We start from the raw sequence: 103,299 nt of genomic DNA, 5'->3' as shown, positions 1-103,299 counted from the left end.
GACCGCCTGATGCGCGCGGTGGAAGGCGCCGATACCGATATGGACGATGCCCGCGGCTTGGCGCTCGCGGTCGTAACCCGGCGCCTGCACCGACGCCGGGAACGGCGTTTGCGCCGACAGTCTCACAGCTTGTACGCGGCCTTGGCGAGATTGTAGCTGAGGTCGACGGCAAGCTCGGCCGCCTCCCATTCCTCCATGCGATGCTCGGCGACGAGCTGCGCGAGGAAGCCGCAGTCGATGCGCCGCGCGACATCGTGGCGCGCGGGGATCGACAGGAAGGCGCGTGTGTCGTCGTTGAAGCCGACGCTGTTATAGAAGCCCGCGGTCTCGGTGGTCTGACTGCGAAAGCGCCGCATGCCTTCGGGACTGTCGTGGAACCACCAGGCAGGGCCGAGCTTCAGCGCCGGATAATGGCCCGCGAGCGGCGCGAGTTCGCGCGCGTAGCTCGTCTCGTCGAGCGTGAAGAGGATGATCGTCAGTGCGGCTTCGTTGCCATAACGCCCAAGCAATGGGCGCAGCGCGTGGACATAGTCGGTCGCGGTCGGGATATCGGCGCCCTTGTCGCGGCCATAATGCTCGAACAGCCACGGGTTGTGGTTGCGGAAACTGCCGGGATGGATCTGCATGACGAGCCCGTCGTCGAGGCTCATCCCTGCCATCACCGTCAGCATATGCGCACGGAACAGCTCGGCGTCGGCGGCGCTGACATTGACGCCGGTGACACGCGCGAACAGCGCTTCGGCTTGCGTCTCCGACAGGTCTGCGGTCGCCGCGGTCGGATGGCCATGGTCGGTCGAGGTCGCGCCCATCTCGGCGAAGAAGGCGCGGCGATTGCGGTGCGCGGCAAGATAACCCGCATAGCTGAAGGCATCTTCGCCCGAGAGGTCGGAGAAGCGCGTGAGATTGTCGCGAAAGCCTTCGAACTCGGGATCGACCACCGGATCGGGCCGATAGGCGGTGATGACGCGCCCGCCCCATTCACCGCTTTCATTCGCGGCGCGAATAGCCGCGTGATGCTCGAGCGTATCGAGCGGGCTTTCGGTCGTTGCGATCACCTCGATCCCGAACCGGTCGTACAGCGCGCGCGGGCGGAAGGCATCGGTCGCGAGCGCCTCGGTGATCCGGTCGTAATAGAGGTCCGACGTCTCGCCCGAGAATTGCACATCGAACCCGAAAGCCTCGGCGAAGACCCAGTCCATCCACATCCGCGTCGGCGTGCCGCGGAACAAATGATAGTTTTGGGCGAACAGCCGCCAGCTCTCGCGCGGGCCGGCCGCCTTGTTGCGGATCCCCAACGCGTCGAGCGAAATGCCCTGCGAATAGAGCATCCGGAACGCATAATGGTCGGGATGCAGCAGGAACTCGGCGGCATTGCCGAACGATGCGTTGCCCGCGAACCACGCCGGATCGGTATGCCCGTGCGGGCTGACGATCGGCAGGCCCGCCACTTCCTTGTAGAGCCGGCGCGCGATGTCGCGCTGCGCCGGATCCGAGGGAAAGAGGCGGTCGGGGGAGAGGGCCAGCGGACGCGGCATCGGATCAGGCTTTGCTTTCCACGGTAACCGGCGCGAGGCGCGGGCTGAGGAGGTGGATCGCCAGCACGGCGAGGAAATAGACCGTCGTGCAGGCGGCGAAAATGAAGGTGTAATTGCCGCCCGTCGCGTCGAGCACCAGCCCGGTCGACTTGGCCATGATCATCCCGCCGACGCCGCCCGCGAAGCCGCCCAGACCGATCACCGACCCGACCGCGCGTTTGGGGAACATGTCGGGCGGGATCGACAGGAGCGTCGACGAAAAGGCTTGGTGCCCGGCGAGCGCCAGACCGATCAACACGACCGCGAGCCACATATTGTCGAGCCCGGTGACGAACAACAGCGGCAGGACGAAACAACCGGCGATCGCCATCGTCACCTTGCGCGCGAAATTGACGCTGTGGCCCTGCTGGATCAGTTTCGACGAGGTCCAGCCGCCAAAGATGCTGCCGACATCGGACAGCAGATACATGATGATCATCGGCAGCAGCACGACCTTGAGATCGACGTCATAGGTCGAGCTGAAATATTTGGGCAGCCAGAAGAGCATCAGGAACCAGACGGGATCGATGAGGAATTTGGCGACCGCGAACGCCCACGCCTCGCGCTTGGTGACGATCCGGCCCCAGCCGATGCGTTCGACCTGTTCGGGCGGATCATGCTCGATCCACGCGAGTTCGGCATCGCTGACCTTCCCGCTCTCGCGCGGGTTGCTGTAGAGCCAGAGCCAGAGGATCAGGAGAAGGACGCCGAAGGCGCCGGTGTAGATGAAGGTCTCGCGCCAGTCGAAGCCGAGCACGCGCATGAACAGCGCAACGGTCGGCGCGGTCAGAATCACGCCGATCGTCGTCGCGCTGTTGACCCAGCCGATCGCGTAGGAGCGCTCCTTTTGCGGAAACCATTCGCTCGACGCGCGGACGACCGCGGGGAAATGCCCCGCCTCGCCGACGCCGAGTATGACGCGCGCGGCCATGAAGGAGGCGATCGACCCCGCGAAACCATGCGCGATATGACCGATCGTCCAGATCGAAATAGCGATGCTGTATCCGATCTTGGGACCGAAGCGGTCGATCAGCCAGCCCATGAGCAGGAAGCCGAGCGCATAGGCGGCCTGGAAGGCGGTGACGATGTTGCCATAGTCATTCTCGCTCCACTTAAGCTCGGTGCCGAGCGTCGGCGCGAGCAGACCGAGCATGGTGCGGTCGATATAATTGACCGTGGTCGCCGCGAACAGCACCGCGACAATCAGCCAGCGGTAGCGGCCGGACCTTGGCACCGGCGCCGCCGTACCTCCGTCCGCGAATGCCTGTGCCATAAACCTCTCCCGTTGTTTTGCTTTAATAGCTTTTGATCGAGCAACCGACGCGGATTTTTCCGTCGAAGAGCGCTTCGGCGCGCTGGCCGGGCTTGATTTCATGGATACCGGTGATCGCGCCCGCGGACACCCAGGTCCCGGGTGGAATAGCTATGCCGCGTGCGCGCAGGATGTCGATCAGGAAGAGCGCCGATCCGAACGGGCCATCGAGCATCGCCTCCATCGTCGCCGCGCCGACCGCTTCGCCGTCGATCGCCATTTCGACCGGCATGCGGACAAGATCGGCGCCGCGCCAGTCGGCGATCGACGGGCCGAGGATCAGCCCCTTGTTGTTGCCATAGTCCGACGCGGTGACCGCGGGACCGTGGCGGTTGATTTCGGGAAAGGGCGAGCTCGCAATCTCGATGCCGGTGCGGACGTCGGCGATGCACTCGCGCACACTGTCGATGTCATAGACGCGCGTGCCGACGTCGCCGAAGCAGAGCAGAATCTCGGCCTCGGCCGCAGCGAAGCCGTCAGCATAAACCGGCATCACGGGATCGGCGGCGCCATCGAAGATTTCGTCGGCGAAGATCGGTCCGGTCAGGCGGTTGCCGCCGTAGCGGGTGACGAGCTCGGCGGCGATTCGCCCGACCTTCCATCCGCCGATGCGGCGGCCGTCGAGCGCGATCGCGCTGTCCTGGATCGCATAGGCCTCAGCCATCGTCTGCGGCATCGCGCCGGGATAGACGGTAAGCGGTGTCTTTCCCGCGCGTGCGTCGATTAGTGCACGCGCCACATTCTGTTGATCGCTTGTCGCCAGCATCTTTCTCATTTCCCTCTTCCGCGAAGCGGTGTAAGAGACACCGGTGTCAAAGGCAAGCGAATATCGGATGTATGACAAATTGCTCCGCCATACCGGGCACTGCTGAACGGCGATGACCGGCAACAGCCGAATCCATGCGATCCGCGTCCGTGACGTGGATAATGTCGCAACGGTGATTGCCGATATCGCGGCAGGCGCCCCCCTGTTCGCCGACTGTGATCTTCGCGCATCGGTTGCCGTGGGGCGCGGGCACAAGATCGCTCTCGCGCCGATCGCGCACGGCGAAGCGGTGATCAAATATGGCTTCCCGATCGGAATCGCGACCGCCGACATCGCGCCGGGCGACCATGTCCACAGCCACAATCTGGCGACCGCGCTGCGCAGCGATGGCGATTATCATTATGGGCCGGGCGCGAGCGAAGCGACACCAGACGCCAAGCCGGCGCCGACATTCGGCGGCTATGTCCGCCCCGACGGCCGCGTCGGCACACGCAACGAAATCTGGATCCTGCCGACCGTCGGCTGCGTCGGCAATCTGGCCGCGCGCGTCGCGCGGATCGCGGGCGCGCGCCATGCCGGGGCCGTCGACGGGGTTCATGCGTTCAAGCATCCGTTTGGCTGCTCGCAGCTTGGCGACGATCTGGGTCATACGCGCGCGTTGCTCGCGGCGCTCGCGCAGCATCCCAATGCCGGCGGGGTGCTGATCGTCGGGCTGGGGTGCGAAAGCAACCAGCTCGGCGCGCTGATCGAGCTGATCCCGGCCGAACGCCGCGCGCATATCCGCACACTGTCGGCGCAGGCGGTCGAGGATGACGAGGCGGCGTGCCTGACGCTGGTTGACGAGCTGGTATCGGGCTGCGCCGATACACCGCGCCGCAAGGTGCCGCTGTCGCAGCTGGTGCTCGGGGTCAAATGCGGCGGCTCCGACGGGCTGTCGGGGCTGACCGCGAACCCGCTCGTCGGGCGCATGGCCGATGCCGTCGCGGCGGCCGGCGGCAAGGTTGTGCTGACCGAAATCCCCGAGATTTTCGGCGCCGAACAGCTGCTCATGGACCGTGCGATATCGCGCGCGGTGTTCGACGACACCGTCGCGCTGGTGCAGGACTTCAAAGATTATTTCATTCGCAACGGCGAGCCGGTGAGCGAGAATCCCTCGCCCGGCAATATCGCGGGCGGGATCACCACGCTCGAGGAAAAGTCGCTCGGCGCGGTACAGAAGGGCGGCAATGTGCCGGTGGTCGATGTCCGGCGCTACGGCGGCGAAGCCACGCTGCCCGGGCTGACCCTGCTCGAAGCGCCGGGCAATGACGCGGTGTCATCGACCGCGCTGACCGCGGCGGGCGCGACGATCATCCTGTTCACCACCGGCCGCGGCACCCCGCTCGGCTTTCCGGCGCCGACGCTGAAGATCGCATCGAACAGCGCGCTGGCCCAGCGCAAGGCGAGCTGGATCGACTTCGATGCCGGGTCGGTGCTCGAAGCGGGCTTCGACAATACAGCGGACGCGCTGCTCGACCTGATCGCTGCGACAGCCTCGGGCAAGCCGACGCAGGCCGAGAAAAACGACGAACGCGATATCGCGATCTGGAAATCGGGCGTGACGCTTTAGTCGAGCGCGCGGAAGGTGAAATCACGGAAGCGCGCCTCGCCCTGCCCCGCCGAATAGAGGCCGGGCCGCAGCATCAGGAAACCGCCGCGCACATTATGGTGATAGCCCGAGACCTCCATGCCGCGGTCGAAACGCGTCCACGTCTTCCCGCCGTCGCCGCTGGTGTCGTAGGTGACGATATGGCGATCGTTGGTGACGCGCATCCGCATGCGTGCCCCGTGCGGGTTGGCGGGGCGCGCGCGCTCGATGCCATATTGGTGCGTGACGAAGCGCTCGCCGTCGAAGCCGAGCCCGCAATAGAGTTTTTCGTCATAGAAGAGGATCAGGCCAGCGGTGCCGCCGGGCGCGATCTCGATATCGCATTCGAAGCGGTACGCCTGATCGCCCGCGATCAGCAGCAAGGGCGATGAATCGACCGGCGCCTTGCCGCGCGCCGCCAGCACCAGCACGCCATCCTCGACGCGCGCGCGGCTGCGCTCGTCGGCGGCGGGCTTGAAGAAATTCCATTTCGCGCCGAGCGCGAGCGCGGTAAAATCGTCGGACAGCGCCATGCCGTGCGGGCCCGCGATCGTGCCGCCCTTCGGCTTGGCGATCGGCCGCGACAGGTCGCCCCCCTTCATGCGGAACCAGCCGTCGTCGGTCCATTCGATCGGGTCGAGCAACGCCTGCCGTCCGAGCGTCCAATAGCCGTTTTCGAAACCGTGATAGACGCTCCACCAGTCGCCCGCGGGTCCCTCGACGAGCGTCGCATGGCCGCGCGACCACCATTTTTCGGCGGCCGACGTCGTGCGGACGAGCGGGTTCGCGGGGCAGTTCTCCCACGGCCCGTGGATCGATTTCGACCGCGCCGCGATCACCATATGGCCGGTCGGCGGACCCGCGGTGCCGCCGACCGCGGTGATCATGTAAAAATAGTCGCCGCGCCGCGTGATCTTTGGCCCCTCGGGTGCGAAGCCTTCGACCACCCAGTCGGCGGGATAGCGCCACGGATCATAGACATGTTCGGGCTCGCCGATGCGCTTGAGGCCGTCGTCGGACAGGCGCACGCGGTCGCCCCCCGACAGGAACAGCCAGCGCGACCCGTCTTCGCCGACCACATGGCCCGGGTCGATATGATTGGGTAGGTTCAGGTCAACCGGTTTGCTCCACGGTCCCTCGATCCGGTCGGCCCAGATCACCCAGCTTGTGTTCGGGCCTTTCGTGGGAATGTAGAGATAATAGCGGCCCTTGTGCTTGCACAGTTCGGGCGCCCAGACCGAGCCGATATTCTTGTGGAGCGCGGGGCCGATCGGGCGCCAGTTCACCAGATCGCGCGAATGCCAGATGACCAGCCCCGGATAGGAGTCAAAGGTCGAGAAGGTCATATAATAATCGGCGCCGTCCTTCAGGATCGACGGATCGGGATGGTCGCCGGCCATGATCGGGTTGAGGAAGCGCCCGTCGCCGAGATCGGCCTTGCGCTGGCCGTCGAAACCCTTGGCCCACGCCGGAACGGGACCCGAAGACGCGGGCGCCGCCGTCGCCCATGCGGCGGGCGCGGCGAAGCCCGACAGGCCGGTCGCGAGCAGGCCGCTCCCGGCGAGTTTGAGCATGTCGCGACGATCGGTCACGCGTCTCTCCTCAAAAAAAGAAAGGCCCGGTCCCCTGAAAACGGAAACCGGGCCTCACCGGGACGAATCCGTCAGATCTTGACGCGCGCGCCGAACAGGAAGGTACGGCCGAAGTGGTTATTCTCGTAATTGCGGTCGGCATCGATATCGGTGAAGCGATAGCGATATTCGTCGGTCAGGTTGATGCCCTCGACCGAGATTTCGATATTGTCGGTGATCGCGTAACGGACCGACGCATCGACGTTGATCGTCGAACCATAGCCTTCGAAGACGTTGCCGGTGCCGCTGTTCGCATCGGCATAGCGGCTGCGATAGCTGACCGAGGCGCGGGCGCTGAACTTGCCGTCGTCATAATAGAGCGTGCCGTTGTAGGCGCGCTTCGACAGGTTGAAGAGCGTGCCGTTGCGGATCGCGCCGACGTTGGCGCCGCCCGGGACGATCGACGGGCCGGCGACCGAATAATCGGCGTCCGAGTCGACATAGGTCGCATTCACGATGCCGCCGAAGTTCGACAGGAAACCCGGCAGGAATTTGAACGGTGCCTGCAACGAGACTTCGATGCCTTTCAGCTTTGCGCCTTCGCCGTTGCCGATCGAGTTGATCGTCCAGATCTGACCCTCGGGATTGATCGACGCCGGGCTGCTCGGCGGGATGATCGACGTCGGCAGGCCGGTCGAGGCAAAGGTACCGCTGGTCGTCGTCGCGACGGGGAAGCTTGCGATATCCTTTTTGAACAGCGCGACCGAGAAGATCGACTGCGGTGCGAAATACCATTCGAACGCAATGTCATAGGCGGTCGCGCGGAACGGATCGAGGAACGGATTGCCGTAGTTGATGCGATAGTTGAACCCGTCGACTGTCCCGCCCGGCGTCAGATTGCCGAGCGTCGGGCGAGTCATCACATCGGCAACCGCGGCGCGGATGATGATGTCGTCGTGCGGGAACAGCGCGAGGTTCATCGACGGCAGCCAGTCTTCGTAGCTGCGCTCGACCGTCACCGCCGCGCCGCTGCTGAGCCCGCTCGACGTCTGGTCGGTGTGGACGTAGCGCACCCCGGCATTCAGCGCATAGCGCAGGCCGCCAAGCTCGCCCTTGGCATCGAACTGCAGATAGCCGCCGGTGACCTCTTCGCGCACCGCGCGGTTGTTGCCGGCGTCGACCGCGGCGACGCGGTCGTAAAGCTTGGTGAAGGCGGTCGTCGCGTCGAGATTGGCGACCAGCCATTCGGTCGTCGTACCCGCCGGTTGCCCCGCCTTGCCGAGCGTGAACAGGTCGGCGAGCCCCGGATTGACCGGGAAGCCGTACACCGCGGCGGGTCCGAACGCCGACGACGGCGAGCAGGCGAGCGTGCCGAGAACACGGTCGACGCCGCCGTTGCCGCACACGACGGTGTCGCGCGTGAAGGCGATGCTGGCGAAGTCGAAGCGGCGATAGACCCCGCCCGCCTTGACCGTGAAATCGTCGCTGATGTCCCATTCGGTGCGCAGCTGCGCGGTGCGAAACTTGTTCGCGACCTCCGACGGGCGGTCGCGGATTTCGGCAAGCTGGAAATTCGCCGGATTGGTCACGCTGGTGCCGAAGGTCAGCAGCGGATTTTTCATGTCGCTATAATCGTAGCGATAATCCTGCGCATCGCGGTCGTCGAAGACGATCGTCGTTTCGAGCGGGATCGATGCGGTCGATTTCGACAGGCCGCCGAGCAGGGTGAAGCGGAACGTATCGCTGACATCCTGGTCCCACGTCGCGCCGACCTGGTAAAATTCGGTCTTCGCCTTGCGCAGATAATGTTCGGTGCGCACCCACGCGTCGTCGAGCGTCGCCGAGATCAGATTATTGTCGGCGTCGATTTCATAGTCGCTGACGTTGATCGAGCGTTCGTTGCTGCGCAGCAGCACCTCGGCCCAACGCTCGCGGCGCTGATGCTTGAAGCTCGAATAAAGGCCGTCGAGCGAGATTTTGGTCGCATCGCTCGGCGCGAACTGGATCGACCCGGTGATGCCGAGGCGCTTCTTGTCATGCGCGATTTCGCCGTAGCGCGGGATGCGCGGATGGAAGGCGAGCGAGACCGAATCGCAAGCCGTGCTTGGCCTGTAGGTGCCGCCCGAATTGGCGGTGGTCCAGCACGGCGTACCATCGACCGAGTCGAAGCGCGCCTGCGCCCAGCGAACCGAATTATTGCCGAGTTCGAGCGTCTTCTGGTCCGAATAGGCGGCCGACACGGCAAAACCGAGCGTGCCGGCATCGTTGACCCAGCTGAGCAGTCCGGCGACGCGCGGGCCGACTTTTTCGGAGAGGTCGTTATAGCTGCCCTGCGCCGACAGCGCGGCGGTGAAGCCGCCCTTGCCCGCGAGCGGGTTGCCCGTGTTGAGGTCGACGACGGCGCCGAGGGAGCCTTCGTCGAGTTCGGCCGACGCGGTCTTGTGGACGACGATCGAGCTGAACAGCTCCGAGGCGAAGACGTTGAAGTCGAACGCGCGGTCGCGGTTCGCCGAGGCGCCGTCGGTCGAGGTCGCGACGGTTTCGAGCCCGTTGACCCGGACGCGGGTGAATTGCGAGCCGAGCCCGCGCACGGTGATGCCGCGGCCTTCGCCGCCATCGCGCTGGATCGTGATGCCGGGAATGCGCTGCAGCGATTCGGCGAGGTTCTGGTCGGGGAATTTGGCGATATCTTCGGCGACGATCGCGTCGACCGCGGCGACCGACTCGCGCTTCACGTTGAGCGCGGCACCGAGCGAGGCGCGGAAGCCGGTGACGACGATCTCGTCTCCGCTCGCCACCGCTTCATCGGCGGCCGCAGCAGCGTCCTGCGCCCAGGCCGGCGAGGCCGCCAGAACGGCAAGCGATGCACCGCACGCCAGCCGGGTCAAAGTGCGAATGCTCCGCATTGCATGAATAGCCATTATCATCCTCCCATATCGCCCCGTTGCCCCCGCTTGCGCAAGGAATGACACCGGTTACTTTACTGGACAAAGCGATTTGGCACACCGCTTCATCCGTTGATCTTTCAGAGAGTGATGATGGCTCGCCGTCACATGCGGCGAACCGGATCAGACCCTCTCCCTTGGAAATATTTTCTCGTTGACCGATTGGGGTAACCGGTGTCAGAAAGATTGCGGATTGCGACGAACATGTCAATACCCCAATGATGAGGAGAGACAGGATGCCCAAAAATCCTCGGATAACTGCGCTTTTTCTGGCCCTTAGCCTGTCATCGGGTTCGGCGACGGCCGCCGATGCGGCACCGCTCGCCTTTCCGGGCGCGGTCGGTCCGGCAGCAGAGACCCCGGGCGGACGCGGCGGGCAGATATTGCGCGTGACCACGCTCGCGCCTGACGGCCCCGGATCGCTGAAGGCGGCGATCGACACGCCGGGGCCGCGCATCATCGTGTTCGAGGTCGGCGGGGTGATCGACATGGGCCGCAGCACGATCGAGATCAAACATCCCTATCTGACGATCGCCGGCCAGACCGCGCCGGGGCCCGGCATCACCCTGATCCGCACCGGCATCGACGTGAAGACGCACGACGTCGTGATGCGCCATTTGCGTGTCTACACCGGCGTTGACGGCCAGCCGAAGCGCAGCGGGTGGGAAGCCGACACTTTCTCGACCGTCGCGGCGCATAATGTCATCGTCGACCATTGCACTTTGATGTGGGGGATCGACGAAAATATGTCGGCCTCTGGACCGCGCTTCACCGGCAAGAGCGTCGCGGAATGGCGGAAGGGCACGAGCCACAACATCACCTTTTCGAACAATCTCGCCGCCGAGGGGCTCGCCGATGCGAGCCATCCGAAGGGCGAGCATAGCAAGGGATCGCTGATCCACGACAATGCGACGGGCATCGTCTTTTACCGCAACGTCTGGGCGCATAATGTCGAGCGCAACCCGCTGATCAAGGGCGGCGCGCAGGCGCTGATGATCAACAATCTGATCTATAATCCGCAGCACCGCGCGGTTCATTACAACCTGATGAATCTCGAATGGGTCGGGCATGAATATGTGACCGGACAGATCACCGCGGTCGGCAATGTCATGCGCGGCGGCAACGACACCGATGCGGGGCTACCGTTCCTGATGCTCGGCGGCGACGGCGACCTCGAATATTATGGCAAGGATAATCTGGCGGTCGACCGCCACGGCGAGCCGCTTCCCGAGGTCGGCCGCTATGGCGAGACAAAGGCGAAGCTGATCCGCGCCAAGGCGCCGCTCGCGCCGGTTGGCGGTTATACTATTCTGCCGGTGCGCGATGTCGAAACATCGGTGCTGTCGACCGCGGGGGCGCGGCCGTGGGCGCGCGATGCCGAGGAGATTCGCGTGCTCTTCTTCGTCGCCGAGGGGCGCGGCGATGTGATCGACGATGAGAAGGAAGTCAGCGGTTATCCTGAGGTCAAGGAAGTGCGCGCGCCCTTTGTGGCGGGCGACTGGGACCTTGCGACGATGGAGCCCAAGTCGGGCCGCTATCCTGGCCAGACCGCCCCCCTGCCGCAGGAACATCTGTCGGCGCGCGATCGCGCATCGCGGACGGCGAATTGACGATGGGCGCGCTCTTCGCCCTGTTCCTTGCCGGGGGAGCCGCTCCCGCAATGGTCGTGATCGACGAAACGGCAACGGTGCGCGAGGAAGCGCCGCCGCACGGCGCGATCGGTATGTCGACCGCGTACCGGATCAGCGATTCGGTCCCCGCGCCGCGCAGCTTCGAATTCCGCAAGCGCGCGCTGCACGCCGGGGCGGCGATCGGCGTGCATCCGATCGATCATGACGAGATTTATTATGTCCTCTCGGGCACGGGCGTCGTCCATTCGGACGGCGAGGAGAAAGAGCTGAAAGCGGGCACGGCCGCATGGCTCTATCAAGGCGCAAAGGTCGGCATTCGCCAGACGGGCCGCGAACCGCTGGTGCTGATCATCGCCTATCCGAACAAGGCGGCGGCACAATGACGCTCGACCGCCGCGCCCTGCTGACGGCCAGCCTCGCGCTGCCCTTCGCGAGCGCGGCAGCACGCGAAGCATGGACACGCCCGGCAGGCCTGACCCCCGACGCGAGCATTGCGCTCTGGCCCGAGGGGCATATCCGGCCGCCCTCGGGACTTGTCGAAGCGGTCGTACAGCGCAGCGACGATCCGGATGCGAGCGACCGGATGCTGCAAGGCATCACACGTCCGCGGCTCGACATCTTCCGGCCCGCGAAGCCCAATGGCGCGGCAGTGATCCTCGCTCCGGGCGGCGGCTATCGCTACGTCGTGGTCGACAAGGAGGGTTATGAACTCGCGCGCTGGCTGCGTGCCCGCGGGGTTACCGTTTATGTCCTCTTTTACCGCCTGCCGGGTGACGGCTGGACGAACGGTGCGGACGTCCCGCTCGCCGATGCGCAGCGCGCGGTTCGGCTGGTGCGCAGTCGTGCAGCCCTCGACCACGTCGACCCGGCGCGCGTCGCCTTCGGCGGCTTCTCGGCGGGCGGGCAGGTCGCGACGAGCCTGCTTACGCGCTTCGACGCCAAGGTTTACGCTCCGGTCGATGCCGCCGACGCTCTGCCGGCGCGGCCCGATGCGCTCGCGGCCATCTATCCCGTCGTGTCGATGGACCCGGCGATCGCGCATGCAGTGAGCCGCGAGAAACTGATCGGTGCCAACCCCGATGCGGCGCGCGAGAAACTTTATTCGCCCGAGCGCAATGTCCGCGCCGACCAGCCGCCGCTGTGGCTGCTCCACGCCGAGGACGACGGCGTCGTGAAGGTCGAGAACAGCGTGCGGCTGCGCGAGGCGGCGCGCGCCGTTGGCGCTCTGGTCGAGGCGCATTTCTTCGAGCGCGGCGAACATGGCTTCGGGCTGATGAAAGCGGCGGGGCTGCCCATCGCGATCTGGCCCGAGCTGCTGTGGAACTGGCTCGGCTCGCACAAGATCGTCTAGCTGCCCGGCTGGATGTACGGCACCCGCGCGAACAGCTCGCGCTCCCACTTGCGCGGATCATTTTCGACGCGGCTCTCCGTATCGAAGATCATCGTCTGACGCTTCGCCAGATCATAGGCCGGCCAGCCCGGGTTACCGGTGCCGGCAAAGCGGACGAAGGCGTCCATCACGCGATCGCTCATCGCCTGCTGCGCGGGGGTGGGATCGGGTATCGTGCCGAAGCTGAGCGCGATATCGTCGGCGTGTTTCGCGCTTTCGAAATCGAGCTGGTAGACGAAGCCCGGAGCCCTGGCGCGGGCGCGCGCCTCGGCCTCCTCGACCTGCCCGCGCCAGCTGCGCGCGGCGGTGACGATGCGGTGGAACAGCTCGAGCGGCGCGGCCTTCGGATAGCGCACGCGGAACTGGCCGACGACCCACGACGGTTCGATGTCGATCCGCATCTCGGGCGCGATCCGCTGAGCGAGATTGTCGAAGCTCAGCCCCGCGAGCTGCTTGCCATCGGGGACGTAGAAAGCGCGCGTTTCCATCACCGTATTGCCGAGCATCATCGGGATGCCAAGCGACTGCGGCGCGGCGTCGGGCCAGAAGGGGTGGCGCACCAGATGCTTCATATCGAGCACCGGCCCCATATAGACCCCGCCGCCGAGGATCGGATCGGTCGCCGATAGCGCTGCGACGAGTTGCTCGACCGGTGCGGTCGCGGGGTCGACGCCCTGCCCCAGCTTGTCGAGGAATGCCTGCGCACGTTTGGTCGCGTTGAGCGGGCCAGAGGCGGTGACCTGCTGCCCGCTCATCGTGATCGCCTTGTGGAACAGCCCTTTCGCCGCGGGCATCGCCATCAAGGTCGCGATCTTCGCGCCGCCGCCCGACTGACCGAAGACGGTGACATTGGCCGGATCGCCACCGAACGCCGCGATGTTGCGCTGGACCCATTGCAGCGCGACGATCAGGTCGAGTTGCCCGGCATTGCCGCTATCGGGGAAACGCGGGTCGAGCCGCGCAAGGTAGAGATAGCCGAGCGCGTTGAGGCGGTGGTTGACGGTGACCACCACGACATCGCCGCGCGCCGCGAGATTCGCGCCGTCGTTGACCGGATCGGTGACGCTGCCAGTCGAATAGGCGCCGCCGTGGAAATAGACCATCACGGGGCGCTTTGCCGGCTTTTCAATGTCGGGCGTCCAGACGTTGAGGAACAGGCAGTCCTCGCCCTGCGGCTGATAGCGGCCACCCGTTTGGGGACAGGCGGGACCAAAAATGTCGCCCCGCAATTGCTCTGCCTTCGTTATGGCGACCGGCGCCCGAAAACGCTCGGCGCGGCCATAGCGGATGCCCGTGAAAGCCCAGGACTGGCTGTCGCCAAAGCTGCGGAATGCGCCCGAACGATAGTCGCCGTCGGACGCGCTCACCGCTCCGATATGATGAACCGGCGTGAAGACCTCGGCCCGCGCGGCAGCTGAAAGGAGGAGCGAGCTGCCGGCCGTTGCCAGAAGCGCACGGCGGCCGATCGGCTCAGCGCCGGACATCGAGCCCGCCGCCGTGGAAGGCGTCGATATCGGCCTGCCCGAAACGGCTGGCGTCGCCCGGCAGCGAATGTTTGAGGCAGGTGAGCGCAAGGCCCGATTCGGCCATCGCACGCGCATCGCCGCCCGACAGATGCGCGTGGAGTACGCCCGCGGCAAAGGCATCGCCCGCGCCGATGCGGTCGACGATGCCGGTTACGTCGATCTCAGGCGTCTGGTAGCCACCGCTGCGCAGGTCGACGCGTGCGGCGATGCGGTGGTGGTCGGCGGTGGCCGTATGGCGCGCGGTCGAGGCGATCAGCTTGAGGCCGGGGAACGCCGCGAAACCCGCTTCGGCGGCTTCGCGTCGCCGGTCCTCGCCCTCACCGCTGAATTCCTTGCCGAGCACGAGCGACAGATCGCGGTGGTTGCCGAACAATATGTCGGCGGTGCCGATCAGTTCGGAGAGGATCGTGCGCGGATCGCTGTCCCACGCCTCCCACAGCATCGCGCGGTAATTGCCGTCGAAGCTGACGGGAACGCCGAGCCGTTTCGCCGCGCGTGCCGCCGACAGCGCGGCTTCGGCTGAGCGCGGCCCGAGCGCGGGGGTGATGCCCGACAGGTGGAGCAGGCCCGCGCCCGCGAGCAAGTGGTCGAAATCATAATCCTCGGGCCCGGTCGCCGCGAAGCTCGACCCCGCACGGTCGTAGACGATCTCCGACGCGCGGAGCCCCGCGCCGACGCTGAGGAAATAGAGCCCCATGCGCCCTGCACCGCTGGAAACGGCGCCGCAATCGACGCCCGCGCCGCGTACCGCCGCCACCGCTCCGCCACCCAGCGCATTCGCAGGAACGCGGCTGACCATCGCGCAGTCGTGGCCAAGGTGCGCGAGGCCGATCGCGACATTCGCTTCCGCGCCGCCGACATGGAGCGCGAGCGACGGCGACTGCATCAGCAGCTCATTGCCCGGCGCGGTCAGGCGGATCAGCAGTTCGCCGAAAAAGACAAGGCGGCCTTCGGTCATCGCGCGAGGCTAGCGCGCGAGCCAGCCGCCGTCGACGGCGAGGATATGGCCCTGGACATAATCCGCCGCCGACGAGGCGAGGAAGACCGCGGCGCCGCCGATATCGGCAGGGTCGCCCCAACGTCCAGCGGGGATGCGCTCCATAATCTGGCGGTTGCGCGTCTCGTCGCCTTGCAGCGCGGCGGTGTTGTTCGTCGCGATATAGCCGGGCGCGATCGCGTTGACCTGCACACCCTTTGCCGCCCACTCGTTCGCGAGCAGCTTGGTGAGTCCGCCGGCCCCCGATTTCGACGCGGTATAGCTCGGCACGCGGATGCCACCCTGAAAGGTCAGCATCGAGGCGATGTTGATGATCTTGCCCGACCCGCGCGCGATCATGTGGCGGCCGACGCTCTGGCAGAGGAAGAAGAGCGTCTTCAAATTGGTGTCCATCACCGCGTCCCAGTCGGCCTCGGTGAAATCGACCGCATCGGCGCGGCGGATGATGCCGGCATTGTTGACGAGGATGTCGATGCGCCCGAACTCGGCGAGCACCGCATCGACGAGCGGCTGCACCGCGCCGACGCTCGACAGGTCGGCGGCGAAATTCTCGCCGCGGCGACCGAGCCCGCGTATCTTGCCGACGGTCTCGTCGGCGGGCGAGCGGCCCGCGGCGGCGATGTCGGCGCCCGCTTCGGCGAGCGCGAGCGCGATCCCCTGCCCGATGCCGGTGTTGGCGCCGGTGACGAGCGCGACTTTTCCTGTGAGGTCGAACATCTTCATCTTCCTACCCTTCGTCATGCCGGGCTTGATCCGGCACCCATTTCAGCGGCGTAGTCTGGACCCCGGATCAAGTCCGGGGTGACGATGAATGGATTACGACAGCTGACAGATGTCGAGGACGTTCATGTCCGTATAATCCTGATTCTCGCCCGCCATCGCCCAGATGAAGGCATAGGATTTGGTGCCCGCGCCCATGTGGATCGACCAGGGCGGCGAAATCACCGCTTCCTCATTCTGCATGACGATATGGCGGGTGGCTTCACCCTCGCCCATGAAATGCATCACGCGGTCGCTGTCGACATTGTCGAGTTCGAAATAGAAATAAATCTCGCTGCGGCGCTCGTGGATGTGCGGGGGCATCGTGTTCCAGACGCTGCCTTCCTTGAGCACGGTCAGCCCCATGACGAGCTGCGCGCTGTCGCACACGCCCGGAATGACGAGCTGAAAGATCGTGCGTTCGTTCGATTCGGCGAGGCTGCCGCGATCGAGTGCATTGGCGTCGGCGATGCCGAGCTTGCGCGTCGTGAACGCCTTGTGCGCGGGGCACGATGCCAGATAGTAGCGCGCGCCTTCGCCTGCAAACTCCACGTCCTTCGCGCCCATCGTCACATAGAGGCAATCCTTGTTGCCGAGCGTGAAGCTTTCGCCGTCGACGGTGACGGTGCCCTCGACGGACGAAACGTTGACGATCGCGAGCTCGCGGCGTTCGAGGAACGGGTGGCCCGCGGCCGACGGCGGCTCGCTCTGCGCGGGCAGCTTGACCGGGGCCGAACCCACGGCGACGCCGCCGATCACGAAGCGGTCGGCATGGGTGTAGTTGAGGACGCACTCGCCGTCACGAAACAGGTTCTGGATGAGGTAGCGATCGCGCAGTTCGGCGTTCGACACCTCCTCCATCATCACGGGATGGGTGGCGTAATAGGTCTTGGAAAACATGGGATCGCATCCTCGCTCGATATTTCTGGCTTGCCGCCTTGCTAGTTTTGATGGTAACCGGTGTCAAGAGGTGTTGGCACCCCCGCCGGGCGGTTGATTTTACGCTTTCGAGCGCCCATCAGCATTGCAAAGCGCGGGCCTGGCCAGAGGCTTGCAGGGGAAAGAGCGAATATGGCGGCACAGAATAAGGGGCCGGGGGGCAAGCAACCGACGATCAACGACGTCGCGGCGCTTGCGGGGGTGTCGAAAAAGACCGTGAGCCGGGTGATCAACCGCTCCGAATTCCTGACCGACAAGACGCGCGCCGCGGTCGAAAAGGCGATCGAACAATTGGGCTTCGTCCCCAATCCGCAAGCGCGCGCGCTCGCCTTTCGCCGCAACTTCCTGATCGCGCTGCTCCACGACAATCCGAACGCGCAGACCGTGCTCAACTTCCAGCGCGGCGTGCTCGACGCGATCAAGGACAGCGACCTTGCTTTGCTTGTCCGCCCCGTCGATCGCGGGTCGGACAAGCTGCTCGACGATGTACGCACGTTCCTGGAAAAACAGCGGCCGATCGGCGCGATGCTGCTGCCGCCGATTTCGGAGAATGACGATCTGGCCGCGCTCTGCGAGGATCTGGGCGTGCGTTATGTCCGCGTCGGGTCGGCGCCGCTCGACGATGCGAAGCATTGCATTTCGTCGAACGATCGCGAGGTCGTCGCCGAAGCGGTGCGCCGATTGATCGCGCTCGGCCATCGCCGCATCGGTTTCGTGCGCGGCCCCGTCGGCTTCCGTTCGGCCGCCGAGCGCGAAGAAGGTTTCCGCGAGGCGCTGAGCGAGGCCGGACTCGACCTTCCTCCAGCATTCAACGCGCCCGGCAATTACCGCTATACCGCTGGCATCGAGGCCGGCGAAGCCCTGCTGTCGCTCGCCGCCCCGCCGACGGCGATCTTCTGCTCGAACGACGAGATGGCGGCCGGCGTGATGAGCGTCGCGCACAGCAAGGGCGTGAAGGTGCCCGAGCAGCTTTCGATCATCGGCTTCGACGACAGCCCGACCGCGACACATATCTGGCCCGCGCTCAGCACGGTCCGCTGGCCGATCCACGAGATGGGTATCCGCGCCGCGCAAACGCTCGTGCCCGATTTTCTCGCCCCGGGGACCAAGGTCGCCGAGGGCGCGGTTCTGGCCTCGACCTTCGTCGAGCGCCAGTCGGTCGCGCCGCCTTCGACGAAATAAGGCTCAGCGGCGCCGGCGGGCGAGCTGATATTCGTAGAGCGACGGCACCGCGGCGACCGCCTGCCCCGTGCCCTCGATATAGGGCGCGGGGGTGTAGCTGACCGCGATCTTGCGGTTCGCGTGCAACCCGACGATCCGTTCGCCGGGGCCTTCGAGTCCGCTTGTGATCGCGACCGTGGCATCGGCGGGCACGCTTTCGGGCATCACCAGCTTCGCGTTCCACAGCGTGTTGTAAAGCCCGTGCCCCGGCTTCCAGTAGGGCGCGCCGCCGCCGACCCACAGCTGGTAATGCCAGCCGTCCTTGCCCTGTTTGGGGTCGATGTGCATCTCGATCGCGTCGAACAGATTCTGGTGGTTCGACCCGCTGTGCTGGTCGATGATCGCCTCTTTCTCGACGACCGAGCGCAGGAACACCGAGCGCGTCGAGCGCGTGTTGATGCTGACCGGGTGAACGACCGGATTTGCGACCTTCAGATCCTTGACGAGCACATTGTGCACCGCGCCGACATGCACCGAATAATGCGCGCGGCGGTCGCCGGTGGTGGTGACGTCGGCGATCGTCAGGCTCGCGGCATTGTCGGTGAGGATGCCGCTGTCCGCGCGATCGATCGTCAGCTTGCGGACCCAGCCGTCGAAGACGCCGGTCATATAGATGCCGTTATAGCCCTGCTCGAGATGATGGCCGAACGACGGCGCCTCGGGAAATTGCAGCCGCAGATTCTGGATGCCCACGTTCGACAGATGCTTCCATTGGGCGACCACCGCCGGCTGGGCGGCGCGGACATCGTGGAGCAGCGGGTCGCCGAGCGTCACCGTCTTGCCGCGCACCGCGACAACGCGCGTCGCCTGCGCGACCACCGGCCGGTTCGGGAAGCTCCAGTGATGCGAGCCGATCGGCAGGTCGGTATCGCCATAGAGCGATTTCAATATCTGGCTGTTCGGCCCGTCGACCGAGAACCATTGCAGCTGCACGACATCGCCGACTTTGAACTTCGACGCATCATCGACCGTCAGCGTGCGGGCGAACTGCTTGCCCGAAACCCCGGTCGCGAGCACCGGATCGCGGACATCCTTCGTCCCGTCATAGGAGACCGGCCGGCTGCCCGCGGGCGCGACATAGATCATCCCGCCCGCCCACGTATATTCGGTGAACAGATAGTCGATATTATGCTCGGGCTCGACCTGTTGCTTCTTCTCGCGCACCATATAGGCGCGCAGCTCGTCATAATCGCGGCTCTGGTCGATGAGCTTCAGCGGGCGCGGGAACCAGAGTTCGCTGCCGCCCGGCCCGTTGCCCGCGCCGTCGAGGATGATATCGCTGCGCGTGATCCGCAGCACCTCGGTGATCTGCGTGCGGCCTTTGGGGAAACGCAGCGTCACCTTGCCCTTCACCGCGTTCGCCGCGGCGAGCGCGCGCAGCACCGCCTTGCTATCGTCGAGCCCGTCGTCGGGGATCGCGCCATAGTCGGTGACGTCGACGATCGTCCCCGCATCGGCGGGGATCGGCGCCAACCCGAAGCCATAGCCGGCATAGCTGAAATCGGGCAGCGGGTTCGCCGCTATCGTCGCGGGGTCGGAGAGGATTTTGGGCAGTTTCGCCGGTTGCGCCTGCAAGGGGAAAGTCAGCGCCGCGCCGAGCGCCAGAACCGAAACGAGGCGCGCACGCCGATCACGCGAAATCATAACCCGATACACTCCCTGCGGCCCCGTTTGGCATCACCCCCTTTGGCATGGCGGCGCGCGACCCACACCGCCATGCCGGGGACCTCTTTTTAGAACTTCGCGTGCACGCCGACCGAGAAACGCCGCTCGGACAGGGCATAGCTGTTGAGCGCGGTCGTGTTGAAATTGCTATACTCGGTCGTCGCCGATTTCTTCGGCATCAGATTCTGCGCCTGCAGCGACACCGCGATATTCTTGGTGATGTCGACCCCGATCTGCGCGTCGAGCTGCGAGCGCGAGCCGACGAAGCTCGGCCGCCCTTCGGAGAATTCGAACACCGCCTCGTCGCGGTAATTGTACGCGATGCGCGCCGAGAAAGGCCCCTTCTCGTACAGGCCGACCAGGTTGTAGCTGTTCTTCGACACCGCGACGAGCGGGAAGCCCGCGCTGTCCTCCGAATCCGAATAGGTGTAGTTCGCGATTACCCCGAAGCCGTCGAGCGGTGACGGCAGGAAGTCCATGAACTGCTGGATACCGATTTCGAAGCCCTTGATCTTCGCGCTTGAGAGGTTCTCCGGGCGCGAGAAGGTGAGTTCGCGGCCCTGCGGGTCGAGGTTGGTGTCGACCCCGGTGGTGACGAAGCTCGCGATGAAATTCCTCACATCCTTATAGAAGACCGCACCCGAGATCAGCGAGCTCTTGCCCGTATAATATTCGAAGCTGACATCGGCCTGCGTCGAGATCGGCGGTTCGAGATTCACATTGCCGCCGGTGACCGACAGGTTGGTCGCGTTGAAGAAGGTCGAGGGCGCAAGGTCGGCGATCGAGGCGCGCTGCATCGTCTGCGACCCCGACACGCGGATCAGGAAATCGTCGGTGACATTGAACGCGATGTTCGCGCTCGGCAGCACATTGGTGTAGCGATTCTTGTCGTTGACCAGCCGGCTGACGGTGCCGACGTTGACATAGCTATCGACCGACAACCGCGTCGACGCGATGCGCACCCCGGCATTCGCCTTGTACGGGATGCCGGCAATCTCGCCCTCGCCCGATACCATCAGATAACCGGCGAGCGTCTTTTCGCTGAAGTCATAGTCGCGCTGCAGATTGGGCAGCAGCGTCGAGCGGCCATTCGCGTTCGGATTGGGCTCGGCCGCCTGCGCGCGGTTGAAGACATAGTCGAACGTCGGCGCGGTGCTCAAAAAGCTGCGCGGGAAGGTTCCCGGAATGTCGGACAGGAAATCGCCCGTGTCGACCAGCTTCAGATAGGGCTCGATCTCGGCGCGGGTCGGCGTGACCTGGCTGCGGAACGCGTTCGAGCGCGCATGGAGGTCGGTATAGCGAACCCCCGCGGCGATCGTGACGCCGCCGGTTTCGTAGCTGACGTCGAGCTTGCCCGTATATTCGTCGAGCAGGCCGATCAGGCGGTTGCTGCGCACGCCGTTCGTCGCCGGGTTGTACGATGCATAGTTGGTCGGATTGAACGGCCCGGTCAGTGTCAGCGACGGGATCGTCGTGTCGCGGAAATCGAACGCACCCGGCACCGCGGCGGTGCCCTGCAAGGTGATGATCTGGATCGTCTGGTCGATCGTGCCTTTGCTGTAATAGCCGTCGGCCTCGATCGTCAGCCCGTTGTCGCCCTCATATTTGCCGTTGAGCCCATAGAGGAAGCTTTCGGTCGGCTCGTTGCGGATCTGCCCCGCGGTGGTGACGGTGCCGTTGGCGTTGCCCGCGACGACCATGCCATCCTCGACGACGCGATTGGTGACGGGATTGGTGCCCGTCGGCAGGCGGAAGGCGAAAAAGTCCTGGCGGCGCCCGGTCTTGAGCTTCGAATAGAGCGCGTCGGCGGTGATCGTGAACTCGGGCGTCACCTCGAACTGGATCGCGCCGTTGAGGCCGAGGCGCGAGCGGTCGACGGTGAACTGCTCATATTGCAGCAACACCGGGGTCGGGAAGACGCCGCCGCCCGTCCCCGTATAGGTGCGGCCCAGGAAATTGTTGCGCTCGAACGTCTGCGTCATCGAGGTACGCTTTTGATATTCGCCCGCGATCATCACACCGATGCGGCCATCGGCGAACTTGGTCGTCGCAAAACCGGTGATCGCGGGTTCGAACTTTTTCGAATTTTCCGAATAGACGCCCTGCGCGCGGACCGAGATTGTCGGTTCCTTGAAGCTCAGCGGCTTCGGCGTGACGAGGTTCACCGTGCCGCCGAGGCCGCCTTCGGCATTGCTGGCGAGCGGCGATTTGCGCACTTCGAGGCGGCCGAACAGGCTGGAGGGCACCGAATCGAGCCCCGACGAGCGACCGAGCTGGTCATTTTCGGGCGGCGACAGGCGCGCCGACCAGCCGAGCAGCGTACGGCCATCGACCTCGACGCGCACCTGCTGCAGCCCGCGCACCGACACCGACTGGCCTTCGCCGAAAACACGGGTGATCTGAACGCCGGTGACGCGCTGCAACGCTTCGGCGACGTTGGCGTCGGGCAGCTTGCCGACGTCTTCGGCGGTGATGACGTCCATGACCTGATCGGCTTCGCGCTTGATGTCGGCCGCCCGTTCGAGCGACGCCCGGATGCCGGTCACCACGATCGCGTCATCGGCGGCCGGAGCCGCCGCATCCTGCGCATGGGCCGGCGATAGCGCCAGCGCCGCGAGCGACGCGCCGCCTGCCAGTTTCGCCAATGTCCGGACGCCCCGCCTTGCCTGAATAGCCATCTTCATCCTCCCACGCCGGCGGCGGCCTGTCGCCTGCTCGCCAATGATTTCCCATGGAGATTGCGCCTGATGGCCAGCCCTTGTGGCCGCACCAGCCGCCTTCCCGTTTCTATTTCGTTGCCCGGCACTGGTAACCGGTGTCACGAATGATGCGGGTATTGGTGGGCCCATGTCAAGCAAAAATTGTATGACAACTACCGCCTTGTATGACAACTCGGGTGGCGATGGGCCGCGGTAGAAAAATTGTCGTAATTTGTCGCATCGCTTGCATTGCGCTTGCATGGCGCAATCCAATGGGTTGAAAGGACGCAACCTCCCCCGCCTCCCGGCGAACCGATACGAGAACAACCAACTATGCTGGACAAAAGGTCGCTGTCGCTGACCGGAGTGCTGTGTGCCGCGGCTCTATCGCTCGGCGCCTGCTCGGGTCAGGATGAAAGCAAGAATGGCCGCGGCGCGCCCGAGGTCGGCTATGTCGCCGTTAAGGTCGAGCCGGTGCCCGTCACCTCGTCGCTCGGCGGACGCACCGTCGCGTTCGAGACGAGCGAAGTGCGCCCGCAGGTCAATGGCCTGATCCGTCGCCGCCTGTTCACCGAAGGCGGCTTTGTGCGCGCCGGCCAGCCGCTCTACCAGATCGACGCGAGCCTGTATCAGGCGGGGGTCGACCAGGCCGCCGCGAACCTCGCGAGCGCCCGCGCGAGCGCGCAGGCCGCCGACGAACGCGCGCGGCGGCTCGAACCGCTCGCCAAGATGCAGGCGGTCGCCGAGCAGGATTACACCGACGCGCTCGCGCAGGCGCGGATGGCGCGCGCCGCGGTCGCGCAGAATGGCGCCGCGCTGGAAACCGCGCGCATTAACCTGCGTTTTGCGACGATCACCGCGCCGATCAGCGGCCGCATCGGCCGCAGCCTCGCGACCCCCGGCGCGCTCGTCAGCGCGAGCCAGGCGAGCCCGCTCGCGGTGATCCAGCAGACCGATCCGATGTATGTCGACATGCAGCAGTCGAGCGCCGAGCTCACCACGCTGCGCCAGGCGATCGAAAGCGGCGGGGTCACCGCGGGCAGCACCTCGGTGCGCCTGCGCATGGAGGATGGCAGCGCCTACCCCTTTGCCGGCGTAGTCCAGTTTTCAGACGTCACTGTCAACGAGGCGACGGGCACCGTCACACTGCGCGCGCGCTTCCCCAATCCCAGGGGCATCCTGCTGCCCGGCATGTTTGTGACCGCGCTGTTCGACCAGGCGGTGAACCCGACGGCGATCCTGCTGCCGCAGGCCGCGGTGCAGCGCGATTTCGACGGGTCGGCCTTCGTCTATCTTGTCGGCAAGGACAACAAGGCGGCGCGGCGCAAGATCGTCGCCGACCGCACCTCGGGCGCCAATTGGGTCGTCACCGACGGGCTGAAACCCGGCGACCGCGTGATCACGCAGGGCATCGGCAATCTGCGGCAAGGGGCGCCGATCCGCCCCGTGCCCGCGAGCAGCGCGCAGCGCGTCGGTGCTCCGAAGGGCGGCGACGCCCAAGCCAAGGGCAAGTAGCCTCTTATGTCGCGCCTTTTCATCGACCGGCCGATCTTCGCCTGGGTGCTGGCGATCATCGTCATGCTCGGCGGCGCGGGCGCACTCTTTTCGCTGCCGATCGAGCAATATCCCGACATCGCCCCGGCGCAGGTCAATATCCGCGCCTCCTATCCGGGCGCGTCGGCCGAAACGATCGAGAACAGCGTCACGCAGGTGCTCGAACAGCAGCTGACCGGGATCGACGGCCTGCTCTATTTCAGCTCGCAGTCGAGCTCGCGCGGTCAGGCGAACATCACCGCGATCTTCGAAAAGGGCACCGATCCCGACATCGCGCAGGTGCAGGTCCAGAACAAGATCGCATCGGCGGTCTCGCGCCTGCCGCAACAGGTGCAGCAGCAGGGCGTGCGCGTCACCAAGTCGAACTCGGACACGCTGCTGCTCGTCGGCGTTTACGATTCGACGAACACGCGCGTGAACCAGGACGTGTCCGACTATATGGCGTCGAACATCCAGGACCCGCTGTCGCGCGTCGAAGGGGTGGGCGAGGTCAATATCTTCGGCGCGCCGCACGCGATGCGCATCTGGCTCAATCCGCAGCGGCTCGCCGCGGTATCGCTGATGCCGAGCGACGTGATTTCGGCGATCACCGCGCAGAACAGCGAAGTCGCGGCGGGCGACGTCGGCGGCCTCCCCGCGCCGCAGGGCCAGATGCTCAACGCGACCGTCACCGCGCAGTCGCGGATGCAGACCGTGCCCGAGTTCGAGAATATCGTGCTGAAGACGCTGCCCGACGGGTCGAGCGTGCGCATCAAGGATGTCGCGCGCGTCGAGATCGGCGCCGAAAGCTATGCCGTCGTCAGCCGGATCAACGGCCATCCGGGCGCGGGCATGTCGATTTCGCTGTCGCCGGGGTCGGACGCGCTCGAGACCGCCGACCGGGTCAAGGCGCGGATGGAGGAGCTCGCCGCCGATTTCCCCGACGGGCTGACCTACAGCTACGCCAATGATTCGACCGCCTTCATCAAACTGTCGGTGAGCGAAGTGCAAAAATCGCTGTTCGAGGCGATTTTGCTCGTCATCCTTGTGATGTTCGTCTTTCTGCAAAGCTGGCGCGCGGTGCTGATCCCCGCGATCGCGGTGCCCGTCGTGCTGCTCGGTACCTTCGCCATCTTCTATATGCTGGGGTTCAGCATCAACACGCTCACCCTGTTCGGGCTGACGCTCGCGATCGGGCTGCTCGTCGACGACGCGATCGTCGTGGTCGAGAATGTCGAGCGATTGATGGAAGAAAACCCGGGCATGTCGGCGCGCGACGCGACAATCCAGTCGATGAAGGAGCTGCAGGTCGCGCTGATCGCGATCGCGCTCGTGCTGTCGGCGGTGTTCCTGCCGATGGCCTTCTTCGGCGGGTCGACCGGCGTCATCTATCGCCAATTCTCGGTCACCATCGTGTCGGCGATGGCGCTGTCGGTGCTCGTCGCCTTGATCCTGAGCCCCGCACTCACCTCGACGCTACTCAAGCCGAAGAGCCATGGCGACGCTCCGGCCGAGGGCGGGCGCTTCCCGCGCGCGCGTGCCTTGCTCGAACGCGCCAAGACCGGCTTCAACACGCGCTTCGACCGGTCGGTCGACCGCTATGTCGGCAGCGTTACCAAGGTCGTCGACCGCAAATGGCTCTTCCTCGGCATCTACGCCGTGCTGCTCGTCCTGCTCGTCGTCCTGTTCCTGCGCCTGCCGAGCGGCTTCCTGCCCAACGAGGATCAGGGACGCGTTTCGGTGCAATTTCGCTTGCCCGCGGGCGCGACGCAGGCGCGTACGCTCGAAGTGCGCGACGAAATCGAAAAATATATGCTCACAGCGGAAAAGGCGAACACGCAGGCGCTGTTTCTGATCGCGGGGGGCGGCGGCGGTGGCGCTTCGGGGCAGAACACCGGCCAGGGCTTCGTCAACCTCACCCATTGGGACGACCGCCCGGGCAAGGAGAATACCGCCGATGCGATCGCCGAACGCGCGCGCAAGGCGCTGAGCGGCCTCCGCGACGCGCAGATCTTTGCGCTCGTCCCCGGCGCGGTGCGCGGGCTCGGCGATTCGTCGGGCTTCACGATGCAGTTTCAGAACCGCAGCGGGATGAGCCGCGAAGAGTTCGCCGAAGCACGCGAAAAACTGCTTTCCGCGGCGAATGCGAATCCGAAGCTGACCTCGGTGCGCCTGTCCGACCTTCCCGACGTCGCGACGCTGAAGATCGATATCGATACGCAGCGGCTGACGGCGTACGGCATCGACAATGCCGATGTGAATTCGACGCTCGCAACCGCGTGGGGCGGGCGCTACGTCAACGACTTTATCGACAAGGGCCGCGTCAAGCGCGTCTATGTCCAGGGCGACGCCCCCTATCGTGCGCGGCCCGAAGACCTCGGCCAATGGTATGTCCGTTCGGCCGACGGCGAAATGTCGCCCTTCTCCGCCTTCGCCAAGACCGGCTGGTCTACGACGCCGAGCAGCAGCTCGCGCTTCCAGGGCGTGCCCGCGTTCGAAATCTCGGGCCAGCCCGCGCCGGGCACCAGCTCGGGCGAGGTGATGGACGAGATGGAGCGGATGGCGAACGAGATCCCCGGCACCAGCGTCGCCTGGTCGGGCTCCTCCTATCAGGAGCGCCTCTCGTCGGGACAGGCGCCCTTGCTCTATGGCCTGTCGCTGCTCGTCGTCTTCCTCTGCCTCGCGGCGCTTTATGAAAGCTGGACGATCCCGCTCGCGGTGATCCTGGTCATTCCGCTCGGGCTGATCGGCGCGATCTTTGCCGTCAATCTGCGCGGGCTCGAGAATGACGTCTACCTCCAGATCGGTCTGCTCACGACGATGGGGCTCGCTGCGAAGAATGCGATCCTGATGATCGAATTCGCCGAGCAGGAAGAGCGCAAAGGCAAACGCGTGATCGAGGCTGCGATCGCCGCCGCGCGCATCCGCCTGCGCCCGATTTTGATGACGAGCTTTGCCTTCATCTTCGGCGTGCTGCCGCTCGCGATCGCGACCGGCGCGGGTGCGAACAGCCGCGTCGCGATCGGCACCTCGGTGATCGGCGGCATGCTCACCGCCGCCTTCCTCGCGATCTTCTTTATCCCGCTCTTCTTCGTCCTCGTCCGCCGCGGCGTGCGCGACGGCCTCGCGGCGGCGCGCGCGCGCTTCGGCAAGAACAAGGGTGAAGGCGCGGCGGAGGTGCCGGCATGATCCACGCCCGCGCCCTGCTGATGGCAAGTACGCTGATGCTGGCCGGCTGCTCGCTCGCGCCGAAGACGGTGCTGCCGGCGCCGCCCGTCCCGCAAAGCTGGCCCGCCGGCGACGCCTATCTGCTCCAGAGCGAGGCGGCGCTGCCGATCCTCTCGTACAAAAGCGTGTTCACCGATCCGCGACTCCAGTCGCTGGCCGATCAGGCGCTCGCGAACAACCGCGACCTCCGCGTCGCTTACGCCAATGTCGCCGCGGCGCGCGCGCAGGTCCGCGTCACGCGATCGGGGCAATTCCCCGAGCTCGGGATCAGCGCCGGCGCAGGCTATTCGGATGGCGGCGGCAACACGAACGGCAGCGGCGATTTCTCGCTGCGCGGCGGCATCACCGCTTTCGAACTCGACCTGTTCGGCAAGCTCGCCAACGCGACCGAAGCTGACCGCAATCGCGCGCTCGGCACCGAGGCGGCGTCGCGCACCATGCGGCTAGCGCTGATCGCCAATCTCGCGGACGCATGGGCGACCTATGGCGCCGACCGCGATCTGCTCAAAATCGCCGAGGACACCGCCACCAATGCGCGCGAGAGCGTGCGGCTGACCAAGGCGCGGCTCGACGGCGGCGTCGCGCCGCGCACCGATCTGCGCCAGGCCGAACAGATCCTCGCGACCGCCGAGGATTCGATCGCGCAGCAAAGGACCGCGCTCGCGCAGGATGAGAATCTCATCCGCCTGCTCGTCGGCGGCGATGTCGACCGGACGCTGCTGCCCGCGAGCCTCACCGAAGTGACGCCCGCGATCGTGTCGCTGCCCGCCGGGGTCAGCTCCGAAATCCTGCTCCGCCGTCCCGACGTGATCGAGGCCGAATATGGCCTGCGCGCCGCCAACGCCGACATCGGCGTCGCGCGCGCGCAATTGTTCCCGTCGATTTCGCTCACCGGACTGCTCGGTTTTGCGAGCAACGCGCTCTCCGGCCTGTTCGACAGCGGGTCGTTCAACTGGTCGGCGGGCGGCGACGCGACCGCGACGATCTTCGACGCCGGCGGCCGCCGCGCGGGTGTCGCAGTCAGCGAAGCGCAGCGCGACGCCGCGCTCGCGGGCTATGAAGGCGCGATCCAGACCGCATTCCGCGAGGTCGCCGACGCGCTCGCGGTGCAGGGCACGATTTCCGAGCGCGCCCGCGCCGCGGCGGCGAACACCGAAGCCGCCGCCGACACCGCGACGCTCGCCGACGCGCGCTACAAGGGCGGCGTCGACAGCTTCCTTTCCAGCCTCGACGCGCAGCGCAGCCTCTATTCGGCGCGGCGGAGCGAGGTCGGGACGCAATTGCTGCTCGTCAGCACGCGAATCGCGCTGTTCCGTACGCTGGGCGGCGACAGCAGCGCGGGTTCGGCCGCGCCTGCACCCCAATAGCTTCGTCACCCCGGACTTGATCCGGGGTCCACGACCACGCCGCCGGAATGGATGCCGGATCAAGTCCGGGGTGACGGAACGGGAGCGACTGACTCATCTTGACAATCGACCCCGCTCGCGCGCTAATAGAACATATCAGGAACAAATGATGCGCGAGTCGTCTTCCCAACTCGCCGGGCTGCGCAAACGCATCGCCCGGCTGGCCGCCAATGGCGGTTTCGAAAGCCGCCGGGCCGACGGCTGGCTGGCGAGCGGGCACGCGTCCTTCGACGCCGCGATCGGCGGCGGCCTGATGATTGGGCGCACCCATGAATTTTTCGCCGCCGATGCGCTCGACGCGACGAGCGCCGCCGCCTTCGCCGCGCTGATCGCGCTGCGCACACCCGGCAAGGCGCCGCTGATCTGGCTGCGCACGAGCGATGCCGGCAAGCGCACGGGCCATATCTATGCCCCCGGTATTGCCGAGCTCGGCGGCGACCCCGACCGGCTTTTGCTCGTCGAGACCACCGATCCGAAGATGCTGCTCGCCTGCGCGAACGATGCGATCCGCTGTGCGGGATCGGCGGCGGTGATCGTCGAAAGCTGGGGCAAATTCCCTTTGCTCGACCTCACCGCGGGGCGCCGCCTCGCGCTCGGCGCGCGCGATGCGGGGACGATCTTGCTGATGCTCCGGCTCAATGCCGCGCCGGCGCCGAGCGTCGCCGAGACGCGCTGGAGTGTCGCCGCCGCCGCCTCGCACGCGCTCGAAGCGAACGCCCCCGGCGCGCCCGCCTTCGACCTCGAATTGCTGCGCTGGCGCGGCGGCGCTGCGCCCGCCCGCTGGCGACTGGACTGGAACCATGACGAAAAAGCTTTTGGGCCAAATGCCGACGAAGCGGCGCTATCTGGCGCTCTTCTTCCCCTTCCTGCCCGCCGAGCGATGGCTTCGCACGGCGCCGCGGCCGCCTGACGCGCCGCTCGTTTTCGCCGAGAAGCAGCGCGGCGCGATGCGCCTCGCCAGCGTCGATGCCGCGGCGCTCGCCGTCGGGCTGCGCGTCGGCATGCCGCTCGCCGATGCGCGCGCGCAGATCGGCGAGCTTACCGTCGTCCCGCACGACCCGGTGCTCGACCAGGACTGGCTCGACCGGCTCGCGCAGGGCTGCGCGCGCTACTCGCCGCTCGTCTCGCTCGACGCACCCGACGGGCTGATCCTCGACATCGCGGGCGCCGAACATCTGTACGGCGGTGAGGCGGAGCTCGTGCGCGATGCCGAGAGACGCCTCGCGCGGCTCGGCATGACCTTGCGCCACGCGCTCGGTCCGACCGCCGATGCCGCGCGCGCACTCGCGCGCTACCAGACGCGCCCTGCCCCCGACGAAGGGCAAGCGATCCGCCGCCTGCCCGTCGCCGCGCTCGAACTCGAAGCCGAAGCGACCACCGCGCTGGTCCGCGCAGGGCTCAAGACGATCGGCGACCTCGCGAGCCGCCCGATGGCGAATATCGCCGCGCGCTTCGGCGCCGACGCCGCGATGGCGCTGCGCCGTCTGCTCGGCGATGCGCCCAGCCCGCTCGCCCCGCGCATCGCCCTGCCGCCCGTGGTCGCCGAACGCCGCTTCGCCGAGCCGCTCGGCAGCACGGCGCACGCCACCAAAGTGCTAGCCGAACTCACCGGCGAAGCGATCGAGGAGCTTGGCGAACGCGGCAAGGGCGGGCGCCATTTCCGCGCGACCTTCTTTCGCAGCGATGGCCTCGCGCGCAGCATCGCGATCGAAACCGGCCACCCGACGCGCGACACGGGGCTGGTGATGCGCCTGTTCGCCGAGCGTATGGACAGCCTCGCCGACCCGCTCGACCCCGGTTTCGGTTTCGACATGATCCGCCTCGCGGTGCCGCGGCTCGAGCGGTTGACCGCGACGCAGTTGAAGCTGGAGGGCGGCGCGGTCCGCACGGCGAACGAAGGCGCGGCGATGGACGAACTCGCCGACCGGCTGACGACGCGGCTCGGACGCGGGCGGGTGCGGCGACTGCGCCCTGCCGATACGCATATCCCCGAACAGGCGCAGCTCGAACTGCCCGCAGCCGACGCCCCGCTCCCGCTGGCCTGGCCCGCGCCCGAGGAAGGCGAGCCGCCGACGCGTCCCTTCCACCTCTTCGATCCGCCGCAGCCGATCGAGGTGATCGCCGAGGTGCCCGACGGCCCGCCGCACCATTTCCGCTGGCGCCGCGCGACGCACGCGATCCGCCGTTACGAAGGCCCCGAACGTATCGCCGCCGAATGGTGGCGCCGCCGCGACAATGGCGGGCTGACGCGCGACTATTACCGCGTCGAGGATGCGCAGGGCCGCCGCTTCTGGCTCTTTCGCCACGGCCTCTACGACGAAAAGCCCGACCCGCGCTGGTATATCCACGGGGTTTTCGCATGAGCGAGGCTCCCGAAACCGGTTTTGCCGAAATGGTCGCCGCGACCAATTACAGCTTTTTGCGCGGGGCATCGCATCCCGCCGAAATGGTTGCGGAGGCGATCAACCTCGGCATGAAAGGCATCGGTATCGCCGACCGCAACAGCGTCGCGGGGGTGGTGCGGGCGTGGGCGTTCCTGAAAGAACAACAGGTGAAGAAGCCAGAGATGGTGGAGGGCTTCCGGCTAGTGGTCGGAGCGAGGCTCGTCTTTGCCGACGGCACGCCTGATATCGTCGCTTATCCCGCCAGCCGCCACGGCTGGGGACGGTTGACGCGCCTTCTTTCGGTGGGAAATCTGCAAGCGCAGAAGGGCGACTGCATTCTCAGCCTCCAGGACTTGCTCGGCCATTGCGAAGATTTGCTGCTGATCGCGATGGAGGGCGACGAGGAACTGCTCCGCACCCTCAAACGCGCAAGGCCGAAATCGGTGTGGCTGGCCGCAACGATGCCGCAATCTGGCACGGATGCGCGCCGGCTGGCGAAACTGCAGCACCTATCGGCAGCGACGGGTGTCCCGCTGCTCGCGACCAACGACGCGCTCTACGCGACCATAGGGCAGCGCCCACTCCACGACATCATCTCCTGCATCCGCGAAGGAACGACGGTCCTGAAAGCGGGCAAGCTCCTCCGCGCCAATGGCGAACGCCATCTGAAGACGCCTGCTGAAATGAAGCGGTTGTTCGATGGTTATCCCAAAGCGATCGAGCAAAGCACGAAGCTGCTCGCGCGCATCCACTTCGATCTGGAAGACCTGCGCTACGAATATCCGCACGAACCGGTACCGCCGGGCTGGAAGCCATTTTCCTATCTTCACCATCTGGTGAAGACTGCGGCGGAGAGCCGCTATGGCACACCCCTGCCCCCCAAGGTCAGGAAGCTTGTCGGCAACGAACTCCGGCTGATTCGCAGGCGGGATTATGTTTATTATTTCCTGACGGTCTATGATCTCGTCCGCTTCGCGCGTGCGCAAAACCCGCCAATCCTGTGTCAGGGGCGCGGTTCGGCCGCCAATTCGATCGTCTGCTTCCTGCTCGGCGTCACCTCGGTCGATCCGATGAAGCACGACCTTCTCTTCTCGCGCTTCGTATCCGCCGAGCGCGACGAACCTCCCGACATCGATGTCGATTTCGAGCACGAACGGCGCGAGGAGGTGATCCAGCATATCTATGACCGCTATGGCCGCGACCGCGCGGCCATAGCTGCAACGGTGATCCACTATCGCCCGCGCAGCACGATCCGCGAGGTCGGTAAGGCGCTGGGGTTCAGCGAGGATGTCACCGCACGCCTCGCCGACACGAGTTGGGGAAGCTGGGGCGACGAGGTGCCGGTCGAACGATTGGTCGAGGCGGGGCTCAACCCACACAATGGCGAGATCGAGCGATTGCACCGCTTCGTCGGTGAACTGCTGAAAGCGCCGCGCCACCTGTCGCAGCATGTCGGCGGATTCGTATTGACCGAAGGGCGGCTCGACGAGCTGGTGCCGATCCACAATGCCGCGATGGAGGATCGCACCTTCATCGAATGGGACAAGGATGACATCGACGCGCTGGGATTGATGAAGGTCGATGTGCTCGCCCTCGGCATGCTCACCTGCATCCGCAAATGCTTCGACCTGATGCGCGAACATGACCTCGGGAACCACACGCTGGAAGTCGACATCGATTGCGACGATCCCGAGGTGTACGGCATGCTGCAAAAGGGCGACAGCATCGGCGTGTTTCAGGTTGAAAGCCGGGCACAGATCAACATGCTGCCGCGGCTGCGCCCAGAGGTTTTCTATGATCTGGTCGTGCAGGTCGCGATCGTTCGCCCCGGCCCGATCGAGGGCGATATGGTCCACCCTTATTTACGCCGCCGCAACAAGGAAGAACCGGTCGAGTTTCCCGAGCCGTCGCCGCCACACCCGCCGGACGAATTGCATGACGTTCTGGGCAAAACCTTCGGCGTTCCCCTGTTTCAGGAACAGGCGATGAAGCTGGCCATGGTGGCAGCCGACTTCACCCCCGAAGAAGCGAACGGCCTGCGCCGCGCGATGGCGACCTTCCGCAACGTCGGGACGATCGAGAATTTCCGCGAGAAGATGATCGGCGGCATGGTCGCGCGGGGCTACAAGCAGGACTTCGCCGAGCGTTGTTTCAAGCAGATCGAGGGTTTCGGCAGCTACGGCTTTCCCGAAAGCCACGCCCAATCCTTTGCCCGGCTCGTCTATGTCTCGTCGTGGATCAAGCATTACCATCCCGCGGTCTTCGCATGCGGCATTCTCAATTCGCAGCCGATGGGCTTCTATGCTCCCGCGCAGCTCGTGCGCGATGCGCAGGAGCATGGTGTCGAGGTGCGCGAGGTCGATGTGAACGACAGCCATTGGGATAACAGCCTTGAGCGGCGCGCCGACGGCAGCCTCGCGCTCCGGCTCGGTTTCCGGCAGGTTGACGGGTTTCGCGAGGAATGGGCGAACCAGATCGTCGAGGCACGAACCACATCCTTCGCCTCGGTCGAGGAACTCGCGCGCCGCGCGGGCCTGCCGCCGCGCGCGCTGCGCCTGCTCGCCGAAGCCGATGCGTGCCGGTCGATGGGACTCGAACGGCGGCCGGCGCTGTGGGACGCGCGGCGCGTCCGCCAGGGCGTGTTGCCGCTGTTCGGCGCGGCCGAAACCGACGAGCTCGGTGCCGAGGAGGATGCGGAACTGCCGCCGACGCCGATGGTCGAGCATGTGCTCACCGATTATCAGACGACGCGGCTGTCGCTGAAGGGCCATCCGATGGCGTTCCTGCGCCGCGATTTCGCGCGTGAGGGCGTGCTGAGCGCGGCCGAGGTTATGGCGGCGAAGAACGGGTCGATCGTCCGCACCGCGGGGGTCGTGCTGATCCGCCAGCGGCCGGGCAAGGGCAATGCGATCTTCATCACGCTCGAGGACGAGGGCGGGATCGTCAACATCCTGCTCTGGGCGCGCCATTTCGAACGCTATCGCCGCGCCGTCATGGCGTCGCGGCTCATGCTCGCCGAGGGCGAGGTGCAGCGGAGCAAGGAGGGCGTGATCCACCTGATGGCGACGCGCATCGTCGATTGCACCGCGATGCTCGATACGCTGGGCAGCGACCGGCGTTTCGAACCCGACGTCTGCCGCGCCGACGAGGTCAAGCATCCGCAGCTGCCGCGGGGCTATGCGGCGAAGCATGGCCATCCGCGCGATGTCCGCATCCTGCCCAAGTCGCGGGATTTTCATTAGTTGGTTGTTTTCCGGCTGACGCCGGAAGCGGCACCGGCCCGCTCCCCCACCCGGCCTCCCATAGGATACTACCGTGGGGAGGCCGGGTGGGGGAGCGGGCCGGTGCCGCACCTTCGCAGAAAAGATGATGCCCCGGCTGTGGGGGCCGGGGCATCGGATCAGGCTATCTAAGGGACCAACCGAATATAGCCTGAAATTTATTTGCGAAGTTTAGCCGCGGAGCAGGTTCATCACGCCCTGCGAGCTCTGGTTCGCCTGGGCGAGCATCGCGGTCGATGCCTGCGCCAGAATGCCGGCAGCCGCGAGGTTCGTCGATTCGACCGAGAAATCGGCGTCTTCGATGCGCGACTTGGCTTCGTCCAGATTGGTGACGCGCGACGTCAAATTATCGACAGCCGAGGTCAGGCGGTTCTGCTGCGCACCGAGATTGGCGCGTTCGCTGGCGACATTGTCGATCGCCGTGTCAAGCACTGCCAGCGCAGAGGTAGCCCCGGCCTGCGTAGCGACGGAGATCGCACCGACGCCGGTAAGCGCCGTGCCGGCCGTGCCGAGGTTCGCGATGGTGATGTTCACGACCTCGGTGTTATTGATGCCGGTCTGGATATTGAACCCGGTGGCGGCGCTGCCGTCGAGCAGCTTGTTGCCGTTGAAGGTGGTTTGACCGACGACGTCGCCGATCTGCGCGATCAGCGCGGTGACTTCCTTCTGCACCAGCACGCGGTCGGGATCGCTGAGCGTGCCGGTCGATGCCTGCATCGACAGGTCGCGCATACGGACGAGGATGTCCGAGATGCTGCCCGCGGCGCTGTCAGCGGTCTGGGCGAGCGAAATGCCGTCGTTGGCATTGCGGATGGCCTGCGTGAAACCGCGCGATGCGGCCTCCATGCGGGTTGCGATGGCGAGGCCGGCGGCGTCGTCCTTCGCAGCGTTGATGCGCTTGCCGCTCGACAGGCGTTCCATCGCCTGCGACTGCGCCTGGCTGGCGACGCGCGAATTGTTCTGGGCGCGAAGCGCGCTCACATTGGTGTTGATGACAGTCATCTTTGTTCCTTTCCGGCCTCGATGGCCATTCCCGTGATGTGAGGGCTCGAGGAGCGGTCACGAAAGCAGTAACGGCGGGCGTCGGCGGCGCTTAAGCCCGCGTGTCAAAAAAATGCCGAAACGGCCCGACGGGCACCGACAATCCAGATCAATACACTGAAAATAAGCCATTAATTTTTTTGGCACGCGCTTTGCATTGTTCTTTGCGTGCGGCACATCGCCGCCGTCAGGACGGATGAAAAAGCAATGAGCACGATTGACCCGAGCCGACTGCTGCAGATGCGCAGTTCGATCCTCAATCAGAACCAGGCGCTGCAGCGCGCCGCGGGCCGCGGCGGGGTCGGCGCGGCCGAAGGCGGCGTCGGCGGCGCAGCGGGAGCCCCCGATTTCGGCGCCGCGATCAACAATGCGCTGCAACAGGTCAACGCGCAGCAGTCGAAGGCGAGCCAGATCACCGAAGCCTATGAGCGCGGCGACACGCACGACATCGTCAGCGTGATGATCGAGCGCCAGAAAGCCTCGCTCGGCTTCGAAACCACCCTGCAAGTCCGCAACAAGCTGCTGTCCGCATACCGCGACATCATGAACATGCCGGTGTAATCCATGGCCGAGACCCAGATCCTTACCCCCGTCCCCAACTCTGTGAACGACGGTAACGCGAACCGCCTCCCCGCCCCCGTCCTGGGCGGCCGGTTCGCGCCGTTCACCCAGTTCATGCGCCAGCCGGCGGTGCAGCGCGCGCTGCCCGCGATCGCGATGACGTCGGCGATCGGCATCGCCGCGCTCGCCTATTTCACGATGCAGGCGGCGCCGCAGGCGCAGCTGTTCGCCGGGCTCGACGATACCGACAAGGCGGCGGTCGCCGACGCGCTGCAGACGCAGGGCATCGGCCACAGCATCGATCCGACCACGGGCGCGCTGACCGTCGACGCCGACAAGCTGCATCAGGCGCGCATCGCACTCGCGGGGCAAGGCCTGCCAAAGGCGGCGCCGAGCGGCGACAGCCTGATCGCCGCGCTGCCCATGGGGTCGAGCCGCGCGATCGAGGGTGAAGCGCTGCGCTCGGCGCGCGAGGCCGATCTGTCGCGCACGATCGAGACGATCGACGCGGTCAAGAGCGCGCGCGTCCATGTCGCCGCCGCCGAACCCAGCCTGTTCGTCCGCGAAGACAAGCCCGCCACCGCATCGGTGATGCTGACGCTGCAGAACGGCCGTTCGCTGAGCGACGGTCAGGTGCAGGCCATCCGTTTCCTTGTCGCCTCGTCGATCCCCGGCATGAACGCCGATCAGGTGTCGGTGATCGATCAGCGCGGCGCTTTGCTCTCCGACACCGCATCGGGCAGCGACATGAAGGCGTTCCAGCTGCAGCTGCAGGTCGAAGACCGCTTCCGCCGTGCGCTCGACACCTTGCTCGGCCCGATGCTCGGCGCCGGCAATTATAGCGTCGAAGTCCACGCCGACGTCGACATGTCCGAAAGCCAGGCGACGCGCGAAAGCTTCCCCGAGAACGACCGTGCGCTGACCAGCGAGCAGATCACGCGCTCGACCAGCGGCACGAGCGCCCCCGCGGTCGGCATCCCCGGCGCGCTGTCGAACCAGCCGCCGCAGGCGACGACGGTCACCGCGACCGGCCCGCAGCCGGTCCCGCCCGGCGCCCCGGCGCCCGGCACCGAAAGCAACGAAAACGCCGCGCGCGCTTATGAAGTCGGCCGCGAGATTTCGGTGACGCACTCGCCGCAGGGCAAGCTGCGCCGCGTCTCGGTCGCGGTCGCGCTCAATCAGGGCAAGAAGGCGCTCACGCAGGCCGATCTCACCAAGATCGACAATCTGGTAAAGGGCGCGATCGGTTATGACGCGACGCGCGGCGATCTGGTCGCGATCAACCAGCGCCCGTTCGTGCAGGTCGAAGACACCGCGCCCGCCTTTTACGACCAGGGCTGGTTCATGCCGCTGGTCAAGCAGGTCGGCGCGATCCTCGCCGCGCTGCTCGCCTTCCTGTTCATCGGCCGCCCGATGATCCGCGCCGCCAAGGAACGCGCCGCGAAGCGCATCGCGCAGAATCAGGAACTCGAAGCATCGCTGCTCGCCGCCACCGACCGCCCGGCACTCGCCAGCGGTCAGGGCGGCCGCGAAATCACCCTCGAGATGATCGAACAGGCGCCGAGCTATGAAGCCCGCGCCAACCTCGTCCGCGCCTTCGTCCGCCAGGATTCGGCGCGCGCCGCGCTCGTCGTCCGCCACCTGATGCAGGAGGGCGCCCGTGCCTGAAGTCGCCGAACTCGATAACGCACCCGCCATGCCCGCGATCGAAGGATCGGCCGCCGCCGCGATCCTGCTGATGCTGCTCGACGAAAGCGAAGCCGCGACGATCCTGAAACAGCTCGGCCCCGAAGAGGTCCGCCAGCTGGCGAAAGCGATGTTCGACACGGCGAACGCCAGCGAACAACAGATCGGCCAGGCACTCGACCGCTTCGTGACGCGCAGCCGCGATGTCAGCGCGCTGGCGATCGGCGCCGACACGCGCATCCGCACCGTGATCAACGAAGCCGTCGGCAATGTCCGCGCCGACAATATCCTCGCCGCCGTCGCGCCGCAGCGGAGCGCCGCGTCGCTCGAAATGCTGCGCTGGATGGACGTCGACGCGATCAGCGGGCTGCTCGCCAGCGAGCATCCGCAGGTCGGCGCGCTGATCCTCTCGGTGCTCGTCCCCGATGTCGCCGCGCGCGCGATCGAAACGCTCGACGAAGTGCTGCAGGCCGACCTGGTGCTGCGCGCCGCGATGCTGACCTCGGTTCCCGCCGCGGCGATCGAGGATCTCGAAGCGGTGCTCGCGAGCGCCAATGTCGATGGCCAGCGCGTCGCCAAGCAGGCGATCGGCGGTCCGAGCGACGTCGCCAAGATCATGAAGAAGATGCCGAAGCAGCTGTCGGAGCGCACGCTTCGCTCGCTGAAGAAGCACGACCGCGTGCTCGCCCAGACGATCGAGGAAGAGATGTTCATCTTCGAAAACCTGCGCGACCTCGACAAGAAGAGCCTCAGCAGCGTGCTGCGCTCGGTCGACGCCGCCCAGCTCGCGATCGCGCTCAAGGGCGCCGACGAAGAGATGGTCGACATGTGCCTCGCGACCATGTCGCAGCGCGCCGCCGAAACGATCCGCGACGAGATGGCCGAAATGACGATGGTCAAGCGCGCCGACGTCGACGATGCGCAGAAGAGCGTGATGCAGATCGTCCGCCAGATGGCCGCATCGGGCGAAATCATGATCGCGGGCGGAGGCGACGATTATGTCTGATCGAGCCACCGAATCTGGCTTCGCGCCCGTCTCGCTCACCGAGGCGATGGCACGCGGCAGCGGCTTCCGCCCGATGTCCTTCGCGCCGGCCGTCTACACGGCGCAGGCGACCGAACAGGAAAGCATCGACGAACTCGACCTCGAAGATCCCTTCGCGCTCGGACTCGCCGAAGGCCAGCGTCTTGCCGAAGCCGCCTTTGTTGCCGAGCGTCACCAGCTTCTCGCGCTGCTTGCCGGCGCCGAAGCGCTGCAGGACGAACCGAGCGAAGAACTCGCGCAGCTGATCGCCGAAACGGTCGAACGGCTGGTGCGCCAGATCGTCGCCGCCGCGCCGATCGATGCCGAATGGCTGCAGGCGCAGGCCGAAACCGCCGCCGCGATGGTCGCCGACGCCGACAAGGCGCGCACGCTTTGGGTTCATCCCGAAGACGCCGTGCTACTCGCCGACGCTCCGTTGACGCTGGCGATCGAAAGCGATCCCGCGATGGTGCGCGGCACCGTCCGCCTCGAAACCTCGACCGGCTGGATCGAACATGGCCGCGCCGTCTATCTCGACGAACTGCGCACCGCGCTCGGTACGGAACACGCCGCGTGACCCGCCGCCTCGCCATGAGCGCGCAGCAGCTGCTCGACCCCGTCGACCTCGCGGGCGCCAGCCCGCGCCGCATCGGCACGCTCGTCGCGCACGAGGGGATCATGCTCGAAGTCTCCGGCTTCCCCCAGCCACTGGGCAGCAACGTCCGCATCAAGTCGGCCGACAATGACTATGTCTATGGCGAGGTCGTGGGCTTTCGTGGCCACCGCAGCCTTGTCCTGCCCTTCGACATGAACAAGCCGCTGGTCACTGGCGCGCCGGTCGAACCGCATGGCGCGAGCAGCATGGTCGCCGTCGGCAAGACCTTGCTCGGCCGCATCATGGATGCGCAGGGCAATCCGCTCGATGGCCGCCCCGCGATCCAGTCGCAGTTCCAGTGGCCGCTCGCCGGCCGCAAGGTCAATCCGCTGCGCCGCGGCCGCGTGACCAGGCCGCTCAACATGGGTGTGCGCGCGATCAACGGCCTGCTCACCGTCGGCGAAGGCCAGCGCGTCGCGATCATCGCGGGCTCGGGCGTCGGTAAGTCGGTGCTGATGGGCCAGATGATCGCCGGCACCGAATGCGACGTGATCGTCGTCGGGCTGATCGGCGAACGCAGCCGCGAAGTCAGCGACTTCGTCGAAACCAAGCTGCCCCCCGAAGTCCGCAAGAAATCGGTCGTCGTCGCGGTTCCCGCCGACCATCCGCCCCTCCTCCGCCTGCGCGCCGCGATGCGCGCGACCGCGATCGCCGAAGCGTTCCGCGCCGAGGGCAAGAAGGTGCTGCTGCTGATCGACAGCCTGACCCGCGTCGCGCATGCGCAGCGCGAGATCGGGCTGACCTTGGGCGAGCCCCCGACGATGAAGGGTTATCCGCCGTCGGTCTTCGCGCTCATTCCCTCGCTGTGCGAGCGCGCCGGCATCGACCGCGAAACCGGCGGATCGATCACCGCGCTTTACACCGTGCTCGCCGATGGCGGCGACATCGACGATCCCGTCGTCGACAGCGCGCGCGCGATCGTCGACGGCCATATCATCCTGTCGCGCCAGCTCGCCGAACAGGGCGTCTATCCGGCGATCGACGTCGCACGCTCGCTGTCGCGCACGATGGTCGATTCGGTTGATCCCGAACATGCCGCCGCCGCCGCGCGCTTCCGCCAGCTCTGGTCGCTCTATGAAGAGAATCGCGATCTGATGCTGATGGGCGCCTACGTCGCCGGCGCCGATCCGGTGCTCGACACCGCCATCGCGCGCCACGCCGACCAGCTCGCCTATGTTTCGCAACCTGCCAAGGCGCAGGTCGATTTCGACATTTCCCGCCAAGCCCTGATTGAAGGATATTCCGCATGAACGCCCGTACCGCACGCCGCAAACGTATCATTCGCGTGCGCTCCGTCGAACATCAGCAGGCGGAGGCCAATCTGGCGCGCGCCAATGGCGAACTGGCGAACCTCGTCGAACTCGCGAAGCGGCTCGAAACGCTGCGCGTCGACCTCGCGATGGCCAAGGGTGCGGTCGCCGGCCGCGCGCTCAACACGATCGGCGAACTCGCGATGCGGCTCGACATCGCGCAGGAAAGCCTGACCGCGCCGCTGAGCAATGCCAGCGAGCGCCGCGACCAGGCCGGCGCGCTGGCGCAGAACGCGATGGTCAGGGAAGAATCGGCGGTCCGCCTGTACGAACGCAGCCGGAAAGCGGCGCAGGTCGAACAGGAACGCCGCGACGACGCCAACCGCCCGCACCGCCCGCGCACGGGCATGCGCCTGCGGCTGATCGAAGGCGGCGCGGCATGATGAGCGCCCCCTCTCTCCCCACCATCCAGGGCGCGATGCCCGCGGGCTTCGCAACCTTCCTCGCCAACATCGGGCAGCTGCCCGAGGGTGGCGGCGAAGGCGGTTTCGACCAGCTGCTCGCCGCCGCGCCGGTCGCCGTCGCGCCGATCGCGAATCCTGCCGCCACGACGATCAAGATCGATCCCGCACCGGCCGTCGATGCCGCGGCCCCGCAGGTCGACGCCCCCCTCGAAACGGACGCCACCGCCGAAGCCCCCGCGGCGAAGGCCGAGCCAGCCAAGGCCGATCCCGCGGCGCTGGCCGCGAACCTGCTGATCGCGCTGAACGGCAGCATCCCCGGCGCCGCGCCCGCACAGACGTCTGGCAAGCCGGTTGCGGCCAAGCCCGAAGCGGATGCCGCATCGCCCGACACGGCGGCGACCGGCGAGTCCGTGGCGGCTGCGCCGGTCACGAATTGGGCCGCGATCGTAGCGGCCGCAATCCCCGCCGCCGCACCCCCGACCGCCGCAAAACCCGCGAAGCCGGCGGAAGCCGCGGCGGCTCCGGCCGACACCAGCGCCCCCGCGCTTCCCGTTGCCGCGCGCCCGCGCGATGCCGCGATGCCGATCCTCCCCGGAGCCGAGCCACCCGTCGCCAAGCCCGTCGAGGCGGCGCCGTCGATGACGATCCTCTTCGCGCAGCCCGCCGCACAGAGTGCCGCGACGCTCGCCGAAGCAGCCGCGCCCGCGGTGATCGCCGAACGCGTGCTCGATATGGAAAGCGACGGCGCGTGGATCGACCAGCTCGCGCGCGACATCGCCGCGACCAAGTCGGACAGCGGCGACATCAGCTTTCGCCTGATGCCCAAGCATCTCGGCCGCCTCGACGTCGCGATGCAGATGGGCGACGAGGGCGTGTCGCTGAAAATGGACACGCGTCACGAAGCGACCGCGACGATCGTTACCGCCGCACAGGGCCGCCTCGTCGAAGAATTGCGCCAGCAGGGCGTGCGCGTCGCCGGCGCCGAAGTGACCTGCACGCCGGGCGAGACCGGACGCCAGTCGCAAAGCCAGGGCCAGGGTCAGGGCCGCACCGCCGCGCCCGACACCTCGCACCTCATCGAAACCGCCACCGAACGCGCCGAGCCGCGTGACGAAGACCGCGCCGCCGACCGCCGCGGCCGCTTCGCCTGATCAGAAAGGGTCCCATCATGGCCAAGGATAATATCGAAGGCGCCCCCAAGAAGAAGGGCTCGTTCAAGAAGCTGCTGTTCATCGGCGTCGCCGCGATCGCACTGATCGGCGCCGGCGCGGGTGCGGGAATTTATTTCGGCGCGCTGCAGGCGCATGAGGCGAAGCCCGAGGATCATTTCCCCAAGCTGGTCGAGCGCAGCGAAGGCGAGCCCGAGCCGGCCGCCGAGGGCGACGACAAGGAAGCGCCGCCGAAGGTCGGCACGGTGTCGGTCCCGAACGACAAGTTCAAGGTCGATCCCAAGAAATATGAGATCACCTATTACCCGATCGCCGACAGCTTCACGACGAACCTCGCCGACGGATCGGGCTTCCTGCAGGTCGGTATCAGCCTTTCGACCTTCTACGACGGCAAGGTTATCAATAATATCAAACGGCAGGCTGTTCCGATCCGTTCGGTCGTGCTTATGGTGCTCGCCGAACAGGATCCGGCGTTGCTTTCCACATCACAGGGGAAACAGCGGCTGCAGCGTCAGCTGACGGCCGCGATCAACGATGTGTTGCGCGACAAGGAAGGTTTCGGGGGCATCGACAATGTTTATTTCACGAGCCTGGTGATTCAGTGACCACCAGCACGAAAACCGTCAAAGCCGTGAAGGCACCGGCCGCACCTGCACCAGCAGTTGCGGCCACGCCTGCGGATACCCGGGAATCCCTGCTGCTGCGCCGGGCAGCGGACGGCTATGCCTTCCCCGCGCTCGAAGGCGTCGCGAACCAGTTTGCGCGCAGTCTGCGCGACCTGATCCGCGCGCTCGGCGCGCCGACGGTCCAGATCGAACGGTCGGGCGCCGAACAGGTCAGCTTTGCCGAATGGAGCGCGTCCGCTGCGCCCGCGATCTTCTGGCGCTATCATGCGCCGCCGCTCAAGGGGCCGGTGATGCTCGCGGGCTCGCGCTCGCTGCTGCTCCAGCTCGTCGACATCTTCTATGGCGGCCGCGGCCAGCTCGCCGCCGAGCGCGAGGAACTGACCGACGCCGAGGACCGCTTCGCCGCGCGCCTCGGCCGCGACATCGGGATGCAACTCGCCGCCGCATGGCGCGGCAAGCTTGCGATCGAGCCCGAACTCGATTGCGTCACCGCCGATCCCGCCAAGCTCGCCGCGGTACGCGCCGACGATGAATTGTTCGTCCAGCGCTTCACGCTGCGCGGCGCCCCGTTCGAGGGGCGGACGATCATGTGCGCCTATCCGGTCGCCGCGCTGCGCGGAATCGCGGGCGACGAACTGCTTCCCGACATGCAGGGCAATAGCGGCGGCGATCCGGTCTGGGCGGGCGCGCTCGACAGGGCGCTGCGCGACGTGCGCATGCCCGTCCGCTCGGTGCTCGCGCGCCCCGAGATCAGCCTCGTCAAGCTGCTCGCGCTCGAAGTCGGCGACATCATCCCGCTCAATATGCCGCGCCATGTGCCGGTGACCGTCGCCGGACGCAGCTTCGCGCTCGGCAGCATCGGCGAGGCCAATGGCAACGCCGCGATCATGATAGACCATATCGAAAAAGGACCGGACCATGACTGATATCAGCGACGCCCCGAAGGCGCGCGCCGACCGGCGCGACAAGAGCATCGCCGCCGCACCCAATTTCGACCTGCTCGCCGGCGTTTCGCTGCGCGTGTCGGTCGAGGTCGGGTCGACCTCGATGACGCTCTCCGAACTGCTCGCGATCGATGAGGGCAGCGTGATCGAACTCGACCGCGCTGCGACCGATCTGCTCGACATTTATGCGAACGGCACGCTGATCGCGAAGGGCGAGATCGTCAGCATCGACGGCCGCTATGGCATCCAGGTCGCCGAAGTCGTCGCGCCGGCGCGCGGGCTCGAAGGTTTCGAGCGGAGAGCCTGATGTTCGAATATATCCTCCGCCTGCTCATTCTGCTGCCGCTCGTCGGCGGCATGGCGTGGGGCAGCCTGTGGCTGTGGAAGCGCGTCCAGATGGGCGTACCGCTCGGCGGCGGCGGCGCAAAGACGCGCGCCGTCGAAATGATCGACGTGCTGCCGCTCGGCCCCGGATCGAAACTCGCGGTGGTCGAATTCGCGGGACAGCGCGTGCTGATCGCGGTGTCGCGGAGCGGCATCACGCGGATCGCCGACGACAGCCAGGGCGACTTCCATGCGGACTGATCGCCGCTTCTGGCTGCGCGCCGCGGCGCTCGCCGGCGGCGCCGCGCTGCTCTGCGCCGCGCCCGCCGCTTATGCGCAGGCCGCCGACGGGCTGAGCCGCGCGGTCGGCGAAATCGGCGGCGATGGCCGTCCGTTGAGCCTGTCGCTCCAGATCCTCGTCCTAATGAGCCTGCTGACGGTATTGCCGTCGCTGCTGCTGATGATGACCAGCTTCACGCGCATCATCATCGTGCTGTCGATTCTGCGCCACGCACTCGGGCTGCAACAGACGCCGCCGAACCAGGTGCTGGTCGGCTTGAGTTTGTTCCTCTCGCTATTCGTGATGGCGCCGGTGATCAGCGAAGTGAACCGCGTCGCGATCGAACCTTATGGCCAGGAACAGATCGATATCGGCGAAGCGGTGTCGCGTTCGGGCACCGCGCTCCACGGCTTCATGATGAAGCAGACGCGCAAGACCGACCTGATGATGTTCGCCAAGATCGCGAAAGCGCCGACCTATGCGAGCCCGAAGGACGTGCCCTTCTCGATCCTGCTGCCCGCCTTCGTCACCAGCGAACTCAAGACCGCGTTCCAGATCGGCTTCCTGATCTTCCTGCCCTTCCTCGTCATCGACCTGATCGTCGCCTCGGCGCTGATGTCGCTGGGTATGATGATGCTGTCACCGACGATCATATCGATGCCCTTCAAGCTGCTGCTCTTCGTCCTCGTTGACGGCTGGGCGCTGACGATGGGATCGCTCGCCTCCTCCTTCGTGAGTTAGCGGGATGGAGGCCGACTATTTCATCGGGGTCGCGCAGCAGTCGCTGTGGATCCTCGCGCTCGCCTCGGCGCCGCTGCTGCTGCCGGTGCTCGTCATCGGCGTACTGCTCGGCATGGTGCAGGCGGCGACGTCGATCAACGAACAGACGCTGACCTTTGTGCCCAAGCTGATCGTCGCGGCGATCTGCCTTGCGATTTTCGGTGGCAGCATCCTCGTCCTGCTCACCGATTTCACCCGCGAAATCTTCGCGCAGATCCCGGCGTTGGTGCGCTAGGCGCACAATGAACCCCGCCGACATCCCGAATATCGAGGCGATGCTCCAGCTGTGGATGCTGGGGATGATCCGTCCCGGCGCCGCCTTCATCGCCGCGCCGGTGTTCGGCGCGACGAGCGTACCGGTGCAACTGCGGCTGGTGATCGCGCTCGCGGTCGGGGTGCCTGCGGTCGCGGCGTCGGGCATGACGTTGCCGCCTGAAGGGATCGTATCGGTCCCGGGCTTTTTCCTCATCATCGGCGAGGTCGTGATCGGCCTCGCGATGGGCTTCGTACTCCAGATGGGGCTCGCCGCGGCGCTGCTCGCGGGCGAGGCGATCAGCAACGCGATGGGACTCGGCTTCGCGTCGATGGTCGATCCGCTCAGCGGCGCGTCGAGTTCGGCGATCGGCCAGTTCCTGTCGATGATGGCGACCGCGCTGTTCCTCGCCGCCGACGGCCATCTCGTGCTGATCGGCATCATCGTCGACAGCTACAGCGCACTGCCTCCCGGCAACGCGTTTCCGTCGTGGGATGCGATCGGCGGGCTGATCCGTTTCGGCAGCCTGATGTTCGCGGCAGGGCTTACCATCGCGATGCCGGTCGGCTTCGTGCTGATCCTCGTCCAGATCATCATGGGTGTGATCGGCCGTTCGGCGCCGGCGCTCAACCTGTTCGCGGTGGGTATCCCCGCAACCTTGCTCGCCGGGATCGTCCTGCTCGGCGTCGCGACGCCGGCGATGGCCGAGGCGATCGCGCGCATCCTGTCCGACGCGCTCGACACCGCGCGTATGGTCGCGGGCATCTGAGCGATGGCGGGCACGACCGAGAAGGACCAGAAAACCGAACAGCCGACGGCAAAGAAGCTGTCGGACTCGGCGCGCGAAGGCGATGTGCTGATGTCGCGCGAACTCGCGACGGCGCTGGCGATGCTTGCTGCCGCGGGCTGGATGGTCGCCGCAGGCGGCTGGTTTGTCCAGTCGGCGGGCGATCTCGTCCGCCGCGGGCTGACCTTGACCGCCGCCGACGTCGCCGATTTTGCGCCCTCCGAGGCGCTGATGCGCAACGGCGCCGAAATCCTGCTGCCGCTCGCGAGCCTGTTCGCGCTGACGCTCGGCGCCGCGGTCGCGGGACCGGCGATGCTCGGGTCGATAGGCTGGCGCGGCAAGGCGCTTCACTTCAAGGGCAACCGCATGAGCCCGATGGCCGGGCTCAAGCGCATGTTCGGGATGCAGGGCGTCACCGAACTCGGCAAGGCATTGGCGAAAGTGCTGTTGCTTGGCAGCATCGGTTACTGGCTCGTCCTGAACAGCCTGCCCGCGATCATGACAATGGCGTCGACCGACCTGATGGCCGCGATCGGCCTGGCCGGAAAGGAAATCGGCCATGCGATGCTGGTGCTCGCCGGCGGGCTGGTCGTCATCGCGCTGATCGATGTGCCGGTGCAGTGGTTCACGCGCAACCAGCGGCTGATGATGAGCAAGCAGGAAGTGAAAGAAGAAATGCGCCAGTCCGACGGCGCCCCCGAACTCAAGCAGGCGCAGCGCCAGCGTGCGCACGACATATTGAGCGGATCGGCGCGCAAGGCGGTGTCCGACGCGACCGTCGTCCTCACCAACCCGACGCATTTCTCGGTCGCGCTGCGCTATCGTCCCGGGGTCGATGCGGCGCCCGTCGTCGTCGCGCGCGGGCGCGGCGATGTCGCGCTCTCGATCCGCGAGCTGGCGCGCGGTGCCAATGTCCCGCTGCTCGAATATCCGGCGCTCACGCGCGCCATCTATTTCACCGCGCGCGCCGGCCGCGTGATCCCCGAAGAATTGTTCGTTGCGGTCGCCACGGTGCTCGCTTTCGTGTTCCAGCTCGAACGCGCGGCCGCCGAAGGCACGGCGCCGCCCGCGATCGACGTGCCGCCTTCGCATCGTTTCGATCCCGAAGGGCGCCGTCAGGCTTAAACTTGTCCGCGCGCCGCCGTTAAGGGGTTCGAAGGATATTTTGCCATGGTCAGTTCAATCGCCAACAGCCTCGGCTTCGGGTCGGGCCTCGACGTCAAACAGCTCGTCACCGACCTGTCGAACGCGTCGCGCGATCCGAAGATAAAGCGCATGAACTCGCTCAACCAGGCGAACCAGACGCGGATCAGCGCGCTGGCGCAGGCGCGATCGGACCTCGACGGCTTTGCCAATTCGCTGGGCCAGATGGTCAGCGACGGCACCTTGCGCAGCACGCCGACCGTTTCCGACGAAAGCGTGCTCAGCGCCACCAGCCGCGCCGGCCTGTCGGCTGACAGCTTCGCCGCGACCGTCGTCGTGACGCAGCTCGCGCGCGCGCAGACCAATTATTCCGCCGTCGTCGCCGACCGTACCGCCGCGATCGGCGCGGGCACGATGACGCTGACCGTCGGCGGCGTCGCCAAGACGATCGCCATCGGCGCCACGAACAACAGCCTCGAGGGGCTGACCAATGCGATCAACGCGAGCGGCGCCGGCGTGACCGCGTCGATCATCGCCGATGAGGGCGGCCACCGCCTGATCGTCAAAGGCCCGACGGGCGAAGTCGGTGCATTCACCCTCACCGCCGACGCCGGTGCCGACCCGGGCCTGACGGCCTTTTCGACCAGCGGCGGCATGACCGTGGGCCAGACCGCCACCAACGCCGAATTCACGATCGACGGCGTGGCCTTCAGTCGCGCGAACAACATCGTCGACGATGTGATTCCCGGCATGTCGCTCACGCTGAAAAAGGCGGCGCCCGGACAAGGCGTCGACATCGGTGCGAGCCGCCCGCTCGAGATGATCAAGCAGACCGTCGGCGATTTTGTTTCGGTCTATAACCAGCTCAAGAAAAGCCTCGTCGCGGCCTCCAGCATGTCGGGCGCGACGACCTCGCTCCGTGAGATCGAACGCGAACTTTCCGGCCTCGTCAACAAGGTGCTATCAAGCCACGGCAGCATCAACAAGCTGTCCGACATCGGCATTTCGTCGACGAAGGACGGCCTGCTTTCGGTCGACAACGCCAAGCTCGACAAGATGCTCGCCAGCGACGCGGGCGCGGTCGAGGCGCTGTTCAATCCGCGGCGCGACGCGACGCACACCGAGATAAGCGATCCCGGGATCGCCTTTGCGCTCGACGCGATCCGCGACAAGGCGGTCGGCGTCAATGGCGCGATCGATCGCGTCTCGAAAACGCTGGACGCCAAAAAGGAAAATCTCATCGATCAGCTCGAGAAGATCGAGGAGCGCGAGAGCGCTTATAAGGCGCGGCTCGAGAAGCAATATGGCACGCTCGAAGCCAAGCTCGCGGCGTTCAAGGCGACGCAGACCTATCTCGAACAGCAAATCAAACTCTGGACGAACCAGGGTAACGACTAAGAACTAGGACTTGGGGACCGCCGCCGTGAACGCTACCGCCTCGACCGTCCGGGCGACCGGGCTTTATCGCCGATTGCAGCATGAAAGCCGCGCCGCTGCCGCCGACCCCGTCGAGCTGGTCACCATGCTCTACGACGAGCTGGAGACCGCCGTGGGCGTGCTGGGGGCGATGATCCGGCAGGGGCAGCGCGTGTCGGCGACCGAACCCGCGCACCGCGCGCGCGCGATCCTGATCGGTCTCGACGCGGGACTCGATCGCGACAAGGGCGGCGATGTCGCGACCGCGCTGTCGCGCGTCTATCGCAGCATGCGCCGCAAGCTCGACGATGCCGTGGCCGCGAATAGCGCCGAGGGTCTTGCCGAGCTGCTCGAAGGAATTTTGACGATCAGCGCGGCCTGGCGCCAGCTTCGATAGAGTTTTTCCACTGACGTGGAACGGCACCGGCCCGCTCCCCCACCGCCCGAAGACGACGCGTGGCGTCGAAGGGCGGTGGGGGAGCGGGCCGGTGCCGCATTCATTCAATCAAATGCCCGCTGGTTACCCGGCCGCCCATGGTGGGGACGGGCGGCCGGGTGGTGCGGGAGCGGACCAGAGCTCCCTTTTTCAGCGGGTGCTGAAACTTGTATCGCGGCCGAGTCAGGCGGCCTGCTGGTGAACCCCGTACTTGCGCATCTTTTCGATCAGCGTCGTGCGCTTCAGCGTCAGCAGGCGCGCCGCTTCGGAAATGATGCCGTCGGCAAGGTCGAGCGCGACGTAAATCTGTTCGAGTTCGATCGTTTCGATCTCGCGCTTGAGATCGATCGGGCGGCCCGGTGCCGGCGTCTTGGCGTGCGGCGCGGCCGGAGCCGAGGCGACCTGATCTTCCGCGCTGGCTTGCGCCGCGACGGGGCTGCTGGGGACAGCCCGTCGCGGTGCAAGCGCTGCGGTGGGGTTCAAAAGCATGGCGACGTCGTCGAGACCGAGCGTCTCGCCGCCATGGAGAACGCTGGCGCGCTCCACGAAATTCCTGAGTTCACGGACATTGCCCGGCCATGCATGCTGCATCAGCAGCGTCATCGCCGCGTCGTCGAAACGGCATTTGGCGTCGGCGGGCATCTGGCGCTGGAAGTGGCGGATGAGCGCCGGAATATCCTCGACGCGGTTGGCAAGGCTGGGGACCTGGAGCACAACCACGCCGAGCCGGAAGAACAGGTCTTCGCGGAATTTGCCATCGGCGATCGCGGCGCCGAGATCCTGGTGGGTAGCCGAAATGACGCGGACGTCGACGGCCTTCACGTCGCTGCTGCCGACGCGGACAATCGTCCGGTCTTCGAGCACGCGGAGCAGTTTGACCTGCATGTCGAAACGCATGTCGCCGATTTCGTCGAGGAAGAGCGTGCCGCCCTCGGTCGCTTCGAAATGGCCGATGCGGCGGGCATGGGCGCCGGTGAAGCTGCCCTTTTCATGCCCGAAGAGTTCGGATTCGATGAGTTCGCCGGGGATTGCGCCGCAATTGATGGCCGAAAAAGCCTTGCCGGCACGGGCGCCTTCGTCGTGAATGGCGCGGGCAACAAGTTCCTTGCCCGAGCCCGACGGGCCGCAGAGCATCACCGAGGCGTTCGAGCGCGCCACGCGGCGGATCATCTCGCGCAGCCGGCAGGTCGCCGGGCTCGTGCCGATGATCAGCGCTTCGAGCGCTGCATTGTTGTTCTGCCCCAGTGTCATTTCAGTCTCCACCGCACCGCCCGCTCGGTGCCCCCTTCGATGGACTCAGGAATTGACGAAATTGGTAAACGAAAGCTTATCAGCTGTTAGCTAACCCATTCAAAACAAAGAGATATTGCCAGATTGGAAGTAATTAACGCGCAATCGCGTTAACTATCTCCAATATGCTGCCAAATTGGCACTAATTGCCACGCGTCTAGCGCCAGCCCAGCGTGATCGAGATGCGGCGATTGCGCGGATCGAATCGGTCGGAGGGAACATAGGGCTCGCGATCGGCCACCCCTTCGATTCGCGAAAAGCGATTCGAGGCGATACCGCGGAACTCGAGATAGTGGCGCGTGACCTCCGCCCGGTCGACCGACAGACGCCAGTTGTTCGTCCCAGACTTCGCCGACCAGGGGGCGGCGTCGGTGTGGCCGCGGATCATCACCTTGTTCGTTACCGCCGCGACGGGCTTCGCGATTTCGCTGAACAGCCGCGCGCCGTCGGGGGTCAGCTGGCTGGTGCCGATCACGAACATCGAAAAATCCGCATCGTCGACGACGTCGATGCGCAGCCCTTCAAGCGTTTCGGTAAAGCGCAGGTTCGGCGCGAGACGCTTGAGGTCGCCCTTTGCCTGCAATTGATCCATCAGCGTCTGGGCGAGCTTCCTGAACTGCTCCTTGTCGCTCGCGCGCTCGCGCCCCGACGCTTCGCGCGGTCCGCCCGTGGCGTCGCGCGGAATCGTCATGGCGCGCGTGCCCGTCTGCGCCGCGCCATGTGGGTATTTGTCCGCCGCGACCAGCGAGTCACCACCGAACAGGCCCGTCGACCCGGCGGTCTCGGTCTTGGTCTGGACGATCGTCGGCGCGAAATAGTCGGCGAGCGCCTTGCGCTGCGCCTCGTTCGTCGCACCGAGCAGCCACATCAAAAGGAAGAAGGCCATCATCGCGGTGACGAAGTCCGCATAGGCGACCTTCCACGCGCCGCCGTGATGGCCGCCGTGCGCTTGCTGGATCACCTTCTTGACGATGATCGGCCGCGGCATGTTCGGACGCGCGGCCATCAGCGGCCCCGCATCCCGTCGAACACCTCGGCAAAGCTCGGCTGGTTATGATGGTCGACGCCCGACCGCGCAGCCTCGATCACCAGCGGCTGCGGATGGCCGTGGAGCGACGCGATGATCAGCTGCTTCACCGTATGATAGATGGCGGCGTCGCTTTCGATCACCGCCTTGGCGCGCGTCGCGAACGGGCCGACGAGACCGTAGGCGAGGAGCACGCCGAGGAAGGTGCCGACGAGCGCCGAGCCGATCATCGCGCCGAGGATCGCCGGCGGCTTGTCGATCGAGCCCATCGTCTTCACGACGCCGAGCACCGCGGCGACGATGCCGAGCGCGGGAAGCGCGTCGGCAAGGCTCTGCAGACCTTCGGCGGGCTTCATCGAATGATGATGGTGGCTCTTCAGCGCATTATCCATCACCTCTTCGACCGCGTGCGGATCGAGCGTGCCCGACGACACGACGACGAGGCGTAGCGTGTCGCAGATCAGATGGACGAGCGTGTCGTCCTTCAAAAGCTTGGGATATTGCTGAAAGATCGTCGAGTTTTTCGGATCCTCGATGTGCGGCTCGACCGCAACCGGTCCTTCGGTGCGCATCATCTTCATCAGCGTCGAGACGAGCAGGATGCAGTCGAGATAATCCTGCTTCTTATACTTCGGTCCCTTGAACACCTTGGCGAGCCCGCCGCCGAGCGCCTTCAGGTCGGCACCCGAATTGCCGATGATCAGCGAGCCGAGTGCCGCACCGCCGATGATCAGCATTTCGTGCGGCAGCGCGTGCATGACGGGACCCAGATTGCCGCCGGTCAGCGCGAAGCCCCCGAAGACCAGCAGGATCAGTACGACAATGCCGACAACGGGAAACATGTGCGAGCAAACTCCATTCGGACCCGGCTGTCGAAGCCGGCCCCCGCAAATTCAGGGACGTCTTGATGATTAACGGCAGCAGCGCCGCAAGATTGAGGGGCGTCAGTTCAAAATATCGAACAAGCTCTGCCGGTTGATCTTGGCAAAGGCCGCCTGCGCCGCCTGCAGCGTCAGATCCTGGGCTTTGAGCTCCGCGATCGCGACGTCGAGGTCGGTGTCCTCGACCGACGACCGCTCATCCTTGAGCGTGATCCCGCGCGCCGCGAGCCCGTCGGCGATGCGGTCGAGCCGTCCGCCCGACAGGCCGATTTCGGCATGTTTATCGGCGGCATGGCTGATCGCGGTGTCGAGCGCCGTGATCGACGTTCCCATCATCGCCTTGTCGCCCGCCGCAACCGCGGCGGCGGCATCGCGAATGCCCGTCGACAGGCTGTTTCCGCCGACGACGAAAACATCGGCCGCCGACGGAACCGGGGCGAAGCTGAGATCCGAATCAAAGCGCATCACGCGCGCGGTGCCAGCCGCAAAAACGGGCTCACCGTTCGAATCGCGCGTCGCGGCCAACGCGTCGAGTTCATCGGCGATCGTGCCGAGTTCGGCGGCGATGGTCGCGCGGTCGGCGGGATTTGTCGTATCGCTCGCTGCCGAAAGCGTCAGCTCGCGCGCGCGGGTCATCAGGTTGCTTACCGATTTCATCACGCCATCGGCCTGCGACACCAGCGCGTCGGCCGCGTTCACATTGGCCGACCAGGCGGTCATGCTCGCCTGCGTCGTGCCGATCGTCGCGATCCGCCGCGCTGCGACGGGATCGTCGGACATGCGCAGCAGCTTTTTCCCGCCCGATATCTGTATCTGCGTCCGCTCGAGCGCGTCGGCGAGTTTCTGTTGGCGCGCGATTTCGCGCGTCATGCGGTTGCCCACGGCGTTGATCATGATCCTGACCCTTCCTTAGAGCGAGCTGAGCAATGTTTGCATGGTTTCGCGCGCGACCTGGATCGTGCGCGCGGCCGCCGAATAGGCCTGCTGGAAGCGCAGCAGCTCGGCGGCTTCGGTGTCGAGATCGACCTGGCTGACGCCGTCGCGTGCCGCGGCCGAAGCATCGGCGCGCGTCGCCGCGGCGGCGTCCTGCGCCCGCGCCGACGACACGGCCTGCGCCTGTGTCGCAAGATGGCCCGACCAGCGCGCTTCGGGATCGTTCGCCCCGCGCATCGCACCAAGCGCGAGCATATTGCCGTTGCTGCCCGACGCGTTCGCCGCCGCCACTTGATCGGGGGTCAGCGGCGCGGCGGTCAGCGTTGCCGCGCTGGTGCCGGTGAACAAGGCCTGCCCCGGATTGCCATTGGCGTCGGTGCCCGCCTGATGCGCGGCGTTGAGCTGGCTCGCGAACTGCGTCGCCATCGTGTCGAGCGATGCGCGCTGATCGGCGACATGGATCGCGCCTTCGGCAAGGCCGGCAAGCGAGCCGGTCGAGATGGCAAGCGGCGAACCCCCGACGCTGTACGACAGGCGCCCGTCGGGTGCCGCGGTGACCGAAATCGGGTTCACCACGCCGCCGCCGACGAGCAGGTCGCCCGATCCGGCCGCGCGCAGCGTCACCGCGCCATTATTGTCGAAGGTCGGGCTGACGCCGGCCTGCGACGACAATTTGTCGAGCAGCCGGTCGCGCTCGTCGAGCAGGCTCGCCTCGTTGGTCGAGCCCGGCCGCGCCTTGCGCAGCCCGATGTTGATCTGTTCGAGCGCATTCAGATTGCTGTTGAACTGATCGACCGTGCTCGCTGCAGCGCCCTCGATCCCCTCGCCCATCTTGTCGAGCTGGCCCGCCGCGGTACGAAAGCCCGACGCGATATCGTCGGCCGATTGCAGGAACTGCGCACGCAGCGTGCGATTCGTCGGATCGGCGGTCAACTGGTCGGCGGTGGTATAAAGCTTGGTCAGCCCGGTCTTGATGCCGTTGGTCTCGTCGCTCAGCGCATCCTCGGTCTTGCCGAGCCAGCCGAGCTTCGTCGCCGAGCGTTCGGCGTCGCCCGAGGTGATGCGCGAATCCTCGATCAGCCAGCCGTCGACCGAACGGTCGATGCCACGAATGTCGACGCCGCCGGGGTTGGTGTTGCCGCGATAGAAGATCGAATTGCCGCCGCCGACGGCTTCCATCATTTCGAGCCGGCGCCGCGCATATCCGGGGGTCTGGGCGTTGGCGATATTGTCGCCGATCGTCGAGAGCGCACGCGAATAGGCTTTGAGCCCGCTATAGCCGATGCCGAGCAGGTCGCTCATTGGACGCCTCCCCCAGAGCGAACGGCGCCGCCCGCGAGCTGGCCGCGGAACTGCCGCTCGACCATGTCGGCGATCCCGAACTGGCGCATCGCGGCGAGGCTGTCGGCGGTGCGCGCGTCGGCCATTTCGCGGAAATTGTCGGTCGCGCTCGACCCCAATATATCGTCGCCGAGCTTGGCCTGCCGCATCGACGCCATCAGCTGGCGCAGGATCACGGCTTCGAATGCCTCGGCCGCCTTGCGCAGCCCGCCATCGCCGCCGCCAGCGGCAGCGGGCGTCGGCGTGGCGTGGACAGAAGAAATAGGGCTCGTCATATGATCACCAGTTCCGCAGTGAGCGCGCCGGCCTGGCTCAGCGCCTCGAGGATGGCGACAAGGTCGCCCGGGGGGACGCCCATGCGATTGATCGCATCGACAAGTTCGGAAAGCGAGGCGGTCGGCTTGACCAGCATCACCGGACGATAGTCCTGCTCGACGCTGATCTCGCTCGACTCCTCGACCGCGGTCTGGCCGCGGCTGAACGGCGCGGGCTGCACCACCATCGGCGATTCCTTGATCGAGACGGTGAGCTTGCCCTGCGTCACCGCGGCGGTGCCGACGCGGACCGCGCCGTTGATGACGACGGTGCCGGTGCGCGCATTGACGATGACCTTGGCCGGCGGCTCGGCACGCTGGACGCCCAGATTCTCGATCTGCGAGATCAGGCGCATGCGCTCGTCGCCGTTGCCGCCGGTGCGGATCGCGATGCTGGCGCCGTCGATCATCGACGCCGAGCCGGGAAGCGCGGCGTTGATCGCATCGGTCACCCGCTTGGCATTGGTCGCGTCGAACTGGTGAAGGTTGAAGGTCAGATAGCTCGACGTCGCAAAGCCGGTGTCGACCGCGCGCTCGACCGTCGCGCCGTTCGCGATGCGGCCGCTCGACGGCACATTGACGGTCAGTTTCGATCCGTCGGCGGCATCGACGCCGAGCCCGCCGATGACGAGATTGCCCTGCACCATCGCATAAATCTGTCCGTCGGCACCATAGAGCGGCGCGAGCACGAGCGTGCCGCCGCGCAGGCTTTTGGACTTGCCGATCGCCGACACGGTGACGTCAAGCCGCTGGCCGGGCTTGGCAAAAGGCGGCAGCTCGGCGGTGATCATCACCGCCGCGGCGTTCTTGAGCGCGGGGTTCACGCCCGGCGGCAGTGTCAAGCCAAAGCGCGACACCGCGCCCTTCATGCCCAGCGTCGAATAGTCGAGGCTGTCGTCGCCCGTGCCCGCGAGGCCGACGACGATGCCGTACCCCGTCAATTGGTTGGCGCGCAGGCCCTGGAACTGGCCCATGTCCTTGATCCGCTCGGCGTGCGCGGGCGCCGCAAAGGCGAAGCTCGCGAGCAGGAGCGCAAAAAGGGTGAACAGGGTCGGACGCTGGGTCACTTCAAATTCCTCTGTTAGAACGGGCTGATGATCGAGAAGAAGCGCTGCAGCCAGCCTTGCTGGCTCGCGCGGGCGATCTCGCCCTTGCCGACGTAACGGATCTTGGCATCGGCGACGCGCGTCGACAGGATGCGGTTTTCGGGGCTGATATCGATCGCGCGGATGATTCCGGAAATCTGGACGCGTTCGTCGCCGCGATTGAGCGTGAGCAGCTTTTCGCCGCGCACGAACATCGTCCCGTTCGGATAGACGGCGGCGATCGTCACGCTGACTTCGCCCGACAGCGCGTTCGACTGCGACGCATCGCCCTTGCCCTTGAACGCCTGGCTACCACCCATCGCAATGTCGCTGGGATTGAACAGCGACAGCGGCCCGGTGGTCGGCGGCGTCAGACCGATATCGCCGTCGCGCTGCGTGCCCGCGGCATTGCTTTTCGTCGCCGCGGTGCGCTCGACGAGCTGGATCGTGACGATATCGCCGACGGCGCCTGCGCGCCCGCCCGAGGTGAGCGCCACATAGCTGCCCTGAAAGATCGAGCCGTTCGCCGGCGGCGGTGCCGGCGGCATCGGCATCGAAACCGAAAAGGCGTCGGGCGGCAGCTTGTCCTTCGCGAGCGCCGTGACGGGCGCAAGCGCAAGGCCAAGCATCGCCAGATTAGAGAGTCTGCGAGGCATTTTTCATCATCTCGTCGGTGGCCGAGATCATCTTCGAATTGACCTCATAGGCGCGCTGCGTCTCGATCATGTCGACGAGTTCCTCGACGACATTGACGTTCGATCCCTCGAGCATCCCGCCGCGCAGCGTGCCGCGGCCTTCCTCGCCCGCACCGCCGGCCAGCGGCGCGCCCGATGCCTGCGTCTCGACGAGCATATTGCCGCCGATCGCCTGCAAGCCCGCCGGGTTGGCGAAGCGCGCGATCTCGATCCGCCCGAGGTCGAGCGCGGTGCCGTCGGCACCGGTCGCCGACACGGTGCCGTCGAGCCCGATCGTCACATTGCTGGCATCTTCGGGAATCTGGATCGCCGGCGTCATCGGCTTGCCGTCCGAGGTCACGATCGTGCCGTCGGGCGAGCGGCCGAAATTGCCCGCGCGGGTATAGCCGGTGCGCCCGTCGGGCATCTCGACCTGGAAATAGCCGGCGCCGTCGATCGCGACGTCGAGCCCGTTGCCCGTCGCCTGGAAGGTGCCCTGCGTATCCATGCGCGCAGTGCCGTTGAGCGCGACGCCGGTGCCGAGGTTGAGACCGGTCGCATAGCGGTTTTCCGCCGTCGACGGCGCACCCGGCGCGGTCATCATCTGATAGCTCAGCGTCTCGAAGCTCGCGCGGTCGCGCTTGAAGCCCGTGGTGTTGACGTTGGCGAGGTTGTTGGCGATCACCTGCATCCGGAAGCCCTGGGCATCCAGACCGGTCCGCGCGACGTGCAAGGCACCGATACTCATTTCATAATCTCCTTAACGGGGAAGCTGCATCAGATTGGCGGTTGCGCTGTCCATGTCGCGCACGTCGCCGATCATCTTCAATTGGGTGTCCCAGCTGCGGCTCGCCTCGATCATCTCGACGAGCGCAGCGGTTGCGGTGACGTTCGATCCTTCGATCGAGCGGGTCAGAAGCCGCGCTTCGGGATCGTCGGGCAATATGCCCCCGCCCTTCACGCGGAACAGGCCGTCGAGCCCCTTGGCGATGTCCGACCCCGTCGGGGTCGCAAGCCGCAGCCGGTCGACCTCCTGCGGATTTTCGGGATCGCCGCCCTGCGGCACGATCCACACACGGCCTTCCTGGTCGATCGTGATCGCGTCGGCGGGCGGGATCGTCACCGGTCCCTGGCCGCCCTGCACGGGATTGCCGTCGCCGGTGGTGAGCAGCCCGCTGGGCGAAATCTGCAGATCGCCGCGCCGCGTATAGGCTTCTTCGCCATTCTTCGCCTGCACCACGAGCAGCGCATCGCCCTGCATCGCGATGTCGAGGTCGCGCCCCGTCTGGGTGACGGTGCCCGCCCTCATATCGGCGCCGAGCACTTCTTCGGACGACATGGCGCGCGCATCGAGCCCGTCGCCGTCGAGCCACAGCGACTGCGCGCTCGCCATGTCGGCGCGGAAGCCCGGCGTCTGGGCGTTCGCCAGATTGTTGGCGATCGCCGTCTGCCGGGACATGCTGCCCCGCATCGCGGCGAGGCTGGTATAGATAAGGCGGTCCATCGATAATCTCCCGGCAGGCGGCGGTCAGCGGTTCGTCAGCGCATGCCGATGATCGTCTGGGTCAGCTGCGACGCGCCCTCGATCGCCTTGGCATTCGCCTGGAAATTGCGCTGCGCCGCCATCAACATCACCAGTTCCTCGGTGATATCGACGTTCGAGCGCTCGAGCGCGCCCGAGCGGACCGCGCCCATCGGGCCGTTGGTCGCGGCGTCGATCGTCGGCGGGCCGCTTTCGCCCGTCGACTGCCAATGCGCGTCGCCGGTCGGGCGCAGGCCCGACATCGTCGGGAAGGTCGCCATCGCGACCTTGCCGAGCTTCTGGTCTTCACCATTCGCAAAGGTCGCGGTGACGAGGCCGTCGAGGCCGATCGTGACGTTGACGAGCCCCGAGGCCGGATCGGTCGGCGCACCCGCGGGCAGGCGGAGGTCGAAGGCGCCGGCGAGCGTGTTGTTCGTGACATTGCCGTTCGCATCGATCGGCAGAAGTTGAAGCTTCGCGCCCGTCGAATCGATGACATAACGGTCGGGGGTGGGTTCGAACGACCCGTTACGCGTATAGGAGATGGCTTCGCGCGGCGGCTCGCCCTTCACGATGAACATGCCCTCGCCGACGATCGCGAGGTCGAGCGTCTTTTCGCTCGCTTCGTACGAGCCCTGCGTGAACTGCTGGGTAATGCCGTTGAGGCGCGTGCCCTGACCCGCGATCATCTTCGTCGACTGCGTCGGTGACGACGCGAAGATATCGCCGAACTGCGCCTTGCTGCGCTTGAAGCCGATCGCGCCGGCGTTCGCGATATTGTTCGAGATGACCGACATGTCGGTCTGCGCGCCCTTGAGGCCCGAAAGCGAAGTATAGAATGACATGGACTAATCCTTCCTGAAAGGTGGGGAGCTTAAGTGGTGGGCGGCGTCGGCGTGGGCGCCGGTGTTGCCGCCTTGATGTCCTTGAGCAGCTGGGTCTGCGCGGTGAGCTGCTCCGAAATCTTCGAGAGCACCGTGTTCGTCTCGCTGATCCCGGCGAGGCTCGAGAATTGCGCCATCTGGGCAACCATCTGCTGGTTATCGACCGGGTTGAACGGATCCTGCTGCGACAGTTGGGCGGTCATCAGGCGCATGAAGTCGCCCTGATCCATCTGCTTGCCGCCCTTGGGCTGGAACACCGGATTGCTATTGTTGGTGATGCTGTTGACGCTCATTTTACTGTCCCATCCTGAGGGTTTCGTTGATCAGGCCCTTCGCGGTTTCGAGGACCTGGACGTTGTTTTGATATTGGCGTGCGGTCTCGACCATCTCGACCAGCTCGGCGGCGCTATCGACCGCGGCTTCCCAGACGTTGCCGTCGGCATCGGCGAGCGGGTTCGACGGATCGTGGCGTTTCGAGGGCGCCATTTTCGAGGTCGTGACCTGGTCGATCTGCACCGTCGCGCGGCCATGATCGTCCATCACCGTGCGAAAGACGGGCTTCAGCGAGCGGAAGGCGCCCGCCTCGCTGCCCGCGACCGTTCCCGCATTGGCGAGGTTCGACGCGGTGGTGTTCAATCGGACGAGCTGCGCCGACATCGCGCGGCCGCTGATGTCGAAGACGGAGAAATTGCCGTTCATCGTCATTCGCCCTTGAGCGCACGCGACAGCGTGTTGATGCGCCCGCTGAGGAACGAGAGGCTCGAACGATAGGCGAGCGCATTTTCGGCGTACGCGGTCTGCTCGGTCGCCATCTCGACGGTATTGCCGTCGAGCGACGCCTGGACGGGGACGCGATAGCTGATCGCGCCCTCGGTCGAGCCGCCCTGCTGCGCAAGGTCGAGCGCCTTGGCGAAATCGATATCGCGCGCCTTGTAACCCGGCGTCGCGGCGTTCGCGATGTTCGACGCGAGCATCATCATGCGCTGGCTGCGCAGCTGCAGCGCGGTGGCGTGTAGGCCAAAGAGTTTCTCGGATGCCATCATCACATTCCTTCGCTTGTCGCCTCCGGCGACGGGGCTTTCACCGGGATCCGGCCGGTTGGCACGGACGCGCGGAAAAACACCAAGACATGATGCAATGGCCGTGCCAAACCATGATTATTCATATTTTTCAGTTGTTTAATTTGGATCAACGTCTGCGGCGCGTGTGGCTCGTCAAAAATCTGACGACGCCGCACACGGCCCGCAAAACCGCGCACCAAACCGCGACTGGCACGCTTCCTGCAGTTTATCGGGCGACCATTTTGGACCGAAGGAGATGGACCTTGTCCCGTAACATTCTCGCGCGGCTCGCCGCATGCGCCGCCACCCTTTCGCTCGCCGCGCCGATCGCGGCAGAGGCGCAGCAGGGCAATGAGGATTGGCAGACGATCGACGTACTGACCGACATGGTCGCCAACGCCATGGGGCGGAACGCGACCCCGGTCGACCGCCGCATCAAGCTGGCGCGCTGCCCCGAACAGGCATCGGTAACCGCACTCGACGCCCAGACGCTCGCGGTGCGCTGCGCCTCGCTCGGCTGGCGCCTGCGCGTGCCGATGACCGCCCCCGCCGGTGCATCGCCGGTCGCGGCGAGCTTCGCCCGCCCCGCGGCAAGCGCGCCCGTCATCCGCCGCGGCGACAATGTCCGCGTGACGATCGAAACCGAAACCTATTCGATCAGCTACGCCGCCATCGCGACGCAGGACGGCCGCGTCGGCGAGACGATTGCACTGCGTGGCGCCGACGCCAAATCGACGCTCAGCGCTACCGTCACCGGAGCCGGCCGCGCGAAACTGCAAGACTGATTACCCTCGCTTACCCTCGGACCAGGCCCGGACTGTCGGCTTTCCGACGGCGCCGGGCCTTTCTTTTGTCTTTTTTGCGGCGAGCCGCCTTAAACGATCGAAACCGCGTCCGTTAAAGCCTTCGTGAACCGCGTCGTCACTTTTCTGACGGCACCGGATGGAGGCTTTTATGTCGGGTGACAGCAAGATCGGACCAGTCGGCGGCATCGGCCGTGCCGGCCCGCTGCGCAGGGTCGCCAGCGAAGCGGCGACCGCGATGCGCGCCCCGGCGCAGCTCCAGCCGGCGCAGGACAATCTGCCGACCGCGCGCCTGACCCGCCTCGCGGGCAGCCTCGCCGACCAGGCGCCGCCGGTCGACATCGCGCGCGTCGCATCGCTGCGCACCGCGATCGCCAACGGCAGCTATGGCGTGCATCCCGCGATCATCGCGAGCGCGATGCTCGATTTCCATAGCGGGGCCGAATGATGCTGGCGCAGATGGAAGAAATTGAATCGCGACTGGCAATATTGGTGGGTGCGCTCGACGGGCATGACGCCGGTGCGATCATCGCAGCGACCGAGGAGCTCGCGACCGCGGTGATCCTGTTTCGCGGCGCGAACATCCCCGCAGGCAGCGAGCATCGCGCCCGCGCGCTGATCGGGAAGACGCTCAGCCAGCTCGAAGCCGCCGCGATGCGCGTCAATATCCTGAAGAACTGGACGCGTCAGAGGATTGACAAGAGCCACGAAATCCGCGGCACCCGTCCGCGTGGGGCGGCTTTAAGCTACTGATAACCACATAATTTCCCGCCGTTTCTGCGAAATGGCACGATGATTGCTTTTGGTCTGCTGAACAAGCGGAACCAACAGTATGAACGCAATCAACAATCCACGGGGTTCGACCCGCATCGCCGCTCCCGTGATGGACGCGGTGCAGAATGCGTCGGCGCGTTCGGGGATTGATTTCGATTATCTGTTCGACGTCGCGCGCGTCGAAAGCGGCTATAATCCGACCGCAAAGGCGCAGACCTCGTCGGCGCGCGGCCTGTATCAGTTCACCAAGCAGACCTGGCTCGCGACGCTTGACCGCCATGGCGCGAACCATGGCCTCGCCTGGGCGGCCGATGCGATCGGCCGCGACGCGTCGGGCCGGCTGACGGTCGCCGATCCCGCGCTCCGCCAGCAAATCCTCGACCTCCGCGACGATCCGACGGCGTCGTCGAACATGGCCGCCGCGCTGACCGGCGACAATCGCGACTATATCGAAAGCCGGATCGGCCGCAGCGCCGAACCCGTCGACCTCTATCTCGCGCATTTCCTCGGGTCGGGCGGCGCCGCCAAATTCCTGACCGCGCTCGAAACCAACCCCGACCAGCCCGGCGCGTCGATGATGCCCGAGGCCGCGGCCGCGAACCGGTCGGTCTTTTACGCCCCCGACGGCAGCATGCGCAGCCTCGCCGAGATCCGCGATCGCTTTCGCGTGAAGCTCGAGGACGGCGGCAAGATCGAAAATATGAAGCCCTTCGCCCCCTCGGGCTGGCACGCTGAGGCGACCAGTTCGAGCGGCCTCGCGAACAATGGCGGCGGACGCCCGCCCTTACAGATGATGGATATCCAGCCTATGCCCAGGAAGCTCTCGATGGGCTTTGCCGCCGATGCCTATCGGCGGCTCGCGTCGCTTTCGGGAGGCGCGGCATGACCGGCGGCTTCAATCTGGCCAACATCGGCCGCATCGCCGGCATATCGGCGCTGCCCGCGGGGATGCTGATCGTCGTCGGGCTGATGGTGATCCCGGTCTCGCCGTTGATCCTCGACATCAGTTTCGTCGCGAACATCATGATCAGCCTCTTGATCCTGATGGTCGCGCTGCAGGCGTCGAAACCGCTCGATTTCTCGGCCTTCCCGACCGTGTTGCTGCTCGCGACCTTGTTCCGGCTCGCGCTCAACGTCGCCTCGACGCGCGTCGTGCTCGTCCACGGCCACGAAGGCACCGCGGCGGCGGGCCATGTCATCGAGGCGTTCGGCCAGGTGCTGATCGGCGGCGACTATGTCGTCGGCCTGTTCGTCTTTTTCGTCCTGATGATCATCAACCTGATCGTGATCACCAAGGGCGCGGGCCGCGTGTCCGAAGTGTCGGCGCGCTTCACCCTCGACGCCTTGCCGGGCAAGCAGATGGCGATCGACGCCGATCTCAACGCCGGGCTGCTCAGCCCCGAAGAAGCCAAGGCGCGCCGCGTCGAAGTCGCGACCGAGGCTGATTTCTACGGCTCGATGGACGGTGCGTCGAAATTCGTGAAGGGCGACGCCGTCGCCGGCCTTCTCATCCTGTTCGTCAATATCGTCGGCGGGCTGATCCTCGGCATCTTCAGCCATGGGCTCAGCTTTTCCGAAGCGGGCAGCACCTATATTACGCTCGCGATCGGCGACGCGCTCGTCGCGCAGATCCCGGCGCTGCTGCTGTCGATCGCCGCCGCGGCGATCGTCACCCGCGTCGCCTCGCCCTTCGACCTCAGCGGCCAGATCGGCAGCCAGTTCGCCTCGCCGAACATCTGGATGGCGGTCGGCGGCATCCTCTTCATCCTGGGGATCGTTCCCGCGATGCCGCAGATGCTGATCCTGCCCGCCGCGGCGCTCTCTTTCGGGATCGGCTGGCAGCTGCGCCGCAGCGCCGCCGCGGTCGCCGACCTGCCCGAACCCGCCGCCCCCGCGCCCGACCCGTCGCTGATCGAATGGGCCGACGTCAGCGACGCGAGCGCGTGCCAGCTCGAGATCGGCTATGCGCTCGTCACCCTCGTCGACGAACGCAAGGGCTCACCGTTGATGACGCGCATCACGGGTATCCGCCGCCAATTGTCGAAGGAACTCGGCTTCGTCGTGCCGCCGGTGAAGGTCACCGACGACCTGTCGCTGCCCGGCAACGTCTATCGCATCTCGGTCGCCGGGGTGATCGTCGGCGAGGACGAGGTCTTCCCCAACGAAATGCTCGCGCTCGATTCGGGCGACCTCGTGACCAAGGTCATCGGCCGCCCGTGCAAGGATCCGACCTTCGGCCTCGACGCGCTGTGGATCCCGAAGGCGATGCAGAATGACGCGATCGCCGCGGGTTATACCGTCGTCGATCCGGCGACCGTCGTCGCGACGCACCTCAACAACAGCATCGTCGGTTCGGCCGCCGAACTGTTCGGCATCGACGACGCGCAGGCGCTGATCGACAATCTCAAGACCCATTATCCGCAGCTCGCGCAGAATCTGAGCCCGCAGGGCTATTCGCTGCCCCGCGTCGCGAGCCTGTGCAAATCCCTGCTCATCGAGCGCGTGCCGCTGCGCGATTTCCGCAAGATCGCCGAAGCGATGGTGGCGCTGTCGCCGCAGCAGCTCGGCGAGATCGACCTGATCGAAGCGGTGCGCCAGCGCATCGGCGCGCTGATCGTCCAGACGATCGTGCCGAGCCGGATGCCGCTTCCCGTCGTCACCTTCAGCCCCGAGGTCGAGGTGCTGCTCAACCAGGCGGTGCGCGCCAATCCCGCCGCCGAATGGCCGTTCGAGCATGGCATGGCGATGACGATCATCGACCAGGTCGGGCAGGCGGTCGAACCGCTGCTGCTCCAGACGCGCAGCTTTGCGCTCGTCGCCTCGCCGATCTGCCGCTCCGCCCTCTCGCGCCTCGTGCGCGCCACTTTCCCCGACGTCGCCGTCATCTCCTACCTCGAGATTCCGGCGACCAAGCAGACCGAAATCGTCGCGACGATCGGCGCCGAAGTGCCCCGCCTCGCGTCCGGGCCCGAGGCCCACATGGAGGACCAACCGCATGAGAATTGAGGCCGCCGAGCAATTTGCCGGGACCGCCGGCCGCGCGCCGCGCGCACGCGGCTACGGCGAAAGCGTCGAGGCGCTGGTCGAAGAATATTCGCCGCTCGTTCGCAAGATCGCGTGGCAGGTGTTTTCGCGCGTGTCGCGGACGAGCGAGCTCGACGACCTGATCCAGACCGGGCTGATCGCGCTGATCGAGGCGAGCCGCAATTATGAGGAGCGCGGGTTCGCCTTTGCCACCTATGCGACGACGCGCATCCGCGGCGCGATGATCGACCAGCTGCGCCGTGAGGCCGATGTCGGCCGCTCGGCGATGGTCGCGGCGAAGCGGATCCACGCAATGCGCGCCGCGCTCGAACAGCAGCTGATGCGCGCGCCGACAACGGCCGAAATGGCGGTCGCGTTCGACATGTCGGCCGAGGATTATTTCGCGCTCGAACGCAATGCGACGCATGGCCGGTCGACCTCGCTCGACGAACTCACCGACATCGGCGCCTTCCTCGCGACCGACGAGGATGCGGGCGCCGACGAACGGTGCGAGCAGGAGGATCTGATGGGGGCGCTGCGCCAGTGCGTCGGCCGCCTGTCGCACCGCGAACAGATGGTGCTCCAGCTCTATTTCTTCGAAGAGCTCAACCTGCACGAAATCGGCCTGACGCTCGACGTCAGCGCCGCGCGCATTTGCCAGATCAAGCGCGAGGCGATGATCAAGGTCGATCGGATGATGAAGGAAATGACCGAATAGGAGGAGCCGGGTGCGGTGCGCGCGACCAGTCGGCCCCGCACCCGGTTTCGGGGGTAAGGTCAGCCCCTCAGGCTGCCAGCGTTTGCCCGTTCTGCCAGGCGGCCCCGATTTTCTCGAAATAGGTGGCCATGCGTTCGGTGCCGATATCGGTCAGCCGGACGATCGTCCGGCGCCGGTCGCGCTCGTCGATCGAGCGGTGCAACAGCCCGCGGCGTTCGAGCGCAGCGATCATGCGCAGCCCCGACGATAGCGGAACGCCCGCGCCGGTCGCAAGATCGCTGGCGCTGAGCACGCGGCCGTGCGCGCCCGCGAGCATCAGGTCGAGCATCATGTCCCACGTCGGACCCGACATTTCGGCGGTGCCGAAATGGCTGCGGCGGATGCGCCGAACCTGGATGCTGAACGACAGCTGGTCGAGCAGCGCCGCGTTCGACGCCGTGTTGCCGCGCGCGCTGTCGATGGCGCGTACGGACGCGCCCGGCGATTCCTCGCCGCGGCTCGCCAGCAGTTCGTGGATCTGGTCGACCCGCGATTTCAGCTCGGCAATTTCTTGGTTCGAAAATTGCTGCATGTGACGATGCCCCTGGGGAGCCACATATCAGGCCGTGACGTTTTCCCGCCGGCTGGACGAACCCGATGCATAGATGATCAGCAACAGGATCGGGTACGATATATAGACTGAGAGGAGCGAATAGGGTCGCGCCAATATCTCCGAAAACATGAACTTCTGGATATGACCGAAAATAGCGATCAGCTGCCAACCGGTAATCCAGTAGGGCCAGAAACTCTGCGTGCGCATGGCAATGAACCAGAAGCTCAGCAGAACGAACATGTCGATGATGAAGATATTCAGTTCAATATCGGTCCAGGTCGGAAAAGGCGTCAGGGCACTGGTGAGGACCGAGGCGATCAATGCTGTATAGGCCGCCCAACGTTCCAATGGCCCGCCGCGTCGGATCGCGACGGCCACCGTGATGAGCAAGACAGCATAATAAATCGCCACGGACCACATTGTGGCAGTCAACCTTTCTTGCGGATCAACCGGCCTTCGCGAACGTAGCAGCACCATCGCCCGAGCGATCGTTGCTGCCTTCGTCGACCAGCTTCGCGGCGGCCGGCTTGACGCCCGCGCCGAACATCCGCGTTCCGAGGCCGACTTCCTTTTGCGTCACGGTCAGCGCCAGATGCGCGTCGGTCAGAAGCTGGCGGACTTCGCCCGCGGCGGCGAGCGCATGCGCGACCTTTGCCATCGCTTCCTGGCCGACGATCGCCGACATGTTGGTTTCGCGGCGCGCGGTGGGCAGCGTCGCGGCGAGCTGGGCGATGCGGATCATCGCTTCGTCGATCGCGTCTTCGGCCAGGTGCAGGTCGGAAGCGATCTTCTTCGCCGCAGAAACTCGTTGATTCAGCATCATCTTTTTCCTTGAAAAAGAATGCTACCGGTTCCCCCCCGCAGCATTCGTTCGAACATCAGGTCAGAACACGACCGAGTCCGACAAGGATCGAATAGAGGGCGGAGAAGGCCAGGATTGTCGCAAAAGCGATCAAAATCGGCCAGATTATCCTTTCCATCAACCCATGCCGGTTGGCCGGCTGGGACGCGGTAGGAAATGGCGAACCTATATCGAAAAATCGCCGAAACGAACTGCGCCCCGCTTCCGCATCGGGGGGCGGAGATACGTCGCCAAGGTCGATCAATTGATATGTCAAAGGCTGATAAGGGGTAACATGATCGAAGACACCGTTAACAGCAAGGATACGCGCCGCTTCTATTCTGTTGGAAACATTAAGTTTTTTTAACACGCGCCGCACGCGTTCGTCGACGGTGTGCGGCGAAACGTTCATCAGCCGCGCGATCTGCTTGGAATTTTTGTGCTCGTAAACGTGCCGCAGCGTTTCGATCTGCGCGGCAGACAGCAGGCTTATGTAATTGTCGGGGTCGCCTTGCACGGGGTTGGAATAGAGCATCACGAGTCGAAATCAAGGTCAGTAGATAGCTAATTTCCTGCGCGGCCCGTTCTGGGGCACGCGTTCGGCACCCAATCGCACCGATCAATAGCGCGCAATAACGGGCAGGCGGCTATCGGCTTTCCTTGAGCGTGCGATAGCGCAGAATCGATTTTTCGATATGCCGGCGCGCGGCGCGGCGCGCGGCGACCGGATCACCGGCCTCGATCGCGACGACGATCGCCTCATGGTCGCGGTTGATCGTATGCGCATAGCGTTGATGCAGGACGGGATCGTCGCCTTGCAGGTACAGCCGCCGCGAGGGGACGAGCCGCACGCCGAGAAACTGGGTAAAGCGCAGGAAATAGGGATTACCCGTCGCGCGCGCGATCGCGGCGTGAAAGGCGGCGTCGGCGGCGACCGAAGCGTCGACGTCGCTGCCTTCCTCCATCGCGTCGAGCGCGCTGCGCAGCGCCGCCAGATCGGCGTCGGTACGCCGCCGCGCGGCGAGATCGGCCATCTCGGCCTCGAACCCCATGCGCATTTCGAGCAATTTCAGCACATCGTCGATCTCGCCGATTTCCTCGGCGGTGACCTGGAAAGCGCGATATTGCGCGCCGTCGGGGACATAGGCACCCGACCCGCGCCGCGACACGAGCAGGCCACGCGCGGCGAGGCGCGAATAAGCTTCGCGCACGACGGTGCGGCTGACGCCGAACGTCTCGGTGATCTCTTTTTCGGTCGGGAAACGCGATCCGACGGGCATTTCGCCCGTTTCGATCTGTTCCTCGAAGCGCTGGACCAGATCATCCGCCAGCGACGCCGCCTTGGTTACCGCCATGGATGCTGCGTTATCATCGCGCCGCGAAGCTGGCTAGGGCCGGAAATCGGGTCGCTGCGCGTCGACATAGCTATTCCAGTCGCCCTCTGCCGCAAAGTCCCCCCCGCGATCCCACGCCGCGCCGCTGTAATAGACAAAGGGCTGCCCCGGCCGGACGCGGATGAGGATCAGGTAGTTGTCCCCATCCTCGGCAAATCCCGCGAAGGCGGCCGGATCGACGATCACCGCCGCCGCCATCCGTCCTTTTTCGCCATCGGCGGGTCCCCACCAGCTCAACCGCGCGGCGGCGGCGTCCTTGCGGACCTCGCCCAGCTTGCTCCCGTTTATCGGCCGTTTCGAAATGCCGATGCCGACGATCAGCTCGGCATCGCTGCTCGACGCGATGGTCGAGGTCATCCGGGTGAAATTCGTGCCCGCCGGCAGCGTGAAGCGGCGTGTTTCGCGCACCGTGCGCAGCGTATCGACCGGCCACGGCTCGTAATCGACGGTGAAGTCGGCAACGTCGGGCCTCGATTGCAGGATGCGCGGCCGCACATAGTTGCGCGAGGTCCACAGCTTGTTGTCGTACCAGATGCCGAGCCCGCCGGTCCCGCGGCCCGTACCGACATTATAGAAGTCGATCCCTTCGCCATGGTCGGCGTGCTGGTCGCCGGTGCGCAGCTGCCGGTCCATGAAAGGCCAGCGCACGCGCTTGCCCCACGCGTCGATCCCCGACGAGGAGGGCGGTTCGGCCTTCTCGAGCGCGCGACCATAGATACGGTGCGCGATGCGGTCGTTTTCCCAGAGGAGGTCGTCGAAGCGATAATCGGCGATCACCACCGCCGCGCGCGCTTTTTGCTCGTCCGCCGTGGCGGGCCGGAGCGGTTTATGCTGTGGTTTGGGCTCTTGGGCGCCCACCGGTGCGGCGAGCAAAGCAAGGGCAAGGAAGGTCAAACGCATTACCAACTCCACATCGTTCCGTCCTCGAGCCGGTTCACCGGCAGATAGGCACGGGCATAAGGAAAGGATTCGGCGAGCGCCTCGTCGATATCGACGCCGAGGCCCGGCGCGTCGCCCGGATGGAGCATGCCGTCCGCAAAGCGATAGGCGTGCGGGAAGACCGCGTCGGTCTCCTCCGTGTGGCGCATATATTCCTGGATCCCGAAATTGGGGATCGAAAGCCCGAGGTGCAGCGCCGCCGCCATCGTCACCGGCGACAGGTCGGTCGCGCCGTGGCAACCGGTGCGGACCTGGTGGAGATCGGCGAGCGAGGCGATCTGCCGCATATGGGTGATGCCGCCCGCGTGGAGCACGGTGGCGCGGATATAGTCGATCAGCCGGTTTTCGATCAGCGCCTTGCAATCCCAGATCGACGAGAAAATCTCGCCGACCGCGAGCGGCGTCGTCGTATGCTGGCGGATCAGGCGGAACGCCTCCTGATCCTCGGCCGGGGTCGCATCCTCGATCCAGAAGGGACGCCAGGGCTCGAGGTCCTTGCCGAGCCGCGCCGCCTCGATCGGGGTCAGCCGGTGGTGGACGTCGTGGAGCAGGTGGACGTCCCAGCCGAGCGCCTCGCGCGCCGCGGCGAACAGTTCGGGGACGACACGCATATATTTCGCCGTCGACCAGACATTCTCGGTCGGCAGGTCATTGTCGGCGGGCTCGTAGAAATAGCGGTCCTTGCTGACGCCATAGGTCGACGCCATTCCGGGCACCCCGCATTGCAGACGGATCGCCTTATACCCCTGTCGCTGGTAATCGAGCGCCGCTTCGATCGTGTCGTCGATCGTCGCGCCATTGGCATGGCCATAGACCATGCAGCCCTCGCGCGCGGCGCCGCCGAGCAGCTGATAGACCGGCAGCCCCGCGATTTTGCCCTTGATATCCCACAGCGCCATGTCGACCGCGGCGATCGCCGCCATCGTCACCGGGCCGCGCCGCCAGTACGCGCCTTTATAGAGATATTGCCAGATATCCTCGATGCGGTGCGCGTCGCGCCCGATCAGGCAGGGGACGACATGCTCCGACAGATAGGCCGCGACCGCGAGCTCGCGGCCGTTGAGCGTCGCATCGCCGACGCCCGTCGTCCCGTCGTCGCACTCGATCTTCAGCGTCGTGAAATTGCGGCCCGGTGCGGTCAATATCACCCGGGCTGACACGATCTTCGGCATTCCATCCCCTCATCGCCACATGACTAGTTGTGTGACAACCTTATTGACACTCGATCCAAAAGGAAAGACATATGTCACCGGTGTCAAGGTCAGGCCGACACCTCCATGGGAGAGGAAACACGATGCGCAGCGCCCGATGCACCCCGCCTGCCGCATGCGCGCGCTTTTCGGACATCATATCATCGCCGCGGTGGAGACCGTCGCCCAGCGCTATGCGGGCGGCGCGCGCGGCCCCTGGCAAGATCACGCCGAAACGTGCCTCCTTTCGCTGGTCGCCCCTTGTTGCCGTGAAGGAAATGCCATGCCGCTGAGCCTCTTTGCCCTGATGATGACCGCCCCCGCCGCCGCGGTGGCACCCGCCGAACCCGCGATGCCGCAGCCCGCGGCGATCCTCGCGCAGACGCGCCGCGTCGCCGACTGGCAGCTCGCGAACCGCACCAACTGGGCGACGATGCCCGCGGCGCGCAAGAGCGTGCAGGAAGTGCGCGACTGGCAGCAGGCGACCTTCTGGGTCGCGCTGACCGAGCTCGCCAGCCGCGACAAAAAATATGCGCAACCACTGCTCGATCTCGGCCGCGCCGAGAAATGGCAGCTTGGCGACCTCGCCTATCACGCCGACGATCAGCTCATCGGGCAGGCGTGGCTGTGGGCGGCGCAGAGTGGTGCGGGCAAAGGCGTGATCGCGCCGACGAAAGCCTATTTCGACAATGTCCTCGCCAATCGCCCGACGATCGGCCTCGAATTCATCCCCGTCGCGCCGGGCAAGAACACATCGATATGCACGGACCGCTGGTGCTGGTGCGACGCTTTGTTCATGGCGCCGCCGACCCTGCTGCGGCTGTCGAAAGCGACGGGCGACAAACGCTACGCCGATTTCGCGCACGAGGAATATAGGGCGACGACCGACTATCTCTTCGACCCGTCGGAAAATCTCTATTTCCGCGACAGCCGCTTTTTCGACATGCGCGACGCCAAGGGCCGCAAGCTGTTCTGGAGCCGCGGCAACGGCTGGGTGATGGGCGGCCTCGTGCGGATGCTGCAGGTGATGGACAAGAAGGATCCGAAGCGGCCGATCTACACGAAACTGTTCAAGGACATGGCGGCGAAACTCGTGACGCTGCAAAAGGCCGACGGCTATTGGCCCGCGTCGCTGCTCGACAACGACCCCGGCACGCCGCCCGAATCGAGCGGCACCGCCTTCTTCACCTATGCCTTTGCCTGGGGCGTCGACAACGGCCTGCTCGACCGCGCGACATATGAGCCCGCCGCGCTGCGCGGATGGGACGCGCTGCAGCGCGCGGTGCAGCCCGACGGCATGCTCGGCTGGGTCCAGCAGGTCGGCGACCGGCCCGACAGCGTGTCGGCGAAAGAGACGCAATTTTACGGAAGCGGCGCCTATCTGCTCGCCGGCACCGCGATGTACGACCTGTCGAAAAAGCGCGTAAAGCGTTGATATAAAACGGGCCGGTCCACCGTGACCGGCCCGTAGCCCCCCACAATGCGGGCGATTGACTTACCCTCCCAAAGTTGTAATACATCTCGCAAGTTGTATTACATCTAAAATTGACACCGGTATCAACCGGGTCAGTGCCGCCACCAGGGGCGGCGTGAAAAAGGAGAGGGAAATGAAGTCACCATCGGCCTTGCCGACCCGCGCCGCCCTGTTGGCGTCCGCTGCGCTATTTACTGCGATGCCCGCCTGGGCACAGGAAGCCCCCGCCGAAATCGGGAGCGAACAGGCGGCGGCGGTCGATGGCGGCGACGAAATCCTCGTCACCGGTACCCGTGCGACGCAGCGCAGCTCGATCGAATTCAAGCGCGCCGCCGACGTCGTTGTCGATGGCCTCGTCAGCGACGAAATCGGCGCGACCCCCGACAATTCGGTCGGCGACACACTCGAACGCATCGTCGGCGTCTCGGCCGACCGCTTCAAGGGCAACGCCAACGAGCTGTCGGTGCGCGGCCTCGGCCCGACCCTGAGCTTTTCGACCTTCAACGGGCGCGAGGTATCGACCGCCGGCCCCGACCGTTCGGTCGCCTTCCAGCAATTCCCGTCCGAACTCGTCAACGGGGTGCTCGTCTATAAAACCCAGCGCGCCGACTTCCTCGAGGGCGGCGTCGGCGGGGTGATCGAGCTCAAGTCGATGAAGCCGCTCGATTACGGCAAGCGGCGTATCCAGTTCGAGGTACGCGGCGATTTCCAGCCGCAGGACAATGACGTCTATCAGCACGACGGCCTCGGCTATCGCGCGAATTTCTCCTACACCGACCAGTTCGAAACCGGGCTCGGCGATATCGGCGTGTCGATCGGTTACCAGCGGCAGGACACGACCGCGCCCGAGGATTATTACAACGCCAATTCGACCTTCCAGCTCTGCAACACCTCGGCGAACAATCCCTTCCAGCTGACCGGCAGTGCCGCCGCGCAGATTGCGGCGGGCGCCAGCCAGAACTGCACCTTCGCGACGGGTCCGCGCTCGGTTGCGCCGAGTGCGGGCGCGACGCCCGTGGTGGTCGGCGAAACGCGTGGACCCGCCTATTTCGCCAATTCGTCGCGCAGCTTCCGCACCCAGACGACGTCCGAAGTGCGCGACGGCCTGATCGGTGCGATCCAGTGGCGCCCGTCGCCCGAGTTCGAAATCGCGATCGACGGTCAATATTCAAACCGCAACAGCCTCGAGGACCGCAACGTCCTCGGCATCACCGAGGGGCTGCGCGGGGTCCAGCCGCTGGTCATCGGCGACGGCAGCAACGGCTATTCGTCCGGCGCGTTGATGAGCTATCGCGGCAATTCGAACCTCGAAAACCAGCTCGAAACGCGGCGGCGCGTCGAGGAGTATCTGGGCGGCGGTTTGAGCCTGATCTGGTCGCCCGACCGCTGGAACGTCGCGCTCGACGCCTCCTATTCGAACAGCCACCGCACCGAAACGCAGAAGCAGACGCGCATGCGCTCGACGCGCCGCGTCGGCTATACGCTGACCTATGAAGGCGACGATGTCGTGCCGGTCGTCGCGTTCGACAATTTCGACATCACCGACCCGAACCTGTTCCTCGCGACCGCCAACAACGCGGTTTATGCACGCAACCGCTTCGTTACCGACCGCAAGGACCGGATCTGGGCGGCGCGGCTCGACATCGACCGCGAACTCGACGGCTTCATCACCGGGATCAAAGTCGGCGGGCGTGTGTCGGATCACCAGCGTACGAACGACAATGCCCGCAACAACGATCTCAACACGATCCCCGGCACCCCCGCGCAGGTCACCGCGCTGATCACGCAGGCGAACCGGAATTGCCGCGTGCCCTTCACCACGACCAGTTACATGAAGGGCATGGGGACGAACGTCACCAAATGGGCGACCTTCGACAACGACTGCCTTTTCCGGACCTTTGCCGGCAGCGACGACGCGCTGCCCTATCCTGAGGACGGCCGCGACCCGAGCGACATCGACGTCACCGAACGCATCTATGCCGCTTATGCGATGGCGAATTTCGAATCCGACGCGGGCAGCGTGCCGTTCAGCGGCAATATCGGCCTGCGCTGGGTCAGGACCGACATCACCTCGATCGGTTTCCGCCAGCCTTACCGGATCGTCATCGACACCGTCGGCGACACCTATTCGATCGGCGTCGACCCGGCGGGCCAGCTCCAGACCAACAAGGCGAAGGGCAGCTATAATTATTTCCTGCCGTCGGCGAACATCGCCTTCGACCTGTCGCAAGAGGTCAAATTGCGCCTCGCCGCCTATCGCGCCATCGCGCGCTCGGGGATCGAAAGCTTCGGCGCGGGGGTCAACCTCAACCCGACCACCTCGGCGACGGGGGTCGACAATATCATCTTCAACGCGACGACGGGCAACCCGAACCTCAAGCCGCTGCGCGCATGGAACCTCGACGCCAGCCTCGAGCTTTACGCGTCGCAGGACACGTTAATCTCGGTCGCGGGCTATTATAAATGGGCGAAGGGCACGGTGATCAGCGCCGAGGAGCCGATCTCCACCGATGTCACGATCACGACGATCCGCGACGGCGGCGCGCCGGTGACCGAAACCGTCACCATCGCCCCGGTGGCCCCGACGAACGACGCCGAAACGCGGCATCTTTATGGGGTCGAGGCGACCGCGAGCCACGCCTTCACCTGGCTTCCCGATCCGCTCGACGGGTTCGGCGTCCAGGGCTCGGTCAACCGCGCCTTTGCCAATTTCGAATATCCCGACACCTCGCCGATCGCCGACTATGTCGACCCGGCCAATCTGATCGGGCTGTCGAAATGGACCGCGAGCGGATCGGTGTGGTTCGAAAAATGGGGCCTCTCGCTCCGCGCGAACCTTCGTTACCGCTCGGGCTATTACAAGCCGAACGGCGGCACCAACCGCGAGATCCGCGGCGGCACCTATCTGAACCTGTCGGCGCAGTACGACCTCACCAAAAATGTTCAGGTCAAGCTGCAGGCGCTCAACGTCACGAACACGCAGGATATCATGGTCAAGGGCGGGTACGACAGCATCGCCGAGGTGTCGCGCAGCGGCCCGCAATATTTCTTCGGCTTCCGGGTCCGCCTGTGAAGCCAGCGACTTTAGCCCGACTCCCTTGGGCTATACTGGCCGCCGCCGCGTCATTTCCGTCCGCGGCGGCGGCTTTTTCCCCGGATTCCACCTGCAACGCGAGCGAGGGCTATTCGGCATCGTTCGACGGGCGCCGCACCTTCACGCTGCGCCCCGCCGATCTTGAGGCGATCAAGGCGGCGCTTCCCGATGATGCGGCGCTCGGCGCCGCCTACCGCGAGCTGATCATACGCGCCGACACGGCGCTCGCATCAAAGCCCGCCTCGGTGATGGACAAGCGCAGCATTCCGGTGTCGGGCGACCGCCACGATTATGTCAGCCTCGCGCGTTATTGGTGGCCGAACCCCGCGAATCCGAAAGGCGCCTATGTGCGCCGCGACGGCGACACCAATCCCGATATCGAAAGCAATCGCTTCGACCGCTTGGCGCTGAGCCGCATGGCGCGCGAAGCCGACACGCTCGCGCTTGCCTATTATTACAGCGGCGACCGCAAATATGCCGCGGGTGCGGCGCAGGCGATCCGCGCCTGGTTCCTCGACCCCGCCACCGCGATGAACCCGAACATGAATTTTGCGCAGGCGGTGCCGGGCGTGTCGAACGGCCGCCCCGAAGGCGTACTCGACGGCGCGAGCTTTATCGGCGTGATCGACGCGGTAGGGCTGATCGGCCCGTCGGGCGCATTGACGCCGGTCGAGACGACCGCGCTCGAAGGCTGGTTTTCGCGCTATCTCGACTGGATGCTGAGCAGCCCGAACGGCAAGGCCGAGGGCAAGGCGTCGAACAACCACGGCCTGTGGTACGATGCGCAGGTTGCGCGTTTTGCGTTGTTCGCGCGGCGGCCCGACATCGCGCGCGCGATCGTCACCGCCTTTCCCAAGGCGCGGATCGCGCAGCAGATCGACACGTCGGGGGCGCTGCCCGAGGAATTGACCCGCACGCGCAGTTTCCATTATTCGCTCTATGCGCTGGGTGCCGCCTACACCGTCGCCGACAGCGCGGCGTGCCTCGGCATCGACCTTTATCGCGCCGAGGAAAAGGGCCGCTCGCTGCGCAAGGCGACCGGCTATGTCGCCGCCTGGCGCGACCGCGCCGCCGACTGGCCGTACAAGGAGCAAGGCTGGCCCGCCGACACGCTCGACGCGCTGCTCGTGCGCGCCGACGATGCATGGGGTCCCGGCGCCTATCCGCGCAGCATCGGCGGCGACCTGTTGCTGCGCCATCGCACGCGGTAAGGACGGAGGATGATCGCGCGCCGCTCCCTGCTGCTTGCCGCACTGCTCGCCGCACCGGCAGCATGGGCGCGCCCGCGGCCCGGCGCGCTCGACATCCGCGCAATCGAGCGCCGCCGCCTGCTGCCGCAAGCCGAAGTCCTGCTCGCCGCCAAACCGCGCACCATCACCGCGATCCTCGCGCCGCGCAGCCCCGCGGGTCGGCACGACTATTATTCCGAGGGCGATTATTGGTGGCCCGACCCGGCAAACCCCGGCGGTCCCTATGTGCGCCGCGACGGCCGCTCGAACCCCGACAAGTTCGACGGCCACCGCGACGCGCTGATCGCCTTCGGCCGCACCGTGCCCGCGCTTGCGGCGCTGTGGGACCTCACCGGCGAGACGCGTTTTGCGGGCGCCGCGATGCGCCACCTGACCGCGTGGTTCGTCGATCCGAAGACGCGGATGAACCCGAACCTGAACCACGCGCAGGCGATCATCGGCGTGAACAGCGGCCGCGCGATCGGGGTGATCGACACGCTGCAGATCGTCGAGGTCGCGCGCGCCGCCACGCTGTTCGCGCGCAAAGAGGCACCGGGCTATGCCGCGATCCGCGCGGGCGTCGAGCGCTGGTTCGCCGCCTATCTCGACTGGCTGACCACCTCGCGCTTCGGCACCACCGAACGCGACGAAAAGAACAACCACGGCACCTGCTGGCTGCTGCAGGCAGCGTGCTTTGCCGCGTTGCTTGGCCGCCCCGATATTCTCGAGGATGCGGGGGGCCGGCTCCGAACCGTGATCATCCCGGCGCAGATCGAGCCCGACGGCCGCCAGCCGCTCGAACTCGCGCGCACCAAACCCTATGCCTATGCGCTCTTCAATCTCGACGTGCTCGCCGCCTCGGCGTGGCTGCTTGGCGGCGGCGAACTGATCGGCTGGAAAACGCCAGACGGCCGCTCGATCGGCGGCGCGATCGCGTGGATGGCGCCGTTCATCGCGGACAAGGCGAAATGGCCGCTGCCGCCCGACGTCGAATATCGGGACGGCTTCCCGGTGCGCCAGCCGAGCCTGCTCTTCGGCGGCATCGCGCAAAAGCGCAGCGATTGGCTGGACCTCTGGCAGCGCCTCAATCCGGATCCGACCATCGGCGAGGTCGTGCGCAACTTCCCGGTCCGCCAGCCCCTGCTCTGGCTCTAGTTGCGCCCCCCGACCAGCCCGCGCGCGATCACCTGCGCCTGAATCTCCGCCGCGCCCTCGAAGATGTTGAGGATGCGCGCGTCGCAGAGCACCCGGCTGATCTCATATTCGAGCGCATAGCCGTTGCCGCCGTGGATCTGCAGGCTCGCGTCGGCGTTCGACCAGGCGGCGCGCGCGGCAAGCAGCTTCGCCATGCCCGCCTCGATATCGCAGCGCTTGCCCGAGTCCTTGGCGCGCGCGGCGGCGTAGCTGAGCTCGCGCGCCATCACGAAGTCTACGAGGCTCATCGCCAGCTTGTCCGACACGCGCGGGAAATGGACGATCGCCTTGCCGAACTGCTTGCGGCTGAGCGCATAATCCAGCCCGAGCTCGAGCGCGCGCCGCGCCACCCCGACCGCGCGCGCGGCGGTCTGGATGCGCGCGCCTTCGAAGGTCCGCATGAGCTGCTTGAACCCCTGCCCCTCTTCGCCGCCGAGCAGCGCGTCGGCGGGCGCCGCCATCGCGTCGAACTGCAACGCATATTCGCGCATCCCGCGATAGCCGAGCACTTCGATCTCGCTGCCGCTCATCCCGACGGCGGGGAACGGTTCGGCCTCGCTCCCGCGCGGCTTGGGGACGAGCAGCATCGACAAGCCGGCATAGCCCTTGGCGTCGGGCAAGGTGCGCGCGAGCAAGGTCATCAGGTCCGAGCGCGCGGCGTGGGTGATCCAGGTCTTCGCACCATCGATCACCCAATGATCGCCGTCGCGGCGCGCGCGCGTCTGCAATGACCCAAGGTCCGACCCGACGTCGGGTTCGGTGAACACCGCGGTGGGCAATATCTCGCCGCTCGCGATCCGCGGCAGCCATTCGGCCTTCTGCGCGTCGGTGCCCCCCGTCGCGATCAACTCGCCCGCGATCTCGGACCGCGTGCCGAGCGACCCGGCACCGATCCAGCCACGCGACAATTCTTCGGTGACAATGCACATCACCAGCTTCGACAGGCCGAGCCCGCCGAACGCCTCGGGGATGCAGACGCCGAAGGTGCCGAGGTCGGCCATCGCCTGCACGGTGTCTTCGGGGATCAGATCGTTCGCGAGGTGCCAGCCGTGCGCGTGCGGAACGATCTCGGCATCGGTGAAGCGGCGAAACTGGTCGCGGATCGAATCGAGATCGGCGTCGTGGAGCGTCTCGCTCGGCCAGTTGCCGTCGGCGAGCGCCATCGCGACATCGGCGCGTGCCCCCGCATGATCGGCGTCGAGCAGATCGGCACAGTTATCGGCGAGCGCGAGCGCCTCGGCACCCAGCCCAAGATCGGCCGGGCGGAAAATCTCGTTCTGCCCCATCGGCAACCCGCCGACGAGCTGGCCGATCCCCTCGGCAAAGGCGAGCACCGCGATTTTCGTATCGAGCGGGTTCGTCTCCCGGCCGGACGCGCACCATTCCAGCACCGCCTCCAGCGCCGCGGCCGTCGTCGCGACCCACGCAAAGCCGTGCGCTGCACGCTGCTCGCGGTCGATCGGCGCCTGCGCCAGTCGTTCGGCAAGCGCCGCCTCGGCCGCGGCGCGATAGGCCTGCGCCGCCGCCAGCGCCTCGCGCAAATCGGCCATGCTCAGGCAGCGCGCTCGAAGATCGCGGCGATGCCCTGCCCGCCGCCAATGCACATCGTCTCGAGTCCGTAGCGCCCTTCGCGGCGCACCAGTTCACGCGTGAGGTTCGCGAGGATGCGCCCACCCGTCGCGCCGATCGGGTGACCGAGCGAGATGCCCGAGCCGTTGACGTTGAGGATCTCATTCCGGCTGTCATCGTCTGACCAGCCCCAGCCCTTGAGCACCGCGAGCACCTGCGGCGCAAAGGCTTCGTTCAATTCGACAAGATCGATATCGCCCCAGCCAAGGCCACCCCGCGCGAACAGCCGCTCGACCGCGGGCACCGGCCCGATGCCCATGCGGCTCGGATCGCAGCCCGCCGCCGCCGAGCTGTGATACCAGGCTATGGGCGTGAGCCCGAGTTCGTCGAGCTTGTCCTCGGCGACGACAAGGCATGCCGCCGCGGCGTCATTCTGCTGGCTCGCATTGCCCGCGGTGACGACGCCGCCTTCCAGCGGGCGCAGCTTGCCCAGAGTTTCGAGCGTCGCGTCGGCGCGGTATCCCTCGTCGTGCGCGAAGATCACCAGATCGCTCTTTTTCTGCGGCACCGATACCGGGACCAGCTCGTCGTCGAACAGGCCGTTGGCCCATGCCGCGGCGGCGCGCTGGTGGCTGCGCACCGCATAGGCGTCGCACGCCTCACGGCCGATATCATAATCCTTGGCCAGATTTTCGGCGGTCTCGATCATGCCCGAAATGACGCCGAAGCGCTCGACCGGCTGCGACATCAGCCGCCCGCGCGTCAGCCGATCGTGGAGCGTGAGGTTGCCCGCGCGAACCCCTTTACGAATGTCGGTCGAATAATGTTCGACGTTCGACATCGATTCGACGCCTCCCGCGACAACGACGTCGGACATGCCCGTCTGGACCATCATCGCGGCGTTGACCACCGCCTGCAGCCCCGACCCACAGCGGCGATCGAGCTGATATCCCGGCACTTCGAGCGGCAGTCCGGCGGCGAGCCACGACCAGTGGCCGATGCTCGGTGCCTCGCCATTGCCGTAACCTTGCGAAAAGACGACGTCGTCGACGCGCGACGGGTCGATCTTCGTCCGTTCGACCAGCGCCTTCAGGATCACCGCGCCCAATTCGCCCGCGGTCAGCGAGGACAGCGCACCGCCGAACTTGCCGACGGCGGTGCGGATCGGGGCGACGATGGCGGCGCGGCGCAGGGTCATGTCTTCATTTCTCCATGGTCAGGCGATACCGACGATACCGGCATCGATCAGCCGGGCAAGCTCGCCCGAGGAAAGCGACAGGCGCTCGCTCAGGATTTCCTCGCTATGCTGCCCGTTGCGCGGTGCGGCGCGCGGCGGCTGGCGTTCCGCCTGCGGCAATGTCGCAAAGGCGCCCGCGGCGGGATAAGCGAAACCGCTAGGATTGTCGGCGTGCCCGAAGATCGGATTGTCGCCGACCAGCGCCGGATCCTGCACCGCATCGTGCATCGTGCGGTAGGGCGAATGAACGATGCCGCCCGCGTCGAACGCGGCGGCGAGGTCGGCATGGTCGCGGCTTGCTATGGCCGCCTCGAACAGCGGATAGAGCGCATCGCGATGCGTGAAACGCAGCCCGTCATCGGTCGCGAACGACACGCCGCGCGCCGCCTCGATCGCCGCGATCGCTTCGGCGAGGCCCAGCGCGGCGACCAGATTGGCCCATTGGCGCGGCGTGACGACGACGATCATCGTCCGCCGGCCGTCCGCCGTGACAAAATCGCGCCCGAACAGGCCATAGACGGCGTTGCCGAGGCGCGGGCGGTTCGCGCCGGAATAGAGCATTTCGGCGACCCCGCCGAGATTGGCGACGGTGCCGATCGCGACGTCGGAGAGCGGCAGGCGCACCTCGCCGCCCTCGCCGGTCACGGTGCGGCGCTGGATCGCCGCGAGCAGCGCAAAGGCGGCATAGGCGCCCGTCAGCAGATCCCACGCGGGCAGTACATGGTTGACCGGTTCGGGACCGGCACCCGTCAGCATCGGATAACCGACGCTGTTGTTCACCGTATAGTCGAGCGCGGGCGACCCGTCGGCCCAGCCCATCACGCGTATGGTGACGAGGTCGGGGCGCCCTTCGGCCAGCTTTGCATGCGACAGGAAGCCGCCGACCGGAAAATTGGTGACGAACTGCCCCGTCGCGCGCACCAGCGCCTGCAGCAGCTCGCGCCCCTCGGGCCGCGCCAGATCGAGCGCGACCGACTTTTTCGCGCGGTTCAGATTTTCCCAATAGAGCGAATCATTGGCGTCGGTCACCGGCCAGCGGCGAAAATCGGGGCCGCCGCCGATCTGATCAACACGGATCACCTCGGCGCCCATTTGCGCGCAATAAAGCCCGGCGGTCGGAGAGGCGACGAAGGACGAAGCTTCGATCACCGACAGGCCGGCCAGCAGGTCGTACATCCGGCGCCAATCCCCCCGAGAGCCTCTCGCGAAATCCCCGGCCTCAGCGGCCGCAGGAAGCTATCTGGCGCATCCTGAGGGTTCGAACCCCCGGCCTCCGCCTTCGGAGCGGGTACTAACAGGCTATGCCATTCAATGCCAGAGCCGGCATCTCTTACATAAGCCACTAATATTAAGCCGAAAAGGTGAAAACCAACTCCGCCAATGCCAACCCAGATCCTGCCAGAATAACCCCTGTGGCTTACGCCCCGCTTTCGCAAAAGCGACGAAGTGCCGGATTTCGGCATCCGGATATTCACGTCGGACAAGCGTAGATATATCATCCGATCTTTTCATTCTCCCCCAGCCTAGCGATCATTTTGAACGTTTCGGCCAGCTTGACGCCGATGCAACGGAACGATCGTTGCGAACAGCTGTTGTCAAAATATCGAAACTCAAATGGAGGGTGGTTCGCCCTCGCCGTCGGAGAGAGAGAATGAAAAAGCTTCTGACAATTTTCGCTATTAGCAGCTCGCTGTTGCTTCTGTCTGCTTGCAACACAGTTGAAGGAGCTGGAAAAGACGTTGAATCCGCTGCAGACTGTGCTGATGGGGTTAAAGGCAACTGCTAGGCGGCGTGACAGATTGGCGTGAACCGGCGTTCGCGGATCAGCTTCATTGACCGGTAGCGGACTGTCGGCTTCTGGGTGCAGGTCGTGAAAAGCAGACGCCGGCCAGCCTATGTTCGCCTGCCATCGCTCGCCATTATTCGTCGCCGCTAGAACGAAAAACGATAGCCAAGGTTTAAGATCGTCGCGCGCTCCTCGCTTTTGCCGACGAACGCCGCATCGGACCATCGTTGATCGAGGAAGGTGAAGCCGATTTCGGCGTCCAGCGCTACCTTCGTCGACGCGGCGTAAGTGACGCGCAGGCTGGGGCGATAGGCTTTTTGGTGACCCGGGCCAAAGCGATCGGTGCGCCGCGCGAAACGGAATCGCGGCTCGAAGCTGACCGGCCCCACGGGAAAGCGCGCCGCCGAATCGAACGAAATGATGTTGAAACGGGCCGTCCGCGCATGACGCAACCCGAAAATGAGCGTGTCGCCTTTCCTGACGATGCCGTTTCCAGTCATCTGCGCGCCCAGATAAGTTTCGGTGCCGCTGCCCGCGATCGCATCGACCCCGCCCGATGCCGGGGTGCTGCCCGTACGCGACACGACCAGATCGAGATTGGCCTGCCATTTTGGTGTCAGCGGCTGGGTATATACCACCGACAGGCTGCGGGTTCGTGCCGATCGATCGCGCGCCCATTGTTCCCGCGTCTGGCGCGTGAACAGCTGCTTGAGTTCGCCGAGGCGGTGCACTGACTGGCCGATCACGCTGTTGGTGAGCGAGAGCTGGGGATAATATTGCTGGTCGAATTGCACGCCCACGCTGCCCCCGCTCCGCAGCGGCACGGTGGCGTTCAGGAAGGCATGGCTGAGCTTGCCAAAGCCGACGTCGAAGTCGACCAGCCCCCACAAAGCGACGCCCGGCGTGCCATAGCGCGCCTCTAGGCCCACCGCCTGCCGGTCGGTCAGCCCGCCGCTTTTCTGGTCGAACCAATAGGCGTTGAGCTCGAACGGCTTGCCGCGTGGCGCATAGCCCAGCGTGAAACCGTAGAAACGTCGGTCCCGCTCGATCCGGTCGGTGCGGGTCGAAAAGACCGGACGCCCCGCCTGCGCGTGGAGCGTCCACGACGGATCGATCTCCCATCCCGCACGGATGCCGTCGAACCGGCCGAACACGCCCGAACCGAACAGCGACTGCCGCCCAATCCGCGCCGAAAGGCCAAGGCGATAATGCTGGGTATCGATGTACAGCGCCGCGATGCGCTGGGTGTCGTCGCCCGAACTGCGCGAGGAGCCGACAAGCGTGACCGGCCGCCAATCGAGCGTATAGCTGCCGGCGGCGCGCGCGCTGAACCGCGTTTCGCCGTTGGTGGTCGCCATGTTGATATCGATTGCGGTCAGCAGCTGGTCGATATTGACGCGCCGGTCGATCTCCTCGATCGGATCGCGCCGGCGCGCATCGACGAAAACATTGCGGCTGGTGTCGCGCGAATAAAATTGCGAAAGACCGCCCGAGAAGGTGGTGCGCCATTCGCGCCCGTCCACGCGCGGCCGTGCGGGCTCGCCCCCGCCACCCCGGCCCAGCGCCGCCAGCCGCTGCCCGACCCGGTCGGCGCCCGGCGAGCCCGGAAAACGCCGCAGATATTCCTCATAGCGCAGCCGCGCCGGCCCGCGTTCGCCGCGGCGTTCGTGGATCATCCCGCTGAGTTCCAGCGCGCGCGGGGCATAATCGGTGTCGCGTTGGCCAAGGATGCGGTCGAGCGCGTCGCTGGCGGCTTCATATTGGCCCGCCGCCACCGCCTCTTCGGCCACGGTCTGGAGGCGGCGCAACTCGTCGCCGTCCAGCGGCGCGACGGCGCCGTCCGCCGCCTGCTCGACCGGACAGCCGTCTTGAAGGGCGATGTTGCGCAGCGACAGCACCAAGCTTTGCGAGTCATGTCCCAGGGCGATTTCGAAGCGGGTGAGCGTGCGAAAAGTGATCGCGAGCACCGGTCCGCCGACGGCGTCGGCCTCGTAGACAATAGAGCGGACCAGCGGCGTACCGCCCGGCACGGGCAGGAAATCGCGGTTAGGTCGAACGCCGGGCTGCACCATCTCGACCCGCAGCCGCACGTCCATTCCCTGGTCGGTCGGGGCCGCGCCGCTGTAACGGATCGGGCCCGTGAAATGGATCGTCACGGTCGGGCAGTCGATGGTGCCCGCGGCGCTCGCGTCGGCCAACACCTTGTCGCCGCCGCGCTGTGCCCCGGCATTGCCCGCCCAAAACAGCAGCAACAGCGCGAGTGCGATCTTGAGCAAGGCTTCGAAGGCGGCATGCGCGCTCATGATGCCGCTCCCGGCAACAACTGGTTCCAATGGATCGCCCGGTGGCAATCCTGGCATTGATTGCCGGTCGGCGGGTGATTGGCGGTCTTGCCGGGTGCCTGGAAATTATTGTGGCAGCTGACGCAGTTGCTCACGACGCCGCTGTGGTCGAACCGTGCGGTCAGCCAGTCCTTGGTGGTATGGCACGACACGCACGCATCGGTCGTGGGGATGTGGCGGAACGTCTTGCCCTCGGCGCGGACATTGTTGTGACAGGCGGCGCAGGTGCGCGGCGTGCCGCGGAACACCGCCTTGGCGTGGCAGGTGTCGCAGCCGATTTCGGCATGCCGCCCGTCGAGCACGAACCCCGTCGATATATGATCATAGCGGTCGATGACCTTGATCGGCGGCGGATCGGACGTCGCCGCCGCGGCCAGCGCGGCGACAAGGAAGCAGCCCAGCAGGGCGATCCAGGCTTTGATCATCGCAGGTGCCTCCCGTCGAAATCCGGATGGCGGCGCGCGTTCGCGGGGACGCGCACCGTCTTGAAGCTGTCGCCCCCGACATGGCAGGTTTCGCATTTCGTGCCGAAGCGGCCTTCGTGATGATCGTCAGCCTTGTGGCAGCCGTAACAGCCCACCGGCAGCCGCGCGGTCGTCGCGGGCCTGGTGTGGCAGCTGTTGCAGGCGAGCCGGGCATGGCGGCCGGTCAGCGAAAAACCCGTGCGATCATGGTTGAACCGCGCGCCGGTCCAGCGCGCGGTCGTGTGGCATGTCTCGCACCTCGCTGGCGTGCCGAACCGGCCCTTGTGCGCAATGTCGGCGTGACAACTGGCGCATGTGACACCTGCGGCGCGGAATTGCGTATTCCGGTGACAATCGGCGCACGCGACGCGGCTGTGGGCGCCGGTCAGCGGAAAGCGCGTTGCGGCATGATGAAAGCCCGGCGCCGGCCGCCAGCGGTCCTGCGTGTGGCACGCCGCGCAATTTCGGCCGAGCTTGCCCTGATGGGGATCCTGGCGGACATGGCACCCGGCGCATTCGCGCGATGGTTTGAAGCTGTGCACAGGTTTGACGTGGCAGGTAGCGCAGCGCACCCGCTTGTGCGCCCCGAGCAGCGGAAAACGCGTCGCCTTGTTGTGATCGAAAAACGCGCCTTTCCAGCTGGCGGGCGAATGGCAGGTGGCGCAGTTGCTGCCGTTGACGCCCTTATGGACATCGTCCTTGCGGTGACAGGCGGCGCACTGCATCGGTGGACGCAGCCGATCGTTCTGGGCGCCGTGACAGGCGGTGCAGGTAACCGTGCGATGCTGGCCGACGAGCGGAAAACGCGTCCGTTCATGGTCGAACAGGGCGCCCTTCCAGCTCAGCTGCGAATGGCAGCTTGCACAGTCGGTTCCGTTGCGCCCCTTGTGGACATCGTCCGCCAGGTGGCAGGCGACGCACTGTTTCGGCGTCCCGGCGAAGCGATTGCCGACATGGCAATCGGCGCATGCGGCCGTCTGATGCGCGCCGACCAATTGAAAGCCGGTCGCCGCGTGATCGAACTTATGGATGATCTTCCAGCCGCTTTCGCTGTGGCAGCTGGCGCAATTCTTGCCGAAGCGGCCGCTATGAACATCCTCTTTGACATGGCAGGCAACGCAGGCAGCGGGCGCGGCACGAAACTTGGTTCCGGACTTGTGGCAGTTCGCGCAGGCGACGCCGCGATGCTTGCCGTGGATCGGAAAATCGGTTTTGCCATGGTCGAAGCCGGTGCCCCTGAGGTTCGCGGCGAATTGGACCGCGCCCTGATGCTCGAGATGGCAGGCACGGCATTGCTGTTTCGCGGCCGATGGCGTGCGACCGTGAAAGCCGGTGCGCAGGCGGACGTCGTTGGCGACGCCGGCATGGCATGCCTTGCACTTGCCGTTCTCGGCCGACGGGGTGAAGGAATAATGGCAGGCTCCGCAGCGCGCCTCGATCTTCGCATGCGCGGGGCGCAGCGGGCCGGGGCTGACCAGTCGCTCCAGCGTCGGGCGCAACGCGAACAGTCCCCCGATCATCGCCAGCAGCACGAGCGCGCCGACAAGGACCGAGGTCCGCGACATCAGTACATATGGACGGCGAGGACGTGCAGCGCCACGGTCATCGCGAGGAACAGGAACAGCGGCACGTGCAGATAATGCCAGGCCCGGAACAGGCGGTCGTAGAAGGCGAACCCGCCGACGTCGCGGATCGACTGCAGATAGCGCGTCAGATGGTCGATCAACGCCTCGCTGTCGGTTGCCCGCTGGCCCGGAAGCGAAGCCTCCCGTGCCAGTTCGGCACGCACGACACCTCGGAGCCGCCAGGCGAACAGCCATGTCCGGGCCGTGATCGAAAAAACCGCGAACGCGCCATGAAACAGATTGGACCGCTTTTCGAGGGCGTGCCGCTCAAGCTCGCGAAGATAGCCGACGATGAGGTGACCGGCGTCGCCATCGGCGTCGAGCAGGAGCCGCGATTCGCCAAGTTCGTCGAGAAAATCCCGAACCTCCAGCTTTCGCTGCGAATATCCGCGATGGATATGGACATATAGAAAGCGCCCGAAAAGCCCGCTCGCGACGACCACCAGCAAGGCAAGCAGGGCGACACCGCTGTTCGTCGCCGCCCAGGTAAAGCGCGCATGGTAAAGAATGACCAGCGGCCCGAGCAGGCCAAGCAGCATATGGATGCGAAACCAGGTGCCGACCGACCCCATCCATGTTGCTCCGGTCAGCCTTTTGCGGAGCGGATAGATCATGAGGATGGCCATCATCGTCACGCCGATGATCCCGAGCGCATAACCAAGGCCATCCTCGGGCGTCGGCAATTCCGCGCGATGCCACCAGCCCCACAGGATAGCGGCAGGTATGAACAATAAAATAAGGAAGGAAAAAACTGTTTCAAAAGAAACAATTGCTTTCCTTTGGGGTGCTGACGCCTCTCTGGCTACGAGAGTGAGCTGTTCCGACTCCATTTTGGTCCACCCTCTAGGGCATGTTTACTAGGCTAGACCCCCCTCATCCGCATGACAAATTATTAGTCTATCTATATAATTTGGCCTACTCCTTTCAGATTTTGCACATTGATTTCAAGATAACTGAACGCGGTTTTGACCAAAGATCCATGTCGCTCGCCGCCGAGAGCGCCGAACGAAGACGCGGTTCGAACCTCCCATCGACGCGAATGCCGCACCGCCGGGCGCAGGGGGTCTTTCCTCTTGTGGCAAGGACGGCTCTTAGGGCCGCGGAGGGCTTCCAGAGGGGAAAATAGCGGAAAAATCCGCAGATATATGATGGAGTCGCAATGCCCTTTGACCCGGCGGTTTTCGCCGACGCCCTCGCGGCGTTACCAAAACTGCCGTTTGACACGGCGGCGCTCGCCTACGCGCTCCCGGCATTGCCCATCTGGCTGAGCTATTGGGCGCGGCACCGCGCGATCGAGCGCAAAAGTCACACCATATTGGAAGATGCGCGCGACGCAGGGCTGACCGAGCCCAATTCGCTCCACCCCGTCATCGACACCGCCAAATGCATCGGCTGCTCGGCATGTGTGCTGGCGTGCCCCGAAGGCGACGTGCTCGGCCTCTTGGAGGGGAAAGCCACGCTCATCGACCCCACCCGCTGCATCGGGCACGGCGCCTGCCAGCAGGCATGCCCAGCCGACGCGCTGTCGCTGGTCTTCGGCACGGCCACGCGCGGCATCGACATTCCGTTCGTCAGTCCCGATTTCGAAACCAATGTCCCCGGCATCTATCTCGCCGGTGAAATCGGCGGCATGGGGCTGATCCGCAACGCCGTGAAGCAGGGGACCGAGGCTGTCGACGCGATCGCCGCCGCGAACGAAGGCGATGATGCGCACGACATGCTCGACCTGATGGTCGTCGGCGCGGGTCCGGCGGGTATTGCCGCCAGCCTGCGGGCGATGGAACTCGGCCTGCGCTTCGAAACGGTCGAGCAAGATAGTCTGGGCGGAACCGTAGCGCATTTCCCGCGCAACAAGCTGATTATGACCGCACCGGTAAAACTGCCGCTCTTCGGCGAACTCCGCTTCCGTGAAATCCGCAAGGAAGCGTTGCTGGGAATATGGCAGGATGTCATCGAGCGGACCGGGCTGCATATCCGCTGCAACGAAAAAGTGGTGGATGTCACGCCCGGCAACCGGGGCTTTACGGTCAGAACAGCGAACGGCGTGTATCGCGCCCGGCGGGTGCTGCTGGCAATCGGCCGGCGCGGAACCCCGCGCAAGCTGGGCGTGCCGGGCGAGGAGCGGAGCAACGTCGTCTATCGCCTGACCGACCCGGCGCAATATGCCGGCCGGCGCGTGCTGGTCGTCGGCGGCGGCGACAGCGCGATCGAGGCCGCTGTCGCATTGGCGGATCAGCCGGGCACCCAGGTCACCCTTTCCTATCGGCGAGATGCCTTTAACCGGACGCGAAGGCAGAATCGCGATGCGATCGCCGCGGCGGCGGCGGAGGGCCTGGTCACGCTATACCTCCAATCGTCTGTCGAGGAGGTGCGGCATGGCGCCATCTCCCTTCGGCACCACGCCGAATTGTTCGACCTGCCGAACGACGATGTCATAGTCTGCGCGGGCGGCGAGTTATCCACAGGCCTTCTGCAATCGATGGGCATTCGCGTGGAGCGCAGGTTCGGTACGGCTTCTCCCGCAATTGCGATCGATCCGGTAAACGCGACCAAGGAGGCAAATCTGCAGGCGGCCTGATGCACCATCATATCTTGAGGACCTGTGGTGCCTAACGTCCGCTTTGAGGGCGAATCTTCAATGATCTGACGGCCGACATCGGGCCCAAAGTGCCATGCCCGAACATGATTCGGACCGCGGCCGGACGAATATGACGCGTAATGGCATTGCCTCACGAACGAGATGCTTATGCGGCAAAATCCACGCTCCCGTGCAAATCGCCGGAATCTAGTCAAATATTTGAAGTATAAAGGAAATGGCGCACCCGAAGGGATTCGAACCCCTGGCCTCTGCCTTCGGAGGGCAGCGCTCTATCCAGCTGAGCTACGGGTGCTGATAGAGCGCGGCCTCTAGCAAGCCCGCGCCTTGCCAGCAATGGCCTATCGACCGCGGCGCAGCGATGTGCAAAGCGGCGCCATGGACATCGGGGACATCGCGTGACGCCATCCGAACAAAGCTGGCCGATGGCCGCCGATCTTTATGGCGAGATGCAGCTCGAGGCGCATCCGCCCGCGCGGCGCCGCTGGCGCGACTATCTGCCCGGTATCCTCGTCACCGCCATCGCCGCGCTCGCCGCGGCGTGGCTCGCCGACCATTATGCCGCGCCGATCGTGCTGATGGGGCTGCTGATCGGCCTCGCCCTCTCCTTCCTGTCGCAGGACAAGCGCACTCACGCCGGGCTCGATCTGATGTCGCAGACCGCGCTGCGCGTCGGCATCGTGCTCGTCGGTGCGCGGATCACCGCCGAACAGCTCGCCGAGCTTGGGCCGTTGCCCTTCGCCTTGCTCGTCCTCATCATGCTCGCTGTCATTATCGTCACCGTGGCGAGCGCGCGACTGTTCGCGCAGGACCGGCACGCCGCGCTGCTCGCGGGCGGCGCGACCGCGATCTGCGGCGCGTCGGCGGCGCTCGCGCTCTATTCGCTGATCGGCGACAAGCGCGTCGATCAGGCGCGTTTCACCCTGACCCTCGTCGGGATCACCGTTGCCAGCGCGCTCGCGATGACGCTTTATCCGGTGCTCGCGGCCGAGCTCGGCCTGACCGACGCGCAGGCGGGATTTCTGATCGGCGCGTCGATCCATGACGTCGCGCAGGCGATCGGCGGCGGCTTTTCCTTCTCGCAGCCGGCAGGCGAGGTCGCGACGATCGTCAAGCTGACGCGCGTCGCGCTGCTCGCGCCGATGCTGATGCTCGTCGCGCTCTGGCTCGGCCGCAGCGGCGAAGCGGGCGACAAGAAGCGCATTCCGCTACGCCTGCCGTGGTTCATTCTCGGTTTCCTTGGCGTAGCGGCGCTCAATTCACTGATCGCGATCCCGAAGCAAGCGCAGGATGCGGCCGCGACGGGCGCACAGGCGTTGCTGCTGCTCGCGATCGTCGCCACCGCGATGAAGGCGCGGCTGCACCTGTTGCTCGATCAGGGATGGCGCAGCTTCGCGCCGATCATCGTCGCCACGCTGACCAGCTTCCTGCTCTCGCTCGCCGCCGCGCTCAGCCTGTGACGCCGCGACGTCACCGTAACGATTTTAAATTTCAGCCTTTTGGCAGTGCCCAGCTGACGGTCAGCTGCGTCGCGCGGCGCGGAATATCGAGCTTCGCCTCGCTGAAATTGACCTTTTCATTCGGCGGAAGCATCCGCACCGGCGGCTTGATCGTCCAGCTATAAACGATCGTCCCCTGCGCATCGCGCAGTTCGGCGAGGATCGGCGGCACGCGCTGTTCGCGGTCGGTCGGGTTGATGATCACCCCCGATGCGGCGAAATAGATCGTCCCGTCGGCGAGCTCGCGATGATCCTGGTTCGGCGGCAGTTCGATGACGAGGTCGGGCTCGTCGACCCCGCCCGGCAGGCCGAGGCCCTGCGCCCAGCCCGGCAGGCCGAAATACATGAGCCCCGCGGTTGCAGCGAGCATCAGCGCCGCCGCGCTCGCGGCGATAATCGTCCAGCGCTTCGCGGGGTTCCGCCGCGGACGGCGGAACGGCAGGGGCGCATCATCGATCACGGGTGCGGGACGCGGGGCCGGCTCGGCCGTAAAGCTCGGCGGAGCCCGCGCGGGTGCGGGATCGGGTTCGGGAAAATCGGAATAGGTCGCGGCCGGTCGCGGCGCCGTTTCGGGAGCCGCTGCCGGCGCGGGTTCGGGCGCGATCGGAGCGGGCGCCGCGATAGCCCCTACCGGCGTCGCGGCAGGTTCCTGGAACCAGCTATGGCGGCAATTGGCGCAGCGCACGGTACGACCCGTGGGTCCGATCGCCGTATCGGGAACGACATAGCGCGTATGACAGGACGGGCAGGCAAGGATCATCGCCTCCCTCTAAACACGCTGATTCGCGGCGTTGCAAGTGTCGCGTTCCACTCCCGTCTTGTCCTCTGTGGATAGCCGTGCGAGATGCTGGCTGATGAGCGGACCAGCGCCCCTGTTCCTTGACCCGACGCTGGCGCGCCGTCGCGCGCGGGCGATGCTATGACCGACGTCTCTCCGGCGCGGCCCGGCGGCGCGATGGTCGAATTCGACGGCGTCGGCCTGCGCTATGGCCCCGATGCCGAAGTTTTGAGCGACATCAGCTTCAACCTCCAGCCCGGCAGCTTCTATTTTCTCACCGGCGCATCGGGCGCGGGCAAGACCTCGCTGCTCAAGATGCTCTATCTTGCGCAGCGGCCGAGCCGCGGGATCGTCCGCCTGTTCGGCGAGGATCTGGTCGCGATGCCGCGCCACCGCCTGCCGGGCTTTCGCCGCCGGATCGGCGTCGTGTTCCAGGACTTCCGGCTGATCCCGCACCTTTCGGCGCGCGACAATATCGCGCTGCCGCTGCGTATCGCGGGGGTCAGCGAGGAGGATCTGTCGGGTCCGGTCGGCGAGATGCTGAGCTGGATCGGGCTCGGCGACCGCGCCGATGCCCGCCCCGCAACGCTGTCCGGCGGCGAGCAACAGCGCGTCGCGATCGCGCGCGCGGTGATCGCGCGGCCGCAGCTGCTCGTCGCCGACGAACCGACGGGTAACGTCGATCCCGAAATGGCGATGCGCTTGCTGGGATTGTTCGAGGCACTGAACCGCCTCGGCACCACGGTGGTCGTCGCGACGCACGACATCCATCTGATCAGCCGCATCGAGAATGCGCAGATGATGCGGCTCGAAAAAGGGCGCCTGTCCGACCCCACCGGCGCGCTGCGCTATCCGCCGGCAAACAGGGCATGATGGTGGGCCGATGATCATCCCGCGCGTTCCCGTCCAGCATCGCCGCCTGCTTCCCGACCGCCGCCTGTCGGGCCCGACGCCGTGGGTGATCGCGATCCTGATGATGCTGACTTTGCTCGCCGCCGCCGCCGGGGTCGGGCTTGCGCGCTCGGCGAACGCAATCGGCGCCGCGATCGCCGGGCGCGTGACGGTCCAGATCGTCACCGCGAACCCGGTGACGCGTGCCGAGCAGGCGGCCGCGCTCCGCCGGGCGGCCGCCGCGCAGCCCTTCGTTCTCTCGGCGCGCTCGGTCGAGCCCGAAGAATTGCAGGCGACGCTCGGCCAATGGTTCGGCGCCGCCGAGGGCGACGACCCGGTGCTGAAATCGCTCCCTCTTCCGGCGTTGGTCGACATCGACTTTGTCGGCGAGGACCGCACCGGTCCTATGCGCCAGCTGGAGGCATTGGTCGCACGCGAGGCGCCCGGCGCGCGGATCATCCCGCACGCCGAATGGCTGGGGCCGGTCGCGCGGCTGATCCGCTCGCTCGCGTGGATCGCCGGCGGCATGGTGGTGCTGATGACGCTCGCCAGTGCCGCGGTGGTGATCATGACCGCGCGCGCCGCACTCGCGACGCATTTCCCGACGATCGAGATGCTTCATATGATCGGCGCGACCGACCGCCAGATTACGCGGCTGTTCCAGCGCCGCATCGCGATCGACACCGCTTACGGCATCGCGCTCGGCACCGTCGTCGCCGCCGCGATCCTGCTCTTGATCGGCTTGCAATGGTCGGGGGTCACAGCGGGGCTTGCGGCGACCGCGTCGCTTGGCCCCGCCGGCTGGGCGCTCTTGCTGGCGCTGCCGCTATTGGCTATCGCGCTCGCAGCCCTGACCGCGCGCCAGACCCTGCTCGCGGCGCTCAAGAAGATTCTATGATCAAGCGCCTGATTTCCCTGTTGTTCCTTGCCTGGGTGCTCGGCTTCGCATGGTTCGCGCTGCTGCTGCCGCTGCCCGCCGACGCACAAAAGACCGACGCGATCGTCGTGCTCACGGGCGGCCCGGGACGCATCGACCGCGCGCTCGAACGGCTCGAGGCGGGCGATGCCAAGCGCCTGCTGATCAGCGGCGTCGCGCGCGAGGTGAAGCCGCGCGAACTCGCCGCCGAATATAAGCGCCCGGTCAGCCTGTTCGACTGCTGCATCGCGCTGGGGTTCGAAGCCGAGGACACACGCTCGAACGCCACCGAGGTCGCGACCTGGGTAGAGCGCCGCAAATATAAGAGCATCCGACTGATCACCACCGACTGGCATATGCGCCGCGCCGAGTATGAAATCGGCCGCGCGGTCGGCGACAAGGTGACGATCCTGCCCGACGCGGTACGCAGCCAGCCCAATTTCGCGACGCTGTTTCGCGAATATCACAAATATCTGGCCGGACTGGCGGGCGGGCTGCTCGGCCTGTGAGATACGCCATCGCCCTGTTCCGTTCGATCCTGTTCTGGATCGCCTTTTTCGTGATGAGCAGCATCAGCTCGATCGGCGGGGTGATCGCGCTGCCGATCTCGCACCGTGGCACGATCTTTTTCGTGCGCATCTGGGCGCAGTCGCACCGGCTCTTCTGCCGCTTCCTGCTCGGCCAGACGATCGTCGTCGAGGGCGAGATGCCCGACATCCCCGTCCTCTATGTCTTCAAGCATGAATCGGCGTTCGAAACGGTCGAGCAACCGATGCTGTTCAAGCATCCCGCGGTGTTCGCGAAAGAAGAATTATTCTCGATCCCCGTGTGGGGCCAGGCGGCGCGCTTTTACGGCTTGATTCCGGTCGACCGCGATGGCGGCGGCAAGGCGATGCGCGCGATGCTCGGTGCGGCGAAGGCCGCGCTCGCAGCAGGGCGCCCGCTCGTGCTGTTCGCCGAGGGAACACGCGTCCCGCACGGCGCAGCGCCGCCGCTCCGCCCCGGTTTTGCCGGCATGTACCGCCTGCTCGGGGTTGATGTGATCCCCGTCGCGGTGAACAGCGGCCTCGCCTTTCCGCCGCGCCGCTGGGTCAAATGGCCGGGGACGATCACGTACAAGATCGGCGAAACGATCCCCGCCGGGCTGCCGCGCGAAGACGCCGAGGCCCGCGTGCGGGTGGCGATCAATGCGCTGAACCCGCCTGAGGCGTTACTGGAAACTTGACCGTCGCCCCCGCGAAGGCGGGGGCCGCTGGCAACCTTGCGCTACATCAATAGCGGCCCCCGCCTTCGCGGGGGCGACTTGTATTTCCTAGTGCTTCCGCCCGAAATCGGGCGCCGCATCGTCCTGCCCCTGTTCGATGATCGAGCGCCGGATCGCGCGCGTGCGCGTAAACCACTCCTCGAGCTTGTCGGCATCGCCGCGGCGGATCGCCTGCTGGAGCACGGTCAGATCCTCGTTGAAGCGCTGCAAGGTCGCGAGAACGGCATCCTTGTTGGCGAGGAAGACGTCGCGCCACATCACCGGATCGCTCGCCGCGATACGCGTGAAGTCGCGGAAGCCGCCCGCCGAATATTTGATCACTTCGCTCTCGGTAACCTCTTCGAGCTCGCTCGCGGTGCCGACGATCGTGTAAGCGATCAGGTGCGGCAAATGGCTCGTCACCGCGAGCACCATATCGTGATGCGCCGCATCCATGATATCGACCTTGGCGCCCAATGCCTGCCAGAAGGACGTCACCGCCGTCACGGCGTCTTCGGACGCACCCGCACCCGGCGTCACGATGCACCAGCGGCCTTCGAACAAGGACGAAAAACCTGCCGCCGGACCGCTATTCTCGGTCCCCGCGACCGGATGCGCCGGGATGACGGCATGATCGGGCAGCGCCTTCGCCAGCGCTTCGGCAACGCCCGCCTTCGATGAGCCGACGTCCGAAATGATCGCCTCGGGCTTCAGCCCCGGCGCGATCGCGACGGCCGCATCGGCCATACGGCCGACGGGTACGGCCAGAATGACGAGGTCGGCATCGGCCACCACGGCGACCGGATCATCGACAATCGTGTCGCAAAGGCCGAGTTCGGCAGCGATGCCGCGCACTTCGGCGCTGGCGTCATGGCCGGTCACCACCACCTGCGGCAGCCGCTCCCCGATCGCGCGCGCGATCGATGAGCCGATCAGGCCCAGCCCGACGATGGCGACGCGATCAATCGCCATCAGCCGTTCAGCGCGGCGCGGATCGCCGCCGCGAGCCCACGCGTTTCGTCTTCGGTGCCGATCGTCATGCGCAGCGCATTGGGGAGCCCCTGCCCCGGCAGCCAGCGGACGATATAGCCCGCGTCCATCAGCCGATTATAGACGGTCTCGGCGCTCACATCGCCTTCGAACAGCACGAGCAGGAAGTTGCACGCCGACGGCACGACGCGAATGCCATGGTTGCCGAGGCTCTCGAGTTCGCCCGCCAGCCAGGCACGCCATTCGGCATTATGCTCGCGGCTGTGCGCGACGAATTCCTCGTCGCCGAGCGCCGCGACCGCCGCCGCCTGCCCCGCGCGCGTGACGTTGAACGGCAGGCGGATGCGGTGCAGCGCCGAAATCACCTCGGCGGCCGCATAGCCCCAGCCGATGCGCTCGGCGGCGAGCCCGTGGATCTTCGAGAAGGTGCGCGTGACGAACACATTGGGCTGCGCCTTCGCAAGCTCGAGCCCGCCGTCATCCTCAGCGTCGGACAGATATTCCGAATAGGCCTGATCGATCACGAACAGCACATTCTTCGGCAGTCCGGCATAGAGCCGCGCGACCTCTTCACGGCTCGCAAGCGTGCCCGTCGGATTGTTCGGATTGGCGAGATAGACGACGCGCGTCTTGTCGGTGACCGCGGCGAGCAGCGCGTCGACGTCGGTCGCATAATCCCTGTCGTCGGCCTCGACCGGCACCGCGCCCACGCGCCGCGCCGCGATTTCATAGACCGCAAAACCGTAGCGGACGTATAATATCTCGTCGCCGACGCCGGCATAAGTGCCCGCCGCGAGGTGGAGCAATTCGTCGGATCCGTTGCCGCAGATGATCCGCGCCGGATCGAGTCCGAACTTCGCCGCGATCGTTTCGCGCAAGGTCGCCGAACCGGGGTCCGGATAACGCGACAGCGCATCGGGCGCCGCCTGCGCCGCAGCGAACGCCGCGCGCGCCTTTTCGCCGGTCCCGAGCGGATTTTCATTTGCGCTCAGCTTGATCAGTGGACGGCCGTCGGCGCCCGCCGACTTGCCGGGAACATAAGGGGCAATGCCGCTGATCCACGGCTTGGGCTGAAGGCTTTGGGGCGCGTCGGTCATGCCGCGCCGTTTAACGGCTATGCTGCGCGAGTCCAGTACGTTGACAGGGTGCGTGCGCCCGCTTAGCCCCGCGCGAACCATGGCGAGCCTGCTCCACGATATCCAGCATCATAGCGTGACGATCGCGGCGCCGCTGCCGCTCGACAGCGGACAGGTGCTGGGCTCGGTGACGATCGCCTATCAAAGCTATGGCGCGCTCAATCCCGACAAGTCGAATGCGGTGCTGATCTGCCACGCGCTAACCGGCGACCAATATGTCGCGAGCGACCATCCGGCGACGGGCAAACCCGGCTGGTGGGCGCGCATGGTCGGCCCGGGCAAGCCGATCGACACCGACCGGTTCCACGTCATCTGCGCCAATGTGCTCGGCAGCTGCATGGGGACGAGCGGCCCCGCCTCGCCCGATGCGGCGACCGGCGCGCCGCTCGGCATGGCGTTCCCCGTCATCACGATCACCGACATGGTGCGTGCGCAGGCGATGCTGCTCGACCATCTCGGCATTTCGCGCCTTCATGCCGTCGTCGGCGGGTCGATGGGCGGCATGCAGACGCTCGCCTGGGCCGCGACCTATCCGGGTCGCCTCGCCTCGGCGCTCGTCATCGCGAGCGCGGCGCGCCATTCGGCGCAGAATATCGCGTTCCACGAGGTCGGCCGGCAGGCGATCATGGCCGATCCCGACTGGCAGGACGGGCAATATTACGGCAGCGCGCGCGCGCCGACCAAGGGTCTCGCGGTCGCGCGTATGGCGGCGCATATCACCTATCTGTCCGAAGAGGGACTGACCGAGAAGTTCGGCCGCCGCCTGCAGGCGCGCGACATCAAGAGCTTCGGCTTCGATGCCGATTTCCAGGTCGAATCGTACCTCAGGCACCAGGGGCTGGCCTTCACCGACCGCTTCGATGCCAACGCCTATCTCTATATCACGCGCGCGATGGACTATTTCGATCTCGCCGACCCGCACGACGGGCGGCTTGCGGGTGCCTTCGCCGCCGCAAAAGACGTGCGCTTCACGCTCGTCAGCTTCGACACCGACTGGCTCTATCCGACCTCCGAATCGCGCCGCGTCGTGCAGGCGCTGCAAAGCGTCGGCGCCGCGGCGAGCTTCGTCGAACTGTCGGCACCCTTCGGCCACGACAGCTTTCTCCTCGACGTCCCGGCGCTCGACCGCCTTGTCGCAGGATCCCTGCTGGCAGGTCTGGCATGAGCGAAATCTATCGCCTGTCCTTCGACCCGTCCGACATGCAGGTGGGCGCGATCCACGCCTTTCTGACGCAGAGCTATTGGGCCGAGAATATTTCGCCCGCGACCGTCGAACGCGCCATCGCGGGGTCGCTGTGCGTCGGTATCTTCGCGCCGGGCGGCGAGCAGGTCGGCTTTGCCCGCGTCGTCACCGATCGCGCGACCTTTGCCTATCTGGCCGACGTCTATGTCCTCGCGGCGCATCGCGGACACGGCCTCGCTGCGCGCATGGTGACCGCGCTGCACGATCATCCCGACCTGCAAGGGCTGCGGCGGTGGATGCTCGCGACCAGCGATGCCCACGGGCTTTATGCCGCACTCGGCTGGACTCCGATCGACGACGCCAAGCCGTTCATGCAAAGGCACTTCCCCAACGTCTACAGGCAGGCCGGACGATGAAACTGCGCCCCGATCTGGCGATCATTGCCGATGCCGTTCCCCGGGCGTCGCGCGTGCTCGACGTCGGCTGCGGCGACGGCGAATTGATGGCGGCGCTCCAGAGCAAGGGGGTCGATACGCGCGGGCTCGAAATCGATCCCGACAATGTCACCGCCGCGATCGCGCGCGGCCAGTCGGTCGTACAGGGCGACGCCAACCGCGACCTTGCCGACTATCCCGACGACGCCTTCGACTATGCGATCCTCTCGCAAACGCTGCAGACGACCGAGCGCCCCGACCGCGTTGTCGATGAACTGCTGCGCATCGCACCGCGCGCCTTCGTCAGCTTCCCCAATTTCGCGCATTGGCGCGTCCGGCTTGCCTTGCTGTGGAACGGGCGGATGCCGGTGACGCGGCTTCTGCCCGTCGCCTGGTACGAAACGCCGAACATCCACCATGTCACGGTCAGCGATTTTCGCGATCTCGTGCGGGCGAAGGGCATCAAGGTCGAGCGCGTCTGGCACCTGTCGGGCGACAGGCCGGCAAGCGACGCCGCCGCCAGCTGGCGCGCCGAACATGCGATCTTCCTGATTTCGCGCTAAATCAATCCTGCTTCTTCAGCCCGTTCGCGAGCAGGTCGTTGGCGATCCGCGCGATCTCCGAAATGTCGCTCTCGGTGTCCCACAATCCGTAGCGCATGCCCAGAAACACGTTCATCCCGCCGATCGCCCACGCGTGGATCTCGCTGACGTCATCGCGGATTTCACCGCGCGCCGCACCGCCCTCAAGCCGCTGGCGGACGCGCGCGACGGTCGTTTCATAGTGGCGGCGATAACTCGCATAATCGACGAACTCGGCCTCGTCGATGATGCGGTAGATCTCCTTGTTCGCGCGCACGAAGCCGAGGTAGGATTCGAGCCCGATGCGCTCGGCGCTGATCTCGTCGGGCGCCGCCTGAACGATCGGCGTGACATGGTCGCGTAGCCGTTCGCTCATATAGCGGACGAGCGCCTGGAAGATTTCCTCTTTCGAATCGAAATAGGTGTAGAAACTGCCGAGCGCGGTTCCGGCGCGGCGCGTGATCGCGCTGATCGACGCTTCGTGGAACCCGCGTTCGCCGAATTCGATCGCCGCCGCGTCGAGCAGCTTGCGCAGCGTCCGCCGCCCGCGCTCGGTGCGCGGCGTCTTGTCGCGCGCGTCGCCCGCGCCCCGTTCGGTTTCGGCCCGTCCCGTTTCGCTCTGCGGCTGATCCATGACTGCCTTTCCGTCTCCCCTCCGTCCGGCTCCCCCTGCATCGTGGCATTTCCGCACCACTGGCAAGCAAAAAGCGACAGAGTCATATTCCAAGTTGAAACTTGGTTCATGTTTCACTATTGGATGCGGCGCGGCTTGGCAAGCACCAGCCCAAGAAAAGCAAACAGGGTGGCGAGGGGTCACCCGCCACATGGGAGAGTCATATGCGTCCTTTCGCCCGCCCGCTGCGTCGTGCCATCCTTGCCACCAGCGCGCTTTCCATGATCGTCTTTGCTCCCGCGGCTTTCGCGCAGGAAGCGGGCGCGACCGACGCCGGCGATAACGAGATTATCGTGACGGCACGCCGCCGCGACGAACGCCTGATCGACGTTCCTGTCGCGATCACCGCTTTTTCGGGCGAGGCACTGGCAAAGGCCGGGGCGCTCGACATCACCGACGTTGCCCAGACGACCCCGAACACCACGCTCGAAGTTTCGCGCGGCACCAATTCGACGCTCAGCGCGTTCATCCGCGGTGTCGGCCAGCAGGATCCGGTGTCGGGTTTCGAACAGGGCGTCGGCATCTATCTCGACGACGTCTACCTCAACCGCCCGCAAGCCGCGGTGCTCGATATCTATGACGTCGAACGCATCGAAATCCTGCGCGGGCCGCAAGGCACGCTCTATGGCCGCAACACGATCGGCGGCGCGGTCAAATATGTGACCAAGCAGCTGCCGGAGGAATTCTCGCTCAAGATCAAGGGCACGCTCGGCACCTACGACCAGGCCGACCTCGTCGTGACCGCAAGCGCACCGATCGGCGACCTCTTGCGCGTCGGCGGCTCGGTCGCGCGCCTGTCGCGCGGCGGTTTCGGCGACAATCTCACCACCGGCCGCGAAAATTACAACAAGGACGTCTGGGCAGGCCGCGGCACGGTCGAACTCGGCGGTTATGGCGCGCCGGTGCTGATCCGCATTTCGGGCGATTACAGCAAAGACAAGAGCGATCCGCGCGGCGGCCATCGCCTGATCCCGTCGCTGCTGACCAACGCCCCCGTGCTTGATGATGTGTTCGATAGCCGCGGCGGTCTCAACGATCCGAAACAGGAGATCGAGGCATATGGTCTGGCGATGAATGTCACCGCCGAACTCAGCGACACGGTCACGATCCGGTCGATCAGCGCCTGGCGCAAGGACACGTCGGCGACCCCGATCGACTTCGACGCGCTTCCCGGCGTCGACATCGACGTTCCCGGCTTCTATTTCAACGAGCAGATCAGCCAGGAATTCCAGCTGCTCTACGAAGGCGACAAGCTGAAGGGTCTGCTCGGCTTCTATTATCTCGATGCGACCGCCGACACGTTGTTCGACGTCCGCATCTTCAACAACCTCGCGGGCCTCACCGCCTTTACCGAGGCCGATGTCGACACCCAGACCTTCGCGGTGTTCGGCGACTTCACCTATGATTTCAACGACAAGCTCAGCCTGTCGGTCGGCGGCCGTTACACGTGGGACGAACGCGAAGCGTCGATCTTGCGGCAAAATTATCTCGGCGGCGGTTCGCCGGTGTTCGGCGGCGCGGGCGTCGCGTTCGGCGCGCCGGGCACCAATTTCAACGGCAAGCGCGACTTCAAGAAATTCACCCCGCGCGCGTCGCTCTCGTTCAAGCCAACCCCCGACCATAATTTCTACGCGAGCTATTCGCAGGGTTTCAAGGGCGGCGGGTTCGATCCGCGCGGCGTCGGCGTCAACGCGCCGGGCGCCATCCCGGGCCGGCCGACCGACGCGGAAATCGCTTCCTTCCTGAGCTTCCGCCCCGAAAAGGTCGAAAGCTACGAGGTCGGCTACAAGGGCAGCCTGATGGACGGCGCGGTCAATGTCGCGCTCGCCGCCTTCTATGCCGATTACACCGACGTCCAGATCCCGGGATCGGTCGCCTGCACCGTCAGCGGCCTGCCGAGCTTCTGCGGCGTGGTCTCGAACGCCGGTAAGGCGACCTTCAAGGGTGTCGAATTCGAGGGCCGCGCGCGGCTTGGCGAGGATCTGGCGACCACAGGCGACCGGCTGACGCTGTCGACCGCGCTCGGCTTTATCCAGGCCGATTATAAGGAATATATCTCGAACATCCTCGTCGGCGGGGTCAACACGCCGACCGATGTTTCGGATTTCCGCGAGGTGCAGAACACCCCGAAATGGACCGCGAGCGGCACCCTCGCTTACTCGACCCCGATCGGCGACGGCGATTTGAGCTTCGGCACGACCTTGTCGTACCGCAGCAAGACCTATCAGTTCGAAATCCCGAACCCCTATATCGACCAGAAAGGGTTCGCTTTGTGGGATGCCAGCCTCGTCTACACCGCGCCCGACGACCGCTGGAGCCTCGGCGTGTTCGGCAAGAATCTGACGAACAAGGAATATAGGACCTCGGGCTATACGTTCGTGAACGTCAACCCGGTCACCGGCGCGATCATTCCGGGCGCGAACGGCTTGCCGACGTCGGCGCTCGGCCGCGAAGGCACGCTGACCGCCTTCTACGGCAATCCGCGCCAGGTCTTCGTGACCGGCACCGTCAAATTCTGATCATCGGATAAGGGGGAGAAAGGGGCGTCCGTTGCGGCGCCCCTTTTTCTATGGGCTGAGCGGAGGCGCCCCGGTGCGCGCAACCATGCGCTCGCCGTCGATGACGATCGGGCTGGCGAGCCCGTCGACGCTGGCGCCGTCGGGGCGGAAACGCATCCCGCGCGCCTGAACCTGCGGATCAGCAAAAACGCTCGCGATATCGTTGATCGGCCCCGCCGGCACCCCTTCGGCCTCGAGCGCCAGCGACAGCGGTAGCGCGTCCCATGTGGCGATCTTCGCCGCCAGCAGCGGGATCAATTCGGCGCGGTTCGCAAGCCGCGCCGCATTGGTCACGAAACGCTTATCGTAGGCCCAGCCGGGCTCGCCCAAGATCACACATAATTTACGAAACTGGCCGTCGTTGCCGACCGCAATCACCAGCTGCCCGTCGGCGGTCGCGAACGCCTGATAGGGCACGACATTGGCGTGCCCATTGCCCATCCGCCGCGGGGAAACGCCACTCGCGAGATAATTCGCCGCCTGATTGGCGAGCACCCCGACCTGGCAATCGAGCAGCGCCATGTCGATATGCGCACCCCCACCCTGGGCATCGCCTGTGGCGTCACGCCGCCGCAGCGCCGCGAGAATCGCGACCGTCGAATACATGCCGGTGAAGATGTCGGCATAGGCGATTCCCGCCTTTTGCGGCGCGCCGTCGGGCTCGCCGGTCAGCGACATCGCGCCGCCCATCGCCTGGATGATGAAATCATAGCCGGCACGGTGCGCATAAGGCCCGGTCTGCCCAAAGCCAGTGATCGAACAGACGATCAGGCGCGGAAAGTCTGCACACAAGCTCGCCGGATCGAGGCCATATTTGGCGAGCCCGCCGACCTTGTAATTTTCGATGACGACATCGGCGTCGGCGATCAGCGCGCGTACCGCGGCCTGCCCCTCAATGGTCGCAATGTCGATCGCCACGCCTGTCTTGCCGCGGTTGGTGCTGTGATAATAAGCGGCGCCGAGATTCTTGCCGCTCTCATCCACAATGAACGGCGGGCCCCAGCTGCGCGTATCGTCGCCGGCGCCCGGCCGCTCGACCTTGACCACCTCGGCACCCAGATCGGCGAGCAATTGCCCGCACCACGGCCCCGCGAGCACCCGCGCCAGTTCGACGACGCGGATGCCCTCTAATGGCTTAGGCAAAAGCCGAAATGCCGGTGATCGCGCGGCCAAGAATCAGCGCATGGACGTCGTGCGTGCCCTCATAGGTGTTCACCGTCTCGAGGT

94 protein-coding genes and 1 tRNA gene (1 of these 95 only partly in view) are annotated in these 103,299 nt (G+C 65.8%); 48 read left to right on the top strand and 47 right to left on the bottom strand.

The window, feature by feature from the left end; all coding sequences use genetic code 11:
* Positions 1-122: 122 nt before the first annotated feature.
* Genes uxaC through ATE70_RS19680 form a run of 3 tightly spaced genes read right to left on the bottom strand, consistent with a single transcriptional unit; the run spans position 123 to position 3,625 of the window.
* Positions 123-1,535 (bottom strand): glucuronate isomerase, encoded by a 1,413-nt coding sequence (gene uxaC / locus ATE70_RS19690; protein ID WP_058539383.1) that lies wholly within the window; start codon positions 1,533-1,535, stop codon positions 123-125.
* A gap of 4 nt (positions 1,536-1,539) precedes the next feature.
* Complete coding sequence (locus ATE70_RS19685) at positions 1,540-2,847, bottom strand: MFS transporter (RefSeq protein WP_058539382.1); 1,308 nt, start codon at positions 2,845-2,847, stop codon at positions 1,540-1,542.
* 22 nt (positions 2,848-2,869) lie between these two features.
* Entirely contained in the window at positions 2,870-3,625 is a 756-nt protein-coding gene (locus ATE70_RS19680; protein WP_331458703.1) for a 2-keto-4-pentenoate hydratase, read from the bottom strand.
* Between the two features lie 139 nt (positions 3,626-3,764).
* Here ATE70_RS19680 and ATE70_RS19675 point away from each other — a divergent pair, with 139 nt between their 5' ends.
* Positions 3,765-5,261, top strand: a complete 1,497-nt coding sequence (locus ATE70_RS19675; protein WP_058539380.1) for a UxaA family hydrolase — start codon at positions 3,765-3,767, stop codon at positions 5,259-5,261.
* Here the strand turns inward: ATE70_RS19675 and ATE70_RS19670 are convergent.
* Positions 5,258-6,853 carry a family 43 glycosylhydrolase gene (locus ATE70_RS19670; protein ID WP_058539403.1) on the bottom strand — a complete coding sequence of 532 codons (1,596 nt, stop codon included), beginning with the start codon at positions 6,851-6,853 and terminating at the stop codon, positions 5,258-5,260. The two genes, ATE70_RS19675 and ATE70_RS19670, sit on opposite strands and share 4 nt — an antisense overlap.
* Positions 6,854-6,942: 89 nt before the next feature.
* Positions 6,943-9,771, bottom strand: a complete 2,829-nt coding sequence (locus tag ATE70_RS19665; protein WP_082639731.1) for a TonB-dependent receptor — start codon at positions 9,769-9,771, stop codon at positions 6,943-6,945.
* Between the two features lie 260 nt (positions 9,772-10,031).
* On the opposite strand from ATE70_RS19665, the gene ATE70_RS19660 reads away from it, so the two are divergent.
* The 3 genes from ATE70_RS19660 to ATE70_RS19650 are packed head-to-tail and all read left to right on the top strand — an operon-like array spanning position 10,032 to position 12,777.
* The gene (locus ATE70_RS19660; RefSeq protein WP_058539378.1) at positions 10,032-11,405 is read left to right on the top strand and encodes a pectate lyase family protein; all 1,374 of its coding nucleotides are present in this window, start codon (positions 10,032-10,034) and stop codon (positions 11,403-11,405) included.
* Positions 11,406-11,407: 2 nt separating this feature from the next.
* Positions 11,408-11,809, top strand: a complete 402-nt coding sequence (locus ATE70_RS19655; protein ID WP_058539377.1) for a cupin domain-containing protein — start codon at positions 11,408-11,410, stop codon at positions 11,807-11,809.
* Complete coding sequence (locus ATE70_RS19650; protein WP_058539376.1) at positions 11,806-12,777, top strand: alpha/beta hydrolase; 972 nt, start codon at positions 11,806-11,808, stop codon at positions 12,775-12,777. Before ATE70_RS19655 ends, ATE70_RS19650 begins: the two co-directional genes overlap by 4 nt.
* Here the strand turns inward: ATE70_RS19650 and ATE70_RS19645 are convergent.
* The 4 genes from ATE70_RS19645 to kduI form a co-directional block, all read right to left on the bottom strand.
* On the bottom strand, positions 12,774-14,300 hold the full coding sequence (locus ATE70_RS19645; protein WP_058539375.1) for a carboxylesterase/lipase family protein: 1,527 nt from the start codon (positions 14,298-14,300) through the stop codon (positions 12,774-12,776). The two genes, ATE70_RS19650 and ATE70_RS19645, sit on opposite strands and share 4 nt — an antisense overlap.
* A complete protein-coding gene (locus ATE70_RS19640) occupies positions 14,287-15,300 on the bottom strand; it encodes a sugar kinase (RefSeq protein WP_058539374.1) in 1,014 nt (337 codons plus the stop codon). Before ATE70_RS19640 ends, ATE70_RS19645 begins: the two co-directional genes overlap by 14 nt.
* A gap of 9 nt (positions 15,301-15,309) precedes the next feature.
* The gene (kduD, locus tag ATE70_RS19635; protein ID WP_058539402.1) at positions 15,310-16,062 is read right to left on the bottom strand and encodes a 2-dehydro-3-deoxy-D-gluconate 5-dehydrogenase KduD; all 753 of its coding nucleotides are present in this window, start codon (positions 16,060-16,062) and stop codon (positions 15,310-15,312) included.
* Between the two features lie 93 nt (positions 16,063-16,155).
* The gene (kduI, locus tag ATE70_RS19630) at positions 16,156-16,998 is read right to left on the bottom strand and encodes a 5-dehydro-4-deoxy-D-glucuronate isomerase (RefSeq protein ID WP_058539373.1); all 843 of its coding nucleotides are present in this window, start codon (positions 16,996-16,998) and stop codon (positions 16,156-16,158) included.
* 171 nt (positions 16,999-17,169) lie between these two features.
* Between kduI and ATE70_RS19625 the strand changes: the two genes are divergently transcribed.
* The gene (locus ATE70_RS19625) at positions 17,170-18,219 is read left to right on the top strand and encodes a LacI family DNA-binding transcriptional regulator (protein ID WP_058539372.1); all 1,050 of its coding nucleotides are present in this window, start codon (positions 17,170-17,172) and stop codon (positions 18,217-18,219) included.
* A gap of 3 nt (positions 18,220-18,222) precedes the next feature.
* Here the strand turns inward: ATE70_RS19625 and ATE70_RS19620 are convergent, their stop codons facing one another.
* Both ATE70_RS19620 and ATE70_RS19615 read right to left on the bottom strand, forming a co-directional pair.
* Entirely contained in the window at positions 18,223-19,902 is a 1,680-nt protein-coding gene (locus ATE70_RS19620; protein ID WP_058539371.1) for a hypothetical protein, read from the bottom strand.
* Positions 19,903-19,991: 89 nt separating this feature from the next.
* Complete coding sequence (locus ATE70_RS19615; protein WP_197411519.1) at positions 19,992-22,601, bottom strand: TonB-dependent receptor; 2,610 nt, start codon at positions 22,599-22,601, stop codon at positions 19,992-19,994.
* Positions 22,602-22,955: 354 nt separating this feature from the next.
* Here ATE70_RS19615 and ATE70_RS19610 point away from each other — a divergent pair, with 354 nt between their 5' ends.
* The 6 genes from ATE70_RS19610 (at position 22,956) to ATE70_RS19585 (ending at position 34,415) form a co-directional block, all read left to right on the top strand.
* Positions 22,956-24,137: an efflux RND transporter periplasmic adaptor subunit gene (locus ATE70_RS19610; protein ID WP_058539369.1), complete on the top strand. Its 1,182-nt coding sequence runs from the start codon at positions 22,956-22,958 to the stop codon at positions 24,135-24,137.
* A 6-nt stretch (positions 24,138-24,143) separates the two neighbouring features.
* Positions 24,144-27,344: an efflux RND transporter permease subunit gene (locus ATE70_RS19605; RefSeq protein WP_058539368.1), complete on the top strand. Its 3,201-nt coding sequence runs from the start codon at positions 24,144-24,146 to the stop codon at positions 27,342-27,344.
* Positions 27,341-28,750 carry an efflux transporter outer membrane subunit gene (locus tag ATE70_RS19600; RefSeq protein WP_058539367.1) on the top strand — a complete coding sequence of 470 codons (1,410 nt, stop codon included), beginning with the start codon at positions 27,341-27,343 and terminating at the stop codon, positions 28,748-28,750. The genes ATE70_RS19605 and ATE70_RS19600 overlap by 4 nt, the downstream gene beginning before the upstream one ends.
* A gap of 148 nt (positions 28,751-28,898) precedes the next feature.
* On the top strand, positions 28,899-29,699 hold the full coding sequence (locus tag ATE70_RS19595; RefSeq protein WP_058539401.1) for an ImuA family protein: 801 nt from the start codon (positions 28,899-28,901) through the stop codon (positions 29,697-29,699).
* Positions 29,614-31,152: a Y-family DNA polymerase gene (locus tag ATE70_RS19590; protein ID WP_058539366.1), complete on the top strand. Its 1,539-nt coding sequence runs from the start codon at positions 29,614-29,616 to the stop codon at positions 31,150-31,152. Before ATE70_RS19595 ends, ATE70_RS19590 begins: the two co-directional genes overlap by 86 nt.
* Entirely contained in the window at positions 31,149-34,415 is a 3,267-nt protein-coding gene (locus ATE70_RS19585) for an error-prone DNA polymerase (protein WP_058539365.1), read from the top strand. Before ATE70_RS19590 ends, ATE70_RS19585 begins: the two co-directional genes overlap by 4 nt.
* Before the next feature lie 210 nt (positions 34,416-34,625).
* Here ATE70_RS19585 and ATE70_RS19580 read toward each other — a convergent pair whose 3' ends face one another.
* Positions 34,626-35,456 carry a flagellin N-terminal helical domain-containing protein gene (locus ATE70_RS19580; RefSeq protein WP_058539364.1) on the bottom strand — a complete coding sequence of 277 codons (831 nt, stop codon included), beginning with the start codon at positions 35,454-35,456 and terminating at the stop codon, positions 34,626-34,628.
* Between the two features lie 246 nt (positions 35,457-35,702).
* On the opposite strand from ATE70_RS19580, the gene fliE reads away from it, so the two are divergent.
* Genes fliE through ATE70_RS19495 form a run of 17 tightly spaced genes read left to right on the top strand, consistent with a single transcriptional unit; the run spans position 35,703 to position 49,254 of the window.
* Positions 35,703-36,056, top strand: coding sequence for a flagellar hook-basal body complex protein FliE (gene fliE, locus ATE70_RS19575; RefSeq protein WP_058539363.1), 354 nt, complete (start codon positions 35,703-35,705; stop codon positions 36,054-36,056).
* 3 nt (positions 36,057-36,059) lie between these two features.
* Positions 36,060-37,724, top strand: a complete 1,665-nt coding sequence (gene fliF, locus ATE70_RS19570; protein ID WP_058539362.1) for a flagellar basal-body MS-ring/collar protein FliF — start codon at positions 36,060-36,062, stop codon at positions 37,722-37,724.
* Positions 37,717-38,748, top strand: a complete 1,032-nt coding sequence (fliG, locus tag ATE70_RS19565; RefSeq protein WP_058539361.1) for a flagellar motor switch protein FliG — start codon at positions 37,717-37,719, stop codon at positions 38,746-38,748. The genes fliF and fliG overlap by 8 nt, the downstream gene beginning before the upstream one ends.
* Positions 38,741-39,343, top strand: a complete 603-nt coding sequence (locus ATE70_RS19560; protein ID WP_058539360.1) for a FliH/SctL family protein — start codon at positions 38,741-38,743, stop codon at positions 39,341-39,343. Before fliG ends, ATE70_RS19560 begins: the two co-directional genes overlap by 8 nt.
* Entirely contained in the window at positions 39,340-40,671 is a 1,332-nt protein-coding gene (locus ATE70_RS19555; RefSeq protein WP_082639735.1) for a FliI/YscN family ATPase, read from the top strand. The genes ATE70_RS19560 and ATE70_RS19555 overlap by 4 nt, the downstream gene beginning before the upstream one ends.
* The gene (locus ATE70_RS19550; RefSeq protein WP_058539358.1) at positions 40,668-41,114 is read left to right on the top strand and encodes a hypothetical protein; all 447 of its coding nucleotides are present in this window, start codon (positions 40,668-40,670) and stop codon (positions 41,112-41,114) included. The genes ATE70_RS19555 and ATE70_RS19550 overlap by 4 nt, the downstream gene beginning before the upstream one ends.
* Positions 41,111-42,286, top strand: a complete 1,176-nt coding sequence (locus ATE70_RS25700) for a flagellar hook-length control protein FliK (RefSeq protein ID WP_058539357.1) — start codon at positions 41,111-41,113, stop codon at positions 42,284-42,286. The genes ATE70_RS19550 and ATE70_RS25700 overlap by 4 nt, the downstream gene beginning before the upstream one ends.
* Before the next feature lie 17 nt (positions 42,287-42,303).
* Complete coding sequence (locus ATE70_RS19540; RefSeq protein WP_058539356.1) at positions 42,304-42,909, top strand: flagellar basal body-associated FliL family protein; 606 nt, start codon at positions 42,304-42,306, stop codon at positions 42,907-42,909.
* Entirely contained in the window at positions 42,906-43,856 is a 951-nt protein-coding gene (locus ATE70_RS19535; protein WP_058539355.1) for a flagellar motor switch protein FliM, read from the top strand. Before ATE70_RS19540 ends, ATE70_RS19535 begins: the two co-directional genes overlap by 4 nt.
* Positions 43,849-44,181 (top strand): flagellar motor switch protein FliN, encoded by a 333-nt coding sequence (fliN, locus tag ATE70_RS19530; RefSeq protein WP_058539354.1) that lies wholly within the window; start codon positions 43,849-43,851, stop codon positions 44,179-44,181. The genes ATE70_RS19535 and fliN overlap by 8 nt, the downstream gene beginning before the upstream one ends.
* Complete coding sequence (locus tag ATE70_RS19525; RefSeq protein WP_058539353.1) at positions 44,181-44,459, top strand: flagellar biosynthetic protein FliO; 279 nt, start codon at positions 44,181-44,183, stop codon at positions 44,457-44,459. Before fliN ends, ATE70_RS19525 begins: the two co-directional genes overlap by 1 nt.
* Positions 44,449-45,219, top strand: coding sequence for a flagellar type III secretion system pore protein FliP (gene fliP, locus ATE70_RS19520; protein ID WP_058539352.1), 771 nt, complete (start codon positions 44,449-44,451; stop codon positions 45,217-45,219). The genes ATE70_RS19525 and fliP overlap by 11 nt, the downstream gene beginning before the upstream one ends.
* 4 nt (positions 45,220-45,223) lie before the next feature.
* Positions 45,224-45,493 carry a flagellar biosynthetic protein FliQ gene (locus ATE70_RS19515; protein ID WP_037512577.1) on the top strand — a complete coding sequence of 90 codons (270 nt, stop codon included), beginning with the start codon at positions 45,224-45,226 and terminating at the stop codon, positions 45,491-45,493.
* 7 nt (positions 45,494-45,500) lie between these two features.
* Positions 45,501-46,280, top strand: a complete 780-nt coding sequence (gene fliR, locus ATE70_RS19510) for a flagellar biosynthetic protein FliR (RefSeq protein ID WP_058539351.1) — start codon at positions 45,501-45,503, stop codon at positions 46,278-46,280.
* Positions 46,281-46,283: 3 nt separating this feature from the next.
* Positions 46,284-47,423, top strand: a complete 1,140-nt coding sequence (gene flhB / locus ATE70_RS19505; protein ID WP_058539350.1) for a flagellar type III secretion system protein FlhB — start codon at positions 46,284-46,286, stop codon at positions 47,421-47,423.
* A 45-nt stretch (positions 47,424-47,468) separates the two neighbouring features.
* Positions 47,469-48,839 (top strand): flagellar filament capping protein FliD, encoded by a 1,371-nt coding sequence (gene fliD, locus ATE70_RS19500; RefSeq protein WP_058539349.1) that lies wholly within the window; start codon positions 47,469-47,471, stop codon positions 48,837-48,839.
* A 25-nt stretch (positions 48,840-48,864) separates the two neighbouring features.
* Complete coding sequence (locus tag ATE70_RS19495) at positions 48,865-49,254, top strand: flagellar export chaperone FliS (protein ID WP_058539400.1); 390 nt, start codon at positions 48,865-48,867, stop codon at positions 49,252-49,254.
* A 222-nt stretch (positions 49,255-49,476) separates the two neighbouring features.
* Here the strand turns inward: ATE70_RS19495 and ATE70_RS19490 are convergent, their stop codons facing one another.
* The 14 genes from ATE70_RS19490 to ATE70_RS19425 form a co-directional block, all read right to left on the bottom strand.
* Positions 49,477-50,544, bottom strand: coding sequence for a sigma-54 interaction domain-containing protein (locus ATE70_RS19490; protein WP_058539348.1), 1,068 nt, complete (start codon positions 50,542-50,544; stop codon positions 49,477-49,479).
* A 196-nt stretch (positions 50,545-50,740) separates the two neighbouring features.
* A complete protein-coding gene (locus ATE70_RS19485) occupies positions 50,741-51,589 on the bottom strand; it encodes a flagellar motor protein MotB (RefSeq protein WP_058539347.1) in 849 nt (282 codons plus the stop codon).
* On the bottom strand, positions 51,589-52,452 hold the full coding sequence (motA, locus tag ATE70_RS19480; RefSeq protein WP_058539346.1) for a flagellar motor stator protein MotA: 864 nt from the start codon (positions 52,450-52,452) through the stop codon (positions 51,589-51,591). Before motA ends, ATE70_RS19485 begins: the two co-directional genes overlap by 1 nt.
* 102 nt (positions 52,453-52,554) lie before the next feature.
* On the bottom strand, positions 52,555-53,385 hold the full coding sequence (locus tag ATE70_RS19475) for a flagellin N-terminal helical domain-containing protein (RefSeq protein WP_058539345.1): 831 nt from the start codon (positions 53,383-53,385) through the stop codon (positions 52,555-52,557).
* A gap of 15 nt (positions 53,386-53,400) precedes the next feature.
* Positions 53,401-54,726 (bottom strand): flagellar hook-associated protein FlgK, encoded by a 1,326-nt coding sequence (gene flgK / locus ATE70_RS19470; RefSeq protein ID WP_058539344.1) that lies wholly within the window; start codon positions 54,724-54,726, stop codon positions 53,401-53,403.
* Positions 54,723-55,040, bottom strand: a complete 318-nt coding sequence (locus ATE70_RS19465; RefSeq protein ID WP_082639737.1) for a rod-binding protein — start codon at positions 55,038-55,040, stop codon at positions 54,723-54,725. Before ATE70_RS19465 ends, flgK begins: the two co-directional genes overlap by 4 nt.
* Positions 55,037-56,146: a flagellar basal body P-ring protein FlgI gene (locus tag ATE70_RS19460; protein WP_082639738.1), complete on the bottom strand. Its 1,110-nt coding sequence runs from the start codon at positions 56,144-56,146 to the stop codon at positions 55,037-55,039. The genes ATE70_RS19465 and ATE70_RS19460 overlap by 4 nt, the downstream gene beginning before the upstream one ends.
* A gap of 14 nt (positions 56,147-56,160) precedes the next feature.
* Positions 56,161-56,820 carry a flagellar basal body L-ring protein FlgH gene (locus ATE70_RS19455; protein ID WP_058539343.1) on the bottom strand — a complete coding sequence of 220 codons (660 nt, stop codon included), beginning with the start codon at positions 56,818-56,820 and terminating at the stop codon, positions 56,161-56,163.
* On the bottom strand, positions 56,801-57,586 hold the full coding sequence (gene flgG, locus ATE70_RS19450; RefSeq protein ID WP_058539342.1) for a flagellar basal-body rod protein FlgG: 786 nt from the start codon (positions 57,584-57,586) through the stop codon (positions 56,801-56,803). Before flgG ends, ATE70_RS19455 begins: the two co-directional genes overlap by 20 nt.
* Before the next feature lie 12 nt (positions 57,587-57,598).
* Positions 57,599-58,342, bottom strand: a complete 744-nt coding sequence (gene flgF, locus ATE70_RS19445) for a flagellar basal-body rod protein FlgF (protein ID WP_058539341.1) — start codon at positions 58,340-58,342, stop codon at positions 57,599-57,601.
* Between the two features lie 35 nt (positions 58,343-58,377).
* Positions 58,378-59,205, bottom strand: a complete 828-nt coding sequence (locus ATE70_RS19440; RefSeq protein WP_058539340.1) for a flagellar hook-basal body complex protein — start codon at positions 59,203-59,205, stop codon at positions 58,378-58,380.
* A gap of 29 nt (positions 59,206-59,234) precedes the next feature.
* Positions 59,235-59,537: a flagellar hook assembly protein FlgD gene (locus ATE70_RS19435; protein WP_058539339.1), complete on the bottom strand. Its 303-nt coding sequence runs from the start codon at positions 59,535-59,537 to the stop codon at positions 59,235-59,237.
* 1 nt (position 59,538) lies between these two features.
* Positions 59,539-59,949: a flagellar basal body rod protein FlgC gene (flgC, locus tag ATE70_RS19430; protein ID WP_037512556.1), complete on the bottom strand. Its 411-nt coding sequence runs from the start codon at positions 59,947-59,949 to the stop codon at positions 59,539-59,541.
* Positions 59,946-60,284: a flagellar basal body rod protein FlgB gene (locus ATE70_RS19425; RefSeq protein WP_058539397.1), complete on the bottom strand. Its 339-nt coding sequence runs from the start codon at positions 60,282-60,284 to the stop codon at positions 59,946-59,948. The genes flgC and ATE70_RS19425 overlap by 4 nt, the downstream gene beginning before the upstream one ends.
* A gap of 284 nt (positions 60,285-60,568) precedes the next feature.
* Here ATE70_RS19425 and ATE70_RS19420 point away from each other — a divergent pair, with 284 nt between their 5' ends.
* The 6 genes from ATE70_RS19420 to ATE70_RS19395 all read left to right on the top strand — a co-directional run bounded on the left by ATE70_RS19420 (position 60,569) and on the right by ATE70_RS19395 (position 65,624).
* On the top strand, positions 60,569-61,090 hold the full coding sequence (locus ATE70_RS19420) for a flagella basal body P-ring formation protein FlgA (RefSeq protein ID WP_058539396.1): 522 nt from the start codon (positions 60,569-60,571) through the stop codon (positions 61,088-61,090).
* A gap of 169 nt (positions 61,091-61,259) precedes the next feature.
* Positions 61,260-61,556 (top strand): flagellar biosynthesis anti-sigma factor FlgM, encoded by a 297-nt coding sequence (flgM, locus tag ATE70_RS19415; protein WP_058539338.1) that lies wholly within the window; start codon positions 61,260-61,262, stop codon positions 61,554-61,556.
* Positions 61,553-61,861 (top strand): hypothetical protein, encoded by a 309-nt coding sequence (locus ATE70_RS19410; protein ID WP_231732753.1) that lies wholly within the window; start codon positions 61,553-61,555, stop codon positions 61,859-61,861. The genes flgM and ATE70_RS19410 overlap by 4 nt, the downstream gene beginning before the upstream one ends.
* 79 nt (positions 61,862-61,940) lie before the next feature.
* Positions 61,941-62,768 carry a transglycosylase SLT domain-containing protein gene (locus ATE70_RS19405; protein ID WP_058539337.1) on the top strand — a complete coding sequence of 276 codons (828 nt, stop codon included), beginning with the start codon at positions 61,941-61,943 and terminating at the stop codon, positions 62,766-62,768.
* Positions 62,765-64,888: a flagellar biosynthesis protein FlhA gene (gene flhA / locus ATE70_RS19400; protein ID WP_058539336.1), complete on the top strand. Its 2,124-nt coding sequence runs from the start codon at positions 62,765-62,767 to the stop codon at positions 64,886-64,888. Before ATE70_RS19405 ends, flhA begins: the two co-directional genes overlap by 4 nt.
* On the top strand, positions 64,878-65,624 hold the full coding sequence (locus ATE70_RS19395; protein WP_056373201.1) for a sigma-70 family RNA polymerase sigma factor: 747 nt from the start codon (positions 64,878-64,880) through the stop codon (positions 65,622-65,624). Before flhA ends, ATE70_RS19395 begins: the two co-directional genes overlap by 11 nt.
* A gap of 67 nt (positions 65,625-65,691) precedes the next feature.
* Here the strand turns inward: ATE70_RS19395 and ATE70_RS19390 are convergent, their stop codons facing one another.
* The 7 genes from ATE70_RS19390 to manD all read right to left on the bottom strand — a co-directional run bounded on the left by ATE70_RS19390 (position 65,692) and on the right by manD (position 70,562).
* The gene (locus tag ATE70_RS19390; protein WP_058539335.1) at positions 65,692-66,195 is read right to left on the bottom strand and encodes a MarR family winged helix-turn-helix transcriptional regulator; all 504 of its coding nucleotides are present in this window, start codon (positions 66,193-66,195) and stop codon (positions 65,692-65,694) included.
* 27 nt (positions 66,196-66,222) lie between these two features.
* A complete protein-coding gene (locus ATE70_RS19385; RefSeq protein WP_058539334.1) occupies positions 66,223-66,636 on the bottom strand; it encodes a hypothetical protein in 414 nt (137 codons plus the stop codon).
* A 25-nt stretch (positions 66,637-66,661) separates the two neighbouring features.
* A complete protein-coding gene (locus tag ATE70_RS19380) occupies positions 66,662-67,036 on the bottom strand; it encodes a hypothetical protein (protein ID WP_056373730.1) in 375 nt (124 codons plus the stop codon).
* A gap of 58 nt (positions 67,037-67,094) precedes the next feature.
* Entirely contained in the window at positions 67,095-67,592 is a 498-nt protein-coding gene (locus tag ATE70_RS19375; protein WP_231732763.1) for a response regulator transcription factor, read from the bottom strand.
* Between the two features lie 112 nt (positions 67,593-67,704).
* The gene (locus ATE70_RS19370; RefSeq protein ID WP_058539332.1) at positions 67,705-68,412 is read right to left on the bottom strand and encodes a FadR/GntR family transcriptional regulator; all 708 of its coding nucleotides are present in this window, start codon (positions 68,410-68,412) and stop codon (positions 67,705-67,707) included.
* 33 nt (positions 68,413-68,445) lie between these two features.
* The gene (locus ATE70_RS19365) at positions 68,446-69,351 is read right to left on the bottom strand and encodes a DUF4861 family protein (protein WP_058539331.1); all 906 of its coding nucleotides are present in this window, start codon (positions 69,349-69,351) and stop codon (positions 68,446-68,448) included.
* Complete coding sequence (gene manD / locus ATE70_RS19360; RefSeq protein ID WP_058539330.1) at positions 69,351-70,562, bottom strand: D-mannonate dehydratase ManD; 1,212 nt, start codon at positions 70,560-70,562, stop codon at positions 69,351-69,353. Before manD ends, ATE70_RS19365 begins: the two co-directional genes overlap by 1 nt.
* 154 nt (positions 70,563-70,716) lie before the next feature.
* Between manD and ATE70_RS19355 the strand changes: the two genes are divergently transcribed.
* The 4 genes from ATE70_RS19355 to ATE70_RS19340 all read left to right on the top strand — a co-directional run bounded on the left by ATE70_RS19355 (position 70,717) and on the right by ATE70_RS19340 (position 77,532).
* Positions 70,717-72,015, top strand: coding sequence for a glycoside hydrolase family 88/105 protein (locus ATE70_RS19355; RefSeq protein ID WP_231733423.1), 1,299 nt, complete (start codon positions 70,717-70,719; stop codon positions 72,013-72,015).
* A gap of 172 nt (positions 72,016-72,187) precedes the next feature.
* A complete protein-coding gene (locus ATE70_RS19350) occupies positions 72,188-75,127 on the top strand; it encodes a TonB-dependent receptor (RefSeq protein ID WP_058801029.1) in 2,940 nt (979 codons plus the stop codon).
* Positions 75,124-76,359: an alginate lyase family protein gene (locus tag ATE70_RS19345; protein ID WP_156419711.1), complete on the top strand. Its 1,236-nt coding sequence runs from the start codon at positions 75,124-75,126 to the stop codon at positions 76,357-76,359. The genes ATE70_RS19350 and ATE70_RS19345 overlap by 4 nt, the downstream gene beginning before the upstream one ends.
* A gap of 9 nt (positions 76,360-76,368) precedes the next feature.
* On the top strand, positions 76,369-77,532 hold the full coding sequence (locus ATE70_RS19340; RefSeq protein ID WP_058539328.1) for an alginate lyase family protein: 1,164 nt from the start codon (positions 76,369-76,371) through the stop codon (positions 77,530-77,532).
* Here the strand turns inward: ATE70_RS19340 and ATE70_RS19335 are convergent.
* From ATE70_RS19335 to ATE70_RS25260, 7 genes are all read right to left on the bottom strand, one after another.
* Complete coding sequence (locus ATE70_RS19335; RefSeq protein WP_058539327.1) at positions 77,529-79,121, bottom strand: acyl-CoA dehydrogenase family protein; 1,593 nt, start codon at positions 79,119-79,121, stop codon at positions 77,529-77,531. The two genes, ATE70_RS19340 and ATE70_RS19335, sit on opposite strands and share 4 nt — an antisense overlap.
* A gap of 2 nt (positions 79,122-79,123) precedes the next feature.
* A complete protein-coding gene (locus ATE70_RS19330; protein WP_058539326.1) occupies positions 79,124-80,338 on the bottom strand; it encodes an acetyl-CoA C-acetyltransferase in 1,215 nt (404 codons plus the stop codon).
* 18 nt (positions 80,339-80,356) lie between these two features.
* Entirely contained in the window at positions 80,357-81,553 is a 1,197-nt protein-coding gene (locus ATE70_RS19325; protein WP_058539325.1) for a CoA transferase, read from the bottom strand.
* A gap of 756 nt (positions 81,554-82,309) precedes the next feature.
* Positions 82,310-84,466: a tetratricopeptide repeat protein gene (locus ATE70_RS19320; protein WP_058539324.1), complete on the bottom strand. Its 2,157-nt coding sequence runs from the start codon at positions 84,464-84,466 to the stop codon at positions 82,310-82,312.
* Positions 84,463-84,930 (bottom strand): hypothetical protein, encoded by a 468-nt coding sequence (locus ATE70_RS19315; RefSeq protein ID WP_058539323.1) that lies wholly within the window; start codon positions 84,928-84,930, stop codon positions 84,463-84,465. Before ATE70_RS19315 ends, ATE70_RS19320 begins: the two co-directional genes overlap by 4 nt.
* Positions 84,927-86,534: a hypothetical protein gene (locus ATE70_RS19310; RefSeq protein ID WP_058539322.1), complete on the bottom strand. Its 1,608-nt coding sequence runs from the start codon at positions 86,532-86,534 to the stop codon at positions 84,927-84,929. The genes ATE70_RS19315 and ATE70_RS19310 overlap by 4 nt, the downstream gene beginning before the upstream one ends.
* Positions 86,534-87,325 (bottom strand): hypothetical protein, encoded by a 792-nt coding sequence (locus ATE70_RS25260; protein ID WP_058539321.1) that lies wholly within the window; start codon positions 87,323-87,325, stop codon positions 86,534-86,536. Before ATE70_RS25260 ends, ATE70_RS19310 begins: the two co-directional genes overlap by 1 nt.
* A gap of 584 nt (positions 87,326-87,909) precedes the next feature.
* Here ATE70_RS25260 and ATE70_RS19300 point away from each other — a divergent pair.
* Positions 87,910-89,172, top strand: coding sequence for an NAD(P)-binding domain-containing protein (locus ATE70_RS19300; RefSeq protein ID WP_231732756.1), 1,263 nt, complete (start codon positions 87,910-87,912; stop codon positions 89,170-89,172).
* A gap of 236 nt (positions 89,173-89,408) precedes the next feature.
* Here ATE70_RS19300 and ATE70_RS19295 read toward each other — a convergent pair.
* Positions 89,409-89,485 (bottom strand) — tRNA-Arg (locus tag ATE70_RS19295).
* Positions 89,486-89,615: 130 nt separating this feature from the next.
* On the opposite strand from ATE70_RS19295, the gene ATE70_RS19290 reads away from it, so the two are divergent.
* Entirely contained in the window at positions 89,616-90,650 is a 1,035-nt protein-coding gene (locus ATE70_RS19290; protein WP_058539320.1) for a YeiH family protein, read from the top strand.
* Between the two features lie 31 nt (positions 90,651-90,681).
* On the opposite strand, the gene ATE70_RS19285 is transcribed toward ATE70_RS19290, so the two are convergent.
* A complete protein-coding gene (locus ATE70_RS19285; protein ID WP_058539319.1) occupies positions 90,682-91,449 on the bottom strand; it encodes a zinc-ribbon domain-containing protein in 768 nt (255 codons plus the stop codon).
* Between the two features lie 159 nt (positions 91,450-91,608).
* Between ATE70_RS19285 and ftsE the strand changes: the two genes are divergently transcribed.
* Genes ftsE through ATE70_RS19265 form a run of 4 tightly spaced genes read left to right on the top strand, consistent with a single transcriptional unit; the run spans position 91,609 to position 94,499 of the window.
* Entirely contained in the window at positions 91,609-92,340 is a 732-nt protein-coding gene (gene ftsE, locus ATE70_RS19280; protein ID WP_058539318.1) for a cell division ATP-binding protein FtsE, read from the top strand.
* 10 nt (positions 92,341-92,350) lie between these two features.
* Positions 92,351-93,256 (top strand): cell division protein FtsX, encoded by a 906-nt coding sequence (locus ATE70_RS19275; RefSeq protein WP_058539317.1) that lies wholly within the window; start codon positions 92,351-92,353, stop codon positions 93,254-93,256.
* Positions 93,253-93,783 (top strand): YdcF family protein, encoded by a 531-nt coding sequence (locus ATE70_RS19270; RefSeq protein WP_058539316.1) that lies wholly within the window; start codon positions 93,253-93,255, stop codon positions 93,781-93,783. Before ATE70_RS19275 ends, ATE70_RS19270 begins: the two co-directional genes overlap by 4 nt.
* Positions 93,780-94,499 carry a lysophospholipid acyltransferase family protein gene (locus tag ATE70_RS19265; RefSeq protein WP_058539315.1) on the top strand — a complete coding sequence of 240 codons (720 nt, stop codon included), beginning with the start codon at positions 93,780-93,782 and terminating at the stop codon, positions 94,497-94,499. Before ATE70_RS19270 ends, ATE70_RS19265 begins: the two co-directional genes overlap by 4 nt.
* An 87-nt stretch (positions 94,500-94,586) precedes the next feature.
* Here ATE70_RS19265 and ATE70_RS19260 read toward each other — a convergent pair whose 3' ends face one another.
* On the bottom strand, positions 94,587-95,492 hold the full coding sequence (locus tag ATE70_RS19260; RefSeq protein WP_058539314.1) for a prephenate/arogenate dehydrogenase family protein: 906 nt from the start codon (positions 95,490-95,492) through the stop codon (positions 94,587-94,589).
* On the bottom strand, positions 95,489-96,604 hold the full coding sequence (gene hisC, locus ATE70_RS19255) for a histidinol-phosphate transaminase (RefSeq protein WP_058539313.1): 1,116 nt from the start codon (positions 96,602-96,604) through the stop codon (positions 95,489-95,491). The genes ATE70_RS19260 and hisC overlap by 4 nt, the downstream gene beginning before the upstream one ends.
* Positions 96,605-96,683: 79 nt before the next feature.
* Between hisC and metX the strand changes: the two genes are divergently transcribed.
* From metX to metW, 3 genes are read left to right on the top strand one after another with little or no spacing between them, the layout of a single operon-like run.
* Complete coding sequence (gene metX / locus ATE70_RS19250) at positions 96,684-97,808, top strand: homoserine O-acetyltransferase MetX (protein ID WP_058539312.1); 1,125 nt, start codon at positions 96,684-96,686, stop codon at positions 97,806-97,808.
* The gene (locus ATE70_RS19245; protein WP_058539311.1) at positions 97,805-98,242 is read left to right on the top strand and encodes a GNAT family N-acetyltransferase; all 438 of its coding nucleotides are present in this window, start codon (positions 97,805-97,807) and stop codon (positions 98,240-98,242) included. The genes metX and ATE70_RS19245 overlap by 4 nt, the downstream gene beginning before the upstream one ends.
* Positions 98,239-98,823, top strand: a complete 585-nt coding sequence (metW, locus tag ATE70_RS19240; protein ID WP_058539310.1) for a methionine biosynthesis protein MetW — start codon at positions 98,239-98,241, stop codon at positions 98,821-98,823. The genes ATE70_RS19245 and metW overlap by 4 nt, the downstream gene beginning before the upstream one ends.
* A 1-nt stretch (position 98,824) precedes the next feature.
* On the opposite strand, the gene ATE70_RS19235 is transcribed toward metW, so the two are convergent.
* Positions 98,825-99,475, bottom strand: a complete 651-nt coding sequence (locus ATE70_RS19235; RefSeq protein WP_058539309.1) for a TetR/AcrR family transcriptional regulator — start codon at positions 99,473-99,475, stop codon at positions 98,825-98,827.
* 260 nt (positions 99,476-99,735) lie between these two features.
* Here ATE70_RS19235 and ATE70_RS19230 point away from each other — a divergent pair, with 260 nt between their 5' ends.
* Positions 99,736-102,033, top strand: coding sequence for a TonB-dependent receptor (locus ATE70_RS19230; RefSeq protein ID WP_058539392.1), 2,298 nt, complete (start codon positions 99,736-99,738; stop codon positions 102,031-102,033).
* A gap of 48 nt (positions 102,034-102,081) precedes the next feature.
* Here the strand turns inward: ATE70_RS19230 and ATE70_RS19225 are convergent, their stop codons facing one another.
* Both ATE70_RS19225 and ATE70_RS19220 read right to left on the bottom strand, forming a co-directional pair.
* The gene (locus ATE70_RS19225; protein WP_058539308.1) at positions 102,082-103,215 is read right to left on the bottom strand and encodes a CaiB/BaiF CoA transferase family protein; all 1,134 of its coding nucleotides are present in this window, start codon (positions 103,213-103,215) and stop codon (positions 102,082-102,084) included.
* Positions 103,208-103,299: the final stretch of an acyl-CoA dehydrogenase gene (locus ATE70_RS19220; protein ID WP_058539307.1), read on the bottom strand. The gene runs 1,111 nt beyond the window's last position; the window shows 92 of its 1,203 coding nt (coding positions 1,112-1,203); the start codon falls outside the window, past its right edge; it ends in the stop codon at positions 103,208-103,210. The genes ATE70_RS19225 and ATE70_RS19220 overlap by 8 nt, the downstream gene beginning before the upstream one ends.

The sequence above is a fragment of the Sphingopyxis sp. H053 genome (assembly GCF_001468225.1).
GTDB lineage: Bacteria > Pseudomonadota > Alphaproteobacteria > Sphingomonadales > Sphingomonadaceae > Sphingopyxis.
Note: the sequence above shows the minus strand (reverse complement) of the source record. Positions and strands in the feature narration are given on the sequence as shown.

What these genes read in the sequence shown, in the direction of transcription:
- fliE (WP_058539363.1), top strand. Translation starts at nt 35,703, where the DNA reads ATGAGCACGATTGACCCGAGCCGACTGCTGCAGATGCGCAGTTCGATC.
- ATE70_RS19425 (WP_058539397.1), bottom strand. Translation starts at nt 60,284, where the DNA reads ATGGCATCCGAGAAACTCTTTGGCCTACACGCCACCGCGCTGCAGCTG.
- ATE70_RS19585 (WP_058539365.1), top strand. Translation starts at nt 31,149, where the DNA reads ATGAGCGAGGCTCCCGAAACCGGTTTTGCCGAAATGGTCGCCGCGACC.
- ATE70_RS19330 (WP_058539326.1), bottom strand. Translation starts at nt 80,338, where the DNA reads ATGACCCTGCGCCGCGCCGCCATCGTCGCCCCGATCCGCACCGCCGTC.
- ATE70_RS19655 (WP_058539377.1), top strand. Translation starts at nt 11,408, where the DNA reads ATGGGCGCGCTCTTCGCCCTGTTCCTTGCCGGGGGAGCCGCTCCCGCA.
- ATE70_RS19625 (WP_058539372.1), top strand. Translation starts at nt 17,170, where the DNA reads ATGGCGGCACAGAATAAGGGGCCGGGGGGCAAGCAACCGACGATCAAC.
- ATE70_RS19440 (WP_058539340.1), bottom strand. Translation starts at nt 59,205, where the DNA reads ATGTCATTCTATACTTCGCTTTCGGGCCTCAAGGGCGCGCAGACCGAC.
- kduD (WP_058539402.1), bottom strand. Translation starts at nt 16,062, where the DNA reads ATGAAGATGTTCGACCTCACAGGAAAAGTCGCGCTCGTCACCGGCGCC.
- ATE70_RS19395 (WP_056373201.1), top strand. Translation starts at nt 64,878, where the DNA reads ATGAGAATTGAGGCCGCCGAGCAATTTGCCGGGACCGCCGGCCGCGCG.
- ATE70_RS19235 (WP_058539309.1), bottom strand. Translation starts at nt 99,475, where the DNA reads ATGGATCAGCCGCAGAGCGAAACGGGACGGGCCGAAACCGAACGGGGC.
- flgC (WP_037512556.1), bottom strand. Translation starts at nt 59,949, where the DNA reads ATGACGATGAACGGCAATTTCTCCGTCTTCGACATCAGCGGCCGCGCG.
- ATE70_RS19650 (WP_058539376.1), top strand. Translation starts at nt 11,806, where the DNA reads ATGACGCTCGACCGCCGCGCCCTGCTGACGGCCAGCCTCGCGCTGCCC.
- ATE70_RS19615 (WP_197411519.1), bottom strand. Translation starts at nt 22,601, where the DNA reads ATGGCTATTCAGGCAAGGCGGGGCGTCCGGACATTGGCGAAACTGGCA.
- flgK (WP_058539344.1), bottom strand. Translation starts at nt 54,726, where the DNA reads ATGAGCGACCTGCTCGGCATCGGCTATAGCGGGCTCAAAGCCTATTCG.
- flhA (WP_058539336.1), top strand. Translation starts at nt 62,765, where the DNA reads ATGACCGGCGGCTTCAATCTGGCCAACATCGGCCGCATCGCCGGCATA.
- ATE70_RS19380 (WP_056373730.1), bottom strand. Translation starts at nt 67,036, where the DNA reads ATGCTGAATCAACGAGTTTCTGCGGCGAAGAAGATCGCTTCCGACCTG.
- ATE70_RS19540 (WP_058539356.1), top strand. Translation starts at nt 42,304, where the DNA reads ATGGCCAAGGATAATATCGAAGGCGCCCCCAAGAAGAAGGGCTCGTTC.
- fliD (WP_058539349.1), top strand. Translation starts at nt 47,469, where the DNA reads ATGGTCAGTTCAATCGCCAACAGCCTCGGCTTCGGGTCGGGCCTCGAC.
- ATE70_RS19405 (WP_058539337.1), top strand. Translation starts at nt 61,941, where the DNA reads ATGAACGCAATCAACAATCCACGGGGTTCGACCCGCATCGCCGCTCCC.
- ATE70_RS19275 (WP_058539317.1), top strand. Translation starts at nt 92,351, where the DNA reads ATGATCATCCCGCGCGTTCCCGTCCAGCATCGCCGCCTGCTTCCCGAC.
- ATE70_RS19515 (WP_037512577.1), top strand. Translation starts at nt 45,224, where the DNA reads ATGGAGGCCGACTATTTCATCGGGGTCGCGCAGCAGTCGCTGTGGATC.
- ATE70_RS19595 (WP_058539401.1), top strand. Translation starts at nt 28,899, where the DNA reads ATGCGCGAGTCGTCTTCCCAACTCGCCGGGCTGCGCAAACGCATCGCC.
- ATE70_RS19490 (WP_058539348.1), bottom strand. Translation starts at nt 50,544, where the DNA reads ATGACACTGGGGCAGAACAACAATGCAGCGCTCGAAGCGCTGATCATC.
- ATE70_RS19285 (WP_058539319.1), bottom strand. Translation starts at nt 91,449, where the DNA reads ATGATCCTTGCCTGCCCGTCCTGTCATACGCGCTATGTCGTTCCCGAT.
- fliN (WP_058539354.1), top strand. Translation starts at nt 43,849, where the DNA reads ATGACTGATATCAGCGACGCCCCGAAGGCGCGCGCCGACCGGCGCGAC.
- ATE70_RS19475 (WP_058539345.1), bottom strand. Translation starts at nt 53,385, where the DNA reads ATGATCAACGCCGTGGGCAACCGCATGACGCGCGAAATCGCGCGCCAA.
- ATE70_RS19685 (WP_058539382.1), bottom strand. Translation starts at nt 2,847, where the DNA reads ATGGCACAGGCATTCGCGGACGGAGGTACGGCGGCGCCGGTGCCAAGG.
- flgF (WP_058539341.1), bottom strand. Translation starts at nt 58,342, where the DNA reads ATGGACCGCCTTATCTATACCAGCCTCGCCGCGATGCGGGGCAGCATG.
- uxaC (WP_058539383.1), bottom strand. Translation starts at nt 1,535, where the DNA reads ATGCCGCGTCCGCTGGCCCTCTCCCCCGACCGCCTCTTTCCCTCGGAT.
- ATE70_RS19485 (WP_058539347.1), bottom strand. Translation starts at nt 51,589, where the DNA reads ATGGCCGCGCGTCCGAACATGCCGCGGCCGATCATCGTCAAGAAGGTG.
- ATE70_RS25700 (WP_058539357.1), top strand. Translation starts at nt 41,111, where the DNA reads ATGATGAGCGCCCCCTCTCTCCCCACCATCCAGGGCGCGATGCCCGCG.
- ATE70_RS19370 (WP_058539332.1), bottom strand. Translation starts at nt 68,412, where the DNA reads ATGGCGGTAACCAAGGCGGCGTCGCTGGCGGATGATCTGGTCCAGCGC.
- ATE70_RS19525 (WP_058539353.1), top strand. Translation starts at nt 44,181, where the DNA reads ATGTTCGAATATATCCTCCGCCTGCTCATTCTGCTGCCGCTCGTCGGC.
- flgM (WP_058539338.1), top strand. Translation starts at nt 61,260, where the DNA reads ATGTCGGGTGACAGCAAGATCGGACCAGTCGGCGGCATCGGCCGTGCC.
- ATE70_RS19455 (WP_058539343.1), bottom strand. Translation starts at nt 56,820, where the DNA reads ATGCCTCGCAGACTCTCTAATCTGGCGATGCTTGGCCTTGCGCTTGCG.
- ATE70_RS19355 (WP_231733423.1), top strand. Translation starts at nt 70,717, where the DNA reads ATGCGCGCGCTTTTCGGACATCATATCATCGCCGCGGTGGAGACCGTC.
- ATE70_RS19435 (WP_058539339.1), bottom strand. Translation starts at nt 59,537, where the DNA reads ATGAGCGTCAACAGCATCACCAACAATAGCAATCCGGTGTTCCAGCCC.
- ATE70_RS19320 (WP_058539324.1), bottom strand. Translation starts at nt 84,466, where the DNA reads ATGAGCGCGCATGCCGCCTTCGAAGCCTTGCTCAAGATCGCACTCGCG.
- ATE70_RS19465 (WP_082639737.1), bottom strand. Translation starts at nt 55,040, where the DNA reads ATGACGAGCCCTATTTCTTCTGTCCACGCCACGCCGACGCCCGCTGCC.
- ATE70_RS19410 (WP_231732753.1), top strand. Translation starts at nt 61,553, where the DNA reads ATGATGCTGGCGCAGATGGAAGAAATTGAATCGCGACTGGCAATATTG.
- fliP (WP_058539352.1), top strand. Translation starts at nt 44,449, where the DNA reads ATGCGGACTGATCGCCGCTTCTGGCTGCGCGCCGCGGCGCTCGCCGGC.
- ATE70_RS19390 (WP_058539335.1), bottom strand. Translation starts at nt 66,195, where the DNA reads ATGCAGCAATTTTCGAACCAAGAAATTGCCGAGCTGAAATCGCGGGTC.
- ATE70_RS19605 (WP_058539368.1), top strand. Translation starts at nt 24,144, where the DNA reads ATGTCGCGCCTTTTCATCGACCGGCCGATCTTCGCCTGGGTGCTGGCG.
- ATE70_RS19550 (WP_058539358.1), top strand. Translation starts at nt 40,668, where the DNA reads ATGAACGCCCGTACCGCACGCCGCAAACGTATCATTCGCGTGCGCTCC.
- metX (WP_058539312.1), top strand. Translation starts at nt 96,684, where the DNA reads ATGGCGAGCCTGCTCCACGATATCCAGCATCATAGCGTGACGATCGCG.
- ATE70_RS19675 (WP_058539380.1), top strand. Translation starts at nt 3,765, where the DNA reads ATGACCGGCAACAGCCGAATCCATGCGATCCGCGTCCGTGACGTGGAT.
- ATE70_RS19350 (WP_058801029.1), top strand. Translation starts at nt 72,188, where the DNA reads ATGAAGTCACCATCGGCCTTGCCGACCCGCGCCGCCCTGTTGGCGTCC.
- ATE70_RS19310 (WP_058539322.1), bottom strand. Translation starts at nt 86,534, where the DNA reads ATGTCGCGGACCTCGGTCCTTGTCGGCGCGCTCGTGCTGCTGGCGATG.
- motA (WP_058539346.1), bottom strand. Translation starts at nt 52,452, where the DNA reads ATGTTTCCCGTTGTCGGCATTGTCGTACTGATCCTGCTGGTCTTCGGG.
- ATE70_RS19315 (WP_058539323.1), bottom strand. Translation starts at nt 84,930, where the DNA reads ATGATCAAAGCCTGGATCGCCCTGCTGGGCTGCTTCCTTGTCGCCGCG.
- ATE70_RS19230 (WP_058539392.1), top strand. Translation starts at nt 99,736, where the DNA reads ATGATCGTCTTTGCTCCCGCGGCTTTCGCGCAGGAAGCGGGCGCGACC.
- metW (WP_058539310.1), top strand. Translation starts at nt 98,239, where the DNA reads ATGAAACTGCGCCCCGATCTGGCGATCATTGCCGATGCCGTTCCCCGG.
- hisC (WP_058539313.1), bottom strand. Translation starts at nt 96,604, where the DNA reads ATGACCGACGCGCCCCAAAGCCTTCAGCCCAAGCCGTGGATCAGCGGC.
- ATE70_RS19560 (WP_058539360.1), top strand. Translation starts at nt 38,741, where the DNA reads ATGTCTGATCGAGCCACCGAATCTGGCTTCGCGCCCGTCTCGCTCACC.
- ATE70_RS19610 (WP_058539369.1), top strand. Translation starts at nt 22,956, where the DNA reads ATGCTGGACAAAAGGTCGCTGTCGCTGACCGGAGTGCTGTGTGCCGCG.
- ATE70_RS19645 (WP_058539375.1), bottom strand. Translation starts at nt 14,300, where the DNA reads ATGTCCGGCGCTGAGCCGATCGGCCGCCGTGCGCTTCTGGCAACGGCC.
- ATE70_RS19290 (WP_058539320.1), top strand. Translation starts at nt 89,616, where the DNA reads ATGGCCGCCGATCTTTATGGCGAGATGCAGCTCGAGGCGCATCCGCCC.
- ATE70_RS19325 (WP_058539325.1), bottom strand. Translation starts at nt 81,553, where the DNA reads ATGTACGACCTGCTGGCCGGCCTGTCGGTGATCGAAGCTTCGTCCTTC.
- ATE70_RS19580 (WP_058539364.1), bottom strand. Translation starts at nt 35,456, where the DNA reads ATGACTGTCATCAACACCAATGTGAGCGCGCTTCGCGCCCAGAACAAT.
- ATE70_RS19660 (WP_058539378.1), top strand. Translation starts at nt 10,032, where the DNA reads ATGCCCAAAAATCCTCGGATAACTGCGCTTTTTCTGGCCCTTAGCCTG.
- ATE70_RS19620 (WP_058539371.1), bottom strand. Translation starts at nt 19,902, where the DNA reads ATGATTTCGCGTGATCGGCGTGCGCGCCTCGTTTCGGTTCTGGCGCTC.
- ATE70_RS19245 (WP_058539311.1), top strand. Translation starts at nt 97,805, where the DNA reads ATGAGCGAAATCTATCGCCTGTCCTTCGACCCGTCCGACATGCAGGTG.
- flhB (WP_058539350.1), top strand. Translation starts at nt 46,284, where the DNA reads ATGGCGGGCACGACCGAGAAGGACCAGAAAACCGAACAGCCGACGGCA.
- ATE70_RS19385 (WP_058539334.1), bottom strand. Translation starts at nt 66,636, where the DNA reads ATGTGGTCCGTGGCGATTTATTATGCTGTCTTGCTCATCACGGTGGCC.
- fliF (WP_058539362.1), top strand. Translation starts at nt 36,060, where the DNA reads ATGGCCGAGACCCAGATCCTTACCCCCGTCCCCAACTCTGTGAACGAC.
- ATE70_RS19270 (WP_058539316.1), top strand. Translation starts at nt 93,253, where the DNA reads ATGATCAAGCGCCTGATTTCCCTGTTGTTCCTTGCCTGGGTGCTCGGC.
- flgG (WP_058539342.1), bottom strand. Translation starts at nt 57,586, where the DNA reads ATGAGTATCGGTGCCTTGCACGTCGCGCGGACCGGTCTGGATGCCCAG.
- manD (WP_058539330.1), bottom strand. Translation starts at nt 70,562, where the DNA reads ATGCCGAAGATCGTGTCAGCCCGGGTGATATTGACCGCACCGGGCCGC.
- ATE70_RS19365 (WP_058539331.1), bottom strand. Translation starts at nt 69,351, where the DNA reads ATGCGTTTGACCTTCCTTGCCCTTGCTTTGCTCGCCGCACCGGTGGGC.
- ATE70_RS19670 (WP_058539403.1), bottom strand. Translation starts at nt 6,853, where the DNA reads ATGCTCAAACTCGCCGGGAGCGGCCTGCTCGCGACCGGCCTGTCGGGC.
- kduI (WP_058539373.1), bottom strand. Translation starts at nt 16,998, where the DNA reads ATGTTTTCCAAGACCTATTACGCCACCCATCCCGTGATGATGGAGGAG.
- ATE70_RS19340 (WP_058539328.1), top strand. Translation starts at nt 76,369, where the DNA reads ATGATCGCGCGCCGCTCCCTGCTGCTTGCCGCACTGCTCGCCGCACCG.
- ATE70_RS19590 (WP_058539366.1), top strand. Translation starts at nt 29,614, where the DNA reads ATGCCGACGAAGCGGCGCTATCTGGCGCTCTTCTTCCCCTTCCTGCCC.
- ftsE (WP_058539318.1), top strand. Translation starts at nt 91,609, where the DNA reads ATGACCGACGTCTCTCCGGCGCGGCCCGGCGGCGCGATGGTCGAATTC.
- ATE70_RS19665 (WP_082639731.1), bottom strand. Translation starts at nt 9,771, where the DNA reads ATGGCTATTCATGCAATGCGGAGCATTCGCACTTTGACCCGGCTGGCG.
- ATE70_RS19600 (WP_058539367.1), top strand. Translation starts at nt 27,341, where the DNA reads ATGATCCACGCCCGCGCCCTGCTGATGGCAAGTACGCTGATGCTGGCC.
- ATE70_RS19375 (WP_231732763.1), bottom strand. Translation starts at nt 67,592, where the DNA reads ATGCTCTATTCCAACCCCGTGCAAGGCGACCCCGACAATTACATAAGC.
- fliR (WP_058539351.1), top strand. Translation starts at nt 45,501, where the DNA reads ATGAACCCCGCCGACATCCCGAATATCGAGGCGATGCTCCAGCTGTGG.
- ATE70_RS19335 (WP_058539327.1), bottom strand. Translation starts at nt 79,121, where the DNA reads ATGGCCGATTTGCGCGAGGCGCTGGCGGCGGCGCAGGCCTATCGCGCC.
- ATE70_RS19640 (WP_058539374.1), bottom strand. Translation starts at nt 15,300, where the DNA reads ATGACCGAAGGCCGCCTTGTCTTTTTCGGCGAACTGCTGATCCGCCTG.